Here is a 113270-nt window from a genome sequence, read left to right on the forward strand (position 1 = left end):
CCTGGCCATGCGCGCCAAACGCCGGCGCGGCGCCTCGGTGCGCGGCCCGCGCAGCCCGCGCTTCAACGACTGGCTGGACCAGTCGCGCGCCGACATGGCGCTGTTGACCACAGACCTGCCGACCGGCCCCTATCCCTATGCGGGCACGCCGTGGTTCTCGACCCCGTTCGGCCGCGACGGCATCATCTCGGCCTGGCAAATGCTGTGGCTGGATCCGTCGCTGGCCAAGGGCGTGCTGACCTATCTGGCCTCGCGGCAGGCGACCGAGACGTCGCTCTATCGAGACAGCCAGCCCGGCAAGATCATGCACGAAACCCGCGGCGGCGAGATGAGCGCCCTGCATGAGGTGCCGTTCGGCCTCTATTACGGCGGGGTCGACACCACCTGTCTTTTCGTGGCCTTGGCCGGCGCCTACGCCAACCGCACCGGCGATCTGGATTTGATCCGCACGCTCTGGCCCAATCTGATCGCGGCCGCCGACTGGATGCGCGACTATGGCGACAGCAACAATGACGGCCTGATCGACTACCAGCGTGGGGCCGACACGGGCCTGTCCAACCAGGGCTGGAAGGACTCCGAGGATTCCATCTTCCACGCCGACGGCCGCTTCCCCAAGGGTCCGATCGCGCTTCTGGAGGTTCAGGGCTACGCCTTCGCCGCCTGGAAAGCGCTGGGTGATCTAGGTGAGCGTCTGCACGACGACCGCACGACCGAATGGCGTATGCGCGCCGAACAGGTCCGCTCTCTGGTCGAGGAAAAGTTCTGGATGGAGGACGAGGGCTTCTACGCTGTAGCCCTCGATGGCGACGGCCAGCAATGTCGCGCCATCGCCTCCAACGCAGGGCATCTGCTGTTTACCGGCCTGCCATCACTGGAACGCGCTAGGCGCGTCACAAAACGCCTGCTGACCGCCGAGTTCCGCACCGGCTGGGGCATCCGCACGCTGGAGGTCGGACAGGCCCGCTTCAATCCGATGAGCTATCACAACGGCTCGGTTTGGCCTCACGACACCGCCATGGCCGCCGCCGGCATGGCGGCTTACGGCGAGCGCGATGCGGTCGCGCAAATCCTGGCCGAGATCTACGCTGCGGCCGCCCACTTCCACCTGCGGCTGCCCGAACTGTTCTGCGGCTTCCCGCGTGAGCCGGGCGAGCCGCCCATCGCCTATCCGGTCGCCTGTCTGCCTCAGGCCTGGGCGGCGGGATCGGTCTTCCTGATGCTTCAGGCGACCCTGGGCCTGTCGATCGACGCCTGGACCGAGACGGTCGATCTCTCTGACCCCGTCCTGCCCGCCGGTCTGGACCGTCTCAAGATCACCGGTCTGGAAGTCGGCGGCGCCGTTGTCGATCTGAATATCCAGCACGCCGACGGTCGCGCCGTGGTCATCCCGCATCACAAGCAGGGCAAGGTTTCGATCCGCACGTTGCGATAGGGGTCAGCCGAACAGATCAGGCGCGTTCGCCCGATCCAGCGCCTTGGCGAAGACCGTCGGCAGGGCGGCCCGCGCCGCCTCGATCGGCATCCAGCGATAGTCACCGTCCGCATCGACGCGCGCGGTCATCACCGCCAGCGTCAGGCTGAAGTGGGTGAAGACGTGCTCCACAGCCCCCGCGTCGCGCCAGTCGGCCTCGACCGGCGCTGCGGCAACAGGCTCGCCTGTCGTCCAGTCGCTGGTCGGCAGGCCCAGCATTCCGCCCAGCAGCCCCTTTTCAGACCGCGTCTCGACTGCGATCCGCCCCTGATCATCGATCAGCACATAGGCCGCGCCCCGCCGATGCGGTCGCTCCGCCTTCTTCGTCTTTATCGGGAACCGGGCCGGGTCGCCCGTGGCCAGACCCAGGCATTCGCTGGCTACCGGACAGGTCCCGCACGATGGCGACTTGGGCCGGCAAACCGTCGCGCCCAGATCCATCAGAGCCTGCGCCCAATCCCCTGGCCGCTCGTCGGTGACGAACAGGCCGGCCAGCCGCCTCAGCTCGGGCCGGGCGGCGGGGACCGGCGTCTCGACCGCGAACAGACGCGCCATGACCCGCTCGACATTGCCGTCCACGACATTGGCCGCCCGGTCGAAGGCGATGGAGGCGACGGCCGCCGCCGTATAGGCGCCGACGCCCGGCAAGGCGAGCAGCGCCGCCTCGGTGTCCGGAAACACCCCGCCATGCTCGCCCGTCACCGCCCGCGCGCAGGCCAGCAGATTGCGGGCACGCGCATAGTAGCCCAGCCCCGCCCAGGCCCCCATGACCTCCGCATCCTCGGCCGCCGCCAGGTCCGAAACCGTCGGCCAGCGCGTGGTGAAGGCGTGGAAATACGGCGTCGCATGCGGCACGGTCGTCTGCTGCAGCATGACCTCCGACAGCCAGACGCGGTAAGGCTCGGTCCGCGGCGCGCCGACGGCGGCGCGCCACGGCAGGGTGCGCGCGTTGGCGTCGTACCAAGCCAGCAGCCGTGAGCGGATCAGGTCTATGTCAGGAGAGACGTCAGGCATCGGTCGAGCTATATAGACCCATGCGCCGCACGCTGCCCACAGACGCCGAGGTCCGCGAGATCCTGTCTCGCCGCCGCACCCGTCCGGTCCCCCGACCGGCGCCGCGCGCAGGCAAGGCGCTGACGCCCCTAATCAAGAAGCTGGACGAGCAGTTCGGACGCGGCGCCGGCGCGTTGGAACCCCGTTGGCGTGAGATCGTCGGCGATCGCCTGGCGCGCGTGACCCGTCCTCAGAAACTGACCAAGGGCAAGGGCGGTCAGCCCGGCGTGTTGGAGTTGCGTGTCGCCGGCGCCGCCGCCCTGCTGATCCAGCACCAGTCCGAGGACATCCTGGCCCGCGTCAACCTGTTCCTGGGCGCCGGGACCGTGGATCGACTGCGCATCGCCCAGGGTCCGGTCGCCCCTTTGAAGGAGGCCGCCGCCCGTCCCAAACGCAGCGCCAAGCCGCCGCCCCTGCCCGCCCAGGCCGAGGCCGATCTGGCCGCATCGATCGCTTCAGCCCCCGACGATCTGCGCGCCGCCCTGGCCCGGCTGGGCCGCGTCGCCCTGTCGCGCTCCGACATCAAGTCCGACTGAGCGCCGCACCTTGGTTGGCAGTCGCCCCCCGGTGCTGTAGGAAGAGGTTGTAAAGCGACAAATATCCGCACGGCGCTTCCGGTCGCGCGCCTGTATTCTGAGTCCCGATGAAGCAGCAAGACGACTGGCGACTTACCGATGTCGTCGAACACGAAATCGGGCGTGGAGATCCGTTCGCCGCTGCCATACGTGGCACGCGCATGCCGATGGTCATCACCGACCCGCGTCGCGACGACAATCCCATCGTCTTCGCCAACAAGGCCTTTCAGGACCTGACCGGCTACGAGCGCGACGAGATCATCGGCCAGAACTGCCGTTTTCTTCAGGGGCCAGATTCCGATAGGGACGCCGTGGCCAAAATCCGCGACGCCCTGCAGGCCGGTACAGACATCCACATCGATCTGCTGAACTATCGCAAGGACGGCAGAACCTTCTGGAACGCCCTGTTCATCAGCCCTGTGCGCAACGCCCACGGCGACATCGAATATTTCTTCGCCTCGCAGTTGGACGTGACCGAGCGGATCGAGGCCCAGGCCTATGTCGAAAAGCAGAAGGCCCTGGTCGAACGCGAAGTCGCCGCCCGCACCGCCGATCTGCAAGAGGCGCTCGCCGCCAAGACCCTGCTGCTTCACGAGGTCGATCACAGGGTGAAGAACAACCTGACCATGATCGGCTCGCTGCTGCGGCTGCAATCGCGCTCGCTGTCCGATCCGGCCCTGACCGCCACCTTGGACTCCATGTTAGAGCGAGTGGACGCCCTGGCGACCGTTCACCGCAAACTCTATCAGTCCGAGGACGTCACCCAGTTTGACGTCGGCGCCTTCACCAACACCCTGGTCGCCGATGTGATTGGCTCGACAGGACGCACCGATATCGAGGTGTCCGTCGATGTGGAGCCCATGTTCATTCCTTCGACCCATGCCTCGTCGATCGGGCTGATCATCAACGAACTGCTGACCAATGCGATCAAGCACGGCTTCCCCGAGGATCGCGGCGGCCGATTGATCGTCTCGGCCAAAAGAACGGAACAAGGCGGCCAGGTCGTTGTTCAGGACGACGGCCCCGGCATTCCCGGCGCTGCGCATCAGGGATTGGGCAAGACTTTGATCGGTCGTCTTTCAAAGCAGATCGGCGGCAAGACGCTGTGGCTGCCAGCCGACCCCGGAACGCGCGCGGTCGTCGACTTCCCCGTGAGCGGCTAGGTGCGCGCCGCCGGGCCTCACTTCGACATCCTGGTCGTCGAGGACGAGGCCCTGCTTGTGATGGACCTCGAGGCGATGCTTGAGGACGAAGGCCACCGGCTGGTCGGAGAAGCCATGTCCCTGAGCGAGGTCGAGTCGCTGTCGCTCGACGCGCCGCCCGACATCGCCTTTGTCGACATCCAGCTGGCGGATAACTCCAGCGGTCTGGACGTTTGTCGCCTGATAAAGGATCGCTGGCCGTCCACGGCCGTCGTCTTTCTGACCGCCAACCCCAAGATGATCCCCGAGGACTTCCTGGGCGCGCATGGCGTGATCCCCAAGCCCTTCTCGCGGTCCGGCCTGCTGTCGGCGATGCGCTTCATTCAGCAGGGCATAAGCGATCCGCCGCCCCGCCAGGACAGGCCGCAAAGTTTCATCCCCGCACCGGCGATCAATCGGGCCTGGGCGCGCGGATAAGGCGCTGTTGACAAAACTTCGCCGCACCTGTTCCAGACTAGTTCAGGGTTGCGCCATTCCCGGGGAATCGCGCGATCATCGCCAACGATCCGATCCGAGGAACCTTCATGGCCGACACTGAATCCCGCTTCGCCCGCATGAGCCGTCGTGCGGCCATCACCGGCGCCGCACTGGCGACCATGGCTTTGGCGGCCTGCGGCGGCGGCGCCAAGGGTGCGGCCGAGGGCGACATGGGTCTGGGCGCGCCCGAAGGCGCCAAGGTCACCGTGGTCGAATACGCCTCGGTCACCTGCCCCCACTGCGCCCTGTGGCAGAAGAACACCTGGCCGGCGTTCAAGGCCAAATACGTCGACACCAACAAGGTCCGCTATGTCTTCCGCGAACTGCCGACCCCGCCGGTCGACGCCGCCACTGCCGGCTTCCTGGTGGCGCGCTGCGCCGGTCCGGACAAGTATTTCGACGTGGTTCACCAGCTGATGGCGACGCAGCAGGAGATGCTGACGTCCTCGCCGCGCGACTGGCTGCTGCGCACCGCCCAGGCCGCTGGCCTGTCCGAGCAGCAGTTCAACGACTGCGTCACCGACAAGGACGCTGTCGCCGCCATGGAGAAGCGCGTGCAGGCTGCGCGCGCCCAAGGCGTGACCGGCACCCCGGCCTTCTACGTCAACGAAACCCAGGTCATCTCGCCCGGCGGCGAAGGCGCCAGCCTAGCCGACCTGTCCACCGCCATCGACGCGGCCCTGGCCAAGTAACCGAGGCCAAATCAAATGATGCGACGCGCCTTCATCGCCGCCGGTTTCGCCTTCGCCGCCCTGACCGGCGGTTTGGCTACGCCGGCGCTCGCCGCGGATGCGCCCCCGCCCGTCACGGCCCAGGATCATATCCTGGGTCGGGCGAATGCGCCGGTCACGGTCATTGAATACGCGTCCTTCACCTGCTCGCACTGTGCGGACTTCCACAACACCGTGCTGCCGGCCTTCAAGGCCAAATACATCGACACCGGCAAGGTCCGGCTGGTTCACCGCAACCTGCCGACCGCGCCCGCCAATGTCGCCGCCGCCGCGGCTGCGGTCGCCCTGTGCGCCGCGCCCGAACGCTATTTCGACGTGGCGGCCGTCTTCATGCGCGATCAAGCCAACCTGCAGACCACCGGCGCCCAACCCTGGTTCGCGGCCGGTATCGCCGCCAGCGGCAAGACCCGCGAGCAGATCGAGGCGTGCCTGAACGGCCCGACCATCCGTACGGCCCTCGACGCCCAAATCGAGGGTGCGCGCGCCGCAGGCGTCGCCGGCACGCCCACCTTCTTCGTCAACGGGACGATGGTGATGGAGCATTCGCTGGAGGCCCTGTCGGCCGCCATCGATCCGCTGCTTCGGTAGTCCGCCAGGACGATGCAGTTCCAGCGCCTCCGGCTCGTCGGCTTCAAGTCGTTCGTCGATCCGGCGGAGGTGCACATCGAATCCGGCCTGACCGGCGTCGTCGGCCCGAACGGCTGCGGCAAGTCCAACGTCCTTGAAAGCCTGCGCTGGGTCATGGGCGCCAACTCAGCCAAGGCCATGCGCGGCCAGGGCATGGACGACGTCATCTTTGCCGGCGCCGCTGGCCGTCCTCCGCGCAGCCACGCCGAAGTCAGCCTGACCATCGACAACGCCGCTCGCCGTGCGCCCCAGCCCTTTACCGACAGCCCCGTGCTGGAGGTGTCGCGCCGGATCGACCGGGGCCAGGGTTCGACCTACCGCATCAACGGCAAGGAGGTGCGCGCCCGCGACGTCCAGCTGCTGTTCGCCGACGCCTCGACCGGCGCCAACTCGCCCGCCCTGGTGCGTCAGGGCCAGATTTCGGAACTGATCGCCGCCAAGCCGCAGAACCGCCGGCGCATTCTGGAAGAGGCGGGCGGCGTCGCCGGTCTGCACACCCGTCGGCACGAGGCCGAGCTGCGCCTCAAAGCCGCCGAGACCAACCTGGACCGGCTGGACGACATCGGCCGCGAGCTGGAGACGGCGCTGAACCGGCTGAAGCGCGAAGCCCGCCAAGCCGAGAAGTACAAGAAGATTTCGGCAGAGATCCGCGCCCTTCAGGCCGCCCTGCTGTATGTGCGTTGGAACGACGCGCGTCTGGCCGCAGAGGCCGCCGCCGCCGAACTGCGCGAGGCCGACCGGGCGGTGGCCGACACCACGACCGCCGCCGCCGCCGCACAGACGGCCGCCCTCTCCGCTCAGGACGCTCTGAAGCCCGCGCGAGAGGAGGACGCCGTCGCCTCCGCGCTGCTGCACCGCGCCAGCCTGGAGCGCGATCGGCTGGACATGGCTGAACAGGCGGCCCGTGCGGAAGTGGATCGCCTCAAGGCCGAGGCCGCCCGCATCGCCGCCGACGCCGCGCGCGAAGACGGCATGGCCGCCGACGCCCAGCGCGAACTGGACCGGCTCGACAACGAACTGAGCCGGCTGAAGGCCGAGATCGCCGCCGCCCCCGAACGCGGCCCCGAATTGGACATGGCCCTGGCGGCCGCCGAGGACGCCCGCAAGGCCGCCGACGGCGAGGTCGAACGGCTGGCGGGGATGCTGGCCGCCGTCGAGGCCCGCGCCAATGCCGAGACGGCCCGCAAGCGCGACGCCGAGGCCCGGCTGACCCGCGTCACCGCCCAGCACGATCAGGCCCGGCGCGAACGCGAGGCTCTAGGGCCGCTGGAAACGCCCGAGCTGGAAACCGCCCGTCAGGCGCTGGAAGCGGCGCAGGCCGACCTTGCCGCGGCGCGCGACGCCGTCGAGGCGGCCGAGGCGACACGCGGCGAACTGGCCCGCGCCGAACAGGAGGCACGGACCGCCGCCCGCGCCGCAGAGGACCGGTTGGGCCGGCTTCAGACCGAGGCGCGCGGCCTGGCCCAACTGCTGGTCACCGGCAAGCGCGACCATCCTCCGGCTCTGGACAAGGTGCGGGCCGACAAGGGTTATGAGGCCGCCCTGGCCGCCGCCTTGGGTGACGATCTGGACGCGGCGCTGGACGCCAAAGCCGCCGCCTACTGGGGCGGGGCGGATGCGCGCCCCCCGTCCTGGCCCGCCGGTATCACGCCGCTTTCGGATCATGTTCAGGCGCCGGCACAGTTGACCGCGCGCCTCGCTCTTTGCGGCGTGGCGCCGAAGGCCGAGGCGGTCCGGCTGGCCGGACTTCTGCCTCCCGGCGCGCGCCTGGTGACGGTCGAGGGCGACCTCTATCGCTGGGACGGGTTCGTCAGCCGCGCCGAGGCGCCGCGCCCGGCCGCCGTGCGGCTGGCACAGCGCACGCGCCTGGCCGAGCTGGAGGCCGAGATCGACAAGGGCAGACCGGCGCTGGATCAGGCGCAGGCGGCCCAGAAGTCGGCGACGGAAGCCTTTCGCGCCGCCGAAGAGACGGTCAAGGCCGCGCGCCTGAAGCCATTCGCCGCCGACAAGGCCGTGACCGCCGCCCGCGACCGCGTGGAAACCCTGGCCCGCGAGCAGGCCCGCCGCGAGGCCCGCGCCCAGGCGCTGGACGACACCGTGAGCCGGCTGGCGGCCGACGCAGCCGAGGCGCAAGCCGCCCTGGACGCCGCCCAGACCACCGACGCCCCGTCCGAGACGATCGCCGGCCTGCGCGACGAACTGACCGCCGCCCGCTCCACGGCCGACGCGGCCCGCACCACTGCCCAGACCGCCCGGTCGGACCGCGACGCCGAGGCCCGCGATCGCCAGGGTCGCGAGCAGCGGCTGGGCAGCCTGACCCGCGCGCGTGAAGGCTGGGTCACGCGGTCCAGGGACAGCGCCGGCCGCGTCGCCGCCCTGGCCAAGGACGCCGACCGGACGGCCGCCCTGCTGAAGCAGGCCGAGGTCGCGCCCCAGGGCTTCGCCGAACAGCGCGGCAAGCTGCTGGACACGCTGGTCGGCGCCGAACAGAGGAAACAGGCGGCGTCGGACGCCATGGCCGTCGCCGAGACTGAGGCGACCGAGGCCGACCGCGCGTCGCGCGCCGCCGAGACCGCCGCGTCGCAGGCCCGCGAGGCCCGCGCCGGCCTGTCCGCCCGCGCCGAGGCCGCCGCCGACAAGCTGGCCGAGGCCGAGACCACCCTGCGCGAAACGGCGCAGATGTCGCCGCAGGAACTGGGTCAGAAGCTGACCGACGACGCCATCGCCCGCCCGCCCGACGCCGCCGGCGCCGAGAGCCTGCTCTACGGGCTGGAGCGCGAACGCGAGGCCTTGGGGGCCGTCAACCTGCGCGCCGAGGACGAGGCGGTCGAATACGGCGAGCGGTTGAACAGCATGAAGTCGGAACGGATCGACCTGACCCAGGCGATCGCCAAGTTGCGCGACGGGATCGACGAGCTAAACGCCGAGGGGCGCGAGCGGCTGGTGGCGGCGTTCGACGTGATCAACGCCAACTTCAAGACCCTCTTCGAGGCCTTGTTCGGCGGGGGCCAGGCGGAGCTGAAGCTGGTCGAGAGCGACGACCCGCTGGAGGCGGGGCTGGAGATCTACGCCTGCCCGCCCGGCAAGCGGTTGTCGGTCATGAGCCTGATGAGCGGGGGCGAGCAGGCGTTGACGGCGGCGGCCCTGATCTTCGGCGTCTTCCTGGCCAACCCCGCGCCAGTCTGCGTGCTGGACGAGGTGGACGCGCCGCTGGACGACGCCAACGTGGACCGCTTCTGCCGGATGCTGCACGAGATGCGCAGCCGCACCGACACCCGCTTCATCGTCATCACCCACAACCCCGTGACCATGAGCCGGATGGACCGCCTGTACGGCGTCACCATGCCCGAACGCGGCATGAGCCAGCTGGTCAGCGTGGACCTGAACCAGGCGGAGACCCTGGTCGCATGATCGCCCTGCTGCTCGCGCTCGCCGATCCTCAACTGGTCCCGACCGGCGTGGGACGGTTCGCCATCTATGCCGACGCCGCCTCGATCGAACGCGAGGGCGACGTGGCGCGGATGCGGGAGCTGCAGGTGACCGAGGCCGGGTTCAAGGTCGGAGACGTGACCTATGTCGGAGGCTGGTCGCGGTGGGCGTTCGACTGCCGCGCGAGGACGGCGGATCGGCTGGACTTCTCCTCCTTGAAGGCGGACGGGACAGAAGGGCCGGCGACCCCGGACGCCGCCCCGGCCTATGACGCCGCGCCGGGCGGGGATGCAGCCGAGCTGCTGGCCATCGCCTGCGGGGTCGAACGGCCGGCCCAGGCGCTGACGCTGCAGCAGGCCATCAGCCAGGGACAAAGGGCGCTGGCGGACTAAGCCTCTTGCCATCTCCCTCCCCTTCAGGGGAGGGTGGTTGAGCGCAGCGAGACCGGGTGGGGGCGGCCCAGAATAGCGAAGATCGCAAAAGCCCGAGCGATGCGAAAAGCCATGAGCCCGCCGGAGGCGAGGCTTTGGTTGGCTCTGCGCGACCTTCGAAAACAAGGTTTTCATTTCCGACGCCAGCATCCTCTCCTCGGCTATTATGTCGACTTCATTTGTCTCCGACGCGGTTTGGCGGTGGAGGTCGATGGCGGTTCGCACGAGGGGCGTGGCGACTGGGACGCCCGCCGTGACGCCGCATTGGCTCATCACGGCGTAAAGACACTGCGCATAGGGGCCTCCGATGTTCGGGATCGACTCCCGGATGTCATGGATTTTATTCTTCGCGAACTGATGGCGGCCGCCCCCACCCGACCGCTTCGCGGCCACCCTCCCCGAGGCGGGGAGGGAGACTAGAGGGTTCGCCTTGCGGCCATTCGATGCGGTCGCGCGGCAGGGCCTCGCGGCATTCGTCGCGCATGAAGGCCATCAGCTTCTCGCGGATTTCGCAGCGCAGGTCGAAGGCGACCGGGGCCGAGCGGGCGCTGGCCAGGCAGCGCACCTGAAGCACGCGTTCGGTGATGTCGGTGACCTGCATCACCTGGACGTCGCCGTCCCAGAGCTTGGAGTTCTTGACGATGCCCTCGAAGGCGGCGCGCAGCCGATCGATGGGCGCTTCGTAATCAACGTAGAAGAAGGCCACGCCGATCAGGCGGGCGTTCTCGCGCGTCCAGTTCTGGAACGGCTTGGTGATGAAATAGGATAGGGGCAGCACCATCCTGCGCCAGTCCCACAGCTTGACCACCACATAGGTCGAGGTGATCTCCTCGACATTGCCCCACTCGTTCTCGACGATGACGGCGTCGTCCAGGCGGATCGGCTGGGTCAGGGCGATCTGGATGCCGGCGACCATGTTGGTCAGAATCGGCTGCAGGGCCAGACCGGCGATGATGCCGACCACCCCCGCCGAAGCCAGCAGGCTGACGCCCCACTGGCGGAAGCCCGCGATGGTCATCAGGGCCAGACCGACGGTGACGATGAACAGCACGACCTTGGCCACCCGCTGCAGGATGCGGGTCTGGGTCAGGTGCTTCCTGGCCAGAAGATTGTCCTCGACGGCGATATTGTACCGCTTGAGGTGCATGACAGACCACATGTCGAGGACGCCCGACGCCATCCAGCCAAGGGTCAGGATGAACAGGAACAGCAGAGCGCTGCGGATATCCTCGGACGGGCCGGGGTCCATCGGCGAGACGGTCACGCCGATGCCGACGCCGATGATGATGATCAGGACGCGCAGCTTGACCCGCGCGCGCTCGACCACGCCGCGCCAGAAGAGATCCTTATTCCGAACCACGCGACGCAGGATGGCGAAGACGATCTTGTGCGTCAGCCAGCCGCCACCGACGAAGACCAGCAGGACCAGGCCGATGACCGCCCACTCGGGCAGCCAGTCGAACTGGCGCCACAGGGCGCGGATCTGGCGGGTGACGGCGATGATTTCCGGAGGCATGGGCTTCCTAACGCGTCAGGGCCTTTGCGGTTGAGCCGTCGCCTCGACGAGGTCGGCCAGGCGTTGGGCGGCGTCGGGGATGGCGACGCTGCGGGCGGCGGCGGACATGGCCGACAGGCGCGCCGGATCGGACAGGACGCCGGTCAGGGTCGAGGCCAGGCGATCGACGGTCAGGTCGCCTTCCAGAATGACCTCGGCCGCGCCCGCATCGGTCAGGGCCTTGGCGTTCAGGCGCTGGTGGTCGTCGGTGGCGATCTTCAGCGGGATCAGGACGGACGGCAGGGCCGCGACCGCCAGTTCGGCGCAGGTCGAGGCGCCGGAGCGGCCGACGACCAGATGGGCCCTGGACAGTCGGTCAGCCATGTCGCGGAAGAAGGGGGCGACCTCGGCCTCGATCCCGGCCTCCAGATAGATCTGGCGCGCGACCTCCAGCGTCTCGAGCCGCGACTGCTGCTGCACCTTCAGGCGACGGCGCAGCGCCTCGGGCAAGGCGGCCAAGGCCCGCGGCGTGGTCTCGGACAGGATGCGGGCGCCCTGGCTGCCGCCGGTCACCAGCACATGGACGGGTGCGTCGTCGGCGGGGGCGACATAGGGGCGGTCGAACAGGGCGCGGATTTCGGCGCGTACCGGCGATCCGACGACGTGCGAGCGGCCCTGGACCTTGGCCGGCGCCCGCTCCAGCGTCGGGAAGGATGAAGCGATCTGACCGACATAGGGGGCCAGGATGCGGTTGGTGCGGCCCAGGACCGCGTTCTGTTCATGGATCACCGTCGGTCGCTGGGACGTGACGGCGGCGACCAGGGCCGGGGCGGACGGATAGCCGCCGAAACCGACGACGATATCGGCGCCAAGCCGGTCGAATGCCGTGCGCGCCTGGACCACGCCCTTGAAGATGGCGACGCCCGCCTTGATCAGGCCCAGCGGGCCGGAGCCGGTGGCCGCGTCCAGCGCCAGCCGTTCCTCGGCCGGAAAGGCATGGGCGTATTGTTCGCCCCGGTGATCGGTCGCCAGGACGACGCGCCAGCCGCGCGCCGCCATCTCGCGCGCCAGCGCCTCGGCCGGGAACATATGGCCGCCGGTGCCGCCGGCGGCGACGACGCAGAGCTTGGTCATGGGCGAGGCTCCGAAAAAGAGGGTCTGAATAGTCTGAAGTTCAGACGGTGGGCAGGCAAAAACACCGTCTAATTCGTCTAATCTGTCTAATGTCGGCGATGAACAGTGCGGCGAGGAATGGGGCGGCGACAGGATCGCACGGTTTTGCAGCGTGGGCAGGAGACGGTCGCTGGTCGGCTCTAGGCGTTTGATATTGCAGGGGCGTCGCTTTCCAAATGCGTCATAGGCCTCATTCTTTCGTCATCCTCCGACGAGCGTAGCGAGATCGGGGGACCCAGCGGCGCGCGGTAGCGCGAACCTGTCGCGAACTTGGCGCCTCAACAAAGTGCGGCGGACGCATCGCCTTCGGCACCGCTGGGTCCCCCGGTCTGCGCCGCAAGCGGCTTGCCGGAGGATGACGACGTCAAATGAGCCGCCGGCCCATGGTCAGGCTGGCGCCGGGTTCGTAGGCGCCGGGTCTGCGCCGCGTCAGGGCTAGGGCAAAGCCCATGGTCAGGCCCATGGCCAGCATGGAGGAGCCGCCATAGCTGATGAAGGGCAGGGTCATGCCCTTGGTCGGGATCAGGTTCAGGTTCACCGCGACGTTGATGCAGGCCTGAAGCCCGATCAGCATGAACAGGCCCGCCGCCGCCGTCTGCTCGAACGGATCGGTCAGCTTCATCGCCCGGCGCATGCCGCGAATGACGATGAAGGCGTAGAGGCTGATCATGATCAGGCTGAGGATCAGGCCGAACTCCTCGGCGCCGACGGAATAGATGAAGTCGGTGTGCAGGTCGGGCACGCGACGCTTCATCACGCCCTCGCCGATGCCCCGGCCCAGCAGGCCGCCGGCGCGAATGGCCTCGGACGCGCTGTCGATCTGGTGGGTGTCGGTCGTCTCGGGCGAAAAGAAGCGGCTGAGGCGGTCGCGCATATGGCCGAAGACGAAATACAGCGACACCAGCCCCGCCATGCCCAGGCTGGCCAGAACCGCCATCCATTTGAACGGCACGCCCGCCATGAAGAAGACGGCCATGAAGGTGGTGGTGATCAGAAGCGTCTGGCCGATGTCGGGCTGGATCAGCAGCAGCGAGACGGTCAGGGCGTAGAAGCCGAATGCGATGGTGACGCCGGGCACCCCCTGCCCCTTTTGCGCCTCGGCGAACATCCAGGCGGCGAAGACGATCAGGCCGGGCTTGGCGAACTCGGACGGTTGCAGGCTGAAGGGGCCGAAGTTCACCCAGCGGGCGGCCCCCTTCACCGTATCGCCGATGAACGGCAAGGCCATCATCACGACGATGGCGCCGAACAGGGCCAGGACCGCGATCCGCCGCACGCCGCGCGGCGACATCAGCGAGGTCGTCAGCATGATGCTGAGCCCCACGCCCGAAAAGACCATCATCCGCCAGGAATAGTGGAAGGGGTCGGTGATCGATTCATCGGCCAGGATGGCGGCGGGGCTGGAGGCGAAGCTGAGCGCCACGCCCAGGGCCATCAGGGCGAGGGCCGCACCCAACAGGCCGCGATCCACGGTCCAGAACCACTGTGCCACATGGCTTTGGTCGTTGCGGGAAAAGGCGGGGGTGTAGGGAGCGCTCATGACGCGGTTTCCGGGACGGCGCCGAGGGCCAGGACGGCGGCGCGGAAGGCCTCGCCGCGCGCCTCGAAGTCCTTGAACTGATCGAAGCTGGCGCAGGCGGGGGACAGGAGGACGATCTGCTCGCCGCCGGCAGAGGCCGCATCGGCGGCGGCGGCGGCCACGGCGGCGTCGAGGGTGCGGGCGATGACGTGGGGCGTGTCGGCCAGTGTGGCGGCGAAGGCCGGGGCCGCGTCGCCGATCAGATAGGCCTTGGCGATGCGGGGGAAGAGGTCGGCCAGGTCCGCGATTCCGCCGGCCTTGGGCACGCCGCCGGCGATCCAGAAGACGGACGGATAGGAGGCCAGGGCCTGACGCGCGGCGTCGGCGTTGGTGGCCTTGGAATCGTTGATGAAGCGCACGGAGCCGAGGCGGCCGACCGCCTCCATCCGGTGGGCCAGGCCGGGGAAGGACAGCAGGCCGGCGACCGCGGCGTCGTGATCGAGACCAAGGGCGCGCGCGGTCGCATAGGCGAAGGCGGCGTTCTGGGCGTTGTGGCGGCCGGGAAGCGAGCGCGCGGCGGTGAGATCGGCGACCAGTTCGCTATCCTTCAGAACAGCGCCCGACTGCGCGACATAGCCTTCTGCTCTCTGTGAGGGGTGGGTCGAGATGACGGTGGCGCGATCTGACAGGTCACGCGCAATCTGCTGCCCCCAGGTATCGTCCACGCCCACCAGGGCCACACCATCCGGTCCCTGATTGGCGAAGATGCGCGCCTTGGCCGCGACATAGCCGTCCATGCCGCCGTGGCGGTCCAGGTGGTCGGGGCTGATGTTGGTCAGGATGGCGACGTCGGGGGCGAAGGTCGTGGTGAGGTCCAGCTGATAGCTGGAGACCTCGATCACATAGACGGCGTCGGGCGTCGGTTCGGGCAAGGCCAGGACGCCGACGCCGATATTGCCGCCGACGTGGACCGTCAGGCCCGCCGACTTCAGCACCCAGCCGATCAGCGCGGTGGTGGTCGACTTGCCGTTGGTGCCGGTGATGGCGACGACGCGCGGCCGCTGATCCTTCGGCCGGTCGGCCAGGGCGCGGGCGAACAGTTCGATGTCGCCGAGGACGGGCACGCCGGCCGCGCGGGCCAAGTCTACGGTCCAGTGCGGCCTGGGATGGGTCAGGGGCGCGCCGGGCGACAGGACCAGGGCGGCGAAGTCGGACCAGTCGGCGGCGGCCAGGTCCTCGACCGTGAAGCCCTCGGCTTTGGCCTGCGCCCGGCCGGCCTCGCCGTCGTCCCACAGGATCGGGATCGCGCCCCCGGCCTGAAGAGCGCGCGCAGCCGTGATCCCCGACCGTCCCAGGCCGAAGACCGCGACCCGCCTGCCTTCAAAGCCGGGAACGGGGATCATCGGATCAGCGCAGCTTCAGCGTCGACAGGCCCAGCAGGGCCAGGGCGCCGGCGATGATCCAGAAGCGGATGACGACCGTGGATTCCGGCCAGCCCATCTTTTCGAAATGGTGGTGGACCGGCGCCATCAGGAAGATGCGCTTCTTCGTCAGCTTGTAATAGCCGACCTGGATCATGACCGAGGCGGCCTCCATGACGAACAGGCCGCCGACGATGCCCAGGACCAGCTCATGCTTGGTGGTGACGGCGATGGCGCCGAGCGCCCCGCCCAGAGCCAGCGAGCCGGTGTCGCCCATGAAGATCTTGGCCGGCGGGGCGTTGTACCAGAGGAAGCCCGCGCCGCCGCCGATCATGGCCGCGCAGAAGATGGCCAGTTCGCCCGCGCCAGGCACGTGGTGGACCTGAAGATACTGGGCGAAGACGAAGTTGCCGGCGAGGTAGCTGATCACGCCGAACGCGCCCGCCGCCATCATCACCGGCACGGTCGCCAGACCATCCAGACCATCGGTCAGGTTCACCGCATTGGAGAAGCCGACGATGGTGAAGGCCGCAAACGCCACATAGAACCAGCCGATATTCAGCAGCACGGCCTTGAAGAAGGGGAAGGCGATCGACGTCTCGAGCCCCGGTGAGGTTGGCGACACCGTCATCCACAGCACGGTCAGGACGCCGGCGACGACGGCGACGACGGTCTGGGCCAGGAGCTTCTGTTTCGAGGTCAGGCCGGCCGAGGTCTGTTTGGTCACCTTGGCGTAGTCGTCGATGAAGCCCAGCACGCCGAAGGCCGCCGTCACGAAGCTGACGATCCAGATGTAGGGGTTGGTCAGGTCGCCCCAGAGCAGCACCGCCACGCCGATGCCGGCCAGGATCATCAGACCGCCCATGGTCGGGGTGCCGACCTTGGACAGGTGGGACACCGGGCCGTCGTCGCGGATTGGCTGGCCCCGGCCCTGTTTGGCGCGGATCCAGTTGATGAAGCGGCTGCCCATGGCGACGGCGACGATCATGGCGGTGGCCATGGCGAGCGCCACGCGCACCGTCTGGTACTGAACCAGGTTCAGCAGCGGATACTGGTGCGCCACGTCGGCGTAGTAGAGATAGAGCAGATAGAACATTTCGGTCCTCTATCGCGTCGCGGGCGGCGTGTCGCGGCCTTGAAGATCGGCCAGAGCCTTGGCCACCAGCGAGGCCTTGGAGCCGTTCGAGCCCTTGACCATGACGATATCGCCGGGCGCGACCAGCAGGGCCGCCTCGGCCGCCAGTTCCGCCGCCGTGGCGCGCCAGACGCCGCGTCGCGAGACCGGAAGCGCGTCGTAGAGCCAACGCATCTCGGGACCGGCGGCGTGGACCAGGTCGAGGCCGGCGGCGTCGATGGGGCCGGCGAGGCCTTCATGCAGGTCGCGGCTCTGCTCGCCCAGCTCCAGCATATCGGTCAGCACCACCACGCGGCGGCCCGAGGTCGAGCGCGCGCCCAGGGTCTTGAACCCGGCGGCCATGGACAGCGGATTGGCGTTGTAGCTTTCGTCGATCAGGGTGAAGGCGCCGTCCGGCGTCGTGACCGTGCGCGTCTGGCCGCGTCCGGCCAGAGGCTGGAACCCGGCGAGGGCTTCGAGACCCGTCTCCAGCGTCACGTCCAGGGCGTCGAGCATCAAGAGGACGCACAGGCTGTTCAGGCCCCAATGGGCGCCGGACTGGGCCAGGCGATAGTCGATGCGTCGCCCGAACAGTTCGGCGGCGACCGCCGCGCCCTCGGCGTCCGGCCGGAAGTCCAGCAGGCGGGCGTCATGGCCGGCGTCGGATCCAAAAGTCAGCAGGCGCGCGCCGACCGCCCTGGCCGCGTCGCACAGGACAGCCGAGAAGGCGACGTCGCCGTTCGCCACCGCCGCACCGCCCGGGACCAGACCCTGGAAGATGGTCGCCTTTTCACGCGCGACCCCGGCCTCGCCGTCCGCGAAGGCCTCGATATGGACCGGACCGACCGTGGTGACGCAGGCGGCATGGGGGGCGACGAAGCGCGACAGCGGCGCGATCTCGCCGGGCGCATTCATGCCGATCTCGAACACGGCGCGCTGGGTCTCGACCGGCATCCGGGCCAGCGTCAGGGGCACGCCGATGTGGTTGTTGTAGCTTTTGATCGAGCCGTGGGCGGGACCGGCGAGGTCCAGGCCCGCCTTGATGGCCTGGGTGACGCTGGTCTTGCCGACGCTGCCGGTGACGGCGCCGCGCTTCACATGGGGCGCGCGCTCGCGGGCGGCGACGCCCAGGGCTTCGAGGCCGCGCAAGGTGTCGGGCACGACGACGCAAGGTCCGCCCTCGACCGCGTGTTCGACCAGGGCGGCCGCAGCGCCCGATGCGAAGGCGTCGCTGGCGAACCGATGCCCGTCGCGTTCGCCCTTCAGCGCCAGAAACAGGTCGCCGGGGACGATCTCGCGGCTGTTGTAGGTCAGGCCCGCAATCGGGCGGTCGTCGCCGTGCAGCACGCCGCCCGTGGCGGCGGCGACTTCGGCGGCCGACCAAAGCGGGCGGGCGGAGTGTTCAGGCATAGAGAGACAGGGCCTCGGACGCGACAGTGGCGTCGTCGAAGGGGTGGGTCACGCCCGCGACGATCTGACCCTGTTCATGCCCTTTTCCGGCGATGACCACCACATCCCCGTCACGCATCATTTCGACGGCGGCTTCGATGGCGGCGCGGCGGTCGCCGATCTCGATCCCGTCCGGGCAGCCGGCGCGAACCTGGGCGCGGATGGCCGCGGCGTCTTCGGAACGCGGATTGTCGTCGGTGACGATGGCGATGTCGGCCAGACGCCCGGCGATCTCGCCCATCAGGGGACGCTTGCCGCGATCGCGATCGCCGCCGGCGCCGAAGACGACGATCAGGCGACCGGTCGCGTGGGGACGCAGCGCGTTCAGAACCGTCTCGAGCCCGTCGGGCGTGTGGGCGTAGTCAACATAGACCTCGCCCCGGCCTTCTTGGCCGCCGTCGATGCGTTGCAGGCGGCCTTGCGCCCCGGTCAGGCCTTCCAGCGCGCCGATGACGGCGTCGGCCGGGTCGCCGGCGGCGATGCACAGACCGGCCGCCACCAGGGCGTTGGACGCCTGAAACGCGCCGGCCAGGGGCAGCAGGATTTCGCGGATGTCGCCGCGCACGTCGATGGTCAGACGCTGGCCCTCAGGCGTCGCGCGACGGCCGATCAGGGTCAGGTCGCGACCGCGCTCGCCCACGCCCATGACGCCCAGGCCCGCCATGATCGAGGCCGACGCGAAGACCGAATAGGCGTCGGAATCGGCGTTCAGCACGGCGGTGCGGCCGCGCGGCAGCAGGGTTTCGAACAGGCGCATCTTGGCGGCGCGGTAGTCCGCCATGGTGCCGTGATAATCGAGGTGGTCCTGGGTCAGGTTGGTGAAGGCGGCGGCCTTCAAGGCGACCCCGTCCAGGCGGCGCTGATCGATGCCGTGGGACGAGGCCTCCAGCGCGACGTGGGTCACGTCCTTGGCGGCCAGTTCGGCCATCAGGCGCGCGGCCTCGGCGGCGTCGGGGCTGGTCAGGCCGGGGCCGGTCAGGGCGTAGGTCTTGACGCCCTTCTGGCCGATCACGCCCAGCGTGCCCATACTCGCGGACTTATGGCCGACACCGGCCCAGATCTGGCGGCAGAAGGTGGCGACCGACGTCTTGCCGTTGGTGCCGGTGACGGCGACGCAGGTCTTGGGCTGGGCGCCGTAGAAGCCGCGCGCGGCGATGGCGTAGGCCCGGCGCACGTCGCCCGAGGTGACCAGAACGGGCGCCGCGCCATCCGGCGTGTCGGTCGGGGCCAGAACCGCAGCCGCGCCTTGCGCCAGGGCCTGGGGGATGAAGGCGCGGCCGTCGGCGGCCGTGCCCGGCAGGGCGACGAACAGGGCGCCGGGCGAGACCTTGCGGCTGTCGGCGGTGACGCCGGTGATGACGGGGTCCGAGGACACGTCGCGGCGCAGCAGGTCAGACAGGTGAAGCGCGCTCAAAGCCCGTCCCCCGCCACGTCCTGATATTGCGGGATCTTCTCGCCCGAGGCCGTGCGCCAGCGGTCGTCGCGGCGTTCGACGCCCAGGAAGCCGGCGATGCGGTCGGCGATATTGTGCACGGCCGGCGCAGCGACATAGGCGCCGGTCTTGGGATAGGTCCCCGGCTCGTCCATCACGATCAGGATGGCGTAGCGTTTGCCGTTCAGCGGACCATCGACGGGGAAGACCGCCGCGAAGGAGCCCAAGGCGTGGCTGGGGTCATAGCGACCGCCGACCAGTTTGTTGGCCGAGCCGGTCTTGCCGCCGACCCGCAGGCCCGGCGCGTCGGCGAAGCCCCCCGAACCCTTGACGACGTTGCGACGCAGCAGGTCGAGAATGGCGCGCGAGGTCTCTTCGGTGACGACCTGTTGCGGCTGGACGTTGCGGGCGCCGCCCTTGCGCAGCGACAGCGGGATCATCCGACCGCCATTGGTCAGGGCGCCCATGGCCTGAACCATCTGGGCCGGGGTGATCATGATGCCGTAGCCGAAGGACAGCGACGCCAGGGTCGAGTTGTCCCAGCGACGCGGCACGACAGGTTTGGCCGATTCCTTCAGCTCGATCTTGGCGGCGTCCAGCAGGCCCAGGCGGCGGAAATAGTCGCGCATGGTGTTGGGGCCCATCTGCACCGCCAGCTGCGACGTGCCGATGTTGGAGGAGTGCAGATAGACCTCTTCCAGGGTCATCACCCGGTTCTGGGCGTGGAAGTCCTTGATCTTGCGGTCGCCGATCTGGAAGGCCTGGGAGGCGTCGAACAGGGTGTTCATGTCGGCCCGGCCGGTGTCGAGGCCGGCGGCGACGGTGAAGGTCTTGAACACCGAGCCCATTTCGTAGTGGCCCGAAACCGCGCGGTTCAGGGTGGCGCCGTCGGGCGCCGCGCCGCGATCGGCCGAGTTGAAGGTCGGCCAGGACGCCATGCCCAGCACCTCGCCGGTCTGGACGTCGGTGACGATGCCGACGGCGCCCTTGGCCTGGTTCTTGATCGCGGCGGCGGCGAGTTCGTTTTCCAGCACGCCCTGGACGCGCAGGTCGATGGACAGGGGGAAGGCCTCGCCGCGCTGACCCGCAGCGCGGATCTCGTCGTTGAAGGCCAGTTCGGCGCCCGAGACGCCCTGCCCGCCCGTGTCGGCGTCGCCGATCAGGTGGACGGCCGAGGTTCCCAGCGGATAGGCGCGGCGGTCTTCGGGCTCGAAGGTGACGCCGCCCAGCGCCAGGTCGTGGACAGCGGCCTTTTCCTGAGGCGTCAGGCCGGTCAGGGCGATCAGACGACGGTCGCCGCCCAGCACCTTCTTCAGACGCTCGGCGGAGATGCGCGGCAGGGCGCGGCGGATCTGGCGATAGGCCAGGTCGCGATCCCAGATCTCCGCGGGGTCGATGTAGAGGCCGTAGTGGACGATGTTGGTGGCCAGCAGCTCGCCATTGCGGTCCGTCAGGTCGCCGCGCACCAGGGCGTTCGGATTGACGCCGCGCCCCAGCCCATTGGCCGGGGCGAACAGGGCCTTGTAGGACGCGCCGATGGCCAGGCCGCCGAAGACGCAGGAAAAGACGATCAGGATCAGGAAGATGCGGACGCGTGTGTCCTCTTCCGGGCGGGCGTCGGCGCGGGCGCGCTCGAAGCCGTGCTCCAGCCGCCAGACCAGTTCCGTCAGCCAGCGCCAGAAGGGCGACAGGCGGCCTTGCAGTCGTTCCTGGAAATCGGCGCCCGGCGCGGGGCGGTGGTAGCGATGATCCTGAACGCTCATTGCGCCGGCTCCGGCGAAGGCGTTGGGACGGGTGCGTCATCGGCGACGGCGGCGGGCGCCGGCGCGGCGGCAGGCGCGGACGCGGCGGGTTGAGCGGGGACGGGTTTCAGGGCGGTCAGCTGACCTTCCTTGGCCTGACGGGCGACGGCGACGGGAGCCATGCCGATCTGGCGAGACAGGCTTTCCAGACGCGCGGGCTGCTCCAGCCGGGCGACCTCGGCGCGCAGCAGGCGGACGCGCTGTCCGTTCTCACGGATGTCCTGTTCGATCTGGGCGATGCGGCTGCTCTCACGCGCCGCGGCGGCCTTGGCGGCATAGACCGACACGATCATGATCGCGACCAAGGCCACGCCGATGATCTCGACCCAGCGCACGCCGCGCACCTTCCAGTCGAACAGACGCTGCAGGGCGGTGCGAGAATAGGTGAAGAAGGGCGCCGTGGTCATGCCGCCGCTCTCCCATCGATCCGACCCCAGGCCGGGGCGTCGGTGCGCACGGCGGCGCGCAGCTTGGCTGAGCGGGCGCGAGGGTTGGTGGAACGCTCTTCGTCGCCCGCCTCGCGCGCGCCCTTGAACTGAAGCGTGAAGCTGGGCTTGCGCGGATCGACGGCCATCGGCGCATGACGCGAGCCTGCGGGGCTATTGCCCGTGCGCTCGGTCAGGAAGGCCTTGACGATGCGGTCTTCCAGCGAATGGAAGGTGACAACGGCGAGGCGTCCACCGGGGGCGAGCGTCGCCTCGGCCGCCTCCAGACCGCGCTCCAGCTCGCCCAGTTCGTCATTGACTGCGATGCGCAGGGCCTGGAACACGCGGGTCGCCGGATGGATCGGCGCGCCGCGACGGCCGCCCAGAGCCTTTTCGACCACCTCGGCCAGATCCAGGGTGCGGGTGAACGGCTGTTCGGCGCGGCGACGCAGGATGGCGGTGGCGACGCGGCCCGACTGGCGCTCTTCGCCGTACAGTTTGAAGATGTGGGCCAGGGGACCGTGGTCCCAGCTGTTGACGATGTCGGCGGCGGTCGCGCCCTCATCGGACATGCGCATATCCAGCGGACCGTCGCGCATGAAGGAGAAGCCGCGCTCGGCCTGATCCAGCTGCATCGACGAGACGCCGATGTCGAAGACGGCGCCGTCCAGCTTCGTCTTGCCGCTGTCGGCAAAGGCCTGGGCCAGAGCCGAGAAGGGGGTGCGGATCAGCTGGAACTGGCCGGGGAAGTCGCTGGCGACGGCGTCGGCGTGCGGCTGGACCGTCGGGTCGCGATCCAGGGCGACGACCTGGGCGCCGGTCTTCAGGATGGCGCGGGTATAGCCGCCGGCGCCGAAAGTGGCGTCGATCACGACGTCGCCGGGCGCAGGCGCCAGGGCCTCGATCACCTCGGCCAGCAGGACAGGGGCGTGGGGAGAATTGGGGGGAGCGTCAGTCACGATCCACCTCCCGCCAGCTTCATCTGGGCCGCCAGCTTCAGGGCGCCGATCTGGGCCATGCCGGCCTTGGCCAGGGCGCGCTGTTCGGCGCGGCGGGCCGCCCATTTCTCGCGCGACCAGATCTGGAAACGGTCGTTCAGGCCGACGATGACGACGGTGTCGCCCAGACCGGCTTCGGCGCACAGCGCCTCAGGCAAGGTGATCCGACCGCCGGAATCGTAGGCCAGGCGCACCTGCTCGCCCATCACCTGCCACTCCAGCGCCGAACGCTCCTCGGAACCGAACGGCAGGGCTTCGATCATTTCGGCATAGACGGCGAACAGGCGGTCGCCGCCCGCCTCCAGGCAGTCGGCCTCGATCGAAGGGAAGATGAAGACGCTGCCGGCGGCGCCGTTTTCGGTCGTGCGGAAATCGTTGGGGATGAGGAGACGGCGCTTGCCGTCCAGCTGCTTCTCATAGGTCGAGAGAAACACGCCCTGTCCAATCGAGCCCTTCGGCCCGTCCCTAGATGCCCTGACGAACGCCCGCCGCGCCCGCCTCTCAGCCCCAAATCATGAAGCTGGGATAGCATGGGATGAAATGGGCCTCAATGGGATCAAGGCTAGGATTTAACCATGTTTTGACGTGTGACGACTTAAGCACGCTCGAACAGCTGGAACATACACGGAACAGACAAAGTATTCACAGGCTGTGCGTCGTTCTAACCTTCCATTGCCAGACAATAGGTTAACGCCCGCAAAAGCGCGGGGCCGCCGCCAGAACGCTGAAATGCGGGGATAATCCGAACTCAGATTAAGCGACGCGCTTAGGCAGGACGCCAACGCCCAACCTACGGGCCTCAAGTGGGCCAAAGGCCGATAGGCCCGAAGAAAAAAGCCGGCCTCAAGCAGCGCGAAGCGCGGTAGGCCAAGAAAAATGCCAGACGGCCTGTAAGCCGGGTTTTGTTCCGATCCGAGGCCGAGGCCCGGATCGGCGACGATCATTCCTCTGGACCGACCATTGCTGATCGGTTCTCGCGACCTACCCGGACATCTGAGGCGGTGAGCCCCGCGAGCGAGCCCGCGCGATGTCCCTATTTGGTCTTGCTCCAGGCGGGGCTTGCCATGCCGTCCCTGTTGCCAGGTCCGCGGTGGGCTCTTACCCCACCCTTTCACCCTTACCGGCCTCGCAAGGCCGGAGGTTTGCTTTCTGTGGCGCTATCCCTCGGGTCACCCCGGGCGGAAGTTATCCGCCGCCTTTTCACCGTGGAGCCCGGACTTTCCTCGACGGACGCGAAGTCCGCCGCGACCGCCCAGCCGTCTGGCGCGCGCTAGATGCGCGTTAGCGGCGCGAACGTCAATTCAATACGCCCGTGACACTCTCGGCGCTGGCCAGTTGGAGCAGGCCGACCAGGCGGGCGCGGGTTTCGCCGTCAGCGACGCCGTCGACGCGGGCCGGGCGCCAATGACGCTGGAAGGCGCGGACGGCGGTTTCGACGGCGGCGTCGTAGTCGCCACTGGCCTTCAGGCCGTAGCCCAGCCGATGCAGGCCGGCGCTGAGCACCATCGGGCCGATGCCCTGATCGCCCTTTTGCAACAGGCCGCCCAAGGCCTGAACCCGTTCGGCCGCCGGTTCGAACCACAGGCCGTGCCCGGCCTCGGCCAGACGCTTCCAGGGGAAGAGTTCGCCCGGATCTTCCTTGCGATCCGGCGCCAGGTCGGAATGGGCGATGATGCGGTTGTCGGCGATGGTCCAGCGGCTGCGAATGTCGGAGATCAGGGCGATGACGGCCGCGATCTGGGCTTCTGGGAAGGCGCGGTAGCCGAACTCATGGCCGGGATTGACGATTTCGATTCCGATGGAGGCTGCGTTGCAGTCGTCCTCGCCCTGCCAGACGCCGCGGCCGGCGTGCCAGGCGCGGCGCTCCTCGGGCACCAATTGAAAGACGCGGCCGTCTTCCTCGACCAGATAGTGGGCCGAAACCTTGGCCTCGGGGTCGCGCAGGCGGGCAAGCGCGGCCTCGCCGGTCTGCATGCCGGTGTAGTGCAGCACCAGCATGTCAGGCGGCGCACGGCGCGCGTCGAAGTTGGGCGAAGGCGCGTCGATGTAGGACGTCATGGGCGGCGTCGGCTCAGCGGCCGTTGCGCTCCCAGCCATAGGCGACCCAGGCGCCATCCACCTTGTGCGCCTCGATCAGGTCGGGATCGCTGTTGCGGCGACGCGGCGCGATATTGCGGCGGGTGCGCATGACCAGACCGACCAGAAAGACCAGAACGCCGGCGAACAGGGCGATGACCGCCACGGCCGCAGCGGTGAAGACGGCGAGGACGGCGCCGACCGCCATGGCGCAGACGGCGGCGATCATGCCGGCGACCCACATGACGGACGCCACCAGGCCGTTGGGACGGCGGCGGGCGGCATGGCCGATGGCGGCGAGACGTTCAGGCTGGAACATGGATCATCCTTTCAGGCGATCCGGGGAACGCCTGACACGCAATGTCGGTCCATCGGGGCTTGCGGTCAATGGACCGCGACGCACGGTCGCGTGCGCCGCGCCCCGTCAAAAGACCGGCTGATCGGCCAGAACCACCGCGCCCTGGCTGCGCATGCGATCGCTGTCGATCCGGCGCATTACGGCCTGGGCCTGGGGATCGGCCATGACGCCGCCCAGCATGACCAGCGCCTTGGCGGCCTCGGTCTGCACGCCGAACATTTCGGACAGGGCCTCGAACGGCGACTGCTGCTTGGGGAAATGCTTGAAGCGGACAGGCTCGTTGTCGGGAATCTTGGCCAGTTGGCGGGCCTTGTTCACCGCCTCGGTCACGCCGCCCAACTGGTCGACGAGGCCCAGCGGCAGGGCTTGGGCGCCGGTCCAGACGCGCCCCTTGGCGATTTCGCGCACCCGGTCCGGCGAAAGTTTGCGGCCCGTCGCCACACGGGTGATGAAGTCGTCGTAGATCCGGTCCATCGAACTGGCGAAGGCCGCGCGCTGCTGGGGGGTGAACTCTTGCGTCGGCGAGAAGGCGTCGGCGTATTCCCCGCCCACCGTCAGCTCACGCATGTCGACGCCGAACCGGCCCAGCGCATCGGCCAAGACGAACTTGCCGCCGAACACGCCGATCGAGCCGGTCAGGGTCGTGGGCTGGGCCACGATCCAGTCGGCCTCGGAACTGATCCAGTAGCCGCCCGAGGCCGCATAGGCGCCCATGGACACCACCACCGGCTTGCCCGCCGCCCGCGCCGCGCGCACGGCGGCAAGGATCTGCTCGGACGCTTCGGGCGAACCGCCGGGCGAAGAGACGCGGAAGACGATCGCCTTGACGCTCTTGTCCTCGATCGCGTCGTAGATGGCCTCGGCCGTGTCGTCGGAATGGATGGACGAGCCGCCGCCGAAGCGGGCGCCGCCGCCGCGCCCGGTGACGATGGCACCCTCCCCGCCGACGATGGCGATGGCGTTCTTGCCCGAACCCGTGCGTTCGCCCTTCTGGCTGGCGTATTTGCCGAACTCGACGATCTCGGCGCCTTTGCCGGCGCGGGTCTTGATGGCGATCTCGGCCTCTTCGACCTGGCCCACCTTGTCGATCAGCCGATTGCTGAGCGCCTGTTCCGCCGAATAGGGGCCGGCCTCGATCACCGTCTTCAGCGCCGGGGCCGTCGTCTTGCGGTCCCTGGCCGCGTTGGCCAGGGCGGTGTCGTAGATCGACGTCATCCAGGCCGTCATCGCCTCGCGGTGCGGGCCGGTGTAATCGCTCTGGGTGTATTCGTTGACGGCGTTCTTGTACTCGTAGCGCTGTTCAAACTCGGGTTTGACGCCGTATTTCTGGAAGGCGCGGCCCAGGAACAGACTGTCGGCCGAGAAGCCCGTGGCCTGGAAGCCGGCGGTGTTCTGCATCCACAGCTCCGACGCCGAGGCCCCGACCATATAGGTGGACATCACCGCGCCCGACGGGGCGAAGCCCTGGCTGTGGGCGATGACCGGCTTGCCGGCATTGCGGAAGCGGTGGATGGCCTGGCGCAGTTCGTCGGCGGTGGCGGGCGTCATGCCGCTTTCCGGCAGGCGGATCAGCAGAGCCTTGACGCTGCTGTCGCTCTGGGCCTGATGCAGGCCATCGACCACGTCCGTCAGGGCCAGGCCCGAACTGCCGAAGGCCGCGAACGGATTGGACGACGGCTGGTCGCTGACGCCGCCGCGCAGGTCCAACTCCAGAACGGTGGTCGCCGGCGTCGTCGGCTTGGACGACGAGGCGACGGCGACCGTCAGCAGCACCACGGGAATGACGACGACGAACAGGATCAGCCCGGTGAAGACACCAAGGACCGTCAGGAAGAATTGCTTCATCGGAGGGAAAACGCGCGCTCGCAGGCCGGAAATGGCGTCGCCAGCATAGGGGGACGCGGGCCGTCGTCAAATGACGCGCGTGCAATCCGTCGGTTGACCTGGCGTTCGCAGCCGCACCCGATTGCTGCGACGCAGCGTGCGGATTGATGCGAGGCCCGGAAATCCCTATATGAGCCGCCTGTGAGCGAGGGCCTGCGCCCCGCGTTTTTCTTGCTGGAGACCGCACGATGCTGGTCACCCTGATGAAGTCCAAGCTGCACCGCGCCACGGTGACCCAGGCTGATCTCGATTACGAGGGATCGATCGCCATCGACATGGACCTGCTGGACGCCGCAGGCATCTATCCGCACGAGCAGGTCGATGTGTTGAACATCACCAATGGCGCGCGCTTCACCACCTATGCGATCGAGGCGCCGCGCGGCTCCAAGGTCATCGGCGTCAACGGCGCCGCCGCCCGCCTGGTGCAGAAGAACGACAAGGTGATCGTGGTCACCTACGGCCAGCTGCCGCAGGAAGAGGCGCGTCAGTGGAACCCGAACGTGGTCCTGCTGGACGACGCCAACGCGATCAAGAACGCTGGCTAAGGCGCTTCGCCTCTCAGAATGCAAAAAGGCCCGCCGGCGACGGCGGGCCTTTTCTTTATCCGGTTGATGCGATCAGCGGGCGATGTCGTAGACGCCCGTGATGTCGATCCGCACCGTCAGTTCGCCGGCGGAAACCGGGGTGCTCTCGGCCCGATCCATCGACACAGCGCGGGCGGCGAACATCGGCATCGGCGGCTGGGGCGCATAGCCGCCGCCCTCGGTCAGGTTGCGGATGCCCGACAGCTGGACGTTCAGCGACTGGGCGTACAGCTGGGCCTTGGCCTGCAGGTTGCGCACGGCCAGCTGGCGCGCCTGGTTTTCGGCGGCGGTCGGATCCTTCAGGCCGAAGCTGATGCCGTCGATCTGGTTGACGCCGGCGGCGACCACGGCGTCGGCCGTCGTGCCGACCTTGCTCAGGTCATTGATGACCACCGTCACGCGGTTGACCGCCTGATAACCGCGCAGCTTGGGCGGTTCGTTCTGGACGTAGTCGTATTGCGCCGACAGGTTCAGACCGGAGGTCTGGATATCGCGTTCAGCAATGCCCGCGCGACGCAGGGCGGCGACGACGCGCGTCATTTGCGTGGCGTTGTCGCGCATGGCTTGCTGAGCCGTGACGGCCTCAGTCTGCACGCCGAAGGTGATGGTGGCCATGTCCGGCGCGGCCTTGACCTCGCCATAGGCCGACAGGTTCAGCGACGGCGCGGGTTGCATCATGTGCATGGCTCCCATGGGTTCGGCCGTCTGAGCCATGGCGCGCGGCGTGGCGGCGGCCAGGAAGGCGGCGGCGGCGACGGCGCCGCCCAGGGCGACGGTCTTCAACGACAGGGTCTTCAGGGGGGCGGCGGCCAGGGTGCGGGTCATGCAGTCTTCTCCGTGAGCGATCCGGGACCGGCGCATTCGCCGATCCGTTGCAACGACCTTGGCCGTTCTCGCCTGAACCAACGCCCGTGCGCCTTGGCAGTTTCCGTTCATCTTCGTGAAATCGCCGAAAGATCGCCTTCTTGCCCGCCCCCGCTTGGCAAGCCGCGCCCGCGCCTGCTAGGCGAAACCCCTACCGCCGGGGCGCGCCTTGGGGGCCTGTAGCTCAATGGTTAGAGCCGACCGCTCATAACGGTCTGGTTGGGGGTTCGAGTCCCTCCGGGCCTACCACACTGGAATGTCCACTACCGTCTGCTCGTTACAGGTGATTTTGCGTCGTCCCCTTACCTGACGTCACGAGTGTCTGCTCAGGGTGGGAAGCGGACCCTAGCGGACCGGCGTTTCGGCGATGACGGCGGCCAAATCTTCCTCCACATGCGCTTCAAGGTACTCGCGTACTGGAAGGGCGAAGCAAGCCTGCCAGGGCTGCGTCTGCACGTAGTGATCCCAGAACCGTCGACCGGCGGGGCTTCGGGTGAACTGCCGTAGAGCCTCCAAATCCGGCACGTAAAGACTTTGCGCTAAAGGCTCTGCGACACACTGGATTGCCTCATCGATCAACGGAGCTGGCGCTGCCCTCACGCGTGCGATGAAGCGATCGGAGAGAAGACTGTCGCGATCATAAACGTTGGCGCTGCGCTCGCTCAGGACATCCCCGGCAAACATGCTCGCAGCAATCTGGAGTCCCCAACTATTCTCAGACGTGTTCGGATCGGGATCGAAAAGCGCCGAAGCGGCAGATCTCCGCTCAGGCCCCGGATCCTGAGGCAGGGCGGGCGGGATTGAAGGAACCTGAAGGGCCAGGGTCGAGACGAGCGCTGCGATCATGGACTGACCGTATCGGCAGCCCAGGATGTCATCAACTGGTCTCCAGCCGTCATTGGCCCGGCCGAACCAGACATCACTGCCCTTGGCAGAAAGCCTACCTTCCGCATGTCCGCAACGGGGCGAAAGCCGAAGCAGCCATCACCGCGGAGACGGACCTCCGCCTAGATTTCGCGATGCGCTGACAAGAGCGCCCTCATCGCACTGTGTTTTGTCCGCTCAGATCAGGGCGATGGGGATCAGGATGGCCAGGAGGTAGATCAGCGCCCGGATCAGGGCCAGCACGGCGATGACGGCGCCGCGCCCCTTTGACACGTTCAGCCGCCGGGCGAACCAGCGGGACTGCACGACGACGAACCAGGCCGTGCCGCCGATCATGATCGCGGCGCCGACCGCATTGGGCAGTTCGGGTCGCTGAAAGATGGTCCCGCCCGCCGAGACGAAGGCGGCGCAGACGGCGGCGAGATAGCATTGCGCATAGAAGGGCGCGCGCAGGGTCTCGCGGGCGATACGCTTCTTCTCATGGCGCAGCAGGGTGACGGCGGCGACCAGCGGGATCAGGCTGAAGGCCAGCGAGCGGAACAGGACCAGGTTCTGCTGGGACGCATAGACCATGCGGCTGAGGTCGGTCGCCTCGGGCGGCGGCGGCACATGCAGCGCCATCGACAGCAGATTGGTCAGGACGATGGTGGCCAAGAGGAACAGCGGCGGGCTGAGCGCATCGTCGTAGCGACGCTCCTCGCTGTCGCTCTGCTCGCGGTCCGAATAGTCCATCGCCGCCAGCGGCCCGCGCAGGATGCGCCACAGGGTCAGGGGATAGAAGACCAGCCAGCTGACCGCCTCGAAGAGAAACTCCTCGAAACTGCGCAGGATCTTCAGCAGGTCCATTCGCGCCCCCGGTTACGACCCCGCGATCGTGGGTCGCCGGGCCGGCGCTTGCAACCCCCCCGACTACTGAACCGCCAGCGCCGCCTCGCGGATGCGGCCGACCATGCTGTTCAGGCCATTGGCGCGCTGGCGCGTCAGGGCCGAGGGCAGGCCCAGCCGATCCAGCGCCGCGCGAGCGTCGAAGGCGACGATCTCCTGCGGCGTGCGGCCGGAATAGAGTTTCAGCAGCAGGGCGATATTGCCCTTGGACAGGGCGCTGTCGCTGTCGGCGGCGAACCACAGCCGCCCGTCGTCCTGCGTCGTCGCCAGCCAGACCTGGGCGGCACAGCCCGGCACCTTGTTGGCCTCGATGCGGTCGGCCTCGTCCAGCGGGGCCAGCCCCTTGCCCAGTTCGATGACGTATTCGATCCGTTGCTCCCAATCGCCCAGCAGGTCGAAATCCTCGGCCAGTTCGGCCAGGGTCTGGTCCAGGGTGTCGGTCGGCGGCGTGCGGTCGGTCATGCGCCGCCAGATAGGCCGCGCGGCTGTTAACGACAACCGGCCGTTTTGTCCCCCGATATTCATGGTGAACGCCGCAATGGGGTTCGCCTCAGGGGGGAGCGGCCTCGCACCGACTCAGCCGCAGCCCTAGTCTGGGCGCAGACGAAACCCATGGCCCGCCCTTCTTGAAACCCGACGCCCACGCCAGATTCGAGGACGACCCGACGCACGACGCGGCGTTGGGCGCCCCGCTGGTCGCCTTATGGCATGCCATCTGGGCGGTGGCTGTGGCCCTGACGGCGCTGGCGGCCCAGATGATGGACGGGCTGAAGGACGCGCCGCTGGCCGCCCTGCTGCTGATGGCCTTCCCCGGCGTGTTCGGCGTCGTGCTGATGGTGCGCGACAGCGTGGGGCTGAGGCTGGCCGTCATGGGCGGGTGGATTTTGGCCGCCACCGCCTCGGCCGGCCTGACCGGCGGCGTCACCGGCGCCCTGCCCGGCCTGATCCTGACGCCGCTGGCGGCGGGGATCGCCCTCGATCACGCCCGCGTCGGCGCCGATCGTCTGACCCGGATGGGCGCCTTTGCGGTGGCCCTGCCGCTGCTGGCGGGGCTGATCTCGACCTGGCTGAACGGGGCGGAAGCGCAAGGCCCCTTGCTGGCCGCCGTCTCGGGCCTGCTGGCCATGGGCGCGATCATCGCCGCCATGCGCCTGACCTGGAGCGCGCGCCAGCGTCGTCTGGCCGAAGCCGAGGACGAGGCCGCCCGGATCGCCGCTCTGCTGGAGGATCAGCCGGCCCTGACCCTGCTGCTCGATCCGTCGGGCCGCGCGGTCGCGACCTGGGGAACGCCGCCGCCCGCCCTGTCGGTGCTGGCGCTCAGCGAGCAGGGCCTGATCTCGGCCGTCCATGCGCCGGATCGCCCGGCCGTGTCCGCAGCGTTGGCCCGCGCCCTGTCGGGCCAGTCGGTCGAGGTCCAGTTCACGCCGCGCATCGCCCTGGACCGCCGCGTCGTCATGATCCTGGGCCCGTTCCAGCATGAGACGGACCGCCCGCGCCTGATCGCCCAGGCGTTCGACGGCACGGCCCAGTTCGCCCGCGAGCTGGGGCTGGAGACAGCCCGCGTCGAGGCCGAGGCCCAGTCGGCCGGAAAGACCCGCTTCCTGGCCAATATGAGCCACGAGCTGCGCACCCCCCTGAACGCCGTCATCGGCTTTGCGGACATCATGCGTCAGAAGCTGTTCGGCCCCCTGCCCGAACGCTACGCCGGCTACGCCGACGCCATCCATCAGGCGGGCGGCCACCTGCTGGACCTGATCAACGACGTCCTGGACCTGTCCAAGATCGAGGCCGAACGCTACCAACTGGCGATGGAGACATTCGACGCCCGCGACGCCGTGTCCGCCGCCGTCGCCCTGGTCCGGCTTCAGGCGGACGACAAGGGGGTCGAGCTGGCCGCCGTCCTGCCGTCCGAGCCGATCAAGGTCCGCGCCGACGCCCGCGCCCTGAAGCAGATGGCGCTGAACCTGCTGTCGAATGCGGTCAAGTTCACCCCGGCCGGCGGCTCGGTCACCATCACCCTGGACGCCGACGGGCCGGACCTGGATCTGGCCGTGTCCGACACCGGCGTCGGCATCGCGCCGCAGGATCTGCAACGCCTGGGCCGCCCCTTCGAACAGGCCGGCGGCGCCGACCAGAAGGCGCAAGGCACCGGCCTGGGCCTGTCCCTGGTCCGCAGCCTGACCGAACTGCACGGGGGCCGCATGACCATCGACAGCACCCTGGGCGAGGGCGCGGCGGTGATGATCCGGTTGCCGGTTATGGTGGTTGGCGAAGCGAGCGAGACGGCTGTCGATGCGACGCCGGTCACGGTCGAACCTTGATATGATCGGCGAGGTGGCCGGCGAACGGGGGGAAGTGCTCGTTGACCCGCTCCATTATCCGTCAGATCATGGAACATGGTTCGAATTTCGCCCCTGCTCGCGCTGCTGTGCATCGGTTGTGTGGCTGACCAGCCCGAAAGCTTAAAGACAGTCGCCGCCTTCGAAGTCCCGCTGCCAACAGCGACCGACAAGTCCGACTTTCTGGCGTTAATGCGTCAAGAAGCAGTAGCGCAGGGTTATCACCTGGATGCGGCATCCGACGACCAACTGCGAGCCTTGTCGCGCGTGTCCCCGTTGACCCTTAACGCCTCGATCTGGAGGGGAAACGACGAGGAAAACATGGTCTCGGCAATGGACGGAGCCGACCATGTCGGACGCATTTGGATCACCTTTTCGAAGGGTGACAACCCTGAGCGGTCCGTAAAGTTACAAAATTCTTTGATATCGAAGATAAAGCAGCGCTGGCCCGACACGGCTGCGCTACCCATAATGCCTAGTGGAGCCATACCATTGGCTAGAGACCTCGTTCGGACGCCGCTTGGCTACGAAGTGAGGGCTTCGGAAGCGTCGAAATATCAGGCTGAACGTCAATGACGATCGACCGTTATGGGAGATAACCGCCCGCCCTAAACCTGCCCCATCGCGAGGAAAGCGCGGCCCGCCGCGAAGTCGCCGGCCTCGAAGGTGGAGCGGGCGATGCTGCCGTCGCGGAACAGGAACTCGACGGTGAAGACCTCGCGCGGGTCCAGCGCCGACAGGGCGTCAGCGGCGGCGGCGGGGAACAGCCAGGCCTGACCGGCCGGGCGGCCTTCGGGCAGCAGCATCGTATCGGCGCTGGTGACCCCGGCGGCCCAGAAGGCGCGGCGCTGGGCGACCGGCGGCAGGTCGTGCGCCAGCCACGGACGCGGCGCCACCGTGTGGTCGCGCATCACCACCCGCACCCCGGTCGGCCGCGAGCGCCCCTGCCAGGACACGACGGCGGCCAGTTGATCGGGCCGGTCCATGCCGCCCACTACGCCGAACCGCACGGGCGAGGCGCCGGTCACGGTCGCCTGCATCAACCGCCAGGTCGGGCGCGCATAGGCGGCGCGATCCGCGCTCCACTTCCGGCGATCACCGGGAAACTCCATCCGCGTCGTGCGCGACCAGCCGGAAAAGGCGGTCTGGACCCGGCCCTGAACCGTCTTCAGATCCGTCGAGCCGCACGGCGTCGTGTTCGCCCGCGCCCGCGCCCGCTGCGCCGTCTCGGCCAGCTGCCGGTCGTTGGATCCCGCCCGCAGGGCCGCGCCCCGCGCCTGATAGGCCGCGGCCGTCAGGGCGGCGGTCAGTTGCGGCTCGAACAGGCCGCAGCGGTCGTTGGCGGCCAGCACGAAGCTGCGCTCATAGAAGCGGTCCTGCGGCGCGGCGAAGGCCACGACGGGCGCCGCGGCGATCAGCGCGGCCGACACGAAACCTCTGGCTTGCCGGGGGGAAAGGCCTATCCTCATGCCCCGACCCTAGCGCGCCAGGGTTGGGGTTCCGTGTTCGAGCAGGGTTAGCGAATTGCTTCTTTCCAGCGACCTGTGGGTCAGCGCCCTGATCCGCCGCGCCCAGATCGAGGGCGCCTATGCGACCGTGGTCAAGAAGGGCGACGCCCGCGCCGGCTCGGTCATCGTCAAGGCCTACGACACCTCCACCCGCACCGCCCGCCTGTTCACCGAAGCCTTCGGAACCGACGGCGACCGCCTGTGGATCCAGCCCGTCACCTCCGACAGCGAAAGCGAACTGGACGCCTATATCTCCCGCCAGCGGGGCTATGACCCGGACCTGTGGGTGGTCGAGGTCGAGGACCGCCAAGGCCGGCACTTCATCACGGAGACAGTGCAGGGATAAAGCCTCAGGTTGAAACAAATTTCCTTCACCACTATTGCGCGTTTCTGTTTTGTTCACTATGGCTACATTGTCTTCCGAAATGGACTCGCGCTAGGAAACAGTATGCGAACAGCACTGGCTCTCCAAACGGATTTCTGGTCCGACGCCCCGCTCGAAGACACAGTCGGGCACAACCTGATTGATCAGCTCAAAGCATTCACTTTCAACGGCGCGCCAACTGTTGTTGAAGATTGGAACGGGACACCGTTTCTTTACAACGAGTTCTGGACCGCTCGTCAAAGACAGGCACATAGAATTCATGAAGTCAGCTACCGCGCTTGCTTCAAACCTCAGTTACCTGCGTTTTTCATTGACCGCCTGACTCAACCTGGCGACCGAGTATACGACCCATTCATGGGGCGTGGCACCACTCCCGTAGAAGCAGCAATCCGAGGAAGGCGGCCCGTTGGCAACGACGTCAATCCGCTCAGCACCATGCTCGTTCGGCCGCGCCTACATGCGCCATCGGACATTGATGTCGAACGTAGACTTCGACAAATCGACTGGAGTTGGGATGGGCCAGTGCGCGAGGACCTTAAGGTTTTCTATCATCCCGAGACGTTGAATCAGATACACGCCCTGCGCCACTGGTTCGCCGAGCGCCAGTCGGCCGGCACATTCGACACCGTCGACGACTGGATTAGAATGGTGGCGATCAACCGGCTGACGGGACATTCGCCTGGATTCTTTTCAGTCTATACCTTGCCGCCAAACCAAGCTGTCTCGATCGACGCGCAAGCGAAAATCAACACTAAGCGAGATCAAACGCCGCCGGTTCGGTCAGTTCCGGCTATAATCCTGAAGAAGTCGCGTTCGCTACTGGGCGATGCCCCTTTCCGCGCCGACAATAGTCAATTGTGCACCGGGTCCAGCGACATCACCCCAGACATCGCAACGGCGTCGGTTGATCTGGTGGTCACGTCGCCGCCTTTCTTGGATGTCGTCCAATATGCTCAGGACAACTGGCTGCGCTGCTGGTTTGCTGATCTCGACATGTCCGGCGTCGAAATCGCCATGCATAAAAAGGTCGAGGATTGGCAAGCCTTCGTGCGCTCGACCTTCACTGAACTGGGCCGCGTCGTCCGTCCAGGCGGTCATGTGGCGTTCGAGGTCGGCGAGGTCCGCAACGGCAAGGTGCAACTGGAAAAGGTGGTTCTAGACGCCATCATCGGCCTGCCGTTCGAACCGCTAGCCGTCGTTGTGAACGTGCAGGAGTTCACCAAGACGGCCAACTGCTGGGGCGTCGGCAACAACGTTGCGGGGACGAACACGAACCGAATCGTGGTTTGTCGAAGGAATGAAACCACCATCCAATAATCCTTCTGCAGACCTTGAAGCCGTTTTTGAACAAATGCTCAAGCGCGTTAGGGGAGTGCCTCTTCGTGTAATTGTCAGGGCATTGGCAGACTGCGAAGTGATCCCTATCGACCACACCTTACCCGAGGATGTGGAGTTATTGGCTCATCTTGATATCGCAATCCGCGACGCGGCTGCGTCTGTGCGGCGCGACCCTATCGTTAGACCTCGGCCCAACGAGGTTGGTAATGATATCGAAGCTTTCGTGAAGAAGGCGCTCCTCGCACAAGGTTTTCGCGTGACCCCTCCTGCTGCCCGCAACGGCTTAACCAAGGGAGTCGGCTATCCAGACATCCTGGTTTTTGATCGTCATGACCGTCCGACCTATATTGAATGCAAAACCTACAGCGCAAAAACAGCGATCTCTTCTATGCGCTCGTTTTATTTATCTCCTTCGGAGAGCTTCAAGGTCTCGCACGACGCTCGCCATCTCGTGCTCTCATACGAGATGCTGGAAGAACAAATAGCAGAAGCGACAACAAAACTGTATGCCTATACACCGCTCGCTTTCAAGCTGGTGGACGCCACCGAACTATTGTGTGATGTAAAATACGAATTCAACTCTGACAACCGCCGCCTCTACGATGATCGGCTAATGCTGCTGAGGGGAAAACTCTAGGGCTTCTAACCTGACAAGTTGGCGCCAAGCGTGCGCTCAAAGATGACTTTGAGGCGATCTTCCCAACCACCGTTTCCATAATCAAAAGCATATCGGGAAATACGCTCCATATCGTCATCCGTCAGCTTAAGGGCACCAGTCGCACGGTCGGTCCGAGCTTGAAGTGATCCGAGTAGCGACTGGAATCCACCCTGCCCTCTCGTTCCTGCCGGGTCAAAGAGACGATCAAGTTCATTCGCGTCTAGGATGATATTCATCGCCCTAGGGTAGCGAAAAACTCAATCCTCGTCCATCTTCAGGGCGGCGATGAAGGCTTCCTGCGGGATTTCGACCTTGCCGAACTGGCGCATGCGCTTCTTGCCGGCCTTCTGCTTTTCCAGCAGCTTCTTCTTGCGGGTGGCGTCGCCGCCGTAGCATTTCGAGGTCACGTCCTTGCGGAGCGCGCGCACGGTCTCGCGGGCGATGATCTTGCCGCCGATGGCCGCCTGGATCGGGATCTGGAACAGGTGGGGCGGGATCAGTTCCTTCATCTTCTCGACCATGCCCCGGCCGCGCGTCTCGGCGCGGGCGCGGTGGACCAGCATGGACAGGGCGTCGACCGGCTCGGCGTTGACCAGGATGGACATCTTCACCAGGTCGCCGACCTTGTATTCGGTGATCTCGTAGTCGAACGAGGCATAGCCCTTCGAGATCGACTTCAGCCGGTCGTAGAAGTCGAACACCACCTCGTTCAGCGGCAGCTCATAGACCACCATGGCGCGGTTGCCGACGTAGGACAGTTCGATCTGCTGGCCGCGACGGTCCTGGCACAGCTTGATGACGCCGCCCAGATATTCGTCGGGGGTCAGGATGGTGGCCTTGATCCAGGGCTCGGCGATCGTCTCGATCTGCATCACGTCGGGCAAGTCGGCCGGGTTGTGCAGGTCCATTTCGGAGCCGTCGCGCAGGCCGATCTTGTAGACGACGGACGGCGCCGTGGCGATCAGGTCGAGGTTGAACTCGCGGCTCAGACGCTCCTGAATGATCTCCAGGTGCAGCAAACCCAGGAAGCCGCAGCGGAAGCCGAAGCCCAGCGCCGCCGAGCTTTCCATCTCATAGGTGAAGGAGGCGTCGTTCAGGCGCAGCTTGCCGATCGCGGCGCGCAGGTCCTCGAAGTCGGCGGCGTCCACCGGGAACAGGCCGCAGAAGACGACCGACTGGACTTCCTTGAACCCCTTCAGCGGCTCGGCGGTCGGCTTCTTCTCATCGGTGATGGTGTCGCCGACGGCGGCATGGGCGACTTCCTTGATCTGGGCGGTGATGAAGCCGACTTCGCCGGGGCCCAGCTGATCGACCGGCGTGTTCTTGGGCAGGAAGACGCCGACACGGTCGATCAGGTGGGTCGAGCCGTTGCGCATCATCTTGACCCGCATGCCGGTCTTCAGCACGCCGTCGAAGACGCGCACCAGCACGACGACGCCGAGGTAAGGGTCGTACCAGGCGTCGACCAGCATGGCCTTCAGCGGCGCATTCACATCGCCCTTGGGCGCCGGCAGCTTGGTGACGATGGCCTCCAGCACCTCCTCGATGCCGATGCCGGACTTGGCGCTGGCCAGGACCGCTTCGGAGGCGTCGATGCCGATCACGTCCTCGATCTGGGCGCGCACGCGATCTGGCTCGGCGGCCGGCAGATCGACCTTGTTCAGGACCGGCACGATCTCGTGGTTGTTGTCGATGGCCTGATAGACATTGGCCAGGGTCTGGGCCTCGACGCCTTGCGAGGCGTCCACGACCAGCAGCGAGCCTTCGCAGGCGGCCAGGGAGCGGCTGACCTCATAGGCGAAGTCCACGTGGCCCGGCGTGTCCATCAGGTTCAGGATATAGTCCTGCCCGTCCTTGGCCCGATAGGTCAGACGAACGGTCTGGGCCTTGATGGTGATGCCCCGTTCCTTCTCGATCTCCATATTGTCGAGCACCTGCTCGGACATCTCGCGCGCGGTCAGGCCGCCGGTGTGCTGGATTAGGCGGTCGGACAGGGTCGACTTGCCATGGTCGATGTGCGCGACCACGCTGAAGTTGCGAATGTTCGAGATCGGGGGAGTCGTCATCCGCGCGCCCCTATCACGCGCGGGCGCCGGGGACCAGACGCGGCACAATCCGCAGCCAGCACGACCGCGTATTACAGCTTGGCAATGATGGCGTTTGTCTTTGAGCGCGGCCCTTGGACGCTATAAGGGAAACAGCCATCGCCTGATCGCTCTTCAAGGACGTTTTTCCGTGCTCCAGACGACCCGACCCACACTTCTGGCCGGTGCGGCCGTTCTGGCCGTCCTGCTGCTGGCCGGCTGCGGCGGCGGAGACAACAAGAAGGCCGACGGCAAGGAGGCGGCCGGCGCGCGCCAGACCGTGACCGCCGCGACCGTGACCCAGATCAATCTGGCCCGCACGGTCAGCGCCTCGGGCTCCGTCTCCGCCTGGGAAGAGGTGCCGGTGGCGGCCGAGACCGGCGGCCTGACCGCCGTCGCCGTCTATGTTGACGAGGGCTCCTACGTGCGTCAGGGCCAGCCGCTGGTGCAGATGAACGACGTCTTGCTGCGCGCCCAGCTGCGCCAGCAGCAGGCCCAGGTGCAACTGGCCGAGGCCAATGTGGCGCGCGACAACGCGGCGCTTGATCGCGCGCAGCAGCTGAAGGAACGCGGCTTCCTCAGCCAGGCGTCGCTGGACACGGCCTTGGCCAATCAACGCAGCTCGAACGCCAATCTGGCCGCCGCCCGCGCGGCCCTCAGCCAGACCCAGACCCAGTTGTCACAGGCGACCATCCGCGCGCCCGTCAGCGGCCTGATCATCAGCCGCAGCGTCACCAAGGGCCAGATCATCGCCGCCGGGACCGAACTGTTCCGCATGGTGCGCGACGGCCGGCTGGAACTGGACGCCCAGGTGCCGGAAACCGAACTGTCGCTGGTCCGCGCCGGTCAGTCCGCGATCGTGGCCTCCAGCGAGGCAGGCCAGACCACCGGCTCGGTCCGCATCGTCACGCCCGAGGTCAATGCGCAGACCCGCCTGGGCCTGGCCCGCATATCCCTGGCGCCCGGCGCCCAGCTGCGCCCCGGCATGTTCGCCCGCGCCGAGATCGCCGTCGGCGATCAGCCCGCCCTGGTCGTGCCGTCCTCGGCGGTCGTCTATCGCGAGGCCAAGGCCGGCGTCTATGTCGTGGGCCAGGGCGATGTCGTCCGCTTCGTCCCGGTCACGACCGGGGTTCGCAGCGGCGACCGCGTCGCGGTCACGGGAGTCCAGGCCGGTCAGCGCGTCGTGGTCCAGGGCGCAGGCTTCCTGGGCGAAGGCGACCATGTGACGGTGGCCCCGGCCACGGCGGCGCCCCAGCCGGCGACGCCCGCCGCCCCTGCCCCCGCCGCTGCAGCCGTTCGCTAGGATCGGACCGATGGGCTTTCAGAACATCTCGTCCTGGTCGATCAGGAACCCGATTCCCATCGTCCTGCTGTTCGTCGTCCTGACGATCGCGGGGACGATGAGCTATTTCAAGCTCAGGACAAACAACTTCCCCGATGTGGATCTGCCGGTCGTCGCCGTGACCGTTGTCCAGGCCGGCGCCGCCCCGACCGAGATGGAGACGCAGGTCACCCGCCTGGTCGAGGATGCGGTGGCGGGCCTGGGCTCGGTCAAGCACATCACCTCGGTCGTCAACGAGGGGGTGTCGACCACCTCGATCGAGTTCCAGCTAGGCGTGAACCTGGAGAAGGTCACCAACGACGTGCGCAACGCCGTCAGCGGCATCCGACAGAACCTGCCCGCCGACGTGCAGGAACCGATCGTCCAGCGCATCGAATTCACCGCCATCCCCTTCGCCAACTATGTGGTGCGGGCCCCGGGCATGAGCCCCGAGGAGCTGAGCTGGTTCGTCGACAACACCGTGGCCAAACGCCTGCTGTCGGTGCGCGGCGTCAGCCAGATCAGCCGTGACGGCGGCGTCAGCCGTGAAATCCGCATCAAGCTGGACCCCGCGCGGCTCGCCGCCTCGGGCGTGACGGCGGCCCAGGTTTCGAACCAGCTGCGCGCCTCCAACATCAACCTGCCGGGCGGCCGCGGCGAGATCGCGGGCGAGGAACAGGCCATCCGCACCGTCGGTTCGGCCAAGTCGGTCGAACAACTGCGCGAGACCCTGATCCCCATCGGCAGCCGCAGCGTGCGGCTGGGCGACCTGGGCCAGATCACCGACGAATGGTCCGAGCCGCGCGGCCGCGCCCGCTTCAACGGTCAGGAAGTCGTCGGCTTTGGCGTCTCGCGCGCCATCGGCTCGTCCGAGGTGGACGTCTATGACCGCGTCAAGGCCGAGATCGAGAAGCTGGACCAGGAACGCGGCGACGTCGCCATCGAGGAGGTGGCCAACACCACCGAGGACGTCGTCAACAACTTCCACGCCTCTGTCGAGACCCTGGTGCTGGGCGCCCTGCTGGCGATCGCGGTCGTCTTTATCTTCCTGCGGGATTGGCGCGCGACCCTGATCGCGGCGGTGGCCATGCCGCTGTCGCTGATCCCGACCTTCTGGGTGATGGACCTGACGAACCAGTCGCTGAACGTGGTGACGCTGCTGGCCCTGTCGCTGACCATCGGTATCCTCGTGGACGACGCCATCGTGGAGATCGAGAACATCGTCCGCCACATCCGCGACGGCAAGGCCCCCTACCCCGCCGCCATCGAGGCGGCCGACGAAATCGGCTTGGCGGTCATGGCGACGACGGCGACCCTGATTGCGGTGTTCGCCCCCACCGGCTTCATGCCCGGCGTCGTGGGTCAGTTCTTCAAGAGCTTCGCCATCGCCACCTGCGTCAGCGTTCTGTTTTCGCTGCTCGTGGCGCGAACCCTGACGCCCCTGATGGGCGCCTATTTGCTGAAGCGCGATCAGGGCAAGGAGCATAAGGAGCCCTTCTGGATGGGGCCCTATCTGAAGGCCCTGAACTGGGCGCTGGGCGACGACTGGCGCAAGCGCCGCGCCGACCACCATCCGCGCGCCAGCTGGTTCCGCCGCAAGGTCGCAGACCGGATGTTCGATCACCGGCTGTGGGTGCTGGGCATGGGGATCCTGTTCTTCTTCCTGTCGATCTTCATGGCGACGAAGCTGCCCGGCGAGTTCATTCCGGTCGAAGACATCTCGCGCTCAACCGTGACGGTGCAGTTGCCGCCGGGCGCGACCCTGGCGGAGACGGATTCCGCCGTGCAGCGCATCAACCGCGAACTGATGAAACGGCCCGAGGTGGCGTCGGTCTATTCGTCCGTCGGTTCGGCGACGACCAGCTTCGGCCCCGGCGGCGGTGGATCGGCCGGCGAGGTGCGCAGCGCGAACCTGACCGTCAATCTGGTCGGGCGCTGGGATCGCAAGCTGAGCCAGCAGGAATTCGAGCGCGACATGGGACCGGTGCTGCGCCAGATCCCCGGCGCGCGGATTCAGTTCGGCGCCTCGGGCGGCGGCGGCGGGTCCAGCCTTCTGACCATCGCCCTGGTCGGGGACGAAGCGAACGTGCTTGAACCCGCGGCCGCCAAGGTCGAGCGCGAGATGCGCAGCATTCCCGGCCTGTCCAATGTGGTGTCCTCGGCCTCGCTCGTGCGGCCGGAAATCCTGGTCACGCCGCGCGCCGATGTCGCCGCCCTGCAAGGGGTGTCGACCCAGGACATCAGCCAGGTGGCGCGCGTCGCCACCCTGGGCGACGCCGATCAACTGTTGCCCAAGTTCAACCTGGGCGACCGTCAGGTGCCGATCCGGGTCATGCTGACGGAACAGGCGCGCTCGGATCTGGGCGTGCTGGAGAACCTTCAGGTGCCCACGGCATCGGGCGCGACGGTGCCCCTGTCGGCGGTGGCGGACATCACCTTCGGCGCAGGCCCCAACCAGATCAATCGTCTAGACCGACTGCGCGTGGCCAACATCACCGCCGAACTGACCGGCCTGACCCTGAGCCAAGGCACGCAGGCGGTGAACGCCCTGCCCGCCATCAAGTCCCTGCCGCAGGGCGTCAGCCAGAAGCCGTCGGGCGACGCCGAAAGCTTCCAGGAACTGGGCATGGGCTTCGCCTTCGCCATCGTGACCGGCATTCTGCTGATGTATGTCGTGCTGGTCCTGCTGTTCAAAAGCTTCTTCCACCCGATCACCATCCTGGCGGCGCTTCCGGTGTCGTTCGGCGGCGCCTTCTTCCTGCTGCTGGTGACGGGCAAGTCGCTGTCCATGCCGGCCTTGATCGGCATCATCATGCTGACCGGGATCGCGGCGAAGAACTCCATCCTGCTGGTCGACTACGCCATCATGGCGATGGAGAAGGGGATGGGCCGACACGACGCCCTGATGGACGCCGCCCACAAGCGGGCGCGGCCGATCATCATGACAACCATGGCGATGGGGCTGGGGATGCTGCCGATCGCGGCGGCGTTCGGCGAAGGCACCGCCTTCCGCTCGCCCATGGCCATCGCGGTCATCGGGGGGCTGATTACCTCGACCGCCCTGTCGCTGCTGTTCGTGCCGGTGGTGTTCAGCCTGATCGACGGGGTCAAGCGCCGCCTGGAAGGCCGACTGGACAAGATGTTCCACGGCCAGCACGGGCACGAGGAGCCGGCGGCGACGGAAGATCGCCCGGCCTGATCCGCCCACGACTGAAACGACCAAGGCCCGGCGGAGCGATCCGACCGGGCCTTTCTCTTGGCAGTGCGACGTGGGGTCGGCGCTAAAGCGCGACGGGCGCGCTGGGCCAGGACAGGCGGGCGATCGCACCGGGCGATGAGGGCCGCAGCGACCATTCTCCGCCAAGCTGGCGGGCCAGCGCCGTAATGATTCGCAGTCCAAGGCTGGTCGGTTCGGCGCCCGTATCCTCGGCGACGCCCACGCCGTCGTCGGCGATGGTCAGGGTGCGCACCGCGCCGTCGTCGCACAGGTCGATCGTGATCCGGCCGGGCCGATCGGGAAATCCATGCTCCAAGGCGTTGTTGACGCATTCCAGCATGATCAGCACCACGGGCGTGGCCTCTTCGGCCGACAGCATCACATCGCCGCCGGAGATGGAGACGACCACGTCATCACGCGCGGCCGCCGTCAGCGCATCATCGACGATCGATCGGGCCACATCGTGAAAGGCCGTCTTCTTCTGATCGGCGTCGGCCAGACTGCGCTGGATGCGGGCGACCAGACCGGTGCGGGCCGAGGCGTCGGTCAGGGCCTTTTTCGCGCCCGGATCGATGGTGGTGCGCGCCTCCAGCTTCAGCAGGGCGCTGACCATCTGGATGTTGTTCGACACCCGGTGCTGCACTTCCCGGAGTAGGATGTCGCGGCTTTCCGCCAGGGCGGCGTTGCGCTCGACCTCGCGCGCCAACCTGGCCGACGCCTTGTCCATTCCAACGATGAAGAAGATGTCGACAGCGACGACGAAGGCGTAGAATCCGATGGCGACGAGGGTGGCGACGCCCAGGTCGAAGCCCGGCGGGCCGATCCAGAACCACCACGCCGACAGGCCCGACAGGGTCGCCGTCAGAACGGCCGGACGCAGGCCCGCATAGTAGGCGACCAACACCACGGCTGGAAAAAAGGTCAGATAGGGAAAGCCCGGCGGAAACCAGTGGGCCAGGCCATAACGCAGCCCGAAGGCGATCAGCCAGGCGACGACGGCCAAGGCATAGCCACGCCAGGCCGGATGACGAAACGTCTGGTGACGCATTTGCTTCCTCGGTGGACGCAGGGCGTCGATAAAACGCTGTATCGGGCAGTCTAACGTCCGCGTCCAGAACACTTCGACGACTGAAATCTGTTGATCGGCCGAAACTTAGGCCGGGTCCCCGTCTCGACAGCGCCGGGTCGCGCCCGCCGTCAGGCCTGATTGCAAAGAAAAAGGGCCGACCGGTCGCCCGGTCGGCCCTTCGTCGGTCAGCCTTGAGGGCTGGCGATCAGTATTTGACCTTCAGCGTCACGCCGTAGGTGCGCGGGGCGCCGAGATAGGCGTTGTAGGTCGCCGTGTCGGTGGCCTGGTTGTAGTAGGTGCCGTTCGCTTGCGGCGTCGTGGTGTTGGCGAAGGCCGTGCCTTGCAGCGGCGCGGCGAAGCCGACCTGGGTGTATTCTTCTTCCAGCAGGTTCTGGCCCCAGACCTCCAGCGTCCAGCGCTCGTCGGCCGAACCGATCGAGACCCGGCCGTTGACGACGGTGAAGGCGTCCTGGTTCTTGTACGGCAGCAGGTCCGAGCCGGTGTTGTATTCGGTCGAATATTTGGCCGACAGGTTGAAGCCGCCACGCAGGCCGCCGCCCAGTTCGCGGTCGAAAGCCAGGGCGCCGGTCAGCGACCATTCAGGAGCGAAGGATGCACGCGCACCCGGCAGCAGCGACAGCTGCGGGAAGCGGCCGGGGCTGGACAGATCGGCGGCGCCGAACTGGCCATATTTGGCGTCGGTGTAGGTCACGCCGCCCTGGAAGCTCAGGCCCTCGACCGGGGTGAACCAGACCATGTCGGCGTCGACGCCGCGCGAGGTCAGTTCCGGGATCGATTCCACCACGAAGGCGGTGCCCAGGAAGGTGTTCAGCTGGAAGTTCTCGAACTTCTGATCGAAGTAGGTGACGTTCAGCAGCATGGTGCGGTCGAACAGGGTCGTCTTGACGCCCGCCTCATAGCTGTCGACGGTCTCTGCCTTGAAGAACAGCGAGGCGTCCGGCGTCACGCCCGTCTGCACCCGGTCCATATTGTAGCCCGCGCCCTTATAGCCGCGCGCATACGAACCATAGACCATGATCGACGGGTTGAAGCGGTAGGACGCCTTGATCGTGCCCGAGATGTCGGTGTCGCTGAACTTCTCCTGGATCCGACGACCGTCATATTGCGGGTTGGACCAGGGCAGGCACAGCAGACCGAGCGCAGCGGCCGGCGTCGCGACGTTGGCGGTGCCGGGGATCGGCGAGACAGTGCGGTTGGCCGGGTTCTGGTTGGCCAGGGCGCCGCCGCAGGCCGCTCCGTTGGTGCCCAGGTTATCCTGGATGCCAAACAGACGCTTGCTGTCGTAGGTGTAGCGCAGACCCAGGTTGATATCGAAGGCCTCGGTCACCCGGTAGGTGTTGTTGGTGAAGACGGCGACCGATTCCGACTTCTGGGAATAGTGGTCTTCATAGGCCTTGCCGACGCCGAAGGTCGGGGCGGCGGCGCTGGGCGGCACCGCGCCGATGACGCACAGCGGCTGACCGGCAGCGGCGCCTGCGGTGCCGACCAGGAAGCCGTTCGGATTGGTGAAGCAGCCCAGGCGCGAGGGGCTGGGGCCGCCCACGGCCGCCGGCAGCGAGGCCGTCAGCAGCAGGGAGGCGAAGGCGTTGTAGTCCGAGCCATAGACATAGCTGTCGTCGCGATAGACGCCTTCCTTGGTGGCGAACAGACCGACCAGCCAGTCCAGCTTGTCCGAGGTGCCGGCTAGGCGGAACTCTTGCGTCAGGTTGTCGACGCCGTAGCCGTTCGAGCCGTCGTTGGCGCGGTACAGGATGTCGGCGCCGGTGTAGTCCAGGTCCATCCCTTGCTGGAACGACCAGTCGCGCCACGAGGTCTGCGACGTCAGGGTGGCGTTGATGCTGGGGAAGTCGATGGTCGCTTCCGCCGACAGACCCATGTCCTCGATCTCTTGCGGCGTCTCGCGGTTGGAATAGGCCAGGCGAGAGAAGGGCACCGTGCCGAACGTCGCGTTCGGCGGCGTCTGTCCGGGGCCGTTCGGCGCCGTCAGGGCGGCGATGAAGGCCTGGGTCGGGCCGACACGCGTCTGCACGGCGACGCAGCAGTATTCCTCGCGCTTGGTGTAGTCGGCGATCAGGCGCACCGAGACGTCGTCGCTGGGCAGGATCAGCAGTTGACCACGTGTGGTCCAGTAGTCCTGGGTCTGGTCGTCCTTGCGGGTGTTGGGTCCGTCGCCGTTGTTGACGTCGTAGAAGCCGTCACGCTCTCTGTGAGCGACGAACAGGCGGCCGGCGATCTGGTCGGTCAGGCCGCCGGTGACGGAAACCGAACCGCCGATGGCGCCGAAGTTGCCGCCGGTCAGTTCGCCCGCGATCGAGGGATCGAACGAGGGGCGCTCGGTGATGATGTTGATGACGCCGGCCGAGGTGTTCTTGCCGAACAGGGTGCCTTGCGGGCCCTTCAGGACCTCGATGCGGCTCAGTTCGCCCAGGTCGCCGAAGCCGACCGAGTTGCGCGAGCGATAGACGCCGTCGATCACTACGCCGACCGAGCTTTCCAGGCCGGGGTTGTCGCCGACGGTGCCGGCGCCGCGGATGCGCACGGTGGTGGAGGCTTCCGACTGGGTCGAGGTGACGGTCATGCCCGGCGTCAGGATCTGCAGATCCTTGATGTCCTGCACGCCGGCGCCGTCCAGCAACTCCTGCGACAGGGTCGTGACCACGATCGGCACGTCCTGCAGGCTCTGCTCACGCTTCTGGGCGGTGACGATGATGTCGTCGACGGTCGCCGGGGCTTCCTGCGCGGCGGCGACGCCGGCGAATCCCATGACAGCGGCGCCCATGACGGCGGCGGACACAGTGGTCCTGAGTTGAAGATTGCGGCGCATCGGCGTCCTCCCGGCTGAAGCCGCGACGCCAGTGGCGATCGCAGCGTTTCCTGTTCCCTCGACGTCCCCTACGTGGGGGATCATTCGTTAGGGACAGGCTAAGCGCGGTTCGGGCCGACCGACAAGCGAGCGTTGTTCGCCGCGACGATTTTTCGCCGCGGATTCGCCTTTGTGTGTCAGGGAAGCGACAGAAAACGCTGACGCTAGGTCAGTTTTTGCCCGTCTTTCGGTCCCAGAGGCTCGACCTCAGGGTGCAGGGCGGCGGGATCCACCTGGCGGGCCCGACCGGCGAAACCCAGCACCAGGGCCGCCGCGATCGCCGACAGGATCGAGCCGCCGATAACGCCCAGTTTGACCTCCACCTGCTCGGGCGAATCGACCGCACCGGGGAAGGCCAGAACGCCGATGAACAGGCTCATGGTGAAACCGACCCCGCACAGCAGGGAGACGCCGTAAACCTGTAGCCAGCTGGCGCCCGTCGGCCGCGCGCCGATCCTGAGCGCCGAGGCCAGCCACGCGGCGCCCATGACGCCGATCTGCTTGCCAAAGAACAGGCCCAGGGCGATGGCGACGACCAGGGGCGCGAACGCCTGCTCCATCGACAGGCCGGCGAAGGAGACGCCCGCCTTGGCGAAGGCGAACAGCGGCAGGACCAAAAAGGCGTTCCATGGATGCAGGTCGTGCATCGCCTCCTTCAGCGGGCTCTGACCGTCTTCGGCCCGGCCCTTGATCGGCACGATCATGGCGAAGGCCACGGCGGTCAGGGAGGTGCTGAGCCCCGACAGCACCGTCAGATACCAGACCAAGGCGAAGCCCAGCACCCAGAAGGGCGCAGGGATGCGGATACGATGCGCCGCGACCGCGCCGACAGCCAGAGCGCCCAGCGCCCAGAACAGCGGCGTCCAGTTCGCACCTTCGCTGAACAGCACGGCGATCAGGGCGATGGCCCCAAGGTCGTCGACGATGGCGAGGGTCAGCAGGAAGACCCGCAACGACGACGGCAGCCCCTTGCCCACGAAGCCGAAGATGGCCAACGCAAAGGCGATATCGGTGGCCAGCGGGATGGGCCAGCCGGCATGCGGCGCCCCGATGGCGCCGGAGAGCAGCAGATAGACCGCAGCCGGCCCCGCCATGCCGCCAAGCGCGGCCAGCACCGGCGTCGCCAGCTTCTTCGGATCGCTGAGTTCGCCGCGCACGATCTCGTATTTGATCTCCAGCCCCACGACGAGGAAGAAGATCGCCATCAGACCTTCCTTGATCCAGTCGGAGATCGTCTCCTCCAGCCGGATCGGGCCGATCTGCAGGACGTGGTAGCTCTTCAGCCAGGCGAAATAGTCGGCCGACCACGGCGAGTTGGCGACCGCCACGGCGGCGATGGCGGCCAGCGCCAGAGCCGAGCCGGATGCGGCCTCGGTCTTGAGGAAATCGAGTGTCAATTTGCGCACCACGGCGGCCTCCAAGCGAAAGGAAGTTTCGTCGTGACGCCAGGTTATCGACGGGCGTCGGACCGGATTCGCAAACCACAATCGGCGCGCCGGCCTGGCCGCGCGGAGCGACCTGATGGCTAGGATCAGAATACAGGATCAGGGCGACCAAGCCAACCGTTCCCTGCTTTTCGACTTAGCCGACCGTGATCTCCATCGGCCGTTCGACGAACAGGCCGGGGCCGCCCAGGTCCAGCGCAAGACGCCGGTTCTCGAACGCGGCCATGCCGACCAGGGCCTTCGGGAAGCCCGGCACGGCGACGTCGTCATAGATGGCGACCGTCGCCTGACGATACAGTTCGTCGCCGATGGTCAGGGTGCGCACGACGACGGTCTCGGCGCGCACCGTGCCGCCTAGGACGATGCTTTGACCCGGCGTGCGTTCGCGGCCGTCCAGCAGGCCGGCGGCCTCGGCCGTCTCGCGCGTGACGGCCAGCACGGCCGAGGCCCCGGTATCGATCACCGCATTGACCGTCGCTCCTTCCAGGGTGATGCCCGCCTGCAGCGCCTTGCCGGCCCGTGTCACCGGCACGGGCTTCAGCGACGACGACGGCGTCCAGCCCTCGCGCGGCAGGAACCGGCCCCGATGCTCCGCTGTGTCCAACTCCAGCACCAGTTCACGCAATACGTCCTGACCCAGGATCAGCGCCGCACCCAATCCCTGATCGCTAGCCAGCGGCCCCAGGCCAAGAATCGCCGCGCGCAATCCGGTCAGCCGCAAGCCGCCGATCGCCACATCCAGCGTCGTCCCGCGTCCGACCTGGGCGTCGCCGCCGACGCCGTAAGCCACCATCGGGATGTTGAAAACATTGGTCAGGCCTAGCCGCTCGACCAGCGACCGGTCGATGACCGAATACTGCGCCCCGGAATCGATCAGGGCCCGCACGGGCTGTCCGTTCACAGTCACCTCGACCGTCGGAGTCGGCGCGCGCGGCTCGGCATAGGGCAGCCAGCCGCTGGAACCGTTCGCCGCGAAGGCGACCGTGGGCCCGCGCCAGACCACATGGTCGCGCAGCCACCAGGCCCCGCCCACCCCGCCGGCGACCAGCCCCAGCCGGATCAGAAGATCGCGTCGTCTCATGCTCCTGACATGGACCGTCGCAGCGATCCGCGCCAGCGGGGCGATGTCGCAACCCATCTCGCATGGCCGACAACGTTGCTGTCGGCGGGGCAAAAACATGCGCTTCTACCACCGCCTCCACGCCCAGACGTGGATTGTCGGGCCACAACCCGCCAAAACCCGACAAAATCATCTAGAAAGCGGGTGACGCCGCCGCCCCGTCTGGCTACGACCATCGGCATCATGAGCACCTCCAGCGCCCGCTACGTCTCGACCCGAGGCCAATCGCCCGGAACCGATTTCACCGACGCCCTGCTACGCGGCATCGCGCCTGACGGCGGCCTTTATATGCCGACCGCCTGGCCCAGCCTGTCGCCCGACAGCTGGACTGGAAAGGCCGACTACAAGTCCATCGCGCTGCAAGCCATTGCCCCCTTCATCGGCGACGCCCTGCCCGACGGCGCGCTGGAGCGTGCGCTGGACCGACTGACCGCAGGGTTCGGCCATCCGCTGGTCACGCCTCTGGTCGAACTGGAGCCAGGCCTGTTCTTGCTGGAGCTGTTCCACGGCCCGACCGCCGCCTTCAAGGATCTGGCGATGCAGCTGGTCGCCAGCCTGACGGACGAGGCGCTGGCCGCCTCAGGCGAGCGTCTGACCATTCTGACCGCCACATCAGGCGACACCGGCGCGGCCGCCGTGCGCGCCTTCGCCGGCGCCAAATCGGTCGATCTGGTCGTGCTGCACCCGCTGGACCGCGTCTCGCCGGTTCAGCGCAGACAGATGACGACGGTCGAGGCCGACAATGTCCTGAACCTGGCCGTACGCGGTGATTTCGACGACTGCCAGCGTCTGGTGAAGGGCCTGCTGGCCGACGAAGCCCTTCGCGAACGCGGCCGACTGTCTTCGGTGAATTCGATCAACTGGGCGCGGCTGGCCGGCCAGATTCCCTACTATGTGTCCGCCACGGCCCAGCTGGGCGAGGCCGAGACCTTTGTCGTCCCGACGGGCAACTTCGGCGACGCCTTCGCCGGCATCGCCGCGACGAAGATGGGCCTGCCGTCCAACGGTTTCGTCGCCGCCGTGAACCAGAACGACGCCCTGGCCCGCGCCCTGAACGACGGCCTGTATTCGCGTCGCCCGGCGGTCGAAAGCGGCAGCGTGTCCATGGATGTGCAGGCGCCGTCCAACTTCGAGCGTCTGGTGTTCGAGGCGGCGGGCCGCGACGCCGAGGCGACGCGCGTGGTGTTCGAAACCTTCGCCCGCGACGGCGCCGTCGCTTTCGAGCCGGACCTGCTGACCGCTCTTCGCGACCAGGTTTCGGCGGTCTCCATCGACGAGGACGAGACGCGCGCCGAGATCGCCCACGCCTATGAGGCCTGGGGCCGCGTCGTGTGCCCGCACACGGCCGTGGCGCTGGCCGCTGCGCGTCGGCAGGACCGCTCGAAAGGCCCCGTCGTCGCCCTGTCCACCGCCCATCCGTCCAAGTTTGGCGACTTCGTCTCGAACGTCCTGGGCTTCGAACCCGAACCCGCAAACGTCATCGCCGCCCTGGGCGACAAGCCCGAGCGGTTCACGATTGTCGATGGGACGATGGACGCGGCGCGTGACGCCGTGGCGGCCTTTTCAGGCCGCCACTAAAACCTCTTAGCGACGACCGCCGCCGGTCAGGGCGCGCAGCAGAAGCAGGCCGACGCCGGCGACCGACAGGGTCGTGACCAGCGGACGCTTGCGCGCCTCGGCGGCGACGGTGCGGGCCTTGTCGCGGTAGTCGACGGGGATCTTCTCGACCAGGCGATCGACCGAGTCCATGGCCTTGCCGAAGGTTTCAAGCGAACGACCCTTGGCGTCGTTGTAGGCGCCTTCGACCTGCAGCTTCTGGTCGCCGACCAGCTTGCCGACGCCTTTTTGGAACTTGCCTTGCGCCTGCGAGGCGGCGCCGTTGATGGTTTCGTCAGTCATGATCTTCGTCCTCGGGGAGCGGCGGACTTCGCCGTTGCACCATCAAAATCCCGGCCAAGCTTTCGGTTCCAGCGACGAAGCCGCGCAGGCGCCTCAGGCCGGTTCGGTCGCGCGCCAGTGGTCCATCCGACGCAGGAAGACCGCCGGATCCTTGGGCGTCACCAGATTGGCGGGATCGTGGAAAATGCGATCGTGCAGCCGCGTCACGGTGAACCGCAGGGCCGCCGCTTCGCCCAGACGCGGCAAGGCCTCCCGCTCGGCGGCGTTAAGCGGCCGCACGGACTCATAGCCGCGCTGGAACGCCGCCAGCGCGTCCGGCATGGCCCGCCCCTCGGCGTCGAAACCCCAGGCCGACAGGGCGATGGCGAGGTCATAGGCAAAGGCGCCGGTGCAGCCGAAATAGAAGTCGATAACCGCCGAAACGGCGTCGTCCTCGAACAGCACATTGTCGGGGAAATAGTCCGCATGGATCGCCCCGCCCGGCAGGTCGTCCGTAAAGGGATCGCCCAAGCGCGCCAGCGTCGCCTGGACCTGTCTCAGCAGCGCGCGATCCGCGTCGGACGCCCGCTCTTCTCCCTCGACGCAGCGATCGGCCAGCCGACGCCACATGGCCGGCCCGACCGGATTGACCCGTTTCAGATCAAAATCAGCCGCCGTCAGATGAAGCCGCGCCAGCACCGCCCCCGCCGCCGCCTGATCGGCCGATGACGGCGTGCGCAGCCAGGCGCCGGTCTTCCATTCGATCACCGCCGCCGCCCGGCCGTTCAGCCGCCCGAGCCAGCCGCCCGTCCGGTCCTCGATCGGCGTCGGGCAAGGAAAACCGCGCGACGCCAGATGCGCCGTCAGCCCCAGGCAGAAGGGAAGCGAGGCCTCGTCCGTCCGCCCCTCGAACAGGGTCAGCACAAACCGGCCGCGCGTCGTGTCCAGGCGATAGTTGGTGTTCTCCACCCCCTCGGCGATGGCCGTCAGTTCGACCACCTCGCCGATGTCGTAGCCGGCCAGGAACGCCTTGGCGTCGGCGATGGAAACGGGGGTGAAGACGGCCATGGCCTTAGTTTAGGCCCGCATCGGCGCGTCGTGCACGTACGATCTCGGCCAGATCCGCCATGATGCTCTCGGTCGTGGCCCAACGCCCGGCGCCCCGGCCCCGACAGCGCCAGACGCGCCCGTCGGCGCCGTAGACCTTCAGCGCATTACCCTCGCCGCGCAGGGTCGAGAACAGCGGATCGCCATGGTCGGCGTTCAGCGACACCGACGGGCGGATCACCCCGTCCTTCAGATGGGCGGCGCCGATCTGGCGCACCCCGCCTGCGGCCGAGGTCGCTTCGGTCAGGTGGTCGCGCGGCACGTCGCCGTCGGGCGAACGGCCGAACGCTTCGTGGCACAGCAGCCGCACCTTGGCCGCCGCATCCAGACCTTCCAGATCCGAGGACGGGTCCTCCTCCGCAAAGCCCGCCGCGCGGGCGTCCGCCAGGGCTTCGTTGAAGGCCGCCCCGTCGCCCAGCCGCTCCAGCATGAAGTTGACCGTGCCGTTCAGCACCGCCTCAAAACCGACCACCTCGCCGGCTGCGCGGGCCGCGCGGACCGTCTCGATCATCGGCGATCCGCCGCCGACCGAGGCCGACCAGAAGATGCGCCGTCCATTGGCTTTCGCCAGTTCTTGCAGCCCGCCCGGATCGCGGCTGACCGCCTGTTTGTTGGCGCTGGCGACATCGCAGCCGGCCTCAAGCGCGGCGCGGATCACCGCGTGGCCCGCCTCGCCTTCCGACAGGGCCTCCAGAACGATGTCGGGCTTCTTGGCCCACAGGTCCGCCGGGTTTAAGGTGAACAACGACGCCGGACAGTCCACGTCGCGGGCCTTTCTCGGATTGCGCACCAGCACGCCCACGACCTCGTAGCGAGGATCATCGAGCAGCTTGCCCAGCACGCCGCCGCCGACCACGCCGCATCCGGCGACCGCGACCTTCAGCGGCGGCAGGGCGGGCGCGGGGCCGGGCGGCGCCGACTTGTCGCCGATGACCGTGCCGTCGGCGCGATCCAGCGCCGCCACCTCGATCTCGACCCCGCGGCTTTCGCCCAGGTCGATGGCGTCATGCTGGACCAGCGCGCCGCCCAGCTTGCGCGCCACATCCCAAGAGGCGCGGCGATAGCGCAGGGCCGGGGCCGTCTTGTCATTGGGGTCGTGGTCGTAAAGGCCGTCCACGTCCTTGACCAACCGCACCTTCTTCAGCCCCAGCTCGGCCGCGAGGAACACCGCCGTCAGGTCCGATCCGCCGCGTCCCAGCAAGGCCACCTTGCCGTCCGGCCGCACCGCGCCGAACCCGGGCACCACCACCACCTCGTGGCGATCCAGCGCCTGTTTCAGATGGTCGGGGCGCAGGCCGCAGGGGCGCGAATGCTCCGGCTCGCCCTCCGCCACGATGCCTAGCTCCCGCACCGACAGGGCGCAGGCGTCCAGCCCGATCCGGTCGCAGGCGATGGCGACCAGGGCCGCCGACTTCTCCTCGCCCAGGGCCACATAGCCGGGCAGCAGGTCGTTGGAATGGGCCAGGCCCAGCGCCCTCGCCTCGCCCAGCAGCCGGTCCGTCGCCCCGCCGAAGGCCGAGACCACCGCCACCACCTTTCGGCCCGCCCGCACATAGCCATAGACGGCCGAGGCGACCAGCGGCGCCTCGGCCGGGCTGCGCAGGATGGACGAGCCGAACTTCAGCACCACGACCTCAGGCGCAGGCTGACTGCTGGGGTCGAGGCTTTCGGATTTTTCTACGACGGCGAGTTGGGCGGACATCGGGGTTCTCGGGAAAGGTCGGGATGGGGTGGGGTGAAAAGAAAAACCCCGCCTGGCGGACCGGGCGGGGTTCGGGTTCTGCGGTTGCCGGGGTTCGGCGCGCTAAACTCGTCCCGCCCGTTCGGGCATGGTGGTGGTGCCGGTGGTACCGCCGATAATCGTGCCGCCGAGAGTCATGCCGAAACGCGTCGCGGCGATGCCGGCGACGGTCGAAACTTCGGCGATGAGCGAGCGCTGTTGCACAGGGCAGGTCCGGTTGAAATCTGAGCCTAGGGTGATCGGACAACCCTGACCCTGTCAAGTCGCATTGGATGATTTTTTCACGACAAGGCGCTTATTGTGCGTTTTCACCCCCATCGAGTCGACCCATGCCGCCAATGAGGTTGAATTTTTCGCTTGACCGGCGGCGCCCGGATCATCAACGTAAAGTCACTCATCAAGACCAGCCGAGGGATTAGGCCCTTTGACGCTGGGGCAACCATCGGGTCTCACAGCTCGAAACGGTGCCAACTCCTGCGGGGTCCTTCGGGGTCGCGAGAGATGAGTGGAGCATCGACGAGACGACGCTCCACGCTCTGTCACCGCATCGAGACTTGCTGAGCGAGAACGATGCGGAACGACGATGACACTGGCCGAAACCACCCTGCTCGAAGACCCCGACTGTCGCCTCGCGACAGCCATCACCCCTGTCCGCGAACCGACGCGTGAGCGCGGCGGCGCCCGAGACGTCATCGTTCCCATTCCCACCGACTTCCGCCTCGCCTCGGGCGAAAAGCTGAACCAACCCAATGTCGTCGGCCGCCTGCACGGCCGGATCGGCGCCCCCGTCGTGGTGGTCGCCGGCGGCATCTCGGCCGGACGCTTCGTCCACCGGACGGAAACCAACGGCCTGGGCTGGTGGTCGGGCGCCGTATCGGTGCGCGGGCCCATCGATCTGAGCCGGCTTCAGGTCCTGGCCGTCGATTTCGTCCCCGGCGCCGAGTTCCTGGACAAGCCCGTCACCATCACCACCCAGGATCAGGCCCGCCTGCTGGCCCTGGTGCTGAGCCATCTGAAGATCGAGCGCGTCGCCGCCTTCGTCGGCTGCTCCTATGGCGGCATGGTCGGCCTGGCCTTCGCCGAACTGTTCCCCGACTGGGCCGAGCAGCTGATCATCGTGTCGGCCGCCCACCGCGCCCATCCCCAGGCCACCGCCTGGCGCGGCATCCAGCGCCGCATCCTTCAATTCGCCGTCGCCGCCGGCCGTCCCGAGGAAGGCGTGGCCCTGGCCCGCGAACTGGCCATGACCACCTATCGCACGGCCGAGGAATTCGACGACCGCTTCGACACCACTGCGCCCGCGGCTGTCGGCGGCGCCTATCCCGTCTGCGACTATCTGACGGCGCGGGGCCAAGCCTACCGGACCCACACCACCCCAGCCCGCTGGCTGTCGATGTCCGATTCTCTAGACCGCCACAGCGTGACCCCGGAAGCCATCACGACCCCCGTCACCCTGATCGGCTTCACCTCCGACCGTCTGGTGCCGATCGACGACATCCGCGAACTGGCCGCGCGGTTGCCGACCCTGTGGCGCTTCGTCGAGGCGCCCTCCCTGTATGGCCACGACGCCTTTCTGAAGGAGGACGCCTTCGTCGGCGACATCCTCCGCGCCGCCCTGAAGGATATCAAAGCATGACCGCCCGTCCCGCCAATCCGCACACTATCGCCGCCCGCACGGGCGTGGATACGGACACGGCCCATGGCGCGGTCATGCCGCCGCTCTATCTGTCGTCCAACTATTCCTTCGCCGGCTTCGATCAGAAGCGGAAGTACGACTACAGCCGGTCGGGCAATCCGACCCGCGACGTGCTGGCCGAAACCCTGACCGAGTTGGAGGGCGGCGCCGGCTGCGTCATCACCGCCACCGGCATGGCGGCGGTTGACCTGCCGCTGACCCTGCTGGAGCCGGGCGACCTGCTGATCGCGCCGCACGACTGTTACGGCGGCACCTGTCGCCTGCTGAACGCCCGCGCCCGCAAAGGGCATTTCGAACTGTTGCTGGTCGATCAGGGCGATCCCGTCGCCTTCGAGGCCGCGTTGGCGCTGAAGCCCAAGCTGGTGCTGGTCGAGACCCCGTCCAACCCCCTGCTGCGTCTGGTCGATGTCGCCGACATCTGCACCCGCGCCCATGCGGCGGGCGCCAAGGTCGTGTGCGACAACACCTTCCTGTCGCCGGCGCTGCAGAACCCGATCAAGCTGGGCGCCGACTTCGTGGTGCACTCGACGACCAAGTTCATCAACGGCCATTCCGACGTGGTCGGCGGCGCCGTCATCTCGGCCGACGCCGAGGATCACCAGACCCTGGCCTGGTGGGCCAACTGCACCGGCGTGACCGGCTCGCCCTTCGACGCCTATCTGACCCTGCGCGGCGTGCGCACTCTGTTCGCGCGCATCGAGCGGCAACAGGCCACGGCCGGCAAGATCGCCGAAAAGCTGGCCGCCCACCCGGCGGTCAAGGCTGTCCACTATCCGGGCCTGAAGTCCCACCCCAACCACGCCCTGGTTGCAGCCCAGCAGGCCGGCCCCGGCGCCATGCTCAGCTTCGAACTGCAGGGCGGTACGGACGCCGTGCGCGATCTGGTCGAGACGCTGGAGATCTTCACCCTGGCGGAATCGCTGGGCGGCGTCGAAAGCCTGATCGCCCACCCCGCCACCATGACCCACGCCGCCATGACGCCGGAACAGCGCGCGACGGCCGGCATCGGCGACGGCCTGGTGCGCCTGTCGGTGGGTCTGGAGCATGTCGAGGATTTGATCGCCGACCTGTTCCCGGCGCTGGACGCCCTCGTGCCCGCAACCGCCGCGGCCGCGTAACTTTTTGCTTGCAGGAGGAGCCGAACCGGGGCAAATGCGCCGCCCCGGCCGCGGTCCCTTCGTCTATCGGTTAGGACGTCAGGTTTTCAACCTGAAAAGAGGGGTTCGACTCCCCTAGGGACTGCCACCGGCGGCGCTTTTTCAACGCCTTTTCCCGACATCGTTGAGCGAACGCTCCGACCCCGGATTAAGATTTTGGTAACCATTTTGTCCGGAAACAGGCAGTAAGTCTTTCGATTCACGGACTTTTTTCGGACGCAGTCAGGAACTATCCACAGGGACTGTGGTTAACCCATCGTTAGCTCGGCGCAGAAGCGCCTCTCCCTCCTGCACCGAGATCCTCATGTTTATCGCCATCGCCCGCCCGGCGGTGGAGCCCAAAGGCCCCGACGCCGTCGCCGTCCCCGGCTCTCCCGCCATCGCCGAACTGTCGCCCCGCGCCCTGCATGCGCGCCTTCTCCAGAACGCCGCCCTGCGCCGCCTGCGCGGCTTGGAGCGCCGCAGAGAGCAGCGTCTCGAAGACGCCGACTACTGGCTGCATGCCGCACCGATCGCCGTCCGGAAAGCCAGCGCCCTGCGCGAAGAGCGCAGTTTCTCGCCGATCCCCTGACAGTCGCCGCACATCCCTGAATACACACGCAGGTGATTTGGGGTTGATTTACCGACCCTTGGTATCCGACAAGAGCGGATGGGCGAAGTCGGATCGGCGCTGACATCTGCGAAGGCGATCCTGGTCACGGGCGGCGCGGGCTATATCGGCGCCCATGTGTGCGAGGCCCTTGCGGCCGCCGGCTATCGGCCCGTCACCTATGACAATCTGTCGACCGGCCGGCGCCGGTTCGTGCGCTGGGGACCGCTGGTCGAGGGCGATGTCTGGGATGCAGACAAGGTGCGCCACACCCTGGTCGCCCACGACATCCGCGCCGTCATGCATTTCGCCGGCTCGTCCGTGGTCCCTGAATCGGTGCGCACGCCGCTGGACTACTACCGCAACAATGTCGGCGGTCTGTTCGGCCTGCTGGGCGGGATGCGGGAAGCGGGTGTGAACCGGCTCGTCTTTTCCAGCACCTGCGCGGTCTATGGCGATCCCGGCGAAAATCCGATCACCGAGGCGACGCCGCTGGCCCCCGTCACCCCGTATGGCCGCTCCAAACTAAGCTGCGAGCAGATCCTGTCGGACGCCAGCGCCGCGCATGGGCTGAACATCATCGCGCTGCGTTATTTCAACGCCAGCGGCGCCTCGGCGTCAGGCCTGATCGGCGAAGATCGGCCGGTCGAGACCCATCTGATCCCACGCGCGATGATGGCCTTGCGCGGCCAAATCGACGACTTCGCCGTTCATGGGACCGACTACCCCACGCCCGACGGCACAGCGGTGCGCGACTATGTCCACGTCTGCGACCTAGCTCTGGGCCACCTCGCCGCCCTGACCCAGTTGCTCGGCGACCGACGCGGCTTCTTCGCCTGTAATCTGGGCGCCGGCCAGGGCCATTCGGTGCGGCAGGTGCTGAACGCGATCACGAACCACAGCGGTCTTCGTCTGCCCGACGTGGCTGGAGCGCGCCGCGCGGGCGACCCGCCGCATCTTGTGTCGGACATCACCCTGGCGCGTCACGCGCTGGGCTTTGCGCCACGCCAGTCGGACCTGCCTTCCATCGTCGCCAGCGCCTGGGCCTGGCACAGCCGGCTCAGCGCAGTTCGGGCATCCGGCGGCGCAGCGAGGCTGTCAGCTTTTCGAACTTCTGCCCCGCCGACTTGGGCCTTACCCGCCGACGCAGTTCCAGCCCGCCACCCCACAGCGCGTGGACCGGCGCTTCAAGATGCGGATGGCGATCATGCTGATGGACGATGGGGCTGACGCTGGCGTCGGGATTGACGACCTTGCCGCCTTCGAACTTCAGCGTCTCGCCGGGCGTCAGGCCCAGGGTCGCCACGCGACCATAGTTGGGGCGCACGGTCATCGCCGTCAGATCCTGATGGATCGCCATGTTGAAGGCCGCCTGATCGGCGCCGAACGCCCCGCCGATCTCGGATCGCGGCGTCGCCGCCAGCGATAGAATCAGTCGCGACAGGCGCGAGACCTCGGCGCGCGGCCCGACAAGGGTGCCGACGCACAGACAGGCCTTGTCGGCCAGCTGCCGCGCCTGGGCGTCGCCGAACAGGGCGCGTAGATACTTCATGTTGAAGGCATGATCGGCCAGCGGCGTCTCGGCCTCGACATAGGCCTCAAGGCCCTCAGGCGCCGGATCGAAGGGCGGCGCCTGAAAGATCACGTCGCGCACGTCGCAGGCCAAGGCGGCGCCGGGTCGGTCGCCCAGCAGACCGGCGAAGGCCACGAACCGCTGCATCACCGGATGCGGCGCCCATCCGCGCCAGACCGGCGCATCGACGGCGGTCACCCGATGCTGGGCCAGAAAGGCGCGCAAATCCGGTTCGGCGTCGACCACCAGGGCCACGGGCCCCTGGAACACGGCCCGCAGCGACAGGACGAAGGGCGCGATGTCGGCCGCGTCGTATCCGGTGGCGTAGCCGACGACGACATCGCCGTCCGGCAGGGGCGTAAACCGGCGACCGACCTCGAACGCCTCGGCCAGCCAGTCCAGATAGTCCGACCGAACCGCCCCCTGTTTCATGGCCTCAGCGCGCGCCCATCAGATCGGCGAACCGGTCGAACAGATACAGGCTGTCGGTCGGCCCGGGCGAGGCCTCGGGGTGGTGCTGGACGCTGAAGATCGGCCTGTCCTTGACCGCGATGCCGCAGTTGGTGCCGTCGAACAGGCTGACGTGGGTTTCGGTCACGGCGTCCGGCAGGCTGTCGCGATCGACTGTGAAGCCGTGGTTCATCGACACGATCTCGACCTTGCCGGTGGTCAGATCCTTGACCGGATGGTTGGCGCCGTGGTGGCCCTGATCCATCTTCACCGTCTTGGCGCCGAGCGCTAGGGCCAGCATCTGGTGGCCCAGGCAGATGCCCATCAACGGTTTGCCGCTGGCGACCAGCTTCTGGATTTCAGGCACGGCGTATTCGCCCGTCGCGGCCGGATCGCCCGGACCGTTGGACAGGACCACGCCGTCGGGATTGCGGGCCAGAACCTCTTCCGCCGTCGTCGTGGCCGGGACCACGGTGATGCGCGCGCCGGTTGAGGCCAGAGCGCGCAGGATGTTGCGCTTCACGCCGTAGTCGATGACGACCACGTCCTTGCGGCCTTCGGTCTTGGGGTGACCTTCCGGCCAGTCCCACAGACCCTCGTTCCATTCGAACGCCTGCAGGGTGGAGGCGGGCTTGGCCAGGTCCAGACCGACCAGCCCGGTCCAGCCCTTGGCCTGAGCCACCAGGGCCTCCAGGTCGAAGTTTCCGTCCGGGTCGTGCGCGATGACGGCGTGAGGCGCGCCCTTGTCGCGGATGATCTTGGTCAGGGCGCGGGTGTCGACCCCGGCCAGACCCACGACGCCGCGCCGCTTCATCCAGTCGTCGAAACTGGCGTCCGAGCGATAGTTGGCCGGATCGGTCGGCACGTCGCGGAAGATGGCGCCCCGCGCCGAGGTGTCGGACCCGCCGCCCATCTGCTCGATGTCTTCGACATTGGTCCCCACATTGCCGACGTGCGGGAAGGTGAAGGCCAGGATCTGGCTCATGTAGGACGGGTCGGTCAGGATTTCCTGATAGCCGGTCATGGCGGTGTTGAAGACCACCTCGCCCAGGGCCGAGCCGACGGCGCCCACGCCGATGCCCTGCAGGATGGTGCCGTCTGCGAGCGCGAGAACGCCGGTGGCGCCCGGAAGAATCTTCGTCGTCATGGGCGCGCTCCTAAAATCGAATCCGGCCGATACGAAGGCCGAAGGCAAACGGCGGCGTCGTTAAGCCCTGCCGCCTGCCCCGTCAACGTGGCGCGCGTCACCGACCGTCGGTGATCGACGCCGGACCGATCAGCTGGAACGTCGCCTTCGCCCCGCCCTGGGCGTGCGGCGCCAGCCAGACGTCGAACAGGCCGGGCTCGATGCGCCAGGTCTCGTCCGCGCCGATGAAGCCCAGTTGGCGGGCGTTCAGGGTGAAGCTCACCTTCGTGCTCTGGCCCGGCTTCAGCGACACGCGCTTGAAGTCCTTCAGCAATCGGCCAGGCTGGGTCAGGCTGGCGACCCGGTCGTGGATATAGAGCTGCACCAGCTCCTCGGCCGGATGCGGTCCGGTGTTGGTCACGGTCACGGCCAGATCCAGCGTGCCGGACCAGGCCAGCTTGTCGCTCTCCATCTCGACCGGCCCATAGCTGATCGCGCCATAGGTTAGGCCGTAGCCGAAGGGATAAAGCGCCGTATTGGTCGTCTCGCGATAGCGGGCCTTGTATTCCTCGCTCGCCAGATCGGGGTTGGCCGGGCGGCCGGTGGTCTTGCGGTCGTAGGAATAGGGCTGCTGGCCCGACTTGTGCGGGAAGCTGACCGGCAGGCGCGCCGACGGGCCGTGATCGCCGAACAGGACGTCGGCGACGGCATGGCCCATCTGTTCGCCCAGGAACCAGGTCACGACGATGGCCTGGGCGTTCTTCACATTGCCTTCCAGCGCGAGCGCCCGGCCGTTCCTCAGCAGGATGACCATGGGCTTGCCCAGCGCCGCCATGGCGTCGACCAAGGCGACCTGCGGCGCGGGCACCACGATCTCGGTGCGCGACTGGGCCTCGCCCGACATGTTGGTCGCCTCGCCGATGGCCAGGACGATGACCTCGGCGTCGCGGGCGGCGGCGATGGCCTGCTCGATCCCGCCGTCCAGCGGCGTCTCGACGCCCGAGCCGCGTGCGAGGGTCAGGTTCTGCGGATCGCTCATGGCCGCGCGGAAGCCCGCCTCCAGCGAAACGCGTCGCTCGGGCGCGCCCCAGATGGTCCACGGCCCCCAGACATTGTCCACGTCGTCGGCGAACGGGCCGACCAAGGCGATCTTCTGGCTCTTCTTCAGCGGCAACAGGCCGTTGTCGTTCTTCAGCAGCACGACCGACTTGCGGCCCGCCTCGCGCGAGAGTTCGACGTGTTCGCGCGACCCGACCACCGCCTTTTCACGCACCGGATCGGTGCCGCGATAGGGATCGTCGAACAGGCCCAGCGCCGCCTTAGTGTTCAGGACGCGGCGCACCGCCTCGTCCAGACGCGCCATCGACACTTCGCCCGACGCGACCAGGCCGGGCAGATGTTCCAGATAAAGACCCGACACCATCGACACATCGACCCCGGCGTTGAAGGCCAGGCGGGCGGCGTCGCGGCCGTCCTCGGCGAAGCCGTGGGCCACCAGCTCCTGCTCGGAGGTGTAGTCGGAGACGACGAAGCCCTCGAAGCCCCATTCGCCGCGCAGGATGTCGGTCAGCAGCTTGCGGCTGCCCGACGCCGGCACGCCGTTGACGTCGTTGAACGCGCTCATGATCGACAAGGCGCCGGCGTCCACGGAGGCCTTGAACGGGGGCAGGAAGACCCCGCGCAGCGTCTGCTCGCTCATGTCGGTGGTGTTGTATTCGACCCCGCCGACGGCGGCGGAATAGGCGGCCATATGTTTGGCGGTGGCCAGTACCGCGTCACGGTCGTCCAGACCCTTTTCGCCCTGGAAGCCGCGCACGCGGGCGGCGGCGAGCAGGTTGTTCAGTAGAACATCCTCGCCCGCGCCCTCGACGTTGCGGCCCCAACGCTGGTCGCGCGCCACGTCCACCATGGGGGCGTAGGTCTGGTGAACCGCCGACGCCGCCGTCTCGACCGCCGCGGCCCGCGCCGTGCGCCGGGCCAGTTCGGTGTCGAAGGCCGCCGCCTCGGCAAGAGGCACGGGGAAGATGGTCGACAGGCCGTGGATCACGTCCGCCGCGAACAGCAGCGGGATCTTCAGCCGGCTCTCTTCCATCGCCACGCGCTGGATGCGACGGCCCGCCTCGGCGCCGATGCCGTTGAACAGCGACCCGACCTTGCCTTCGCGGATGAGGGCGGTGACGCGCGCGGGATCGCCCGTGCCGTCCAGCGGGTTCACCGCCGTCGGCATCCAGCGGAACGGATCGGCCAGCAGGTTCAGCTGGCCCGCCTTCTCCTCGACCGTCATGGCCGCGATCAGATCCTCGATCTTCTGGCGGTGACGGGCGACGGTGCGGGACGCTTGGGCGGAAACAGGCATGGGGAACACTCCGGCGCCCATCAGGGCCAAAAGCCCCAGGCCAGACAAGAAATTTCTACGGGAAGCCGCAGGCTTGAGAGGTCGCGTCATTTAGGCTGGCGCTCCTTTCGGGGGACAATCGAGCAGCGAAGCGAGAGGCCTAGCCTCTCGGCCCCGAAGGCTTCAACCCCCGCCTGCCATGTAAATCGATGTAACGCCCCGCTGCGCGGTCACGCCGCGTTTCGTCGCCATCATCCCAGGGCGATGTCCAGGAACATCATTCCGACCAGGCCGATCATCAGGCCGATCATCGACCCTTCGCCCTTCGACTTCTCGCGGGTCTCGGGAATGATCTCGGCGGTGACGACATAGATCATCGCGCCCGCCGCCAGGCCCAGCCCCCACGGCAGGGCGCCGGGTAGCAGATCGACCACGCTGGCGCCGATCAACCCGCCGACCGGCTCGACCAGGCCTGAAGCCAGCGCCGCCGCGAACGCCGGCCAGCGGCCGTATCCCAGGGTCGCCATCGCCGCCGACACCGCCAGCCCCTCGGGCATGTTCTGGATGCCGATGCCGAGCGCCGTGGACAGTCCCTGATGCATGTCGCCGCCGCCGAAGCTGACGCCCACGGCCGCGCCCTCGGGGAAGTTGTGCAGGGTGATGGCGATGATGAACAGCCAGATGCGCCGCGACAGGTCGCGCGATCCCGCCGGTCCGATGGCCAGCATGTCCACCGGCGCGAACCGGTTCATCAGGCCGATCACCGTCGCCCCGATCAGCACCGCCGCCGCCATGACGCCGGCCGCCGCCGCCTGGCTGGCCCCGCCCGCCTGCAACACGTCCACGCCGGGAATGATCAGCGAGAAGAAGGAGGCCGCCAACATGACCCCGGCGGCGAAACCCAGCAGCGCGCTCTGGGTCTGCACCCCCGCCTTGCGGAAGAACAGCAGAGGCACGGCGCCCACCGCCGTCATCATGCCCGCCGCCAGACTGCCCAGACCGCCTGCGGCGATGGGGGAAAGGGATTCCATCATTCGTCTGCATTGCGGCGAGACACGGCAAGAGACAAGCCCGAACCGTGGCGTTAGAGAAGGCTTCATGTCCCAGCGCGCCGCCCTTCCCGTCGGCCCGAACGCTGCGTCGGCGCTGGGCGCCGCTCGGCGGGTCGTGGTCAAGATCGGTTCGTCCCTGCTGATCGACGCCGCAACGCGTCAACCGACGCGCGACTGGCTGGCGGCCGTCGCCTCGGACTTGGCGGCGCTGAAGGCCGAGGGACGCGAGGTCATCGTCGTCTCGTCCGGCTCCATAGCCCTTGGGCGCGGCCGACTGCCGAACCTGGGCGCGCGGCTGGAGGACAAGCAGGCGGCGGCCTCGGTCGGACAGTCGCTGCTGATGGCGGCCTGGTCCGGGGCGCTGGACCCGCACGGCCTGATCGCGGGCCAGGTTCTGCTGACACGCGACGACACCGAACGCCGTCGGCGGTGGCTGAACGCCCGCGCGACCATCCAGGCCCTGCTGACCCACGGCGTCATCCCCATCGTCAACGAGAACGACACGGTGGCGACCGAGGAAATCCGTTACGGCGACAACGACCGGCTGGCGGCGCGCACGGCCCAGCTGGCGCGAGCGGACCTGCTGATCCTGCTGTCGGACGTGGACGGCCTCTACACCGCCGACCCGCGCCGCGATCCGGACGCCGCCCACCTGCCCTTTATCGAGACGCTTAGCCCCGACATCCTGGCCATGGGCGGGGGCGCCAACGCCGATGCGGGCGTGGGGACCGGCGGCATGGCGACCAAGCTGGCGGCGGCCCAGATCGCGCGCTCGGCGGGTTGCGCCACCATCATCGCCTCGGGCCAGACCCTGTCGCCGCTCAGCGCCATTCGCGACGGCGCCCGCGCCACCCTGATCGCCGCCCCCGACGGGCCGATGGCCGCCTACAAACAGTGGATCGCCGGCAGCCTGTCGCCAACGGGGGTCCTGACGCTGGACGCCGGGGCTGTCACGGCGCTGAAGGCGGGCAAGAGCCTGCTGCCTGCCGGGGTGACGGGCGTGTCCGGCGGCTTCGAAAAGGGTGACTGCGTGCGTCTGATCGACCCGAATGGTCGGGCCGTCGGCGTGGGTCTGGCCGCCTACGCCGCCGACGAGGCCGCGCACCTTCGCGGCCGCCGCTCGGACGAGATCGAGACCCTGCTGGGCTATCGCGGGGCCTCGGTCCTGATCCACCGCGACGACATGGTGCTGGACGACCGATGACCGACCTGAAGACCCGAATGCTCGACCTAGGCCGGCGCGCGCGCGCCGCCGCCGTGCTCTTGCGCGAAGCCCCCGCCGCCGCCCGCACCCGCGTGCTGGAACTCCTGTCTGCAAAACTGACGGCCGCCGAACCCGCCCTCCTCGCCGCCAACGCTCGCGATGTCGAGTCCGCCCGCGCGAACGGCATGACCGAGGCCCTGATCGACCGGCTGTCGCTGAGCCCCGCCCGCATCGCCGGCATGGCCGAGGCGGTGGCGACCATCGCCGCCGTGCCCGATCCGCTGGGCGTCGAGACCGAACGCTGGACCCCCGCCAACGGCCTGGACATCGCCCGCGTCCGCACCCCGATCGGCGTGCTGGGCGTGATCTACGAGAGCCGCCCAAACGTCACCGCCGACGCCGCCGCCCTGTGTATCCGCTCGGGCAATGCCGCCATCCTGCGCTGCGGTTCGGACTGCCTGCAGTCGTCGCTGGCCATCGCGGCGTTGATCGCCGAAGCCCTCGCCGAGGCCGGCCTGCCCGCCGATGCGGTGCAACTGGTCGACACCCCCGACCGTGAGGCGGTCGGCCTGATGCTGACCGGTCTGAACGGCGCCATCGACGTCATCGTGCCGCGCGGCGGCAAGAGCTTGGTCGCTCGTGTCCAGGCCGATGCGCGAACCGCCGTGCTTAGCCATCTGGAGGGACTGAACCACACTTATCTGCATGAGGCCGCCGATCTTGAGACCGCCCGCGCCATCGTCCTGAACGCCAAGATGCGCCGCGTCTCGGTCTGCGGCGCGACCGAGACCCTGCTGGTGGATCGGGCGGCGGCCCAGCGCCTGCTGCCCCCCGTCGCCGCCGACCTGATCGCCGCCGGCTGCGAACTCCGCGGCGACGCCGACGCCCGCGCCTTAGTCCCCGCCATGACGCCCGCGACCGAGGCCGACTGGACCACCGAATATCTGGCCCCGATCCTCTCAGTCCACGTCGTCCAGGACCTGGACGCCGCGACCGACCACATCGCCCGCTACGGCTCGGGCCACACCGAGGCTATCGTCACCACTGACGCCGAGGCCGCCGAAAGGTTCGCGTCGAAGGTCGACAGCGCCATCGTCCTGATCAACGCCTCGACCCAGTACGCCGACGGCGGCGAGTTCGGCTTCGGCGGCGAAATCGGCATCTCTACCAACCGCCTCCACGCACGGGGGCCGGTCGGCGCGGAACAGCTGACCACCTACAAATACGTCGTGCGCGGCCAGGGGCAGGTCAGGCCCTGAGCCCGACTTGCCGTCGGTAAGGAAATTCCTTACCTTCATCGGATGATCAAGAGCCGCCTGACATCCAAGGCCCAAACGACCATCCCTCAGGCCGTGCGCGCCGCGCTCAGCCTGCAGGACGGCGACGAACTGCAATACGATCTGGACGGCGATCGGGTGATCATGCGCAAGGCCCGACGTGCGCCTGCGGAAGATCCGTTTGCGGCGTTCGATGAATGGGACGGCGACGCGGACCACAAGGCCTATGCCGGACTTTGAGCGCGGCGACGTTGTCCGCGTCCCTTTTCCCTATACCGACCGCAGCACCCGTCAGCATCGCCCGGCCCTGGTCGTTTCCGATGGGCTGCTGGGCGACGGCGACCGGCTTTTGTGGGTCGTGATGATCACAAGCGCCGATAACCGACCGTGGGCTGACGATGTGCCATTCGGCGACACCTATGCCGACGCCGGCCTGCCCGCGCCGTCTGTCATCCGGCCAACCAAGATCGCCACGATCGACGCCGCCGTCGCGACGCGCCTTGGCCGCATCGACGAAGAGCGGCTGGCGCGGACGATGGATACCATCCGCGCCAGCCTTTGACGTTCAGTTCGGCCTCAAGCAGCGCGAAGCGCGATAGGCCCAGCGAGAGAGCTTACGCTTTGCGCTTGGGCAAAGCATAAGCGATTACGTAATCGCCCTCCGGCGTTTCCATGAAGTGATGGCCGGCGGCGACGATCACCAGATACTGGCGGCCGTTCTGTTCGTAGATCATCGGGTTCGCCTGGCCGCCGGCGGCCAGGACGTCAGACCAAACGGTCTTGCCCGTCTCGATGTCGATGGCGCGGATCAGGTCGTCGGTCGCTGCGGCGATGAAGATCAGACCGCCCGCCGTGACCACCGATCCGCCGTTGTTCGGCGTGCCGATCTCCAGCGGCAGCATCGAGGGGATGCCGAACGGGCCGTTTTTGCGGGCCGTGCCGAACGGACGGTCCCACAGGGTCTTGCCGCTTTGCACGTCGATGGCCCGGATGCCGCCGTACGGAGGCTCCTTGCACAGCAGGCCGGTGAAGGGCATCCGCCAGCCGGCATTGACGTCGATCGCATAGGGCACGCCCATCTGCGGATCGCCCGCGCCCTCGGCCTTGGCGCCCTCGCCGTTCGTCTCGGCCTGATAGCGAGGGTCGTCACGGGGGAACCAGCCCAGCTTGTTCGCCTCGGCTCGCGGCACCAGACGATTGTAGTTGGGCATGTCGTTATAGTTGGCGATGATCACGCCGCGACGCGGATCCAGCGCCACGCTGCCCCAGTCGGAACCGCCGTTGTAGCCCGGATATTCGATGAAGCGACGGTCGGCGGTCGGGGGTGTGAACTGGCCCTGATACGACGCCTTCTTGAACTGGATGCGGCAGATCATCTGATCGATCGGCGACATGCCCCACATGTCGACTTCGCGCAGGTCAGGCTTGGCCAGGGTGTTGAACAGCGAATAGGGCTGGGTCGCCGCGCGCTGGGCCGGTTCGACGCCGCCGCGCGGGGCCGGACGATCCTGAACGCCGTGCAGGGGCTGGCCCGTGCGGCGATCCAGCACGAAGATTTCGCCGCGCTTGGATGGCAGGATCACCGCAGGCGTCACGCCCCCTGCGGTCGGCATGTCGACCAGCGTAACCTGCGAACCCAGGTCATAGTCCCAAACGTCGCGGCGGACGGTCTGATAGCTCCAGCGCGGCTTGCCCGTCGTGACGTCCAGCGCGACCAGGGCGCTGGAATACTGGTTTTCCTGGGGCCGGCGCAGCGACGAATAGTAGTCGGCGGCCGAGTTGCCCATCGGCAGATAGACCAAGCCCAGGGCTTCGTCGCCCGTCGCCGTCGTCCACATGTTCGGCGTGCCCGGCGTGTAGGTCTGACCGGCCGGCGGGGCGGTGGTGATGTCGGGACGCATCATGTCCCAGGCGAAGCGCAGTTGGCCCGTGATGATGTCATAGCCCTGGATCACACCCGAGGCGTTCCAGCGTTTCTGGCCGTCCAGAACCTGATGGCCCGTCACGATGACGCCGCGCACGACCACTGGCGGCGATGTGATCGAAACCATGCCGGGATAGGGATTGCCCATCCCTTCCTTGATGCTGACGGCGCCGTTGGTTCCGAAGGCGGGGCAAGGCACGCCGGTGCGCGCATCGACTGCGATGATGCGGCCGTCCAGCGTGCCTTCGATGATGCGCGTCGCGCAGGGCTGGGCCTGATCGACGTTGGGCGCGGCGTAATAGGTCACGCCCCGGCAGGCGGCGGTGTAGGGGATTTGTTCGTCCGCCACCTTGGGATCATAGGCCCATTTCTGCCGGCCGGTGTTGGCGTCCAGGGCGAACATCTTGTTGCGACCCGAGCAGAGATAGACGGTGTCGGCGATCTTCAGCGGCGTGGTCTCGGCGCCGAAGCGTTCGCCGGGCAGATCGCCGGTGCGGAAGGTCCACGCCCGCTCCAGCTGCCCGACGTTGGTCTTGTTGATCTGATTCAGCGGCGAATAACGCTGAGCGGCGTTTGATCCGCCATAGGCGGGCCAGTCCAGGCCGGCCTTGATCAGGGCGGGATCACCGAATGGTCCCCGCGCGCCGGGCACCGGGCTATCGACGCCGGGCGCGTTGATCTGTCCGACCACCAGGCCGAACACGACCGTCAGGGCCGCCAGCCCGAGCGCGCCGAGGCCCGCCGTCTTGCCGCCGCCGCGCGACCGCAATACCGGCAGCGTCGCCAGCACCAGGAACATCAGCACCAGCGGCCCGACCAGGCGCGGGATCATGGCCCAACCGTTCAGGCCCTTCTCCCACAGCGCCCAGATCACCGTGGCGACGAAGACCGCGCCATAGAGCCAGGCCCCGCGCACGTCGCGATAGACAAGCAGAAGGCCCGACACGATCAGCGCCAGGCCCGCGATCAGATAATACCAGGAGCCGCCCAGCATCGCGAGCTGCACGCCGCCGACCGTCAGCACCAGACCGATCACGGCCAGCAGGATCCCGAGCAGCAACGTCAGCCATCCCCCAAGGCCGGTCGGGGTTGTCCATCGGGGCATGGGCGCACTCTCTGTGGTCTGCTGAAATCAGTCTTTCGAACGCCTTGAGACTGCGCCGGTTCCTATTGTCGCACCCCTGGAACAAAATCCTGTTGCGGCGCAAACGGCCACCATCAGCAACTTTTGACGACAAAACGCGTCCGATTGGATGATTTATTCTTTTTGTTTCGCTGAGAACGCCTCGCGGCAATAATATTTGCCTCTAACGCGTCGTTTGCGGCATATGCGAGATATGCATAAGACCCTGAAGCAAGGCGGGACATTCGTCGTCGAACCCCGCCGCCTGTCCAAGGCCTCGGCCGAACTGCGTGCACGCGGTTTCGGGGAGATCACGATTCCGCCCTCCACCGAGACGGCCGAGAAACAGGCGTCGCGCTGCACCGACTGCGGCGTGCCCTTCTGCCAGAACGCCTGCCCGCTTCAGAACAACATTCCCGACTGGCTGCGCCTGTCGGCCGAGAACGAGCCGCGCGAGGCCTGGCGCGTCGCGTCCCTGACCTCGACCATGCCCGAAATCTGCGGCCGCATCTGCCCGCAGGACCGGCTGTGCGAAGGATCTTGCACATTGAACCAGTCCGGCTGGGACGCCGTGACCATCGGCTCGGTCGAGGCCTGGCTGGGCGACCAGGCCTTCGCCAACGGCTGGGTCGAGCCGATCCGCCCGGCGGCCGAACGCGGCGAAACCGTCGGCATCGTCGGCGCCGGCCCGGCCGGTATGGCCGCCGCCGACCGCCTGCGCTGCGAGGGCTATCAGGTCACGGTCTATGATCGCCACGACCGCGCTGGCGGCCTGCTGATCTACGGCATTCCCGGCTTCAAGCTGGAAAAGCACGTCGTGCAGCGTCGCGTGGATCGGCTGATCGATGGCGGCGTCCAGTTTGTGCTGGGCTGCGAGGTCGGCAAGGACGTAACCCTGACCGAGCTGCGCGACCGCCACGACGTCGTCCTGCTGGCTATGGGCGTCTATCAGCCGCGCATCCTGTCCGCTCCCGGTCGCGGGCCCGACTCGACCGTCGCCGCCCTGTCCTATCTGACCCATCAGAACCGGCGCGACCTGGGCGACGCCGAACAGGACGGCTGGCACGAGGCGCGCGGCAAGCGGGTCGTCGTCATCGGCGGCGGCGACACCGCGATGGACTGCGTCCGCACCGCCGTCCGGCAAGGCGCAGCCAGCGTCACCTGCCTGTATCGTCGTGATCGCGAGAACATGCCGGGCTCGGCCCGCGAAGTCGTCAACGCCGAGGAAGAAGGCGTCGTCTTCGAATGGCTGGCCGCACCCAAGGCCCTGCTGTCGCAAGGCGACCAGGTCACGGGCGTGCGCGCCGCCCGCATCCAGCTGACCGAGGCCGCTCCGGGCCAGCGTCGCGACATCGTGCCGGTTCCCGGCGCCGACTTCGACGTGCCGGCCGACATCGTCATAGAGGCCCTGGGCTTCTCGCCCGAGCCGTTCGCGGCGCATGAGGCCAATTTGCGCCTACGCGACGACGGCACCATCAAGGTGGGTTCGGTCAGCTTCGCCACCAGCCTGCCCGGCGTCTTCGCCGCCGGCGACGCCGTGCGCGGCGCCTCGCTCGTCGTCTGGGCCGTCCGCGAAGGCCAGGACGCCGCCGCCGAGATCGACCGCTACTTCAAGACCCGCACCGAGGAGGTCGCGGCATGACCTGGCTGAACAAATACGAACAAACCCGTGACCGGCTGGAAGCCGGCAACGCCTATGACCGCGCCTCGGAGCGCGACGCCTGCGGCGTCGGCCTGGTCTGCTCCATCGACGGCACGCCGCGCCGCGACGTGGTCGAATATGCGATCCGCAGCCTGAAGGCCGTGGCCCACCGCGGCGCGGTCGATCCTGACGGCCTATCGGGCGACGGGGCCGGCATCATGGCCGAACTGCCCCAGGGCTTCTTCGCCGAACAGGTAACCTCGATCGGTCAGTCCCTGCGTCCTGGGCCCATCTGCGTCGGTCAGGTCTTCCTGCCGCGCACCGACCTGGGCGCCCAGGACCGCGCCCGCGCCATCGTCGAGACCGAGGCCCTGCGCGCCGGCTTCTGGATCTATGGCTGGCGCCAGACGCCCATCGACCTGTCGGTCGTGGGGACCAAGGCCGGCGCGACCCGGCCCGAGATCGAGCAGATCATGCTGGCCCCGCCGCTGGACGACGCGGGCCAACCGCTGGACGGCGAGGCGCTGGAGCGCGAACTGTATCTGTGCCGCCGCCGCATCGAAAAGACGGTCAAGACCGAGAACCTGGCCGGCGTCTATATCTGCACCCTGTCCGCGCGCTCCATCGCCTACAAGGGGATGGTGCGGGCCGAGTTGCTGGGCGACCTGTATCCCGACCTGGAAGACCCGCGCTTCGTCTCGGCCTACGCGGTCTTCCACCAGCGCTATTCGACCAACACCTTCCCCGAATGGAAGCTGGCCCAGCCCTTCCGCATGATGGCCCACAACGGCGAGATCAACACGCTGAAGGGCAACCTCAACTGGATGAAGTCGCACGAAATCCGCATGGCCGCACAGGCCTTCGGCGACCGCGACCGCGAGGTGAAGCCGGTGGTTCAGCCGGGCGGGTCGGACTCGGCGGCCCTGGACAATGTCATGGAGGTGCTGGTCCACGCCGGTCGCCCTGCGCCGATGGCCAAGGCCCTGCTGATCCCCGAGGCCTGGGCCAAGGACGACGTGGTCATGCCCGCCGAACACCGGGCCTTCTACGCCTATTGCAACGCGGTGATGGAGCCGTGGGACGGCCCGGCCGCCATCTGCGCCGCCGACGGCCGATGGATCGTGGCGGGCAAGGACCGCAACGGCCTGCGTCCCCTGCGCGCCGTGGAAACCGTCGACGGCCTGATGATGGCAGGCTCCGAAGCCGGCCTGGTGCCGATCCCCGAGAGCCGGGTGAAGCGCCGCCTGCACATCGGCCCCGGCAAGCTGATCGCCGTCGATCTGAAGCATGGCCGCGTCTATGACGAGCATGAGGCCATCGACGCCCTGTCCGCCGCCCACCCCTATACCGAGTGGCTGGACAATATGGTCGATCTGGAGCCGATCATCGGCCCCGGACCCGAGCCGCGCTCGGCCTCGGGCGAGGCTCTGACCCGCCGCCAGATCGCCGCCGGCTACAGCCGCGAGGACCTCGACCTGCTGCTGGACGCCCTGGTCCGTGACGGCAAGGAGGCGGTCGGCTCCATGGGCGACGACGCCCCACCCGCTGTGCTCTCGGCCCTGCCGCGTCCGCTATCGCATTACTTCCGCCAGAACTTCAGCCAGGTCACCAATCCGCCGATCGACCCGCTGCGCGAAGCGGGGGCCATGAGCCTGAAGACCCGGTTCAAAAACCTGGGCAACATCCTGGCCGAGGAAGAGGCCCAGACCGATGTCTTCGTGCTGGACAGCCCCGTCCTGACCAACGGCATGTATGAGCGGATGATCGACACGGTCGGCGCCGGCTCCACCGTGGTCATCGACTGCAGCTATGACGTTCCCTCGGACGAGGCCCGTCCGGGCGTGGCCTTGCGCGCCGCCCTGGACCGCATCATGAACGAGGCCGAGGCCGCCGCCCGCGACGGCGCGGCCCTGATCGTGCTGACCGACCAGGCCGGGTCGGCGGATCGGCTGGCCGCACCGATGATCCTGGCCACCGCCGGGGTCCACGGCCGCCTGACCAAGGCGGGCCTGCGCTCCTACTGCTCGATCGTGGTCCGCACCGCCGAAACGCTGGACCCGCACGGGTTCGCGGTCCTGGTCGGGGTCGGCGCCACCACCGTCAACGCCTGGCTAGCCCAGGACCTGTTCCAGGAACGTCTGGACCGGGGCCTGTATCCCGGCCTGACGCTGCGCGACGCCTGCCTGAACTACAAGGCCGGCATCGAGGCGGGCCTGCTGAAGACCCTGGCCCGCAAGGGGATCAGCGTCATCTCCGCCTATCGCGGCGGCTGCGAGTTCGAGGTGCTGGGCCTGTCGCGCGCCCTGACCGCCGAGTTCTTCCCCGGCGCCCCGTCGCGCATCTCCGGCATCGGCCTGGCCGGTCTGGAGCAGGCGGCGATGAAGCGGCACCGCATCGCCTGGGGCGAGGCTGTCCCTTCCCCAGCCATCGGCGGTTTCTTCAAGATCCGTTCGGGCGGCGAGGCTCACGCCCACGAGGCCAAGACCATCCACCTGCTGCAGGACGCCTGCAACCGCGGCGACTACCGACGCTTCAAACAGTTCTCCGAGGTCGTCCGCGCCCAGGCTGACCTGTCCCTGCGCGACCTCCTGGACTTCCGCGAAGGCACGGCCATTCCGCTGGACCAGGTCGAGAGCGTGTCGGACATCCGCCGCCGCTTCCTGACCCAGGCCATGTCGCTGGGCGCGCTCGGCCCCGAGGCGCACGAGACGCTGAACATCGCCATGAACCGCATCGGCGCCCGCTCGGTCTCGGGCGAGGGCGGAGAGGATCCCGAACGCTATCATCCGCGTCCGAACGGCGACGACGCCAACTCGGCGGTGAAACAGGTTGCCTCGGGCCGGTTCGGCGTCACGGCCGAATATCTGAACCAGTGCCGCGAGATCGAGATCAAGGTCGCGCAAGGCGCCAAGCCCGGCGAGGGCGGGCAGTTGCCCGGCTTCAAGGTCACCGAGTTCATCGCCCGGATGCGCCACGCCGTGCCCGGCACGACTCTAATCTCGCCGCCGCCGCACCACGACATCTATTCGATCGAGGACCTGGCCCAGCTCATCTACGACCTGAAGGCCATCAACCCCGATGCGCGGGTGACGGTGAAGCTGGTGTCCGCCTCGGGCATCGGCGCCATCGCCTCGGGCGTGGCCAAGGCCAACGCTGACGCCATCCTGATCGCCGGCCACAACGGCGGCACCGGCGCCTCGCCCCAGACCTCGATCAAGCACGCAGGCCTGCCGTGGGAGATCGGCCTGGCCGAGGCCCACCAGGTGCTGACGCTGAACAATCTGCGCGGCTCGGTCACGCTGAGGACCGATGGGGGCGTCCGCACCGGCCGCGACGTGGTCATCGCCGCCATGTTGGGCGCCGAGGAATACGGCGTCGGCACCGCCGCCCTAATCGCCATGGGCTGTCTGATGGTGCGGCAGTGCCATTCCAACACCTGCCCCGTCGGCGTCTGCTCCCAGGACGAGCGGCTGCGCGAGAAGTTCACCGGCACGCCTGACAAGGTGGTGAACCTGTTCACCTTCATCGCCGAGGAGACGCGAGAAATCCTGGCCTCCATCGGCGCGCGCACGATGGACGAGATCATCGGCCGCACTGATCTGCTGCGTCAGGTCCGTCGCGGCGGCTCGCACCTGGACGACCTGGACCTGAACCCCCTGCTGGTTCAGGTGGACGAGGGCGCGGCCGGCAAATGGGCCGACAAGACGATCCGCAAGCCCATCGCCGACAGCCTGGACGCCGCCGTGCTGAAGGACGCCGTGCGTTTCCTGGATCGCGGCCAGACGCTGGAGCTGTCCTATCCGCTGAACAACACCCAGCGCACGGTCGGCGCGGCCCTGTCCTCGGCCATCGTGCGCCGCTTCGGCGCGCAAGGGCCCGCCGGCCGGCTGAAGCTGCGACTGGAAGGCATCGCAGGTCAGAGCTTCGGCGCCTTTGCGGCCAAGGGTCTGGAACTGCACCTGACCGGCGAGGCCAACGACTATGTTGGCAAGGGGCTGTCGGGCGCCGAAATCTCGATCCGCACGCCGGAATGGCGCGAGGATCAGCTGATCTGCGGCAACACCACACTGTATGGCGCGACCTCGGGCCGTCTGTTCGTCGCCGGCGCGGCGGGCGAGCGGTTTGCGGTCAGGAACTCCGGCGCCGCGGCCGTGGTCGAGGGCCTGGGCGCGCACGGCTGCGAATATATGACCGGCGGACGCGTGGTCGTCCTGGGTTCGGTCGGCTGGAACCTGGCGGCGGGCATGAGCGGCGGCGAGCTGTTCGTGCTGGACCAGCCGGGCCATGCCGAGCGCGCCCTGAACGGCGACCTGGCGGGCGTGACCGACATTGACGCACAGGCGGCCGATCGACTGAAGGGCCTGATCGAAGCCCATCTGGTCGCGACGGCCTCGCCTCTGGCGCGGCGTCTGCTGGCGGATTGGGACAACAGCCTGAACCGCTTCGTCCGCATCGTGCCCCTGACCGACATCGTCGCCCGCACGGAACGCCTGAAGACCTCCGCCTGACACCGAACCGCCTGCCTTAGAAAGCCGCCATGACCCGATCCGCCGCCCTTGCCGTCACACTCGTCGCCGGGGCGGCGGCCTTCGCGTCTCCGGTTCTCGCCGCACCGGCCCTGCTGGCGCATCAGGCGCCGCTGGTCATCGATACGGCGGCGACGGCCTGGATCCTGACCTCGACGGCGCTGGTGCTGCTGATGACCCTGCCGGGCCTGGCGCTGTTCTACGGCGGCATGGTGCGCAAGAAGAACATCATCAGCGTCGTCGCCCAGTCGGCGGCCGCCTTCGCCATCGTCTCGGTCCTGTGGTTCCTGGTCGGCTACAGCCTGTCGTTCGGCAAGGGACCGGAGGCGGCCAATGGCTTCATCGGCGGGGTGCAAGCGGCCTTCCTGAACGGCGTCACCGCCCAGACGGCCCACAGCCTGCTGCCCGGCCTGCCCGAACTGCTGTTCGTCGCCTTCCAGATGACCTTCGCCATCATCACCCCGGCCCTGATCGCGGGCGCCTTCGCCGAGCGGATGAAGTTCTCGGCCAGCCTGCTGTTCTTTGGTCTTTGGCATCTGATCGTCTATGCGCCCATCTGTCATCAGGTGTGGGGCGGCGGCTATCTGGGCGGGCTGGGCGTGCTCGACTTCGCGGGCGGCGCGGTCGTCCACGTCAACGCCGGGATCGCCGGCCTGGTCTGCGCGCTGGTGCTGGGGCCGCGTCACGGCTTCGGGCGCGACAACATGGCCCCCGCCAACCTGGTCTATAGCGCCATCGGCACCGGCCTGCTGCTGGTCGGCTGGCTGGGCTTCAACGCTGGATCGGCGGGCGCGGCGGATGCGCTGGCCGCCACCGCCGCGTTCAATACGATCCTAGCCGCCGGCAGCGCGGCTCTGGGCTGGATGACCGTCGAATGGTTCGACCGCAAGCGCCCGACTCTGCTTGGCCTGCTGTCGGGCGTCGTCGGCGGTCTGGTCGCCATCACCCCCGCCGCCGGCTTCGTCGATCCCAAGGGGGCCTTCTTCATCGGCCTGATCGGCGGCCCGGCCTGTTATGCGGGCGCGGTCTGGCTGAAGCACGCGCTGAAATACGATGACAGCTTGGATGCGTTTGGCGTGCACGGCGTCGGCGGCATCGTCGGCGCCCTGCTGACCGGCGTCTTCGCCACCACGACCGTCAACGCCCTGTCGGAGGGGGCGACCGTGTGGAAACAGGCCGTCGGCCTGGTCGGCGTCATCGTCTGGAGCGCGGCCGGCACCTTCGTCGTCCTGATGATCTGCAAGTTCACCACGGGCCTGCGCGTCACCAAGGACGAAGAGGTCGAGGGGCTGGACTATACCCAGCACGGCGAGGCCATCCACTGACCCCACAGGGACTGCCGGTTGATCCCGCCCTCGCCAGCCCCCATCTTCATCTGTGACGGACGGTCTTGCCGATTGCGGGAGACCGACCGCTCGGTCGCTGACGCAAGGACCCCAGATGACGACGACGCGCACCATCCTGTTCGACAGCCCGTTCCTGCTGGGCTTCGACCACACCCGCGCCCTGATCGACCGCGCCGCCAAGGCCGCGGCCGAAAGCTATCCGCCCTACAATGTCGAACAGATCGGCGATGCGGGCGTCCGCATCAGCCTGGCCGTCGCTGGGTTCGCGCCCGCAGAACTGGCCATAACTTTGGACGGCCGCCAACTGACCATCGCCGGCAAACGCGACGACGCCGGCAGGGGTGAACAGGCCTTTCTGCACCGCGGCATCGCGGCGCGTGGCTTCGTTCGCAACTTCGTCCTGGCCGACGGGCTGGAAGTCGAGGGCGCCCAGCTGGAGCATGGCCTGCTGCACGTCGACCTGATCCGGCCCGAGGCTGAGCGCCAGGTGCGGCGGATTCCAATTACGTCCGGGCCCATCGCGGCCGGCTGAAAACCACAGCCATTCGAACCGCCCGGCGATCCGGGCGTTGTCAAATATGAAGGAGGCGGTCCTAATGACGCCGATGACGATGACCAAGGAAGACTTTGCCGGACTGGGCGCCCCCGACCTCGTGTATGTGCGCGAGATCAAGGCCTCGGACCTGCTTGAAGAGGCGGTCGAGATCAAGGACGTGGATCTGAACCCCGGCCAGATGCTCTATGCCGTCCACAGCGCCGACGGCGAGCGTCTGGCGGTCATGATCGACCGCGACACTGCCTTCGCCGCCGCCGTGGCGCACGAGCTGGAGCCGGTTTCCGTTCACTGATCTGATGGATGGCGGCGCGCAGGCGCCGCCGTTCATGACGCAGTTCAGGCCGCCGTCGCGGCTGTGGCGTCCTTGACGAACAGGGCGCGGATCGCATCGGTCGTGCGCGCCTGTCTCAGTTGTTCCCGCAGTTCGGGCGACCTCAGCGCGCGCGACACCGCCGCCAATGCGCGCAGATGCTCGGCGCCCGCCTTGGGCGGGGCGAACAGGCCGACGATCAGATCGACCGGCCGGTCGTCCACCGCATCATAGGCCACAGGCGTATCCAGCCGCACGAACACCGCCGTCACCTTCTCGACCTCGATGAGACGCGCGTGCGGCACCGCGACCCCGGATCCCAGCCCGGTCGATCCCAGCGTCTCGCGTTCCATCAAGGCGTCGAAAATACGGGCTTCGTCGATGCCCAGCGCATGCGAGGCCGCCTCGGCCAACGCGTGAAGCGCCTGTCGCTTGGACGACGCGCCGCTGCGCAGCACCACGCCCTTGGGCGCGAGCAGATCACCGATGTCCATTACACAACCTCGATACACGCAGCAGACAACGGCGCGGCCGCCCGTTTAGAGACAACCGCGCCGAAGTCAAACTGAGGCTTAGTTCACCGAACCGTTGGCCTTGGCGGTCCGTTCGGGATCGATCCATCCCACATTCCCGTCCGGACGACGATAGACGACCGCCAGACCGCCGTGCGCCGCGTTGCGGAACAGCACGACCGGATAGCCCGTCATGTCCAGTTCCAGCACGGCTCGTCCGACCGTGATGGTGCGGATTTCGTGCTCGGTCTCGGCGATGACCATGCCCACCGGCGGCGGACCGTCGTTCTCGCTCGCGTCGCCGAAGACGTCGTCCTCCACGCTGTCGGGATCACGCAGCACGATGCTGCGTGCGACTTCGCGGGCGGCGTTTTCAGTCTTCTCGGGCGACAGACCCTTGGGTCCGATGTGGTGGTCCTTGAGCCGGCGCTTGTAGCGGCGAACCCGCTTTTCGAGCCGATCCAGCGCCTCAGTGAAGGCCGAGTGGGCGTCGCCGCCCATGCCGGTCGTCACCAGGGTCTGGCCCGACGCGAGGCGGACCCAACAGTCCACCTTGAAGTTGTGGCCGTCCTTGGACACCACGACCTCGGCGTCTTCACCGCCTCGGGCGAAGTATTTTCCGACCCCGTCTTCGAGTTCCTGGGAGATGCGCGAGCCTAACGCTTCGCCGACATCCACTTGCTTGCCGCTGACTTGGACTTGCATGCCGATAGAACGCGCCCGACCCGATTTGGTGTCAATCCAGATCACCGATTTGTGGTCACGCTTGGCTGTGGATGTCAGCCGGTCTTCATCATCCGGCGGCGCTCGACCGAGGACGGAATCCTCAAGGCTTCCCGATATTTGGCCACGGTGCGGCGGGCGATGTCGATGCCCGTTTCCTTCAGGATTTCGACGATCCGGTCGTCGGACAAAACGTCACCCTCAACCCCCTCGCCGTCGATCATGGATTTGATCTTGTGACGGACGGCTTCGGCCGAATGGGTCGATGCGCCATCCACCGACTGGATGGCGGCGGTGAAGAAGAATTTCAGCTCGAACACGCCCCGCGGCGTGGCGATGTATTTGTTCGAGGTGACGCGGCTGACGGTGGATTCGTGCATGCCGATGGCGTCGGCGACGGTCTTCAGATTGAGCGGCCTCAGGAACTCGACGCCGAAGGCCAGGAAGGCGTCCTGCTGGCGCACGATCTCGGATGAGACCTTCAGAATGGTCTTGGCCCGCTGATCCAGCGACTTGACCAGCCAGTTGGCCTGGGCGGCGCAGTCGGCGACGAAGGTCTTTTCGGTGTCCGATCGCGCGCCGGCCTGAACCAGGCCGTGATAGCGCTTGTCGACCAACAGGCGCGGCAGGGTGTCGGCGTTCAGCTCGACCCGCCAGCCGCCGGCGGGGTCCGGCCTCACATGCACGTCGGGCACGACCGTCTGCGCCGGCTCGCCGCCGAAGCCTGCGCCCGGACGCGGCGTCAGCGCCCGCAGTTCGGCGATCATGTCGGTCAGATCCTCGCCATCGACCTCGCAGACGCGGCGCAGGCCCGCCAGATCGCGCTTGGCCAGCAGGTCCAGATTGTCCAGCAGCGCCGCCATCGCCGGATCGAACCGATTGCGCTCGATCAGCTGCAGCTTCAGGCATTCCGGCACCGACCGCGCCATGATCCCGGTCGGCTCGAAGCCGTGACAAACGCTCAGCACCGCCTCGATCCGCTCCAGCGGCACGCCCAGCCTGTCGGCGAATTCGGTCAATTCCCCCCGCAGATACCCGCCCTCGTCGGTCGCATCGATCAGGGTCAGGGCGATGCCGTGGTCGGCCGGCGTCAGGCCCGCGCTCGACGCCTGGGCCTGAAGATGTTCCCAGAGGGTCAGCTCGTGCGCATCGGGCCGCTCGCCCTCGCCCTCGAACATCTGGCCGCCCTTGCCGGCGCTGGACCAGTCCGACATGCCCGGCTGGGCTTCGTCAGTCATCCGGTCGCTGGTCCGCTCGCCCGGCGCGGCGTCGCCATAGACATCGTCCGAACCCGCATCCATGCCGGACACGGCCTCATGGCCGACCCCGTCGCCGAACGACATTTCACCGTCCACCGTCGCCTCGACGCGCTCCACCGGCTCGGGCGCGTCGCCCTCCGGCTCCTCGCGTTGCAGCAGCGGATTGCGTTCCAGCTCGGCCTCGACGAAGTCCTCCAGCTCGAGGTTCGACAGTTGCAGCAGCTTGATCGCCTGCTGCAGCTGGGGCGTGATGACCAGCCCCTGCCCCTGCCTGACCTCTAACCGTTGCCCGATCACGTTCGAAATCTTCCCGCCGGGCCGCCGAGTGGCCCGGAACTTGCTGGGACAGAATGTCGCCGAACCGGTTAACGCGAGACGAACGCGCTTTTTGTCTCCTCCCCATTTCATGGGGAGGTGGCGCGGCGCGTCCTTCAAGCGCCGTGACGGAGGGGGTCTTCACCGCATCGCTAGCGCTCGTGGGGCTCAAAGAACCCCTCCACCACGCTGCGCGCGGAGAGGAGACGAGGCGGATCAGATGTAGTTTTCGCCCAGATACACCCGGCGCACTTCGGCGTCGTGGATCGCCTCGTCGGACGTGCCTTCGAACAGCACCGCGCCGTTCGAGATGATCGACACCCGGTCGGTGATGTCCAGGGTTTCGCGCACATTGTGGTCGGTGATCAGCACGCCGATGCCCTGGCTGGCCAGATAGCGGATCACGGTGCGGATGTCGGCGATGGCCAGGGGGTCGATGCCGGCGAAGGGTTCGTCCAGCAGCATGAAGGACGGCCGCCCGGCCAGCGCCCGCGCGATCTCCACCCGCCGACGCTCGCCGCCCGACAGCGCCGTAGCCCGCGCGTGGCGCAGATGGTCGATGTGCAGTTCGTTCAGCAGCCGGTCGGTCTCGGCGCGGATCTGGTCGCGCGGATAGTTCAGCTCGACCACCGCCTTGACGTTCTGCTCGACCGTCATGCCGCGAAAGATCGAGGCTTCCTGCGCCAGATAACCCAGACCCATGCGGCTGCGCTGATACATCGGCTGGCCGGTGATGTTCTCGCCGTCCAGCCAGATCGCGCCCGAATCCGGCGGGATCAGGCCGGTGATCATGTAGAAGCAGGTGGTCTTGCCGGCCCCGTTGGGACCCAGCAGGCCCGCGACCTCGCCGCGCTGGACCGTCAGGGACACGTCGCGCACGACCTGACGCTGGCCGAACGACCGGGCCAGGTTCATCACCCGCAGGCCCTTTTCCGCAGGCGCGGGCGCCACGGCGGCCGGTTGCGGCCGCTCATCCAGGTTCAGGGCTGACAGTTCCTTGCGCGCCAAATGCTCAGGTCCGTGACGGCCAGACGGCCTCAGTTCGAGTTGGGATAGAAGACGCCCTGCACGCGGCTTCCGGCGGCGCCGCGCGGCGCGCCGTCCATGCGAGCGGTCTCGGTGTTGATGTTGTAGACCAGGCGCGAGCCGGTCAGGACGTTCTTGCCCTGGGTCAGGATGACATTGCCCGTCACCACGATCTCGCCGTTGCCCAGGTTGTAGACGGCGCGGTCGCCGCGCATCGACTGGTCGGGCGTCACGAAATAGACGGTGCCGCTGGCCTCGGCGCGTTGCAGATCGCCGCCCTCGCCGCTGACCAGGGTCAGGGTGTCGGCGCGAAAGCGGTTGCCGCCCTGCGTCGCCTCGGCCCGGCCGCGCAGGATGATGCGGTTGGGGGCGTATTCGACCGAGTCTGCGCCATAGGCGACGGGCTGATTGGTCGCCTGAGCCTGCGCGTCCACCAGGGCCGGCATGCCCACGACGGCCGCCGCCGCGACGACAGCCAGCGCCTTCGAAATCTTCGTCACGATCATCCGCCTGACCCCTTGGGCGTCAGAACGCCCTTCACCTTGTTGTCGCCTGCGCCGTCGAACACGACGCGCTGTCCCTGATCGTAGATCGCATAGGACGATGCGTTGATGGTTCCAATAGGGCCGGAACCCTGAACGCCCTTTGAACCGGTGACGTTTCCGGTCGAGGTGTCGACCACCGCCTCGGGCGTGGTCAGGACAAAGCCCGTGCCGCCGTCCGAAATGCGCACGTTCGGGCCGATCGTCACCGTCTTCGCCTGCTCATCATAGATGCCGCCGTCGGCGGTCAGTTCCGTGACCTTGCGCCCGCCCAGGTTCAGCTTCAGCGCCGGGCCGATCAGTTTGAACTTGCCGGTCTTGGGATCGCGCACGGCGCCTTGCGCGCCGACGGTGAAGGCGCGGCCCTGCGCGTCCTGACCGTGGAACAGGGGCGCATCCAGGCGGACCTCCTGGCTCTGGCTGGCCTTGCGCTCAACGCCCGACATGACGGTGCGGAACACGGTCCAGGTCAGGGCGCCGCCCGCCAGCACCAGGATGACGATCGGCAGGACGCGGCGATAAAGCTTCACCCGCCGCGAGCGCGCACGCCAGCGGGCGCCGGCCAGGGCGACCCTGGCCTCGTCGGCCTCGATGCGGGACTGTTCGCCGTGTTCGGTCAAGCGCGCCTCAGCTGTGGGCGAAGATGTCGGTCTCGTCCCAGCCGGCCAGGTCGAGCGCCGACCGCGTCGGCAGGAAGTCGAAACATTCAGCGGCCAAATCGGTTCGCCCTTCGCGCGCCAGCATCATATCCAGCTTGGCCTTGGCCGCATGCAGATACAGGACGTCCGACGCCGCATAGTCCAGTTGCGCCTGGCTCAGCGTCTCGGCGCCCCAGTCCGAGGACTGCTGCGCCTTGGACAGGTCCACGCCCACCGTCTCGCGCACCACGTCCTTCAGCCCGTGCCGGTCAGTATAGGTGCGCGCCAGCTTGGAGGCGATCTTGGTGCAATAGACCGGCCGCGTCTCGACGCCGAGGTGCAGCAGGAACATGCCTATGTCGAACCGGCCGAAATGGAAGATCTTGGTCACCGCCGGATCGGTCAGCACACGCTTCAGGTTCGGACAGTCATAGGCGGGCCGGTTCAGCCGCACGACATGGGCGTTTCCGTCGCCCGACGACAACTGCACCACGCACAGCGGATCGCGGCGAAAACGCAGGCCCATCGTCTCGGAATCGATGGCGACCTCGGACCCCAGGTCCAGATCGTCGGGCAGGTCGCCCTCATGCAGGTAAACGGTCATGCTCAGGCTCTTACACGGCGAACGCGGCGCGCGAAACGGGCAAGCTCAACCACGAACGGGCCTCAAGCAGCGGGGCGGCGCGCGCGAGGCGATAGGCCAAAACAAAGAAAGCGCCGCACCGTTCGGTGCGACGCTTTCTGAAAGATGGTGCCCAGAAGAGGACTCGAACCTCCACGGCCGTTAAGCCACTGGCACCTGAAGCCAGCGCGTCTACCAATTCCGCCATCTGGGCCCCGTCGGCAGCGCCTTGCGGCGTTTCCATCGGGAAGGCGCGGACCTCTAAGGGAGGCTCCGGGCGGGGTCAACAAGGATTTTTCGCCTTTGCGAGATTTCTTGCGCGCGCGGCGCGCCAAGCCTGGCCGCACATCATTTTCGATCCGCGTTCGGCGGTGACTTAATGGGCGCTAAGCCTGTTTTCTAACCCCGTCTTGAGTCCAGGTCGCCTAGAAGCGCCTGATGGCGGACCCGTCTCTCAGCCCCTCTGCGCCAGAGCGCGTCGTCACGGAGCGTCGCGCCCGGCCCCGCGCGCCGTTCCGCCAGAACCGCCGCGCCCACGAGCGGGTCACGATCCTGGGGCAATCGATGGATCTGGTGAAGCCGGAAGAGGTGCTGCACCACATTCAGCAGGCGGTGCGGCAGGGCGAAAAAAGCCTGATCGCCAATCACAACCTGCACAGCCTTTATCTGATGCAGAAGCGACCTGAACTCGGCGCCTTCTACGACAAGGCCGATCTGATCGAGGTCGATTCGACGCCGCTTTTGGCCTTCTCGCGCGCCCTGGGTCTGCACAGCCGGGGCTTTCATCGCTGCACCTATCTGGACTGGCGCGACCATTTCTGGAGCGTGGCGAACCGTCAGGGCTGGCGGGTCCTGTCCGTCGGCGGCGCGCCCGGCGTCGGCGACGAGGCGGCGCGCCGGCTGAAGCTCCGCTATCCGGACGCCGACATCGCCATCCACCACGGCTTCTTCGACGCCCGGCCCGGGTCGTCCGAGAACGCCGCCGTCCTGGATCGGATCACGGCCTTCCAGCCCCACATCCTGTTCGTCGGCATGGGAATGCCGCGCCAGGAGCTATGGATCGCCGAAAACTTCGAGCGCCTGCCCGATTGCGTCATCCTATCGGTGGGCGCTGCCTTCGACTATGAGGCGGGGGTTCAAAGCGCTGCCCCGCGCTGGATGGGACGCGCAGGCATCGAATGGGCCTATCGCCTGCTGCACGACCCGAAACGGCTGTTCGTCCGCTACTGCGTCGAGCCCTGGACGCTGCTCCCTCTGGCCCTGCGCGATATCCGCCAGGCCAGGGGTCGCAACCGCTGATCACGTTATTCCTACTGGCCAGATAGATATTTATCGCCATGATCCCTCTGGCCCGGCGCGTGTTATCGACAGCGACGGAAACGGGAAACGGGGGTGCGCGTGCCGCAGCAGAATGGACCGCATGTCGCCATCGTCGGCGCGGGTTTCAGCGGCCTGCTGACCGCCGTCAATCTGCTGAAGGCCTCGCGCAACGTGCGCGTCACCCTGATCGAACGGCGCGGCGTTTTCGGTCCCGGCACCGCCTATGACACCGGAAATCCCGGTCATCTGCTGAACGTCCGCCTGGACAATATGAGCGCCTTTCCCGACCAGCCCGGCCACCTCGCCGACTGGTTGGCCGAACAGCCGTCGTGGCGCGCCCAGGACGGCTTCATCACCCGCGGCGTCTATGGCGACTATCTTCAGGCCTTGCTGGACGAGGCGCTGGACGACGCGCCCGACCGCCTGACCCTGATCGGCGCCGAAGCGCAATCCATCGATCACCAGGACGACGGCTGGCGTATCGTGACCAGCGACGGAGAGGTTGCGGCCGATCAGGTCGTGCTGGCGCTGGGCAATCTGGAGCCCGCCTCGCCCCCCGGCGTCGAGGACGCGGTGCGCGCCTCCCCCGCCTATGTCGAAAACCCCTGGCGGTTCGATCCCCAGACCGCGCGCGACGCCCGCAAAGTCCTGCTGATCGGTTCGGGCCTGACGATGGTGGATGCGGCCATCACCCTGCGCCGGCCCGGACGCCGCCTGACCGCCCTGTCGCGACACGGCCTTTTGCCCCGCGCCCACGCGACCGTTCCGCCCACGCCCTATGTCGGCGGCTTTTCGGGCAGCCCGGCCGAAATCCTGCGTCAGATCCGCAACGCGACGGCCGACGCCGATTGGCGCGCCGTGTTCGACCGCCTGCGCCATTCCGCGCGCGACATCTGGAAGAGCTGGTCGCGGGTCGAGCGCAGCCGCTTCCTCCGCCATCTGCGCCCCCTGTGGGACGTGCATCGCCACCGCCTGTCGCCCGGTCCGGCCCGCGACATCCATTCCATGCTGGCCGGCGGCGAGCTGACGATCTTGGCCGGCAAGCTGACCGAGTTGAAAGCGACCGACGTCATCGAGGTCTCGTGGCGTCCACGCGGAAAAAAGCGCGCCATCAAGGAGCGGTTCGACCTGGTCGTGAACTGCACCGGGCCGCTGGGCGTGATCTCAAAGAGCACCGAACCGATGATCCGCGACATCCTGGACAAGGGTTACGGTCGCCCCGATCCCTTGGGCCTTGGGCTGCAGGTCGATGACGAGGGCGGTCTGCTGGACGGCGCAGGCGCCCCCGCGCGTGGTCTTCACGCCGTCGGCCCCCTGACGCGCGGCGCCTTCTGGGAGATGACGGCCGTGCCCGACCTGCGCGGCCAGGCCCGCGATCTCGCCGCCCGTATCCTGTCGGACCGCCCCTAGACCGGAACAACCGACGCGTTTAGCCTTCACACCCGAAACGATCAGGGGCGATGACATTGGAGGCAAGAAGAGGCATCGGCCTGCTGGTGGCGGTCCTGTCGCTGGGCCTGACGGCCTTTACGCCTCAGAGCGTGTCGGACTATCGGCTTGTCTCTGCCGACAAGGTGCGCATCGACGTCTTCGGCGAGGCAGCGCTGGGCGGCGAGTTCGTGATCGACGCCAACGGCCGGATCGCCCTGCCCCTGATCGGCGAGGTCCAGGCTGCTGGTCTGACAGGCGCCCAGCTTCAGGACGCCGTCGCTCACGCCTTGAGCCAGGGCTATCTGAACCAGCCGCGCGTCACCGCCCAGGTCCTGACCTATCGGCCGATCTACATCCTGGGCGAGGTCAATCGGCCAGGTGAATACCCCTATCTGCCGGACCTGACGGTGTTGAACGCCGTGGCGACGGCACAAGGCTTCACCTATCGCGCCAATACGCGCCGTGTCTTCGTGCGTCGCGCCGGATCACAGGTCGAAGAAGCCCAGCCGCTGACCGCCGATGCGCGTGTTTCGCCCGGCGACACCCTGCGAATCGGCGAACGCTACTTCTGACCTGCCGTCAGATCGGCATCGCCATGATTTCCTTATAGGCGGAAATCACCTGATCGCGGACCGAGATCACGGTCTCCAGGGACGCCTCGGCCGAGCTCAGCGCCGTGACCACGTCGATCAAATTGCCCTGGCCCTGAACCGAGCGGGTCATCTGGGTTTCGGCCGCGCGCGACTGCTGGGTCATGTCGGTCATGGCGTTCTTGACCAGGTCGGCGAAGCCGCCGTCCCCAACGCCGGGCGCCTGGGCTGCTGTCGGCATGGCGCCGCCCTGAACGGCAGCATAGGCCTTGGCGGCCATCATCGGATTCATGGCCTAGTCCTCAGCGTTTGATGATGTCGAGGGTGCGGCTGTCCATCGACCGCGCCGTCTCGATGACGTTCAGATTGGCCTCATAGGCGCGCTGCGCCTCGCGCATGTCCATCGCCTCGACCAGGGTGTCGACATTGGGCCGCATCACATAGCCCTGCGCATTCGCGGCCGGGTGCGATGGGTCATAGTCCATCTTGAAGTCGCCCTGGTCGGGCCGCACCTCGGCCAGGGTGACGCCGGTCGCACCATCGACCTCGCGCGCCTGGAAGACCGGGATCTGGCGGCGATAGGGCTCGCCGCCTGGCGTGCGCGCCGTCGACTGGGCGTTGGCGATATTCTCGGCGATCACGCGCATGCGCGACTGCTGCGCCTTCAGGGCCGAGGCCGCCACCGCCATGGCGCTGTTCGAAGGGGGGATGGGATCAGGCATGGGTCAGTCCTTCTCGGCCATCGGCTCAGGCGCCCGGCCGCTTGGCGGCCATGCGGATCATGGACATGGATTTCTGGTAGAAGCCGATGGCGGCGTCATAGGCCATGCGGCTCTCGGCCATTTTCAGCATCTGCTCTTCGACCACCACCGAATTGCCGTCCAGCGTGGTCTCCGAATCGGGCGCCTTGGTCGGGGCGAACCGCACCGGTGAACCGGCCGGCGCGATATGGGCCGCATTGGTGCGCACCATCTGCAGCCCCCCGCCCGAGCGCATGGCGGCGGCGAAGTCGGTCGGCTGTTTCAGGTCGCGCCCGACGAAGCCCGGCGTATCGGCGTTGGCGACGTTCTCGGCGATGACCCGCTGGCGGGCGTCCAGCCAGCCCAGTCGGCCCTTGATCTGCCCCAGCAGCGGTATGTCGGCGACGCCCATGGCGGTCTCCCGTGCGACGCGAATGCGCGCGATGGGCAGAAAATGCCGCCTGGATGGTTAATAGGGGGTTATCTCAACGGCTCGTTAACCGTGCTGGTTAACATTCAGGGTCTAAGCGCGGACTGCGCGGGGCCTTTGCAGCGTCATGAATTTCCTCGATCTCGCCCGGGCGGTCTTCGGCCTGGCCTTCACCCTCGGCCTGATCGGGATCGCGGCCTGGGCTGCGCGCCGCTATGCCCCGCAAATCCTGGCCCGGCTGAACGCGGAGCGCGGCGAGCGCCGGCTTCAGGTCGTCGAGACCCTGGTGCTGGACCCCGCCCGTCGTCTCGTTCTGGTCCGCGTCGACGACGAGGAACGGCTGATCCTGCTGGGCGAAGGCCGTGAACTGATCGAGCCGCGTCAGCCCCCTCTCGGCAAAATAGGAGGCGGCCAGTGAAGCCCGCCGTCTTCGTCAAGCCGACCGGCGCCGAGCTGAAACGCGCGGCCCTGCTGTCGCTGTTCACCACTCTGGTCTGCCTGGCCTGGCCTGTCGCGGCCCTGGCTCAGCAGGCGGCGCAAAGCGGCTCGGCCCTAAACATCGACCTGGGCACCGGCGCCGGCCTGACCCAGCGCGTGGTCCAGTTGGTCGGTCTGATGACCGTCCTGTCCTTGGCGCCGTCCATCGTCATCATGACCACCAGCTTCGTGCGGATCATCGTGGTCCTGTCGCTGCTGCGCACGGCGCTGGGCCTGCAACAGTCGCCGCCGAACGCCGTCTTGGTGTCCCTGTCGCTGTTCCTCAGCGCCATCGTCATGGCCCCGACCTGGCAGGACGCCTATGATTCGGGCATTCGTCCGCTGATGGATCAGCAGATCGAACTGCCCCAGGCCTTCGATCAGGCGTCCGAACCCGTAAAAACCTTCATGCTGGCCCAGGTGGACCGCGGGGACCTCGCCCTGTTCACCCGTCTCTCAAAGATCGACCCGCCCCAGAACGTCCAGGACCTGCCCCTGCGTGTGGTCACCCCGGCCTTCATGATCAGCGAGCTGAAGAAGGCCTTCGAAATCGGATTTCTCCTTTTCGTTCCGTTCCTTGTGATCGATCTGGTGGTGGCCAGCGTGCTGATGTCCATGGGCATGATGATGCTCCCTCCGGTGGTGGTCTCCCTCCCCTTCAAGTTGATCTTCTTCGTGCTGGTGGACGGCTGGCGATTGGTCGCCGGAAGCCTGGTCGAGAGCTTCCAGCGGGCGTCCGGTACCGGATAATCCCCCGCCCCATATGGCTTTAAGCGTCATCGGCGCTTGCAAAGCGTATGGAAATCCGTGTTGATCCCCCGGTCCTCGCTCGGAATCGGGCGACTAACACTGGAAACGCTTCTTATGACCACTCAAGCCGAACTGATCGCCGCCGTCGCCAAAGACGCTGGTGTTTCGCAGGCCGACGCCGGCAAGGTGCTGACCGCGATCGTCGAAAACATCCACTCGACCCTGAAGTCGGGCGGCGACATCCGCATCTCGAACCTGGGCGTCTTCGACACCGCCGATCGCGCTGAGCGCGAAGGCCGCAACCCGGCTACCGGCGCGACCATCAAGATCGCCGCCTCCAAGGCCGTGCGCTTCCGCGTCTCCAAGCCGCTGAAGGACGCCGTCAACGGCTAAGCCTTTTCGGTCCTGCGATGCAGGACCGGCAATGCTCGACGGGCGGGGGTCGCGACGCGATCTCCGCCCGTTTCAATTTCAGGCGGCGCTCTTCGCGTCAGCTTCTTTTCTGAACGCCTGTTTGGCGCTGTTGACCCAGCCGACGAAGGTGTCGGCCTGGCTGGACAGATTGGCGAAGTCGCCCGTTCCCGCCACGCCCGACAGATTGTCATCCAGCGCGACCCGCAGCGCCGCCGCCGAACGCGCGCCGGGAACCATCGGCCCAAAGCGCCCGCTCAGCCTCTGCAACGCCGCCCGATCGCCCGCCAGCGAATAGCCGACGCCCGCCCGGATCAGCCAGCTTTCCTCGGCCGGCGTCAGCGGCGTGGTCGCGGTCTTGTAGCGATCGCCCAGCCGCGCCTCATAGATCGGCGCCGCCTCGCCCCACTTCTGCTGCTTCCAGAAGATGTCGGCCCGCACCTCGCGCGCCGGGTTCGACTGATCCCGGTCCAGCACCTCCAGCGCATGGTCGAACCGGCCCAGATCCATCAGGGCGCGCGCCTCCAGCGCCCGGCGCTCGCTGTTCATCGCATTGGGCAGCAGGGTGGTGCGCGACCCCCAGATGGCCTGCAACGCCTTCTCAGGCTGACGGTCCATCAGATAGACGGTGGCCAGATTGGTCGCGACCTGGGCCTTGGCCACCCCGTCCAGACGCTCATCCACCTGGTGCTTCAGCAGTTCGGCGGCCTGATCCAGCAGGTCCACGTCGATCAGCCGGCGCGACAGACGCCGCACCATCTCGTCGCCGTCCGCCCCGATCGGGGTCAGCTCGCGGAAGTCATAGAACAGCGCCAGCGCCTGCACCGGCTGCAAACCGTCCGCCGCGCCGTCCAGGAACAGGGCGCGGAAGGCGTTCGCCTGATCCGCCTGCACCTCGGCTGCGCCCGGCACGCCCGCCATCCGCTTGCCCGCGCCGCGCAGGGCGTCCAGCGCCTCGCGGTATCGCCCCTGTTGCAGATAGATGCCCGACAGTTTGCGCACGACCGCCATCTCGGTCGCATCCCCGCGCCAGCGCCATTTCAGCTGTTCCAGCTGGGCCGTCGCCTGATCCGGGGTGATCGCACCCTTGTCCAGCTCCAGGCTGATGGCGCCCAGTTTCGCCGGCGTGGCGATCCCGTCTAGCGGCGCGCGCGCCACGGCCTTGTAGACCGCCAGCGCCCGGTTCTTGTCGCCGTTCAGCTCGAACATACGCGCCTGCACCAGCCGCGCGGTCAGTTGATCGACCGCCGGCGCATCCTGGCTGAAGACATAGGCCAACAGCTGCTGGGCGGCGGCGAGATCATTCAACTGGATCGCGGCCATGGCGTGGGCCGCGCCGAACCGCGCGCGCCATTCCTTGGGGAAGCTGTCGATGGCCGGGGCGCCGGCGGCGAAGTTGCGACGCGCCCCTTCCCAGTCGCCCATCTCCGAAGCGATATAGCCCAGCCAGACCTTGGTCGCCGGATCGTTGGCCAGGGCCGCGCCCGCGAAATCGACCTGGGCCTCCTCCAACCGCCCGACGCCGACGCGCGCCACGCCGCGCAGGCCGCGTACCTCGGGCTCGCCTTGCAGGTTGGGCGCCTTGGCGATCAGGGCGTTCAACACCCCGATGGCCTCATAGTTTAGGCCCGACCCGACCAGGAACCGCGCCAGAGCCATCCGCGCCTCGATCGGCGCGCGCGGATTGTCGGCCGCCGCGATCGTCTCCAGCCCGGCCGCATCCTGCAGCCGGCGATAGCGGTCCGAGAACCCCGCCTCGCCCGTCGCGGCCCAAGCCTCGTCGATCAGCGCGGGATAGGCCGCCCGCTTGGGCGCATCCGCATTGTGGTCGTCCGTCTCCAGCCCGGCCGCCGGCGACGACAAGGCCAGCCCCTTGGGCCGGCTCAGCGTCACCAGATCGCCCGCCGCCTCGATCTTCAGGTCGTCAGCCCCCGTCTCGACCGCCAGGCCCTGCGCCGTCGGGATCAGGCTCAGATCGACCGTGCGCCGTCCGCCGGCGTAACCCTTGCCGGGCGCCAGGGCCGTCACCGCCGCGAACCGGTCCCCAACCAGCGGATCGGTCAGCCAGACCGCTTTGGTCGCCCCGGCCATCTGCGCCACCAGCACCGGCGCGCCGTCGTCGGACCGGCCGACCTCGACCCCGCCGGCCGCACCATCTGGGCCGCCCAGCGTCACGGTCCAAGTCCCGCCCTGGCCCTGCGCCGAGACGCCCAGCCCCTCGGGTTCAGCGATCCTCAGGGCCGTATAGCCCGGCCCCGCCGCCCACTGGGCGTTCTTGGCCGATCCCAGCGCCTTGGCCCCGCTCATATCCATTCGGGCGGCCGTGTCGAACACGACCCATACCGCATCGCCACGGCGGAAGACGGCCGCTCCCACCGGCGCGCCCCAGTCGAAGGTCAGGACAGTCTTACCGCCGGCCGTCTCGGCCCGCACCGGCACCACGGCCTTGGTCGTCTGCGGCGCGGCGGCGTCGCCGCCCTCCGGCGCCTTGCCGGGCGCATAGAGGTTCAGCCACACCGCCCCGTCCGCCACGCCCGAGCGCGCATCCGCACCCTGTTCCAGCGTCAGGATCAGGTCCGTGCCGCCCGCGCCCCGGCTCGGCCGCGTCTCGACCGACTTCACCCCGGCCGGCGGATCGACCTTCAATCGCGAGACGTCGGGCGCGGCGGTGGTCCCCAGCCGAACGACGACCTTGTCGCCCTCGCGGCTGATGCGCGAGCGCACCCCGATGACGCCGCCGAACTCGACCCGCGTGAACTCGGCGTTGGCGCCGATATTGATGGACAGCGGATCGCGCGACCGGCCGACTTCCTGGGCCAGCGGCGCCATCGGCGCGAACACGACGGCGCCGGCCGTGGCGGCGGCCACGGTCGTCTTCAGGATGCGCTTTGTCGGCGAGGCCCCGGACATATCTCCCGACCCATGCCGCACAAGGCCTTTAATCGCGGTTAACCGCCGTTCACCGTAGTTCCACGGATAGCGGTTGCGCTTCAGGCTTCGGGACAGCACCTAGCCTGCCATGCCCGTCTCTCCCGACTATCGCCCCGAACCGCGCTTCTTCGATATGGGGGCGGACTATGCCGATGCGGTTCAGGCCGCAGACTTTCCGAAGACGGTCCTGCGGTTTCGCAACGACCGCGCGGCCGCCGAGGTCGGGCTGAAGGGGCTGAGCGAGGCGGAATGGATCGCCGCGTTCGGGCGGTTCGAGCCCCTGCCGGGGCAGCCCGGTCCGATCGCCATGTGCTATCACGGGCATCAGTTCCGGCACTACAATCCCGATCTGGGCGACGGGCGGGGGTTCCTGGCGGCGCAGATGCGCGACGCATTGGGCCGGCTGATGGATCTGGGCACCAAAGGCTCTGGCCAGACGCCCTGGTCGCGGGGCGGTGATGGGCGGCTGACGCTGAAGGGCGGGGTGCGCGAGGTGCTGGCGGCGACGATGCTGGAGGCGCAAGGCGTCCCGACCAGCCGCGCCTTCTCGCTGATCGAGACCGGCGAGGCGCTGGAGCGCGGGGACGAGCCGTCGCCGACGCGGTCGGCCGTGCTCGTGCGACTGTCGCACAGCCATGTGCGGTTCGGGACGTTCCAGCGCGCGGCCTATCTGGGACGAAAGGACCAGATCGAGGCGCTGATCGAACATGTGCGCAGCCTGTATCATCCTGACGTGGCGACCGGCGATGCGCCCGGTCTGCTGCGGGCTGTCGTCGAGGCCGCGGCGAAACTGACCGCCCGCTGGATCGCTGCCGGCTTCGTGCACGGGGTTCTGAACACCGACAATCTGAACGTCACGGGCGAGAGCTTCGACTATGGCCCCTGGCGGTTCTTGCCTGAATACGATCCGGCCTTCACCGCCGCCTATTTCGACCAGACAGGCCTTTACGCCTTCGCGCGCCAGCCCGAGGCGGTGTTCTGGAACCTGACGCAACTGGCCGGCTGTCTGAAACTGGTCGCCGAGGTCGAGCCGTTGACGGATGCGCTGAACGGCTTCGGCCCGGCCTATATCCGCGAACTGCGCGCCGCGTTCCTGATGCGGCTGGGCGTCCACAGCCTGGGCGAGGCGGCGGATCAGCGGCTGGTCGATACGACGCTGGCCCTGTTGCGGGAGGGCGGCGCGGCCCTGCGGTGGGAGCCGCTGTTCTTTGACTGGTTCGGCGGTTTCGCCTCGTCGGCCCGCGCCCTGTCGGGACTACGCGCGAAACTCTATCAGGGCGAGGCGTTCGACGCCTTCCGCTTTGCGTTGATGGAACACGAACCGGACCGGATCGAACGGCTGGAGCATCCGATGTTCGCCGCGCGCGAACCGGAGGAGATGCTGATCGATGAGGTCGAGGCGATCTGGGCCGCCGTCGCCGACGCCGACGACTGGGCGCCCTTCCAGGCCAAGCTGGATCGGCTGGAGGCGGCGCGTCTGGCCTGGGGCTTCACGGCCTGACGCCGAACCTTACGAAAGCTTCATCTCGTTTATCGATAATTGTCTTGCCCGTTTATCGATAAATCCATATCGATAGTCACCAAGGCGGTCGCGGAGGGCGACCCGAATGGAAGGGCTTTCGAGATGAAGATGATCGGCAAATATTCCGTCGCCAGCGCCCTGCGCTGGCTGCTGGGCTTCGTCAATGTGTTCGTGATGATCGGCGCTGTCGCCACCATCCTGGTCTTCCTGTTCACCCTGATCGTGCCCAGCTTCGGCGCCGGCCTGATCGACGGACTGAAGGGCGTCAGCGTCGAGCCGCACAGCAACCTGCAATGGACCGGACGTCTGACGCTGCTCGGCGCGGCGATGGCCTGCGGCTTCACCTGGTGGATCATCAACCGGTTGCGACGCATCCTGCTGTCGGTCAATCAGGGCGACGCCTTCGAGTTCGCCAACGTCAAACGGCTGCAGGGCGTGGGTCTTGGCCTGATCGGCATTCAGCTGACGGCGCTGCTCCTGGTCTTCGTCGCCCCGCAGAGCATAGGCCAGTCACCATCCGACTATGACTTCGACCTGGGGTCCTGGCTGGGCATTCTGGTGGTCTTCATCCTGGCCGAGGTGTTCCGGCAAGGGTCGGCCATGCGCGACGAACAGCTGACCACGGTCTGAGGAGCGCGCGCCATGATCATGATCCAACTGGACCGGCTGCTGCTCGAACGCCGGATGTCCCTGACCGAACTGTCCGACCGCGTCGGCGTCACCTTGGCCAATCTGTCGATCCTGAAGACTGGCAAGGCCCGCGCCGTGCGCTTCTCCACCCTGGACGCCCTGTGCCGCGAACTGGACTGCCAGCCCGGCGACCTGATCGTCCAGACGCCGGGGCCGCAGCCCGAAGACTGAAATTGCGCGTCGCGAATCCTTGTGGGGCATTGGGAATCGGCCCATTGCCCCCGGCCCGTAACAGAAAGTCATCAACTGATGTCATCAGTTGATGTCATCGCATGATGACAACCGTCTGAAGCGCCGCTATATAGGCTTCAGCGAACGGCTCCCTGGGGAACGCCCCCAAGCCGGATCGCAGCCGTTCATGACCTTCAGGCGTCCTCCCCGATGACCACCTCGACCTTCACCGCCGCGCCGTCGCGCAACCGCGCCGCCTACGCCAATATCGCCCTTTGGACGCTGCAGGGCTGGATCGCGATGTTTTTCATCGCCGCCGGCTACGCCAAGCTGACCGAGCCGATGACCAACCTGATCAATCTGATGGGCTGGCCGGCCGTCGCGCCCGAGAACATGGTGCGCGGCCTGGGCGTGGTCGAGATCGTTCTGGCCATGGGCGTGTTGAGCCCGCTGATCTCGTGGCGGGTCGGTCGCCCCCTGCTGCTGACGGCGGCGGTCGGCCTGATCGTCATGGAAGCGACCATGATGACGATCCACGCGCTGAGCCAGGACTTGGGCCTGGCGGCGGTCAACGCCGTCCTTCTGGCCATCACCGTCCCGGTGCTGCTGGGCCGCCGCAAGGCTTGATTTGAAAGAGATCGAACGCCGGACCCCTCTCCCCCCTGCAGTCCGGCGTTTGCGCCCGGAGCCTCCCCCCAGGCTCCGGGCTTTTTCATGCCTGGTCGTCAGCAAGGGAGAAAAGCTTACCCTTACGTGCGCGTAAGCCTCTTCCCTTTACGCGCACGTCAAGTTATGAAGGCGTATGGCCACCGCCGACGACCACCGCACCTATTCCATTCGCCAGCTGTGCCGCGAGTTCGGCGCCACGGCGCGCGCCCTTCGATTCTATGAAGACAAGGGCCTGCTGACCCCTGCGCGCAAGGGCCAGACCCGCGTCTATGACGCGCGCGACCGCGCCCGGCTGAAACTGATCCTGAGGGGCCGCCGCATCGGCTTCACCCTTCAGGAGATCCAGGACATGATGGATCTCTATGATCAGAAGGATCACAACGTCCATCAGATGGCCGTGGCCCTGGTGCGGCACCGCGCCCAGATCGCGGCGCTGAAACAGCAGCTGGAAGATATCGAAGGCGCCATCGAGACGGCCGAACAGGCCTGCGCCTGGATGGAATCCAAACTGTCCGAACACCGCCCCGACCTGCTGCCGGGCGCCGAAGATTATGAGAAGCTGCTGCGCGCGCGTCTCAACCACGACCACCACCACCCCTTCAAAGCAAGAGCGTAATCCATGGCCTACAAGGCGCCTGTCCGCGACTTCACCTTCATCCTGAATGAAGTGCTGGAGATCGACCGCTACACCAACCAGCCGGGCTTCCAGGACGTCTCTTCGGATCTGGTCAGCCAGATCCTGGAAGAAGGCGCCAAGTTCGCTGACGAGGTCATCGCCCCGATCAACAATCCGGGCGACAAGGAAGGCTGTCACTGGGCCGAGGGCGGCGTGGTGACGGGACCCAAGGGCTGGAAGGAAGCCTATAAGGCCATGTCCGAAGCCGGCTGGATGGCGCTGGCCGCCGACCCGGCGTACGGCGGCCAGGGCATGCCCAGCGTGGTGGCCTCGGCCTTCGGTCAGATGACGGCCGGCGCCTCGGCCGCCTTTTCGATGTATCCGGGCCTGACCGCCGGCGCCTATGCCGGCATCCACGCCAATGCGTCCGAAGAGCTGAAGCAGAAATACCTGCCCAAGATGGCGACCGGCGAATGGTCGGGCACAATGAACCTGACCGAGCCGCAGTGCGGCACGGACCTGGGCATGGTGCGCACCAAGGCCGTGCCGAACGGCGACGGCTCCTATTCGATCACCGGCCAGAAGATCTGGATCTCGGCGGGCGAGCACGACTTCGCCGACAACATCATCCACACGGTACTGGCCCGCGTCGAAGGCGCGGTTCCGGGCATCAAGGGCCTGTCGCTGTTCGTCGTGCCCAAGTTCCTGGTCAATGAGGACGGCTCGCTGGGCGAGCGCAACAGCCTGGAATGCGCCGGCCTCGAGCACAAGATGGGCATCCACGGCAACGCCACCGCCGTCATGCAGTACGACGGCGCCAAGGGCTGGCTGATCGGCGAAGAAGGCCGCGGCATGAACAATATGTTCGTCGTGATGAACGAGGCGCGCCTCGGCACCGGCCTGCAAGGTCTGGCTATCGGCACCGCCGCCTATCAGGCCGCCGTCGAATTCGCCAAGGACCGCCTGCAAGGCCGTTCGCTGACCGGACCGAAGAACCCGGACGGCCCGGCCGACAGCATCATGGTCCACCCCGACGTTCGCCGCATGCTGCTGGAGTCCAAGGCCTTCGTCGAAGGCGGCCAGGCCTTCATCCTGTGGACCGCGCTTCACGCAGACCTGGAGAAGTCCGAGGACGCCGCCGTCGCCCAGAAGGCCAAGGATTACATGGGCCTGCTGACGCCGGTGCTGAAAGCCTATCTGACCGACAAGGGCTTCCACGTCGCGTCTCTGGGCATGCAGGTGCATGGCGGTTCGGGCTACACCGAACACTTCACCGCCTCGCAGTATCTGCGCGACGCCCGCATCACCATGATCTACGAGGGCACCAACGGCATCCAGGCGCTGGACCTGGTCGGCCGCAAGCTGCCCGCCAACGGCGGCCGCGCTATCATGACCTGGTTCGGCGAGATCGACGCCTTTGTCGCCGAAAACAGCGGCAATGAGGCGATCAAGCCCTTCGTCGATGGCCTGGCCGACGCCAAGGCCAAGCTGCAGGACGGCACCATGTGGCTGATGCAGAACGGCATGGCCAATCCGGACAACGCCGGCGCCGCATCGACCGACTATCTGAACGTCTTCGGCTTGACGGCTCTGGCCTATATGTGGGCGCAGATGGCCAAGGTGGCTCAAGCCCAAGTCGAGGCCGGTTCGACCGACCCCTACTACGCCACCAAGCTTCAGACCGGCCGCTACTTCGTCGAGCGCATCCTGCCCGACGCCGAAGCCCATCTGAAGAAGATGAAGACCGGCGCCGACGTGCTGATGGCCATGCCGGCCGAGGCGTTCTGAGGCCAAACCGTCTCCTCCCCGCTCTGCGGGGAGGTGGCGCGGCGCCTCTTCGGCGCCGTGACGGAGGGGCTCTTTCCGTCGCTCATTCCTGAAACCCAGCGGTGGACAGAGAGCCCCTCCACCGCTTCGCGGTCCCCCTCCCCACGGAGTGGGAAGGAGACATGATGATGAACGTACTGGGCAGCCCCGATCCCGATTTCATGCGTGAAGAAGAGATCACTCTCTTCTCCGACAGCGTCGGCAAATGGATCGACGAGCACGCGCCGCTTGAGAAGGTGCAGCAATGGATCGCCGACTCCTCGGTGCCGCGCCAGCTGTGGAACGACGCGGGCGAGGCGGGTCTGCTGGGCCTGTCTCTACCGGAAGAGGACGGCGGTTTCGGCGGCGACTATCGGCACGAGGTCGTCTTGATGCGTCAACTGGGCTGGAAGGGCGCGGACCACTTCGGCATTTCGCTGCACAATGCGATCGTCATGCCCTACATCTGGCATTACGGCACCGAGGAGCAGAAGCAGCGCTGGCTGCCGCGCCTGCAATCGGGCGAACTGGTCGGCGCCATCGCCATGACCGAACCGGGCGCGGGCTCGGACCTGCAAGGCGTCAAGACCACGGCGGTCAAGTCGGGCAACGGCTATGTCGTCAACGGCTCCAAGACCTTCATCACCAACGGCCAGCTGGCCAACTTCCTGATCGTGGTCGCCAAGACCGATCCGACCGAGGGCGCCAAGGGCACCTCGCTGATCGTAGTCGAGACCGATGGCGCGGAAGGGTTCGAGCGTGGTCGCAACCTGCACAAGATCGGCATGGAGGCCAACGACACCTCCGAGCTGTTCTTCAACGACGTGAAGGTGCCCGGCGACAACATCATCGGCGGGACGGAAGGCCAGGGCTTCGTCCAACTGATGCAGCAGCTGCCCCAAGAGCGGCTGAACATCGCCGTCCAGGGCGTCGCCGCCGCCGAGCGCGGCTTTGAGGCGACGCTGGCCTACGTCAAGGAGCGCAAGGCGTTCGGCAAACGCGTCATCGACTTCCAGAATACCCAGTTCAAACTCGCCGAGGTCAAGACCAAGCTGACCGTCGCCAAGGTCTTCACCGACCACTGCATCGGCCTGCATCTGCAGGGCAAACTCGACGCCGCCACCGCCTCCATGGCCAAATACTGGGTCACCGACATCCAGGGCGAGACCATCGACGAGATGCTGCAGTTGCACGGCGGTTACGGCTACATGAACGAATATCCGATCGCCCAACTGTACAAGGACGCCCGCGTCCAGCGCATCTACGGCGGCACGAACGAGATCATGAAGCTGCTGATCGCGCGGACGCTGTAAGACCTCCTATTGTCATCCCCGACGAAGCGCAGCGAAGATCGGGGACGCAAGCCATTCGCCTTGACCGCTCCCGGACAACCCGCAAGGGTTGAGCCGGGAGACGCCGTCATGGTCAAAAACTTCTATGTCTATCTGCTCGCCAGCGGCCCGTGCGGCTATCTTTACGTCGGCGTCGCCAACGACATCGTGCGCCGGGTCGCCGAGCATAAGTCGGGGATGGTTCCGGGCTACACCGCGGAACGCGGCATCGACCAACTGGTCTGGTACGAAACCCACCAATACATCGACCAGGCGATCCTTCGTGAGAAACGCATCAAGCGATGGTTGCGAGATTGGAAGTTCGCATTGATCGAGAAAGACAATCCACGCTGGCTGGACCTCTATGGCGAGGTGCGTGCGAAAGGTGAGCCCGGCTCGGCTGCGCCGACCGGGCTTGGATGACTATAAAGCCCCGCCCCGTCCCGGCTCTTCGCTTCGCTACGGCCGGGATGACAAGTGATTGCCCAAGCGTCATGTAGAGCCATGATCCGCCTTCACGTCACTCAGTCCCTTGCCTCCGCCGCCCCCGTCGCGCCCACGCTGGACCAGTCCCGCTATTTGACCCAGGTCATGCGGCTGAAGGCCGGGGACGATCTGTTGGTGTTCAACGGGCGCGACGGGGAGTGGCGCTGCACGGTCGCGGAAGTGCTGAAGAAGGGCGTGATCCTGCGCGCCGAGGAACAGGTGCGACCCCAGACCTTCGGTCCCGACCTGGAACTGATCGTGGCGGTGGTGAAGAAGGCGCGCGTCGAGACCATTGTGGAGAAGGCCGCCGAGCTGGGCGCGCGCCGGGTGCGGCTGGTTCTGACAAAACGCACCAACGCCGACCGCATCCGCCTGGACCGGCTGGACGCCATCGCCGAGGAAGCCGCCGAACAGACCGGGCGGATGGACGTGCCCGCCGTCGATGATCCGATCAAGCTGGACGCCCTGCTGGACGGCTGGGAAACCGGACGCCGGCTGATGTTCTGCGACGAGACGGGCGGGGCGCCCGCCGTCTCGTCCCTGCGCGACGCAGGCGAAGGCCCCTGGTCCATCCTGATCGGGCCGGAGGGCGGATTCTCGCCGGAAGAAGGCGAGCGGCTGCGGTCCCTGCCCTTCACCACCGCCGTGTCGCTGGGCCCGCGCATCCTGCGCGCCGACACCGCCGCCATCGCCGCCATGACCCTGTGGCAGGCGGCCGTCGGTGATTGGGAACGATAAGTCCGCCCCTCAGGCAGCGAGCCGACGCGCGACGAGCGTCAGGGAAAGACGAAAGCCCTCTTGAGCCTTGCCGCAATCTTGCCCATCTAGCCGCGACACACGGTCGCTTACGATGCGCCCGCAGGGGACTGACGCATGACCGACAACGCGCCGCTGACCCGGACCGACCTCATTGAGGCCATGTCCAAGGGGATCAAGCCCAAGGACCAGTGGCGCATCGGCGCCGAGCACGAGAAGTTCGGCTTCGACAAGACCACCCTGGCCCGGCCCGCCTATGACGGCCCGAACGGCATCAAGGCCATGCTGGAGGGTCTGCAACGCTTCGGCTGGTCGCCCGTCGAGGAAAACGGCTTTCTGATCGGACTGGAGCGAAGGAACAGCGAAGGCTTCGTCGCCTCCGTCAGCCTGGAGCCGGGCGGTCAGTTCGAACTGTCGGGCGCGCCGCTTCTGACCATCCACGACATCTGCAACGAGACCGGCCAGCACCTGATGGAGGTCAAGCAGGTCGCCGACCAGATCGGCGTCGGCTTCCTGGGCGCCGGTTTCGACCCGCTGTGGACCCGTGAACAAGTGCCGGTCATGCCCAAGGGCCGCTACGACATCATGCGCGCCTATATGCCCAAGGTCGGGACCCTGGGACTGGACATGATGCTGCGCACCTGCACCATCCAGGCCAATCTCGACTTCGATTCCGAAGCCGACATGGTGATGAAGTTCCGCACCTCGCTGGCGCTGCAACCCATCGCCACCGCCCTGTTCGCCTGCTCGCCGTTCACCGAGGGCCGCCCCAACGGCTTCCTGTCGGCGCGGGCCAATGTCTGGACCGACACCGACGCCGACCGCACCGGCATGCTGGGCTTCGTGTTCGAGGAAGGGTTCGGCTTCGAGCGCTACGCCGATTATGCGCTGGACACGCCGATGTATTTCGCCAAGCGCGACGGCCATTATGTCGACGCCTCGGGCCAGTCGTTCCGCGATTTCCAGGCCGGCAAACTGCCCGCCCTGCCCGGCCAATATCCGACCCTGAAGGACTGGAACGACCACCTGACCACCCTCTTCCCCGAGGTGCGGTTGAAGGCCTATCTGGAGATGCGCGGCGCCGACGGCGGCCCGTGGAGCCGGATCTGCGCCCTGCCCGCCCTGTGGGCCGGGATCCTGTACGACGCCCCATCGCTGGCGGCGGCCTGGGACCTGGTCAAGGACTGGGACATCGCCGACCACGAACGCCTGCGCCGCGACGTGACGCGCCTGGGTCTGAAGGCCGAGGTGGCGGGCCGATCGGTGCGCGACATCGCCGTCAACCTGGTGAACATCGCCAAACAGGGCCTAAAGAATCGCGCCAAATTCTCGGGCGGCATGGTGGACGAGCGCGGCTATCTGTCGGAACTGGAAGACATCGCCGACAGCGGCGTCACCCCGGCTGAGCGCCTGCTGGACCTGTATCACGGCGCCTGGCAGGGCGACGTGAAGCGCATCTACGCCGACTTCGCCTACTAAGGGACGGTGTAGTCCGAGCAGTCGGGCAGCGGGCTGTCCGGCTGGTATTCGCCGGCCTTGGCGTTGAAAGTGAACTGGCGGGTAAAGCTGCATTTCGGATCGCGCGCGGTGACCAGGTCGGCTGGCTTCAGCGGCGGCTTCTCCAGCGAGTCCTCGGATCGCGAGGCGCCGCGCGGATAGGCCGTGGCGGTCGTCTCATAGGTCAGGACCGGCATCGCATCCGCCGCGTCGCTCGCGGTCAGGGTCGCAGCGAAACCGTATTCGTCGTGGCATGCGCCGGCTCGCTGGGTCATGTCCTGCTCGCTGAAACAGGCGCGGATCATCAGCGAACCCTGGATCGGCACGGTCAGCACCAGGGCGGCGCCGGCCTCGCCGTCGGCATCCAGCCGATAGAGCCGCAGTTCCGTCGCCTGTCCGCCGCCGCCGGAATACATGCTGCGGCTCTCCATCTCGACCCCGGCCAGAAACCCGCCGTCCGACAGCCTGATCAGGCCATTCCATGGCTTGTAATTTTCCACCTCGCCCGACGCCCCTTGCGGCGCGGCCGGCAGGGCGTCGGGCGCACTAACGATCGGGGTGAAGACCGGCTCGCCGTCACGCGTCTGCTGCGTCAGACCGACGCACTGAGTCCCGTCGTCCGTGCAGGCCCGATCTTTGGTCAGGGTCAGGGGTTCAATCCCGTCCCCTGATGGCGGGGATTGGAGCATGGCGATCGCGGCGAGGAGCAAGATCATGCGCCGATCCTAGCCGAGACGGCGCACGACGCCATCGGTTCGTTTCGCGTCGCTGCAAAGGCGAGCTTAACGGATGCGCCGTAACATGGGTTTGAGTTTGAGAGAGTGCGCAATGACCTGTTCGCCCGTTGCGGCCCTAGCCTTCCCCACAGCCGATGTCGATCTGGACACCTTCTTCGATGTGTCGCTGGATCTGCTGGTGGTGCGCGAGCTGGATGGGCGCGTGGTCAAGGCCAGCGCCTCTTGGTTCACCATGCTGGGCTATCGCCCCGACGAGATCGAGGGCCAAGGCCTGTTGCGGCTGATCCACCCGGACGACCATGCCGCCACCCGCCAGAGCATCGTCGAGGTCGAAAACCGGCGGCCGGGCGATCCAGTCCTGGGTCAGGTCAACCGCTATCGCCACAAGGCCGGTCATTACGTCACCGTCGAATGGCGCGCCCATCGTCAGGGCGACCGCATCTATGGCATCGCCCGCGACGTGACCGAAAAGGTCGCGGCAGAGCAGGCCCTGCGCGAAGCGACCGCCGCCGCCGAGGCCGCCAATGCCGCGAAGTCCGAGTTCCTGGCCAATATGAGCCACGAAATCCGCACGCCCTTGAACGGCGTGATCGGGATCGTCGACGCCCTGTCGCGCACCGAGTTGACGCCCGAGCAGGCTGAGATGGTGGCCCTTATCGCAAGCTCCGGCGTAACGCTGGAACGGCTGGTGTCCGACATTCTGGATGTGTCCAAGATCGAGGCCGGGCATCTGGACCTGGAAAGCCGGCCCTTCGATCTGGACGAGGCCGTCGCCGCCCCGCTGGACGTCATGCGTTTGAAGGCCGAAGCCAAGGGACTGACTTTCGACATCCGCCGCGACGCCGATGCGCGCGGCATGTTTGTCGGCGACAGCACCCGCATCCGTCAGGTGCTCGACAATCTGCTGTCCAACGCCATCAAGTTCACCCATCAGGGCTCCGTCGCCGTGGCCATCGCGGTGGACGAGGATTCCGACGGCCTGACCCAGCTGACGCTGCGAGTTGAGGATACGGGCGTCGGCTTTTCTTCCGACCACGCGGCCCGTCTGTTCGATCGGTTCAGCCAGGCGGACAGCACCATCACGCGCCGGTTCGGCGGCACGGGCCTGGGCCTGTCGATCTGTCGTTCGCTGGTCGAACTGATGGGCGGGCGGATTTCCGCCGCATCCACGCCGGGCGTCGGCAGCAGGTTCACCGTCGAGATCCCCCTGACGCGCGCCGCATCCCTGACCGAACACGATGCACAACGACGCGCGCGTGCGGCCGAAGCCGACCGCCCCCTGGCGCCGCTGCGCGTGCTGCTGGCCGAGGATCACCCGGTCAATCAGCGCGTCGTTCAGTTGATCCTGGCGGCCCATGCCATGCAGGTCGTCACCGTCGCGGATGGCGAACAGGCCCTGGCCGCTCTCCAGTCCGAAACCTTCGACCTGATCCTGATGGACATGCAGATGCCGGGCATGGACGGCCTGACCGCCACCCGCGCCATTCGCCAGATCGAGGCCGCCCGTCCCGATCAGGCCCGCACGCCGATCATCATGCTCAGCGCCAACGCCATGAGCGAGCACCGCGACCAGGCGCGCGACGCCGGCGCCGACCTGCACGTCCCCAAGCCCATCACTGCCGCCAGCCTGCTGGCCGGCATCCAGGCGACCGCCCCTTGATCGGACGTTGACAAAGTTTGCCATGCGCCCATTCTCGTCAGGAGGAGGCCGACCATGGCGACGATGAACATCTCCCTGCCCGGTCCGATGAAGGCCTGGGTCGAGGAACAGGCGAAATCCGGGCGCTACGCCAACACGTCGGACGTGGTGCGCGACCTGATCCGCCGCGAGCAGGTCAAGGCCGAGAAGATCGCCAACATGCAAAGGTTGATCGACGAAGCCTATGCATCAGGCATCAGCGACCAAACGCCACGAGAAATTTTCGAAGAGGTTCGCGCCGAATATCTGGCCGAAACGACTCGCAAGGCAGGCTGACTTGGCCAAGCTGCGGGTATCCAAGGCCGCGCGAACCGATATGCGTGCGATCTTTCGACAGAGCGTCGAGATGTTTGGATTGAGCCAGGCTGACGCCTACGTCGCCGCTCTTCACCACGCGCTCGATCTCATCGCGACCTATCCCAAGTCGAACCGGGAAAGAGCAGAGACCGCGCCGCCTGTGCGAGTTCATCCTTACAAGGCGCACGTCATCGTCTATGCCATCGACGATCAGGGCGTTCTGGTGCTCCGCATCCGCCATACGCGAGAGGACTGGACAGCCGATCCCATCCGAGACCGCGAAGCCGGAGACGAGCCATGACCCACTCCATCCATGTCGGCATCGGCGGCTGGACGTTTGAGCCGTGGCGGGGGGTCTTCTATCCGGAGGGCCTGGTTCAGAAGCGGGAGCTGGAATATGCGGCGTCGAAACTGACCTCGATCGAGATCAACGGCACCTATTATTCGACCTTCAAGCCCGACAGCTGGAAGAAATGGCGCGACGAGACGCCGGACGGCTTCGTCTTCTCGGTCAAGGCCAGCCGCTACTGCACCAATCGCAAGGTGCTGTCCGACGGCGCCGAAAGCTTCGACAAGTTTCTGAGCCAGGGCCTGACCGAACTGGGCGACAAGCTGGGCCCGATCAACTGGCAGTTCATGGGCACGAAGAAGTTCGATGCCGAGGACTTCGAGGGATTCCTGAAGCTGTTGCCCAGGGAGAAAGACGGAGTGCGGCTGCGGCACGCGCTGGAGGTTCGCAACCCGACCTTCGCCACCGAACAATTCTATGACCTGGCCCGCAAATACGGCGCGGCCATCGTCTATGCGGTCGATGACGAGGAGCCGACCTGGCCCCAGATCGACGAGGCGACCGCCGATTTCAGCTACGCCCGGCTGATGTCCAGCCGCGAGGACGAGCCGACCGGCATGACGGCGACCGAGCTGGGTGCGGTGGCGGATCAGGCCAGGGCCTGGGCGAAACGGGGCGAGGTCTTCGCCTATTTCATCTCGGGCGCGAAGGTGCGGAACCCTGCGGCGGCTCAGGCGCTGATCGCCAAGCTGAAATAGCGGTCGTACGCTTGCGGACCCGCGGCCGCCCTCTCATCTGAGGCCGGCTTCCTGCAAAGCCTGAAGGACTTTTTCCATGCCGATCGCCACACGCGCCTTCGCCGCGACCGCCGCCGACAAGCCGCTGACGCCCTACAGCTTCGAGCGCCGTGATCCGGGTCCGGACGATGTGCTGATCGACATCAAATATTGCGGCGTCTGCCACTCCGACCTGCACGCCGCGCGCGGCGAGACCGGCGGCACGGCCTTCCCCCTGGTGCCGGGTCACGAGATCGCGGGCGTGGTCAAGGCGGTTGGATCGAACGTCACCCGCTTCAAGGAAGGCGACCGCGTCGGCGTCGGCTGCATGGTCGACAGCTGCCGCGAGTGCGCCTCCTGCCAGGAAGGCGTCGAACAATATTGCATCCCCGGCTTCACCGGCACCTACGGCGGCAAGGACAAGAAGGGTGGCACGTCGGAAGCCATCACCCAGGGCGGCTATTCCGACCACATCACCGTCGATCAGCATTTCGTCCTGTCCATTCCCGACAGCCTGGCGCTGGATGTCGCCGCCCCCCTGCTGTGCGCCGGCATCACCACCTATTCGCCGCTGAAGGAATGGGGCGTGGGACCCGGTTCCAAGGTCGCGGTCATCGGCCTGGGCGGCCTGGGCCATATGGCCGTAAAGCTGGCGGCGGCGATGGGGGCGGAAGTCACCGTCCTGTCCACCTCGGACCGCAAGAAGGCCGACGCCGAGCGGATGGGCGCCAAACACTTCCTGATCAACTCCGACAAGGATGCGATGAAGGCGGCCGCCGAGAAGTTCGACCTGATCATCAACACCGTCTCGGCCACGCACGAGATCGCCAGCCACATTCAGTTGCTGGCCCGCGACGGCACCATGATCATGCTGGGCCTAACGACCGAGGGCCTGCCGGTCTTCGCCCTGCCGCTGCTGTGGCGTCGCCGTCGCATCGCCGGCTCGCTGATCGGCGGCATCAAGGAGACGCAGGAAATGCTCGACTTCTGCGCCGAGCACGGCATCGCCTGCGACATCGAGACCATCGCCCCGGACCAGATCAACGACGCCTATGAGCGGATGCTGAAATCCGACGTCCGCTATCGCTTCGTCATCGATATGGAAAAGCTTGCCGCCTGATCGCCGGGACGAAGATCAACGAAACGCGACGGAGGCATGAAACTTCCGTCGCGTCAGATTCTCGCCTTGCGCGATAGCGCTCGCACGTTAATCCTGAACTCCGACAAGGCCTTCTAAGGGTCTGTACAGGGACAGGAGACGATATGGCGCGCGTAGCTTTCGTGACGGGCGGGACCCGGGGCATCGGCAAGGCGATCGTTCAGCGCCTTCACGAGGACGGCTTCAAGGTCGCCGCCGGCTATTCCGGCAACGACGAGGCGGCCAGGGCCATCGCCGACGCGCTGGACGTCATGGTGGTCAAGGGCAACGTCGGCAGCTTCGACGACTGCGCCCGCGCGGTGAAGGAGGTCGAGGATCAGCTCGGCCCCATCGATATCCTGGTCAACAACGCCGGCATCACCCGCGACGGCTTCTTCCACAAGATGAGCCACGACCAGTGGTCCGACGTGATCCGCGTCAACATGGACAGCGTCTTCAACATGACGCGCCAGGTCATCAACGGCATGCGCGACCGGGGCCACGGGCGCATCGTCAACATTTCCTCGATCAACGGTCAGAAGGGTCAGATCGGCCAGACCAATTACTCCGCCGCCAAGGCCGGGATGATCGGCTTCACCAAGGCGCTGGCGCTGGAGAATGCACGCAAGGGCGTGACCGTGAACTGCATCGCGCCCGGCTATATCGACACCGAAATGGTTGGCGCCATGGACCCCAAGGTGCTGGAAGGCATCATCAGCCACATTCCCGTCGGCCGCCTGGGCAAGGGCGAAGAGATCGCCGACATGGTGTCCTGGCTGGTGGGCGAGCGTGCCGGATATGTCACAGGCTGCACACTGTCGCTGAACGGCGGTCAGTACCTGGTGGGTTGAGGCGGGCTTCGCCCAAAATCCGCCGCGCGCGGGTTTCATCAAGTCTGTCATGAAGTTGTTGGGATCGGTCAGGGCGAAAAAATCGCCACGCGTGACCGCGATGGCGGTCGCCGCCATCGCGGTCATCGGCGTGGGCGTCGTCGCGCCTGTGGTCGTCCCATCCGAAAGCCAGGCCCAGTCGCGCCGCACCGTGCCGCCGACAGCTCGTTACGTCAGCAGCAGCGGCCAGGGCTTCATTCTCGACACCTCCGGATCGCGGCCTCTGATGCGGCTGGAACGGTCGACCGAAGTGTGGGTCTTGCGGCCCACGCCCGCCCCGCGCGGCGACATCATCTATCGCAACGACAACGGCGATCAGGTACTGCGCGTCACGCCCGACGGCGCCGTGACCTTGTATACGACCGCGACGCCCCAAGGCTCGCCCGCCTCGCGCGTCGGCGAGGCGCAGGGCCTGGCCAGCGCGGCCATGACGGGCGCGCAGCTTGTCGAATATTTCATGCGCCAGAGCTACCGCGCCAGCACGGCGATGGGCCGGCTGATCGTCATCGACGTGGACATTCAGCCCGGCTCGGAACAGGTCGCCGCGGACACCGTCTCGGCCGCCAGCGACGCCATAGTGCGCATGGCGCGTTCGTCGAACTTGCGCGCCCAGGTCGAGCGGGTGCGCCGCGTCGTGGTGTCGGATCAGGGGCGTCCCGGCGTCAGCCTGGTCCAGGGAACGCTGCGGATCGTCATCGACGCCGACGCCGGCATCGCCGGCCGCCCGTCGTCCGCCCGGATCGTGCGGGTCGTGGGCGGGGACGCCCTGAACCGCTAGCCCTGGAAGCTGTCCTTGGCCGCCCGGCGCTCGGCGAACTGATCCGCATCCGTGGCGGTCAGGAACGGGTTGAACCTCTTCTCCACCCCCAGCGTCGTCGGCACGGTCGGTTCGCCCCGCGCGCGCGCCGCGAAGATCGCCTCGGCATGGGCGGCGGTCTCGGGCCGGTCGTCCAGGCTCAGGGTGAAGCGGGCGTTCGACGCCGTATATTCGTGCGCACACCAGATCACGGTCTGGTCGGGCCAGGCCTTCAGCCGCTGCAGGCTGTCGAACATCTGCTCGGGCGTGCCCTCGAACAACCGACCGCAGCCCAAGGCGAACAGGGTGTCGCCGGTAAAGGCCAAGCCGTCCGCCGGCGCATGAAACACCACATGGCCGAGGGTGTGACCCGGCGTTTCGGTGACCTCGAACCGCGTCTCGCCCACCATCACCACATCGCCGTCAGCCATCACCCGGTCCAGCGGTGCGACCTTTCGCACCTCTTCCGGCCCGACGATTTCGCAAGCCCAGTCGGCCTTGAGCCGCGCGTTGCCCTCTGTGTGATCGGGGTGCCAGTGGGTGTTCAGGATCAGGTCCAGCCGGCCCCAGCCCAGGCTTTCAAGCTCCTGCACAATGCGCGCCGCATCGGGCGTATCGACCGCCGCGACCACGCCGGTCGCCGCATCGCGGATCAGAAAGCCGTAGTTGTCGCTGCGGCAGGGAAACAGATGCACATCCAGGGTCATGCGCCCATCCTAGCAGCAGGGCCGCCGACAGGCCTATAGTGGGGCCATGCGGCGCAGCATCGACGAGCTTCGAACCTTCTACGGCGAGCCGACCGGGGCGCTGGCGCGACGGCTGGTGGCGCGACGGCTGGACGACGCCTGGGGCGAGGCGGCCGACTGCGACGTGCTGGGCGTCGGTTACGCCACCCCTTGGCTGGACGCCTTCGTCGGCGCGCGACGCGTCGTCGCCGCCATGCCGGGCGGGCAAGGCGTCGAGCATTGGCCGACGGTCGGTCGCAACCGCACCCTGCTGGTGGATGATCGCCGCCTGCCCTTCCCCGCCGGAGCGTTCGACCGCATCCTGCTGGTCCACGCCCTGGAAGAGGCCGACGACCCCGCCGCCCTGCTGCTGGAAGCGGTGCGCGCGCTTTCGCCGACCGGGCGCATCATCCTGGCGGCGGCGGCGCGCGGCGGCCTGTGGGCGCGGGCGGACAACACCCCCTTTGGTCATGGCCGACCCTTCACCCGGCGCCAGCTGGAGCGGTTGGTGCGTGATGTCGGGCTGGAGCCGATGGCCTGGTCCCAGACGCTTTATGTCCCGCCCTGGGGACCGATGCTGCCGCTGGCCGAAGGGTTTGAACAGGTCGGGCGCCGGGTCTTTCCCGGAACCGCCGGGCTGATCCTGCTGGAAGCCTCGCGCCAAAGCTACGCCCGCATCCGCCCCAGCGGCCATGCGCAGCTCGTCGCCGCCCCCGTCCTGGCGCCCCAGCCGGCAGCCTCCGTCTCTTCGCGGGGCGAACATCGCGACTGACGGGGAGTTGACCGTCGCCCCATCTGGCGGGGCGGGCGAAACCGCCTTATGGCGAAGGCCATGCACCGACTGATCCTGATGCGGCACGCCCAGGCCGAAGCCTCCGCCCCCTCTGGCGGCGACGAAGCCCGCCCCCTGTCCGCCGCCGGCCGCGCCGAGGCTCTGCTGATGGGGCGCGCCCTGGCCGAGCGGGGGCTGAAGCCGGAGCTGGCCCTGGTGTCCACCGCCGTGCGCACCCGCCAGACCTGGGAGCAGATGCACGACGCCTTCGGCGATGTGGAAGTCCGCGATGAAGACGCCCTCTACAACGCTCCCTCCGACGTGATCCGCCGCTTCGTCGAGGCCAGCGAGGACGAGGCGTGCTGCCTGCTGATCCTGGCCCACAATCCGGGCATCCACGTGCTGGCCGCCGAATATCTGATCGAAAGCGCCGCCTCGCCGGCCGTGGTGGACAAGCTGTCGGCTGGCTTCCCGACCGGCGCCGCCGCCCTGTTCAGCGTCGATGTCGCGGGGCGCTGCACCTACGAAGGCTTCCTGACGCCGCGGTCCCTGGGCGCGCCCTCGGCATGAGCGACATCGCCTACAAGATCGTCGACGCCGCCGAATGGCGCGCCGCCGTCGCCGAGGGCCGCTATGACGGCGCGCCGGTCGATCTGGCCGACGGCTACATCCACATGTCGACAGCGGCGCAACTGGCCGAGACCGCGCGACGGCACTTCGCCGGGCGCGGTGACCTGCTGCTGCTGACGGTCGATCTCAGCCGGTTCGGCGACGACCTGATCTGGGAGCCGTCGCGCGGCGGCGATCTGTTTCCGCATCTCTATGCCCCCCTGCCCGTCGTCGCCGTGACGGCCTCGCGCGCCTTCTCGGTCACGGCCGACGGCGAGATGGCGTTCGAGGACAATCCGTGAGCCTGACCGACTTTGGGGCAGCCTTGCTGCGTCGGCTCGATCCGGAGCAGGCGCACCAGTTGGCGATCAAGGGGCTGGCGCTGGCCCCTTTGCCGACCCCGCCTGCGGACGACCCGATCCTGAGAACACAGCTGGCGGGGCTGGACCTGCCCAATCCGGTCGGTCTGGCGGCGGGTCTGGACAAGAACGGCGAGGCCTTGCGCGGCTTGTCGCGCCTCGGCTTCGGCTTCGTCGAATGCGGCTCGGTCACGCCCCGGCCTCAGCCCGGCAATCCCAAGCCCCGCCTGTTCCGCCTCAGCGAGGACCGGGCCATCATCAACCGGATGGGGTTCAACAACGCCGGGCTCGACGCCTTCGCGGAGCGGCTGAACCAGCGCCCGACGGGCGTCGTCGTCGGCGCCAATCTGGGGGCCAACAAGGACACCGAGGACAAGGCGGCTGACTATGTCGCCGGCCTGCAACGCCTCGCCGGCCGCGCTTCCTATTTCACCGTCAATATCTCCTCGCCCAATACGCCGGGCCTGCGCGCGCTTCAGGGTCGCGAACAGTTGGACGACCTGTTGGCCCGCATCGACGCCGCCCGACCCACAATCGGCCCCGACCGCGTGCCGGTCTTTCTGAAGATCGCGCCCGACCTGATCGCCGACGAGATCGGCATGATCGTCGAGGCGTCGCTGGCCCACCGGATCGACGGCCTGATCGTGTCCAATACCACGCTGGAGCGGCCCGAGACCCTGCGCTCACCGGACGCCCACGAGACCGGCGGCCTGTCCGGCACGCCCATCCGTCCCTTCGCGGAAAAGGCCCTGCGCGCGGCGGCCGAGGCGGCGAACGGCCGCCTGCCCCTGATCGCCGTCGGCGGCATCGACAGCGGCGCCGAGGCCTATGCCCGCATTCGCCTTGGCGCATCGGCGGTCCAGATCTATTCCGCCCTGATCTACGAGGGGCCCGGCCTGGTCACCCGCATCAAGCGTGACCTGGCCGCCCGCCTGCGCGCCGACGGTTTTTCCGCAGTAACAGACGCGGTCGGCGCCCCCCGTTGACGGAGCGTTAGTGTCGATACGTCTAGGGTGATCGATGCGAGCGACCTGCGTTCGTCATTCGAGAGCCTGAATGAAATCGACCGCTGTCGATATCGCTGAAAGCAGCTGGACCGCCGCCGTTCGCCAACGCTCGGGCGCCGCGGTGCAACGGCTCGTGGCGGCGGCGGCGATCGCCCTGGTCGTGACCCCGATGGTCGGGGTGCGTTTCACCTTGGGCTGGGTCGTCCTGTATATGGCGGTCCAGGCCATGGAGGTGGTCGTCTATCGACCGATCCTGAAAAGTCCCGACGCGCTGTCCACGGGCCGCAAACTGGCGATCCTGGCCGTCGTCTTCGCCAATTCGACGGTCTTCTCCTCGCTTTCCCTGGTCCTCTGGTGGATCGGCGGCGCGGTCGGCGGTGTCTGCGCGGTGCTGATGCTGACCGCGGTCATGCTGACGGCGATCGTGAACGCCACCCGATGCCAGGCGGTGATGATCGCCGGCCTAACGCCCCAGGTCGGCTTCCTTCTGGCGACCCCCTTCTTCGTCTATGAACTGAATGCGCCCGGCCCGCTGGTCATGTCGGCCGCTGCGGCCGTGGTGCTGTTCACCTTCT

105 protein-coding genes, 3 tRNA genes, 1 other RNA gene, 1 pseudogene and 1 riboswitch (2 of these 111 cut by a window edge) are annotated in these 113270 nt (G+C 67.4%); of the genes and pseudogenes, 61 read left to right on the forward strand and 49 right to left on the reverse strand.

Going from position 1 to position 113270, the window contains the following annotated elements; all coding sequences use genetic code 11:
- Positions 1-1432, forward strand: the 3' portion of a protein-coding gene (locus AC3WRC_RS04615; protein ID WP_492303066.1) for an amylo-alpha-1,6-glucosidase. It extends 716 nt beyond the left edge of the window; 1432 of the gene's 2148 nt are visible here — the last part of the coding sequence; its start codon lies beyond the left edge, outside the window; it ends in the stop codon at positions 1430-1432.
- Between the two features lie 3 nt (positions 1433-1435).
- On the opposite strand, the gene mutY is transcribed toward AC3WRC_RS04615, so the two are convergent.
- Complete coding sequence (gene mutY / locus AC3WRC_RS04620; RefSeq protein ID WP_492303067.1) at positions 1436-2485, reverse strand: A/G-specific adenine glycosylase; 1050 nt, start codon at positions 2483-2485, stop codon at positions 1436-1438.
- Positions 2486-2505: 20 nt separating this feature from the next.
- Here mutY and AC3WRC_RS04625 point away from each other — a divergent pair, with 20 nt between their 5' ends.
- The 8 genes from AC3WRC_RS04625 (at position 2506) to AC3WRC_RS04660 (ending at position 10416) form a co-directional block, all read left to right on the forward strand.
- The gene (locus tag AC3WRC_RS04625; RefSeq protein ID WP_295194303.1) at positions 2506-3060 is read left to right on the forward strand and encodes a DUF721 domain-containing protein; all 555 of its coding nucleotides are present in this window, start codon (positions 2506-2508) and stop codon (positions 3058-3060) included.
- 107 nt (positions 3061-3167) lie between these two features.
- The gene (locus AC3WRC_RS04630; protein WP_492303069.1) at positions 3168-4262 is read left to right on the forward strand and encodes a PAS domain-containing protein; all 1095 of its coding nucleotides are present in this window, start codon (positions 3168-3170) and stop codon (positions 4260-4262) included.
- Positions 4263-4718, forward strand: coding sequence for a response regulator (locus AC3WRC_RS04635; RefSeq protein ID WP_082503461.1), 456 nt, complete (start codon positions 4263-4265; stop codon positions 4716-4718).
- Between the two features lie 107 nt (positions 4719-4825).
- Positions 4826-5470, forward strand: a complete 645-nt coding sequence (locus tag AC3WRC_RS04640; RefSeq protein ID WP_039246870.1) for a DsbA family protein — start codon at positions 4826-4828, stop codon at positions 5468-5470.
- 15 nt (positions 5471-5485) lie between these two features.
- Positions 5486-6097 carry a thioredoxin domain-containing protein gene (locus AC3WRC_RS04645; protein WP_313009960.1) on the forward strand — a complete coding sequence of 204 codons (612 nt, stop codon included), beginning with the start codon at positions 5486-5488 and terminating at the stop codon, positions 6095-6097.
- A 12-nt stretch (positions 6098-6109) separates the two neighbouring features.
- Entirely contained in the window at positions 6110-9547 is a 3438-nt protein-coding gene (gene smc, locus AC3WRC_RS04650; RefSeq protein ID WP_492303070.1) for a chromosome segregation protein SMC, read from the forward strand.
- Positions 9544-9957, forward strand: a complete 414-nt coding sequence (locus tag AC3WRC_RS04655) for a surface-adhesin E family protein (RefSeq protein ID WP_492303071.1) — start codon at positions 9544-9546, stop codon at positions 9955-9957. Before smc ends, AC3WRC_RS04655 begins: the two co-directional genes overlap by 4 nt.
- Positions 9958-10068: 111 nt before the next feature.
- Positions 10069-10416 (forward strand): endonuclease domain-containing protein, encoded by a 348-nt coding sequence (locus AC3WRC_RS04660; RefSeq protein WP_492303465.1) that lies wholly within the window; start codon positions 10069-10071, stop codon positions 10414-10416.
- Here the strand turns inward: AC3WRC_RS04660 and AC3WRC_RS04665 are convergent.
- From AC3WRC_RS04665 to sppA, 15 genes are all read right to left on the reverse strand, one after another.
- Positions 10337-11512: a mechanosensitive ion channel family protein gene (locus AC3WRC_RS04665; protein ID WP_492303072.1), complete on the reverse strand. Its 1176-nt coding sequence runs from the start codon at positions 11510-11512 to the stop codon at positions 10337-10339. The genes AC3WRC_RS04660 and AC3WRC_RS04665 overlap by 80 nt on opposite strands.
- Positions 11513-11527: 15 nt before the next feature.
- On the reverse strand, positions 11528-12625 hold the full coding sequence (gene murG, locus AC3WRC_RS04670; protein WP_492303074.1) for an undecaprenyldiphospho-muramoylpentapeptide beta-N-acetylglucosaminyltransferase: 1098 nt from the start codon (positions 12623-12625) through the stop codon (positions 11528-11530).
- Positions 12626-13028: 403 nt separating this feature from the next.
- Positions 13029-14204 (reverse strand): peptidoglycan glycosyltransferase FtsW, encoded by a 1176-nt coding sequence (locus AC3WRC_RS04675; protein WP_017504530.1) that lies wholly within the window; start codon positions 14202-14204, stop codon positions 13029-13031.
- The gene (gene murD / locus AC3WRC_RS04680) at positions 14201-15586 is read right to left on the reverse strand and encodes a UDP-N-acetylmuramoyl-L-alanine--D-glutamate ligase (protein WP_492303075.1); all 1386 of its coding nucleotides are present in this window, start codon (positions 15584-15586) and stop codon (positions 14201-14203) included. Before murD ends, AC3WRC_RS04675 begins: the two co-directional genes overlap by 4 nt.
- A 4-nt stretch (positions 15587-15590) precedes the next feature.
- Positions 15591-16700 (reverse strand): phospho-N-acetylmuramoyl-pentapeptide-transferase, encoded by a 1110-nt coding sequence (gene mraY, locus AC3WRC_RS04685; protein WP_017504532.1) that lies wholly within the window; start codon positions 16698-16700, stop codon positions 15591-15593.
- Positions 16701-16709: 9 nt separating this feature from the next.
- Positions 16710-18128, reverse strand: a complete 1419-nt coding sequence (locus AC3WRC_RS04690) for a UDP-N-acetylmuramoyl-tripeptide--D-alanyl-D-alanine ligase (protein WP_492303076.1) — start codon at positions 18126-18128, stop codon at positions 16710-16712.
- Positions 18121-19581 (reverse strand): UDP-N-acetylmuramoyl-L-alanyl-D-glutamate--2,6-diaminopimelate ligase, encoded by a 1461-nt coding sequence (locus AC3WRC_RS04695; RefSeq protein ID WP_174085217.1) that lies wholly within the window; start codon positions 19579-19581, stop codon positions 18121-18123. The genes AC3WRC_RS04690 and AC3WRC_RS04695 overlap by 8 nt, the downstream gene beginning before the upstream one ends.
- The gene (locus AC3WRC_RS04700; protein WP_017504535.1) at positions 19578-21362 is read right to left on the reverse strand and encodes a peptidoglycan D,D-transpeptidase FtsI family protein; all 1785 of its coding nucleotides are present in this window, start codon (positions 21360-21362) and stop codon (positions 19578-19580) included. The genes AC3WRC_RS04695 and AC3WRC_RS04700 overlap by 4 nt, the downstream gene beginning before the upstream one ends.
- On the reverse strand, positions 21359-21808 hold the full coding sequence (gene ftsL, locus AC3WRC_RS04705; protein WP_017504536.1) for a cell division protein FtsL: 450 nt from the start codon (positions 21806-21808) through the stop codon (positions 21359-21361). The genes AC3WRC_RS04700 and ftsL overlap by 4 nt, the downstream gene beginning before the upstream one ends.
- Complete coding sequence (rsmH, locus tag AC3WRC_RS04710; RefSeq protein ID WP_492303077.1) at positions 21805-22785, reverse strand: 16S rRNA (cytosine(1402)-N(4))-methyltransferase RsmH; 981 nt, start codon at positions 22783-22785, stop codon at positions 21805-21807. Before rsmH ends, ftsL begins: the two co-directional genes overlap by 4 nt.
- A complete protein-coding gene (locus tag AC3WRC_RS04715) occupies positions 22782-23258 on the reverse strand; it encodes a division/cell wall cluster transcriptional repressor MraZ (protein ID WP_492303078.1) in 477 nt (158 codons plus the stop codon). Before AC3WRC_RS04715 ends, rsmH begins: the two co-directional genes overlap by 4 nt.
- A gap of 441 nt (positions 23259-23699) precedes the next feature.
- Positions 23700-24088, reverse strand: an RNA gene (rnpB, locus tag AC3WRC_RS04720) — RNase P RNA component class A.
- Between the two features lie 32 nt (positions 24089-24120).
- On the reverse strand, positions 24121-24882 hold the full coding sequence (locus tag AC3WRC_RS04725) for an N-acetylmuramoyl-L-alanine amidase (RefSeq protein ID WP_066550309.1): 762 nt from the start codon (positions 24880-24882) through the stop codon (positions 24121-24123).
- A 13-nt stretch (positions 24883-24895) separates the two neighbouring features.
- Positions 24896-25219 carry a hypothetical protein gene (locus AC3WRC_RS04730; RefSeq protein WP_017504540.1) on the reverse strand — a complete coding sequence of 108 codons (324 nt, stop codon included), beginning with the start codon at positions 25217-25219 and terminating at the stop codon, positions 24896-24898.
- 105 nt (positions 25220-25324) lie between these two features.
- Positions 25325-27103 carry a signal peptide peptidase SppA gene (gene sppA, locus AC3WRC_RS04735; protein WP_492303079.1) on the reverse strand — a complete coding sequence of 593 codons (1779 nt, stop codon included), beginning with the start codon at positions 27101-27103 and terminating at the stop codon, positions 25325-25327.
- 227 nt (positions 27104-27330) lie between these two features.
- Between sppA and panD the strand changes: the two genes are divergently transcribed.
- Positions 27331-27687: an aspartate 1-decarboxylase gene (gene panD / locus AC3WRC_RS04740; protein ID WP_017504542.1), complete on the forward strand. Its 357-nt coding sequence runs from the start codon at positions 27331-27333 to the stop codon at positions 27685-27687.
- A gap of 72 nt (positions 27688-27759) precedes the next feature.
- Here panD and AC3WRC_RS04745 read toward each other — a convergent pair whose 3' ends face one another.
- Entirely contained in the window at positions 27760-28551 is a 792-nt protein-coding gene (locus AC3WRC_RS04745; protein ID WP_165117881.1) for an SIMPL domain-containing protein, read from the reverse strand.
- Between the two features lie 212 nt (positions 28552-28763).
- Here AC3WRC_RS04745 and AC3WRC_RS04750 point away from each other — a divergent pair.
- Positions 28764-28839: transfer RNA gene (locus tag AC3WRC_RS04750), tRNA-Ile, on the forward strand.
- A 96-nt stretch (positions 28840-28935) separates the two neighbouring features.
- Here the strand turns inward: AC3WRC_RS04750 and AC3WRC_RS04755 are convergent.
- The 3 genes from AC3WRC_RS04755 to AC3WRC_RS04765 form a co-directional block, all read right to left on the reverse strand.
- Positions 28936-29436: a hypothetical protein gene (locus AC3WRC_RS04755; RefSeq protein WP_492303080.1), complete on the reverse strand. Its 501-nt coding sequence runs from the start codon at positions 29434-29436 to the stop codon at positions 28936-28938.
- A 216-nt stretch (positions 29437-29652) separates the two neighbouring features.
- On the reverse strand, positions 29653-30321 hold the full coding sequence (locus AC3WRC_RS04760; protein ID WP_492303081.1) for a hypothetical protein: 669 nt from the start codon (positions 30319-30321) through the stop codon (positions 29653-29655).
- Between the two features lie 63 nt (positions 30322-30384).
- Positions 30385-30822 (reverse strand): SufE family protein, encoded by a 438-nt coding sequence (locus tag AC3WRC_RS04765; protein ID WP_055754061.1) that lies wholly within the window; start codon positions 30820-30822, stop codon positions 30385-30387.
- A gap of 164 nt (positions 30823-30986) precedes the next feature.
- Between AC3WRC_RS04765 and AC3WRC_RS04770 the strand changes: the two genes are divergently transcribed.
- Together AC3WRC_RS04770 and AC3WRC_RS04775 are read left to right on the forward strand one after the other, a co-directional pair.
- The gene (locus AC3WRC_RS04770) at positions 30987-32681 is read left to right on the forward strand and encodes a sensor histidine kinase (RefSeq protein WP_492303082.1); all 1695 of its coding nucleotides are present in this window, start codon (positions 30987-30989) and stop codon (positions 32679-32681) included.
- 75 nt (positions 32682-32756) lie between these two features.
- Positions 32757-33275 carry a hypothetical protein gene (locus tag AC3WRC_RS04775; protein WP_492303083.1) on the forward strand — a complete coding sequence of 173 codons (519 nt, stop codon included), beginning with the start codon at positions 32757-32759 and terminating at the stop codon, positions 33273-33275.
- 32 nt (positions 33276-33307) lie between these two features.
- Here AC3WRC_RS04775 and AC3WRC_RS04780 read toward each other — a convergent pair whose 3' ends face one another.
- Positions 33308-34129 carry a hypothetical protein gene (locus AC3WRC_RS04780; RefSeq protein ID WP_492303084.1) on the reverse strand — a complete coding sequence of 274 codons (822 nt, stop codon included), beginning with the start codon at positions 34127-34129 and terminating at the stop codon, positions 33308-33310.
- 94 nt (positions 34130-34223) lie between these two features.
- Between AC3WRC_RS04780 and AC3WRC_RS04785 the strand changes: the two genes are divergently transcribed.
- The 3 genes from AC3WRC_RS04785 to AC3WRC_RS04795 are packed head-to-tail and all read left to right on the forward strand — an operon-like array spanning position 34224 to position 36567.
- Positions 34224-34553 carry a DUF1491 family protein gene (locus AC3WRC_RS04785; protein WP_492303085.1) on the forward strand — a complete coding sequence of 110 codons (330 nt, stop codon included), beginning with the start codon at positions 34224-34226 and terminating at the stop codon, positions 34551-34553.
- 9 nt (positions 34554-34562) lie between these two features.
- Positions 34563-35909: a DNA methyltransferase gene (locus AC3WRC_RS04790; RefSeq protein ID WP_492303086.1), complete on the forward strand. Its 1347-nt coding sequence runs from the start codon at positions 34563-34565 to the stop codon at positions 35907-35909.
- On the forward strand, positions 35890-36567 hold the full coding sequence (locus AC3WRC_RS04795; RefSeq protein ID WP_492303087.1) for a hypothetical protein: 678 nt from the start codon (positions 35890-35892) through the stop codon (positions 36565-36567). Before AC3WRC_RS04790 ends, AC3WRC_RS04795 begins: the two co-directional genes overlap by 20 nt.
- 278 nt (positions 36568-36845) lie before the next feature.
- Here the strand turns inward: AC3WRC_RS04795 and lepA are convergent, their stop codons facing one another.
- Positions 36846-38654, reverse strand: coding sequence for a translation elongation factor 4 (gene lepA, locus AC3WRC_RS04800; RefSeq protein WP_055754055.1), 1809 nt, complete (start codon positions 38652-38654; stop codon positions 36846-36848).
- Positions 38655-38823: 169 nt separating this feature from the next.
- Between lepA and AC3WRC_RS04805 the strand changes: the two genes are divergently transcribed.
- Positions 38824-39975, forward strand: coding sequence for an efflux RND transporter periplasmic adaptor subunit (locus AC3WRC_RS04805; RefSeq protein WP_492303088.1), 1152 nt, complete (start codon positions 38824-38826; stop codon positions 39973-39975).
- Positions 39976-39985: 10 nt separating this feature from the next.
- A complete protein-coding gene (locus tag AC3WRC_RS04810) occupies positions 39986-43192 on the forward strand; it encodes an efflux RND transporter permease subunit (RefSeq protein ID WP_492303089.1) in 3207 nt (1068 codons plus the stop codon).
- An 82-nt stretch (positions 43193-43274) separates the two neighbouring features.
- On the opposite strand, the gene AC3WRC_RS04815 is transcribed toward AC3WRC_RS04810, so the two are convergent.
- The 4 genes from AC3WRC_RS04815 to AC3WRC_RS04830 form a co-directional block, all read right to left on the reverse strand.
- Positions 43275-44258 carry a sensor histidine kinase gene (locus AC3WRC_RS04815; RefSeq protein WP_492303090.1) on the reverse strand — a complete coding sequence of 328 codons (984 nt, stop codon included), beginning with the start codon at positions 44256-44258 and terminating at the stop codon, positions 43275-43277.
- 226 nt (positions 44259-44484) lie between these two features.
- A complete protein-coding gene (locus AC3WRC_RS04820; RefSeq protein WP_492303091.1) occupies positions 44485-47124 on the reverse strand; it encodes a TonB-dependent receptor in 2640 nt (879 codons plus the stop codon).
- 203 nt (positions 47125-47327) lie between these two features.
- Positions 47328-48572 (reverse strand): Na+/H+ antiporter NhaA, encoded by a 1245-nt coding sequence (gene nhaA / locus AC3WRC_RS04825; protein WP_492303092.1) that lies wholly within the window; start codon positions 48570-48572, stop codon positions 47328-47330.
- Positions 48573-48744: 172 nt separating this feature from the next.
- Complete coding sequence (locus AC3WRC_RS04830) at positions 48745-49689, reverse strand: retropepsin-like aspartic protease (protein WP_492303093.1); 945 nt, start codon at positions 49687-49689, stop codon at positions 48745-48747.
- A 183-nt stretch (positions 49690-49872) separates the two neighbouring features.
- Here AC3WRC_RS04830 and thrC point away from each other — a divergent pair, with 183 nt between their 5' ends.
- Positions 49873-51306, forward strand: coding sequence for a threonine synthase (gene thrC, locus AC3WRC_RS04835; protein ID WP_492303094.1), 1434 nt, complete (start codon positions 49873-49875; stop codon positions 51304-51306).
- A 6-nt stretch (positions 51307-51312) separates the two neighbouring features.
- Here the strand turns inward: thrC and AC3WRC_RS04840 are convergent, their stop codons facing one another.
- The 4 genes from AC3WRC_RS04840 to AC3WRC_RS04855 form a co-directional block, all read right to left on the reverse strand.
- Positions 51313-51627: a CsbD family protein gene (locus AC3WRC_RS04840; RefSeq protein WP_492303095.1), complete on the reverse strand. Its 315-nt coding sequence runs from the start codon at positions 51625-51627 to the stop codon at positions 51313-51315.
- 93 nt (positions 51628-51720) lie between these two features.
- Entirely contained in the window at positions 51721-52674 is a 954-nt protein-coding gene (thrB, locus tag AC3WRC_RS04845) for a homoserine kinase (RefSeq protein ID WP_492303096.1), read from the reverse strand.
- 4 nt (positions 52675-52678) lie between these two features.
- Positions 52679-54415 (reverse strand): amino acid kinase family protein, encoded by a 1737-nt coding sequence (locus AC3WRC_RS04850; protein WP_492303097.1) that lies wholly within the window; start codon positions 54413-54415, stop codon positions 52679-52681.
- Positions 54416-54517: 102 nt separating this feature from the next.
- Complete coding sequence (locus tag AC3WRC_RS04855; protein WP_354072199.1) at positions 54518-54658, reverse strand: hypothetical protein; 141 nt, start codon at positions 54656-54658, stop codon at positions 54518-54520.
- Between the two features lie 187 nt (positions 54659-54845).
- A riboswitch (SAM riboswitch) is annotated at positions 54846-54962 on the forward strand.
- A gap of 75 nt (positions 54963-55037) precedes the next feature.
- Here AC3WRC_RS04855 and metX point away from each other — a divergent pair.
- The 5 genes and pseudogenes from metX to galE form a co-directional block, all read left to right on the forward strand.
- Positions 55038-56090, forward strand: coding sequence for a homoserine O-succinyltransferase MetX (metX, locus tag AC3WRC_RS04860; protein WP_492303098.1), 1053 nt, complete (start codon positions 55038-55040; stop codon positions 56088-56090).
- Positions 56087-57268: a cystathionine gamma-synthase gene (metB, locus tag AC3WRC_RS04865; protein WP_153923061.1), complete on the forward strand. Its 1182-nt coding sequence runs from the start codon at positions 56087-56089 to the stop codon at positions 57266-57268. The genes metX and metB overlap by 4 nt, the downstream gene beginning before the upstream one ends.
- A 52-nt stretch (positions 57269-57320) precedes the next feature.
- A tRNA-Glu gene (locus AC3WRC_RS04870) sits at positions 57321-57395 on the forward strand.
- 216 nt (positions 57396-57611) lie between these two features.
- A complete protein-coding gene (locus AC3WRC_RS04875) occupies positions 57612-57878 on the forward strand; it encodes a hypothetical protein (protein ID WP_039244738.1) in 267 nt (88 codons plus the stop codon).
- 78 nt (positions 57879-57956) lie between these two features.
- Positions 57957-58946: pseudogene (gene galE / locus AC3WRC_RS04880) on the forward strand (UDP-glucose 4-epimerase GalE); the annotation flags it as partial.
- A 10-nt stretch (positions 58947-58956) separates the two neighbouring features.
- Here the strand turns inward: galE and AC3WRC_RS04885 are convergent.
- The 4 genes from AC3WRC_RS04885 to AC3WRC_RS04900 form a co-directional block, all read right to left on the reverse strand.
- Positions 58957-59901, reverse strand: a complete 945-nt coding sequence (locus tag AC3WRC_RS04885; protein ID WP_492303099.1) for a hypothetical protein — start codon at positions 59899-59901, stop codon at positions 58957-58959.
- Positions 59902-59905: 4 nt separating this feature from the next.
- Positions 59906-61066, reverse strand: coding sequence for a glutamine-hydrolyzing carbamoyl-phosphate synthase small subunit (gene carA, locus AC3WRC_RS04890; RefSeq protein WP_492303100.1), 1161 nt, complete (start codon positions 61064-61066; stop codon positions 59906-59908).
- A 97-nt stretch (positions 61067-61163) separates the two neighbouring features.
- Positions 61164-63401, reverse strand: a complete 2238-nt coding sequence (locus AC3WRC_RS04895; protein ID WP_492303101.1) for a glycoside hydrolase family 3 N-terminal domain-containing protein — start codon at positions 63399-63401, stop codon at positions 61164-61166.
- Between the two features lie 230 nt (positions 63402-63631).
- A complete protein-coding gene (locus AC3WRC_RS04900) occupies positions 63632-64411 on the reverse strand; it encodes a ZIP family metal transporter (protein WP_492303102.1) in 780 nt (259 codons plus the stop codon).
- Between the two features lie 67 nt (positions 64412-64478).
- On the opposite strand from AC3WRC_RS04900, the gene proB reads away from it, so the two are divergent.
- Genes proB through AC3WRC_RS04920 form a run of 4 tightly spaced genes read left to right on the forward strand, consistent with a single transcriptional unit; the run spans position 64479 to position 67475 of the window.
- Positions 64479-65636, forward strand: coding sequence for a glutamate 5-kinase (proB, locus tag AC3WRC_RS04905; RefSeq protein WP_492303103.1), 1158 nt, complete (start codon positions 64479-64481; stop codon positions 65634-65636).
- A complete protein-coding gene (locus tag AC3WRC_RS04910; protein WP_492303104.1) occupies positions 65633-66895 on the forward strand; it encodes a glutamate-5-semialdehyde dehydrogenase in 1263 nt (420 codons plus the stop codon). Before proB ends, AC3WRC_RS04910 begins: the two co-directional genes overlap by 4 nt.
- A gap of 42 nt (positions 66896-66937) precedes the next feature.
- Positions 66938-67153 carry an AbrB/MazE/SpoVT family DNA-binding domain-containing protein gene (locus AC3WRC_RS04915; RefSeq protein WP_055754039.1) on the forward strand — a complete coding sequence of 72 codons (216 nt, stop codon included), beginning with the start codon at positions 66938-66940 and terminating at the stop codon, positions 67151-67153.
- Positions 67140-67475 carry a type II toxin-antitoxin system PemK/MazF family toxin gene (locus tag AC3WRC_RS04920; protein ID WP_055754038.1) on the forward strand — a complete coding sequence of 112 codons (336 nt, stop codon included), beginning with the start codon at positions 67140-67142 and terminating at the stop codon, positions 67473-67475. The genes AC3WRC_RS04915 and AC3WRC_RS04920 overlap by 14 nt, the downstream gene beginning before the upstream one ends.
- A 52-nt stretch (positions 67476-67527) precedes the next feature.
- Here the strand turns inward: AC3WRC_RS04920 and AC3WRC_RS04925 are convergent, their stop codons facing one another.
- Entirely contained in the window at positions 67528-69942 is a 2415-nt protein-coding gene (locus AC3WRC_RS04925; protein WP_492303105.1) for a membrane-bound PQQ-dependent dehydrogenase, glucose/quinate/shikimate family, read from the reverse strand.
- Positions 69943-70174: 232 nt separating this feature from the next.
- Here AC3WRC_RS04925 and AC3WRC_RS04930 point away from each other — a divergent pair, with 232 nt between their 5' ends.
- The 5 genes from AC3WRC_RS04930 to AC3WRC_RS04950 all read left to right on the forward strand — a co-directional run bounded on the left by AC3WRC_RS04930 (position 70175) and on the right by AC3WRC_RS04950 (position 78322).
- Positions 70175-71602, forward strand: coding sequence for an NAD(P)-dependent oxidoreductase (locus AC3WRC_RS04930; protein WP_492303106.1), 1428 nt, complete (start codon positions 70175-70177; stop codon positions 71600-71602).
- A complete protein-coding gene (gltB, locus tag AC3WRC_RS04935) occupies positions 71599-76110 on the forward strand; it encodes a glutamate synthase large subunit (RefSeq protein WP_492303107.1) in 4512 nt (1503 codons plus the stop codon). The genes AC3WRC_RS04930 and gltB overlap by 4 nt, the downstream gene beginning before the upstream one ends.
- Before the next feature lie 29 nt (positions 76111-76139).
- Entirely contained in the window at positions 76140-77453 is a 1314-nt protein-coding gene (locus AC3WRC_RS04940) for an ammonium transporter (protein ID WP_492303108.1), read from the forward strand.
- Positions 77454-77568: 115 nt separating this feature from the next.
- Positions 77569-78006 (forward strand): Hsp20 family protein, encoded by a 438-nt coding sequence (locus AC3WRC_RS04945; RefSeq protein ID WP_492303109.1) that lies wholly within the window; start codon positions 77569-77571, stop codon positions 78004-78006.
- Positions 78007-78070: 64 nt separating this feature from the next.
- The gene (locus AC3WRC_RS04950) at positions 78071-78322 is read left to right on the forward strand and encodes a DUF1150 family protein (RefSeq protein WP_017506777.1); all 252 of its coding nucleotides are present in this window, start codon (positions 78071-78073) and stop codon (positions 78320-78322) included.
- 44 nt (positions 78323-78366) lie between these two features.
- Here AC3WRC_RS04950 and AC3WRC_RS04955 read toward each other — a convergent pair whose 3' ends face one another.
- From AC3WRC_RS04955 to AC3WRC_RS04990, 8 genes are all read right to left on the reverse strand, one after another.
- Positions 78367-78834 carry a PTS sugar transporter subunit IIA gene (locus AC3WRC_RS04955; RefSeq protein WP_492303110.1) on the reverse strand — a complete coding sequence of 156 codons (468 nt, stop codon included), beginning with the start codon at positions 78832-78834 and terminating at the stop codon, positions 78367-78369.
- A gap of 78 nt (positions 78835-78912) precedes the next feature.
- Complete coding sequence (hpf, locus tag AC3WRC_RS04960; RefSeq protein WP_039244953.1) at positions 78913-79557, reverse strand: ribosome hibernation-promoting factor, HPF/YfiA family; 645 nt, start codon at positions 79555-79557, stop codon at positions 78913-78915.
- Positions 79558-79631: 74 nt separating this feature from the next.
- Positions 79632-81131, reverse strand: coding sequence for an RNA polymerase factor sigma-54 (rpoN, locus tag AC3WRC_RS04965; RefSeq protein WP_492303111.1), 1500 nt, complete (start codon positions 81129-81131; stop codon positions 79632-79634).
- Between the two features lie 234 nt (positions 81132-81365).
- Positions 81366-82157: an LPS export ABC transporter ATP-binding protein gene (gene lptB / locus AC3WRC_RS04970; protein ID WP_174087076.1), complete on the reverse strand. Its 792-nt coding sequence runs from the start codon at positions 82155-82157 to the stop codon at positions 81366-81368.
- A 29-nt stretch (positions 82158-82186) separates the two neighbouring features.
- Positions 82187-82675, reverse strand: a complete 489-nt coding sequence (locus AC3WRC_RS04975) for an LptA/OstA family protein (RefSeq protein WP_235551277.1) — start codon at positions 82673-82675, stop codon at positions 82187-82189.
- Positions 82676-82677: 2 nt separating this feature from the next.
- Positions 82678-83337, reverse strand: coding sequence for an LPS export ABC transporter periplasmic protein LptC (lptC, locus tag AC3WRC_RS04980; protein WP_055806398.1), 660 nt, complete (start codon positions 83335-83337; stop codon positions 82678-82680).
- 7 nt (positions 83338-83344) lie between these two features.
- On the reverse strand, positions 83345-83959 hold the full coding sequence (locus tag AC3WRC_RS04985) for a ribonuclease D (protein WP_045809722.1): 615 nt from the start codon (positions 83957-83959) through the stop codon (positions 83345-83347).
- Positions 83960-84104: 145 nt separating this feature from the next.
- A tRNA-Leu gene (locus tag AC3WRC_RS04990) sits at positions 84105-84191 on the reverse strand.
- Positions 84192-84415: 224 nt separating this feature from the next.
- Between AC3WRC_RS04990 and AC3WRC_RS04995 the strand changes: the two genes are divergently transcribed.
- The 3 genes from AC3WRC_RS04995 to AC3WRC_RS05005 all read left to right on the forward strand — a co-directional run bounded on the left by AC3WRC_RS04995 (position 84416) and on the right by AC3WRC_RS05005 (position 87300).
- Positions 84416-85276, forward strand: a complete 861-nt coding sequence (locus AC3WRC_RS04995) for a WecB/TagA/CpsF family glycosyltransferase (protein ID WP_492303113.1) — start codon at positions 84416-84418, stop codon at positions 85274-85276.
- A gap of 93 nt (positions 85277-85369) precedes the next feature.
- Positions 85370-86707, forward strand: a complete 1338-nt coding sequence (locus AC3WRC_RS05000; RefSeq protein ID WP_492303114.1) for an FAD/NAD(P)-binding protein — start codon at positions 85370-85372, stop codon at positions 86705-86707.
- A gap of 50 nt (positions 86708-86757) precedes the next feature.
- Entirely contained in the window at positions 86758-87300 is a 543-nt protein-coding gene (locus AC3WRC_RS05005; protein WP_292079189.1) for a polysaccharide biosynthesis/export family protein, read from the forward strand.
- A gap of 7 nt (positions 87301-87307) precedes the next feature.
- On the opposite strand, the gene fliE is transcribed toward AC3WRC_RS05005, so the two are convergent.
- From fliE to flgB, 3 genes are read right to left on the reverse strand one after another with little or no spacing between them, the layout of a single operon-like run.
- Positions 87308-87610, reverse strand: a complete 303-nt coding sequence (fliE, locus tag AC3WRC_RS05010; RefSeq protein WP_045809720.1) for a flagellar hook-basal body complex protein FliE — start codon at positions 87608-87610, stop codon at positions 87308-87310.
- A 10-nt stretch (positions 87611-87620) separates the two neighbouring features.
- The gene (gene flgC / locus AC3WRC_RS05015) at positions 87621-88040 is read right to left on the reverse strand and encodes a flagellar basal body rod protein FlgC (RefSeq protein WP_369796239.1); all 420 of its coding nucleotides are present in this window, start codon (positions 88038-88040) and stop codon (positions 87621-87623) included.
- A 25-nt stretch (positions 88041-88065) separates the two neighbouring features.
- Complete coding sequence (gene flgB, locus AC3WRC_RS05020) at positions 88066-88470, reverse strand: flagellar basal body rod protein FlgB (protein WP_017506835.1); 405 nt, start codon at positions 88468-88470, stop codon at positions 88066-88068.
- A gap of 145 nt (positions 88471-88615) precedes the next feature.
- Between flgB and AC3WRC_RS05025 the strand changes: the two genes are divergently transcribed.
- The 3 genes from AC3WRC_RS05025 to AC3WRC_RS05035 all read left to right on the forward strand — a co-directional run bounded on the left by AC3WRC_RS05025 (position 88616) and on the right by AC3WRC_RS05035 (position 90108).
- A complete protein-coding gene (locus AC3WRC_RS05025) occupies positions 88616-88906 on the forward strand; it encodes a FliO/MopB family protein (protein WP_492303115.1) in 291 nt (96 codons plus the stop codon).
- Positions 88903-89715 carry a flagellar type III secretion system pore protein FliP gene (fliP, locus tag AC3WRC_RS05030; protein WP_039244769.1) on the forward strand — a complete coding sequence of 271 codons (813 nt, stop codon included), beginning with the start codon at positions 88903-88905 and terminating at the stop codon, positions 89713-89715. The genes AC3WRC_RS05025 and fliP overlap by 4 nt, the downstream gene beginning before the upstream one ends.
- Positions 89716-89829: 114 nt before the next feature.
- Complete coding sequence (locus tag AC3WRC_RS05035; RefSeq protein ID WP_017506838.1) at positions 89830-90108, forward strand: HU family DNA-binding protein; 279 nt, start codon at positions 89830-89832, stop codon at positions 90106-90108.
- A 78-nt stretch (positions 90109-90186) separates the two neighbouring features.
- Here the strand turns inward: AC3WRC_RS05035 and AC3WRC_RS05040 are convergent, their stop codons facing one another.
- The gene (locus tag AC3WRC_RS05040) at positions 90187-93036 is read right to left on the reverse strand and encodes a tetratricopeptide repeat protein (protein ID WP_492303116.1); all 2850 of its coding nucleotides are present in this window, start codon (positions 93034-93036) and stop codon (positions 90187-90189) included.
- Positions 93037-93145: 109 nt separating this feature from the next.
- On the opposite strand from AC3WRC_RS05040, the gene AC3WRC_RS05045 reads away from it, so the two are divergent.
- From AC3WRC_RS05045 to AC3WRC_RS05090, 10 genes are all read left to right on the forward strand, one after another.
- Positions 93146-94558, forward strand: coding sequence for a protein adenylyltransferase SelO family protein (locus AC3WRC_RS05045; RefSeq protein ID WP_492303117.1), 1413 nt, complete (start codon positions 93146-93148; stop codon positions 94556-94558).
- 123 nt (positions 94559-94681) lie between these two features.
- Positions 94682-95209: a DUF2975 domain-containing protein gene (locus AC3WRC_RS05050; protein ID WP_112861368.1), complete on the forward strand. Its 528-nt coding sequence runs from the start codon at positions 94682-94684 to the stop codon at positions 95207-95209.
- A gap of 12 nt (positions 95210-95221) precedes the next feature.
- Positions 95222-95440, forward strand: coding sequence for a helix-turn-helix domain-containing protein (locus AC3WRC_RS05055; RefSeq protein ID WP_039244779.1), 219 nt, complete (start codon positions 95222-95224; stop codon positions 95438-95440).
- A gap of 210 nt (positions 95441-95650) precedes the next feature.
- The gene (locus AC3WRC_RS05060; protein WP_492303118.1) at positions 95651-96067 is read left to right on the forward strand and encodes a DoxX family protein; all 417 of its coding nucleotides are present in this window, start codon (positions 95651-95653) and stop codon (positions 96065-96067) included.
- A 175-nt stretch (positions 96068-96242) separates the two neighbouring features.
- Positions 96243-96725: a MerR family transcriptional regulator gene (locus AC3WRC_RS05065; RefSeq protein ID WP_039244783.1), complete on the forward strand. Its 483-nt coding sequence runs from the start codon at positions 96243-96245 to the stop codon at positions 96723-96725.
- 3 nt (positions 96726-96728) lie between these two features.
- Positions 96729-98513, forward strand: a complete 1785-nt coding sequence (locus AC3WRC_RS05070) for an acyl-CoA dehydrogenase C-terminal domain-containing protein (RefSeq protein ID WP_174085315.1) — start codon at positions 96729-96731, stop codon at positions 98511-98513.
- 167 nt (positions 98514-98680) lie between these two features.
- A complete protein-coding gene (locus AC3WRC_RS05075) occupies positions 98681-99844 on the forward strand; it encodes an acyl-CoA dehydrogenase family protein (protein WP_492303466.1) in 1164 nt (387 codons plus the stop codon).
- A 108-nt stretch (positions 99845-99952) separates the two neighbouring features.
- Entirely contained in the window at positions 99953-100285 is a 333-nt protein-coding gene (locus AC3WRC_RS05080) for a GIY-YIG nuclease family protein (RefSeq protein ID WP_492303119.1), read from the forward strand.
- An 81-nt stretch (positions 100286-100366) separates the two neighbouring features.
- Positions 100367-101086 carry a 16S rRNA (uracil(1498)-N(3))-methyltransferase gene (locus AC3WRC_RS05085; protein ID WP_492303120.1) on the forward strand — a complete coding sequence of 240 codons (720 nt, stop codon included), beginning with the start codon at positions 100367-100369 and terminating at the stop codon, positions 101084-101086.
- Positions 101087-101221: 135 nt separating this feature from the next.
- Positions 101222-102583 carry a glutamate--cysteine ligase gene (locus tag AC3WRC_RS05090; RefSeq protein WP_492303121.1) on the forward strand — a complete coding sequence of 454 codons (1362 nt, stop codon included), beginning with the start codon at positions 101222-101224 and terminating at the stop codon, positions 102581-102583.
- On the opposite strand, the gene AC3WRC_RS05095 is transcribed toward AC3WRC_RS05090, so the two are convergent.
- Positions 102580-103317 carry a hypothetical protein gene (locus AC3WRC_RS05095; RefSeq protein WP_492303122.1) on the reverse strand — a complete coding sequence of 246 codons (738 nt, stop codon included), beginning with the start codon at positions 103315-103317 and terminating at the stop codon, positions 102580-102582. The two genes, AC3WRC_RS05090 and AC3WRC_RS05095, sit on opposite strands and share 4 nt — an antisense overlap.
- 112 nt (positions 103318-103429) lie before the next feature.
- Between AC3WRC_RS05095 and AC3WRC_RS05100 the strand changes: the two genes are divergently transcribed.
- From AC3WRC_RS05100 to AC3WRC_RS05130, 7 genes are all read left to right on the forward strand, one after another.
- A complete protein-coding gene (locus tag AC3WRC_RS05100; protein ID WP_492303123.1) occupies positions 103430-104998 on the forward strand; it encodes an ATP-binding protein in 1569 nt (522 codons plus the stop codon).
- Positions 104999-105052: 54 nt separating this feature from the next.
- Positions 105053-105313: a type II toxin-antitoxin system ParD family antitoxin gene (locus AC3WRC_RS05105; RefSeq protein ID WP_055754014.1), complete on the forward strand. Its 261-nt coding sequence runs from the start codon at positions 105053-105055 to the stop codon at positions 105311-105313.
- Between the two features lies 1 nt (position 105314).
- On the forward strand, positions 105315-105635 hold the full coding sequence (locus tag AC3WRC_RS05110) for a type II toxin-antitoxin system RelE/ParE family toxin (protein ID WP_066549794.1): 321 nt from the start codon (positions 105315-105317) through the stop codon (positions 105633-105635).
- Entirely contained in the window at positions 105632-106381 is a 750-nt protein-coding gene (locus tag AC3WRC_RS05115) for a DUF72 domain-containing protein (RefSeq protein WP_055754013.1), read from the forward strand. The genes AC3WRC_RS05110 and AC3WRC_RS05115 overlap by 4 nt, the downstream gene beginning before the upstream one ends.
- Before the next feature lie 76 nt (positions 106382-106457).
- Positions 106458-107519: an NAD(P)-dependent alcohol dehydrogenase gene (locus AC3WRC_RS05120; protein ID WP_055754012.1), complete on the forward strand. Its 1062-nt coding sequence runs from the start codon at positions 106458-106460 to the stop codon at positions 107517-107519.
- A gap of 143 nt (positions 107520-107662) precedes the next feature.
- Positions 107663-108388: an acetoacetyl-CoA reductase gene (gene phbB / locus AC3WRC_RS05125; protein ID WP_066549787.1), complete on the forward strand. Its 726-nt coding sequence runs from the start codon at positions 107663-107665 to the stop codon at positions 108386-108388.
- A 100-nt stretch (positions 108389-108488) separates the two neighbouring features.
- Entirely contained in the window at positions 108489-109205 is a 717-nt protein-coding gene (locus tag AC3WRC_RS05130) for a DUF4908 domain-containing protein (RefSeq protein ID WP_241004851.1), read from the forward strand.
- Here AC3WRC_RS05130 and gloB read toward each other — a convergent pair.
- Positions 109202-109930 carry a hydroxyacylglutathione hydrolase gene (gloB, locus tag AC3WRC_RS05135; protein WP_492303124.1) on the reverse strand — a complete coding sequence of 243 codons (729 nt, stop codon included), beginning with the start codon at positions 109928-109930 and terminating at the stop codon, positions 109202-109204. The two genes, AC3WRC_RS05130 and gloB, sit on opposite strands and share 4 nt — an antisense overlap.
- A gap of 46 nt (positions 109931-109976) precedes the next feature.
- Between gloB and AC3WRC_RS05140 the strand changes: the two genes are divergently transcribed.
- From AC3WRC_RS05140 to AC3WRC_RS05160, 5 genes are all read left to right on the forward strand, one after another.
- On the forward strand, positions 109977-110720 hold the full coding sequence (locus AC3WRC_RS05140) for a methyltransferase domain-containing protein (protein ID WP_492303125.1): 744 nt from the start codon (positions 109977-109979) through the stop codon (positions 110718-110720).
- A 60-nt stretch (positions 110721-110780) separates the two neighbouring features.
- Positions 110781-111290, forward strand: a complete 510-nt coding sequence (locus AC3WRC_RS05145) for a SixA phosphatase family protein (protein ID WP_492303126.1) — start codon at positions 110781-110783, stop codon at positions 111288-111290.
- The gene (locus tag AC3WRC_RS05150) at positions 111287-111631 is read left to right on the forward strand and encodes a DUF952 domain-containing protein (protein ID WP_492303127.1); all 345 of its coding nucleotides are present in this window, start codon (positions 111287-111289) and stop codon (positions 111629-111631) included. Before AC3WRC_RS05145 ends, AC3WRC_RS05150 begins: the two co-directional genes overlap by 4 nt.
- Positions 111628-112674: a quinone-dependent dihydroorotate dehydrogenase gene (locus AC3WRC_RS05155; protein WP_492303128.1), complete on the forward strand. Its 1047-nt coding sequence runs from the start codon at positions 111628-111630 to the stop codon at positions 112672-112674. Before AC3WRC_RS05150 ends, AC3WRC_RS05155 begins: the two co-directional genes overlap by 4 nt.
- Positions 112675-112744: 70 nt before the next feature.
- On the forward strand, positions 112745-113270 hold the 5' end (the start) of the coding sequence (locus AC3WRC_RS05160) for an ATP-binding protein (RefSeq protein WP_492303129.1). 1361 nt of this gene lie beyond the right edge of the window; 526 of the gene's 1887 nt are visible here — the first part of the coding sequence; the start codon lies at positions 112745-112747; its stop codon lies off the right edge, out of view.

It is taken from the genome of Brevundimonas sp. EU05-FHT14B07 (genome assembly GCF_058790795.1).

Coding starts and splice junctions, on each gene's coding strand:
- mutY (WP_492303067.1), bottom strand. CDS start 2,485: ATGCCTGACGTCTCTCCTGACATAGACCTGATCCGCTCACGGCTGCTG.
- AC3WRC_RS04625 (WP_295194303.1), top strand. CDS start 2,506: ATGCGCCGCACGCTGCCCACAGACGCCGAGGTCCGCGAGATCCTGTCT.
- AC3WRC_RS04630 (WP_492303069.1), top strand. CDS start 3,168: ATGAAGCAGCAAGACGACTGGCGACTTACCGATGTCGTCGAACACGAA.
- AC3WRC_RS04640 (WP_039246870.1), top strand. CDS start 4,826: ATGGCCGACACTGAATCCCGCTTCGCCCGCATGAGCCGTCGTGCGGCC.
- AC3WRC_RS04645 (WP_313009960.1), top strand. CDS start 5,486: ATGATGCGACGCGCCTTCATCGCCGCCGGTTTCGCCTTCGCCGCCCTG.
- smc (WP_492303070.1), top strand. CDS start 6,110: ATGCAGTTCCAGCGCCTCCGGCTCGTCGGCTTCAAGTCGTTCGTCGAT.
- AC3WRC_RS04655 (WP_492303071.1), top strand. CDS start 9,544: ATGATCGCCCTGCTGCTCGCGCTCGCCGATCCTCAACTGGTCCCGACC.
- AC3WRC_RS04660 (WP_492303465.1), top strand. CDS start 10,069: ATGAGCCCGCCGGAGGCGAGGCTTTGGTTGGCTCTGCGCGACCTTCGA.
- AC3WRC_RS04665 (WP_492303072.1), bottom strand. CDS start 11,512: ATGCCTCCGGAAATCATCGCCGTCACCCGCCAGATCCGCGCCCTGTGG.
- murG (WP_492303074.1), bottom strand. CDS start 12,625: ATGACCAAGCTCTGCGTCGTCGCCGCCGGCGGCACCGGCGGCCATATG.
- AC3WRC_RS04675 (WP_017504530.1), bottom strand. CDS start 14,204: ATGAGCGCTCCCTACACCCCCGCCTTTTCCCGCAACGACCAAAGCCAT.
- murD (WP_492303075.1), bottom strand. CDS start 15,586: ATGATCCCCGTTCCCGGCTTTGAAGGCAGGCGGGTCGCGGTCTTCGGC.
- mraY (WP_017504532.1), bottom strand. CDS start 16,700: ATGTTCTATCTGCTCTATCTCTACTACGCCGACGTGGCGCACCAGTAT.
- AC3WRC_RS04690 (WP_492303076.1), bottom strand. CDS start 18,128: ATGCCTGAACACTCCGCCCGCCCGCTTTGGTCGGCCGCCGAAGTCGCC.
- AC3WRC_RS04700 (WP_017504535.1), bottom strand. CDS start 21,362: ATGAGCGTTCAGGATCATCGCTACCACCGCCCCGCGCCGGGCGCCGAT.
- ftsL (WP_017504536.1), bottom strand. CDS start 21,808: ATGACCACGGCGCCCTTCTTCACCTATTCTCGCACCGCCCTGCAGCGT.
- AC3WRC_RS04725 (WP_066550309.1), bottom strand. CDS start 24,882: ATGACGTCCTACATCGACGCGCCTTCGCCCAACTTCGACGCGCGCCGT.
- AC3WRC_RS04730 (WP_017504540.1), bottom strand. CDS start 25,219: ATGTTCCAGCCTGAACGTCTCGCCGCCATCGGCCATGCCGCCCGCCGC.
- sppA (WP_492303079.1), bottom strand. CDS start 27,103: ATGAAGCAATTCTTCCTGACGGTCCTTGGTGTCTTCACCGGGCTGATC.
- panD (WP_017504542.1), top strand. CDS start 27,331: ATGCTGGTCACCCTGATGAAGTCCAAGCTGCACCGCGCCACGGTGACC.
- AC3WRC_RS04745 (WP_165117881.1), bottom strand. CDS start 28,551: ATGACCCGCACCCTGGCCGCCGCCCCCCTGAAGACCCTGTCGTTGAAG.
- AC3WRC_RS04755 (WP_492303080.1), bottom strand. CDS start 29,436: ATGATCGCAGCGCTCGTCTCGACCCTGGCCCTTCAGGTTCCTTCAATC.
- AC3WRC_RS04760 (WP_492303081.1), bottom strand. CDS start 30,321: ATGGACCTGCTGAAGATCCTGCGCAGTTTCGAGGAGTTTCTCTTCGAG.
- AC3WRC_RS04765 (WP_055754061.1), bottom strand. CDS start 30,822: ATGACCGACCGCACGCCGCCGACCGACACCCTGGACCAGACCCTGGCC.
- AC3WRC_RS04775 (WP_492303083.1), top strand. CDS start 32,757: ATGGTTCGAATTTCGCCCCTGCTCGCGCTGCTGTGCATCGGTTGTGTG.
- AC3WRC_RS04795 (WP_492303087.1), top strand. CDS start 35,890: ATGAAACCACCATCCAATAATCCTTCTGCAGACCTTGAAGCCGTTTTT.
- lepA (WP_055754055.1), bottom strand. CDS start 38,654: ATGACGACTCCCCCGATCTCGAACATTCGCAACTTCAGCGTGGTCGCG.
- AC3WRC_RS04810 (WP_492303089.1), top strand. CDS start 39,986: ATGGGCTTTCAGAACATCTCGTCCTGGTCGATCAGGAACCCGATTCCC.
- AC3WRC_RS04815 (WP_492303090.1), bottom strand. CDS start 44,258: ATGCGTCACCAGACGTTTCGTCATCCGGCCTGGCGTGGCTATGCCTTG.
- AC3WRC_RS04820 (WP_492303091.1), bottom strand. CDS start 47,124: ATGCGCCGCAATCTTCAACTCAGGACCACTGTGTCCGCCGCCGTCATG.
- AC3WRC_RS04830 (WP_492303093.1), bottom strand. CDS start 49,689: ATGAGACGACGCGATCTTCTGATCCGGCTGGGGCTGGTCGCCGGCGGG.
- AC3WRC_RS04840 (WP_492303095.1), bottom strand. CDS start 51,627: ATGACTGACGAAACCATCAACGGCGCCGCCTCGCAGGCGCAAGGCAAG.
- thrB (WP_492303096.1), bottom strand. CDS start 52,674: ATGGCCGTCTTCACCCCCGTTTCCATCGCCGACGCCAAGGCGTTCCTG.
- AC3WRC_RS04850 (WP_492303097.1), bottom strand. CDS start 54,415: ATGTCCGCCCAACTCGCCGTCGTAGAAAAATCCGAAAGCCTCGACCCC.
- metX (WP_492303098.1), top strand. CDS start 55,038: ATGACACTGGCCGAAACCACCCTGCTCGAAGACCCCGACTGTCGCCTC.
- metB (WP_153923061.1), top strand. CDS start 56,087: ATGACCGCCCGTCCCGCCAATCCGCACACTATCGCCGCCCGCACGGGC.
- AC3WRC_RS04875 (WP_039244738.1), top strand. CDS start 57,612: ATGTTTATCGCCATCGCCCGCCCGGCGGTGGAGCCCAAAGGCCCCGAC.
- AC3WRC_RS04885 (WP_492303099.1), bottom strand. CDS start 59,901: ATGAAACAGGGGGCGGTTCGGTCGGACTATCTGGACTGGCTGGCCGAG.
- carA (WP_492303100.1), bottom strand. CDS start 61,066: ATGACGACGAAGATTCTTCCGGGCGCCACCGGCGTTCTCGCGCTCGCA.
- AC3WRC_RS04895 (WP_492303101.1), bottom strand. CDS start 63,401: ATGCCTGTTTCCGCCCAAGCGTCCCGCACCGTCGCCCGTCACCGCCAG.
- AC3WRC_RS04900 (WP_492303102.1), bottom strand. CDS start 64,411: ATGGAATCCCTTTCCCCCATCGCCGCAGGCGGTCTGGGCAGTCTGGCG.
- proB (WP_492303103.1), top strand. CDS start 64,479: ATGTCCCAGCGCGCCGCCCTTCCCGTCGGCCCGAACGCTGCGTCGGCG.
- AC3WRC_RS04910 (WP_492303104.1), top strand. CDS start 65,633: ATGACCGACCTGAAGACCCGAATGCTCGACCTAGGCCGGCGCGCGCGC.
- AC3WRC_RS04915 (WP_055754039.1), top strand. CDS start 66,938: ATGATCAAGAGCCGCCTGACATCCAAGGCCCAAACGACCATCCCTCAG.
- AC3WRC_RS04920 (WP_055754038.1), top strand. CDS start 67,140: ATGCCGGACTTTGAGCGCGGCGACGTTGTCCGCGTCCCTTTTCCCTAT.
- AC3WRC_RS04925 (WP_492303105.1), bottom strand. CDS start 69,942: ATGCCCCGATGGACAACCCCGACCGGCCTTGGGGGATGGCTGACGTTG.
- AC3WRC_RS04930 (WP_492303106.1), top strand. CDS start 70,175: ATGCATAAGACCCTGAAGCAAGGCGGGACATTCGTCGTCGAACCCCGC.
- gltB (WP_492303107.1), top strand. CDS start 71,599: ATGACCTGGCTGAACAAATACGAACAAACCCGTGACCGGCTGGAAGCC.
- AC3WRC_RS04940 (WP_492303108.1), top strand. CDS start 76,140: ATGACCCGATCCGCCGCCCTTGCCGTCACACTCGTCGCCGGGGCGGCG.
- AC3WRC_RS04945 (WP_492303109.1), top strand. CDS start 77,569: ATGACGACGACGCGCACCATCCTGTTCGACAGCCCGTTCCTGCTGGGC.
- AC3WRC_RS04950 (WP_017506777.1), top strand. CDS start 78,071: ATGACGCCGATGACGATGACCAAGGAAGACTTTGCCGGACTGGGCGCC.
- AC3WRC_RS04955 (WP_492303110.1), bottom strand. CDS start 78,834: ATGGACATCGGTGATCTGCTCGCGCCCAAGGGCGTGGTGCTGCGCAGC.
- hpf (WP_039244953.1), bottom strand. CDS start 79,557: ATGCAAGTCCAAGTCAGCGGCAAGCAAGTGGATGTCGGCGAAGCGTTA.
- AC3WRC_RS04985 (WP_045809722.1), bottom strand. CDS start 83,959: ATGACCGTTTACCTGCATGAGGGCGACCTGCCCGACGATCTGGACCTG.
- AC3WRC_RS04995 (WP_492303113.1), top strand. CDS start 84,416: ATGGCGGACCCGTCTCTCAGCCCCTCTGCGCCAGAGCGCGTCGTCACG.
- AC3WRC_RS05005 (WP_292079189.1), top strand. CDS start 86,758: ATGACATTGGAGGCAAGAAGAGGCATCGGCCTGCTGGTGGCGGTCCTG.
- fliE (WP_045809720.1), bottom strand. CDS start 87,610: ATGAATCCGATGATGGCCGCCAAGGCCTATGCTGCCGTTCAGGGCGGC.
- flgC (WP_369796239.1), bottom strand. CDS start 88,040: ATGCCTGATCCCATCCCCCCTTCGAACAGCGCCATGGCGGTGGCGGCC.
- flgB (WP_017506835.1), bottom strand. CDS start 88,470: ATGGGCGTCGCCGACATACCGCTGCTGGGGCAGATCAAGGGCCGACTG.
- AC3WRC_RS05025 (WP_492303115.1), top strand. CDS start 88,616: ATGAATTTCCTCGATCTCGCCCGGGCGGTCTTCGGCCTGGCCTTCACC.
- AC3WRC_RS05035 (WP_017506838.1), top strand. CDS start 89,830: ATGACCACTCAAGCCGAACTGATCGCCGCCGTCGCCAAAGACGCTGGT.
- AC3WRC_RS05040 (WP_492303116.1), bottom strand. CDS start 93,036: ATGTCCGGGGCCTCGCCGACAAAGCGCATCCTGAAGACGACCGTGGCC.
- AC3WRC_RS05045 (WP_492303117.1), top strand. CDS start 93,146: ATGCCCGTCTCTCCCGACTATCGCCCCGAACCGCGCTTCTTCGATATG.
- AC3WRC_RS05050 (WP_112861368.1), top strand. CDS start 94,682: ATGAAGATGATCGGCAAATATTCCGTCGCCAGCGCCCTGCGCTGGCTG.
- AC3WRC_RS05055 (WP_039244779.1), top strand. CDS start 95,222: ATGATCATGATCCAACTGGACCGGCTGCTGCTCGAACGCCGGATGTCC.
- AC3WRC_RS05060 (WP_492303118.1), top strand. CDS start 95,651: ATGACCACCTCGACCTTCACCGCCGCGCCGTCGCGCAACCGCGCCGCC.
- AC3WRC_RS05065 (WP_039244783.1), top strand. CDS start 96,243: ATGGCCACCGCCGACGACCACCGCACCTATTCCATTCGCCAGCTGTGC.
- AC3WRC_RS05070 (WP_174085315.1), top strand. CDS start 96,729: ATGGCCTACAAGGCGCCTGTCCGCGACTTCACCTTCATCCTGAATGAA.
- AC3WRC_RS05075 (WP_492303466.1), top strand. CDS start 98,681: ATGAACGTACTGGGCAGCCCCGATCCCGATTTCATGCGTGAAGAAGAG.
- AC3WRC_RS05080 (WP_492303119.1), top strand. CDS start 99,953: ATGGTCAAAAACTTCTATGTCTATCTGCTCGCCAGCGGCCCGTGCGGC.
- AC3WRC_RS05085 (WP_492303120.1), top strand. CDS start 100,367: ATGATCCGCCTTCACGTCACTCAGTCCCTTGCCTCCGCCGCCCCCGTC.
- AC3WRC_RS05090 (WP_492303121.1), top strand. CDS start 101,222: ATGACCGACAACGCGCCGCTGACCCGGACCGACCTCATTGAGGCCATG.
- AC3WRC_RS05095 (WP_492303122.1), bottom strand. CDS start 103,317: ATGATCTTGCTCCTCGCCGCGATCGCCATGCTCCAATCCCCGCCATCA.
- AC3WRC_RS05100 (WP_492303123.1), top strand. CDS start 103,430: ATGACCTGTTCGCCCGTTGCGGCCCTAGCCTTCCCCACAGCCGATGTC.
- AC3WRC_RS05105 (WP_055754014.1), top strand. CDS start 105,053: ATGGCGACGATGAACATCTCCCTGCCCGGTCCGATGAAGGCCTGGGTC.
- AC3WRC_RS05115 (WP_055754013.1), top strand. CDS start 105,632: ATGACCCACTCCATCCATGTCGGCATCGGCGGCTGGACGTTTGAGCCG.
- AC3WRC_RS05120 (WP_055754012.1), top strand. CDS start 106,458: ATGCCGATCGCCACACGCGCCTTCGCCGCGACCGCCGCCGACAAGCCG.
- phbB (WP_066549787.1), top strand. CDS start 107,663: ATGGCGCGCGTAGCTTTCGTGACGGGCGGGACCCGGGGCATCGGCAAG.
- AC3WRC_RS05130 (WP_241004851.1), top strand. CDS start 108,489: ATGGCGGTCGCCGCCATCGCGGTCATCGGCGTGGGCGTCGTCGCGCCT.
- gloB (WP_492303124.1), bottom strand. CDS start 109,930: ATGACCCTGGATGTGCATCTGTTTCCCTGCCGCAGCGACAACTACGGC.
- AC3WRC_RS05140 (WP_492303125.1), top strand. CDS start 109,977: ATGCGGCGCAGCATCGACGAGCTTCGAACCTTCTACGGCGAGCCGACC.
- AC3WRC_RS05145 (WP_492303126.1), top strand. CDS start 110,781: ATGCACCGACTGATCCTGATGCGGCACGCCCAGGCCGAAGCCTCCGCC.
- AC3WRC_RS05150 (WP_492303127.1), top strand. CDS start 111,287: ATGAGCGACATCGCCTACAAGATCGTCGACGCCGCCGAATGGCGCGCC.